The sequence below is a fragment of the Microvirga sp. 2MCAF35 genome, assembly GCF_052115545.1.
In the GTDB taxonomy this organism is placed as follows: Bacteria; Pseudomonadota; Alphaproteobacteria; order Rhizobiales; family Beijerinckiaceae; genus Microvirga.
On record NZ_JBFRGW010000012.1, the window covers coordinates 1 to 109,728 of the forward strand.

Sequence of the window (109,728 nt, forward strand, 5' to 3'; positions counted from 1 at the left end):
CTCTCACCCTCCGGCCTCATCCTGAGGAGGTCACGTCAATGACCGTCTCGAAGGAGGCTCCAGTACGCGCAGGATGATCCTTCGAGACGCAGCTGCGCTGCTCCTCAGGATGAGGCCGGAGGGTTTGGGAGAGAAGGCGTGGATGGCCGCAACAGGTGCGGCCATGACGTGTGGAAGCTGCAAACGGGGTGGTCATCCCCTCTCTCGGGCGGGAGAGGGGCAGGGGTAAGGGCCTCCGGCGCCCCGGAATGACAGCGAGGGTGCTTTTCAGCATCGCGATGGCGCCCCCATTGACCCCGCACCCCTGTTGCGTGTTACCTCGTCACCGGAGCCGGACGCATCCGGTTCTGGGGCGTGAGAACCCCGACTTACGGCGGCCGGTATCGGCCGTGACGATGCCTTCCCAACCTTACGGTCGGGGAGGCGATGGCGCATGTCCAGGGCGAAAGCCTAAAGGTCATCGCGGTCGTCCGTAGGCGGCTTCTCAACTCCCCGACCACCAGCGGTGCTGGTGGTCGCTTCACCTCAAGGGAGTTGTCGCGATGGACCAGCCTTACAGCCTATGGGCCGATTGGCTCTCGAAATTCCACACTTGGTCCGAGTTTATCCAAGCCCTCTGGCTCGTCGCCATTCCGGTGACCGTACTCGGTCTCGCATGGCTAGCGCTGCGCGGCATCCGCGATCTCATCCCAGCGCTCTCCCGCCGTGAGTGGCGCGGCCACCTGATCTACGGCGTCTACCAGGATCCGCAGGGCCGCTGGATGGTCTATTGGCACGACCGCCAGCCGCAGGAAGTCGACTGGACCAACCCGCCGCCCGAGCTCATCGGGCGCGGGCAGGTGGTGCAGGGCGTGTTCCGCAGGCCGCAAGAGTGAGGAGGGGAAATGACACCCTCGACGTCATGGCCGGACTTGTTCCGGCCACCCACGTCTTACACCGATCACGCAGAACAAGGCGTGGGTGGCCGTGACGAAGAAGGGCAAGAGCGAGGGCACGGAAATGTGCTTCAGCGCACGGCCAAGCTCGGCCTCGGAGGCTCTGTCCCTCCCTGCGGGCAAAGGCATTCCTGATGCAGGAACAATCGCTTAGCTGATTTCCGGACAGAGCCCGACACCGGCAACGGCCTTCTGTAACGGTCGCACCTCTCTGAACGGAGAGTTGTGAGACCGAACTCACGTCAATATAGCGTAACGTAAGCTGCTCCGATGAATCGGCTGCCGGAACGGTGGCGGATCGAGAGAGCGGCACCTGAACGAAGACACGACAGGGCAAAGCTCACCTCGCTTTCATCGGATCCGGCCAAGGCCGGGTTCTCCACGCCTGTAGCCACCGACGAGTCCAGGCTCGGCGGAGCACACCATCTCTCATCATTCGGCGCATGCGCCTTTCAGGAGAATACACAATGGCCGTTGTTACGCCCAAGATCTGGAGCCCTCTGGATGCCGCCACGCTCGACGGCAATGCCGACCAAGACTCACTCACCATGCTGCCGAACGGCGGCTATGTGGTAACGTGGCGCGAGAACCAGAAAATCGCATTCCAGCTCTACGATGGAACAGGCGCCAAGGTCGGTGCGAAGAGCACCGTGGAAGGTTCAACCGCGCCGCAGCAATTCTCGGATGTGGTCAGCTACACGGCTGACGGGGGCTTCGCCATTACTTGGACCGAGGGCGCCGGAACGGGGCGCATTCTCCGGGTGCAGAAATTCAACTACGACGGAAGCTCCAACGGCGCGGCTACGATAATCAGTCAGTCCACGCTAACGGACGGTGCACAGATCGCTGCCAATGGCACCACAGGCGGCTGGGCTACGGCTTCTATCGAGGTGGTCAATAATTCTAATATGGTTGTCCTGAAGCACTTTGATGCAAACGGCACTGCTGGAGCTTCGGTAGAGGTCACTGATCCCTCAAGCGTGGATCGCCCGGATCTAACTTGGTTGGGTGGTTCGAAATACGTCGTATCCTATCTGCTGGGCGGGCATCGCTGGTTCACACTTGTCGATGGAAACTCCACTGGAATAACAGTCGGCCCATCACCAGAATTTTCGATTGAAACGAAGGTCGTCGCTCTTAAAGGGGCCGATGGCCAGCCTTCAGGCGATTTCGTCGTCGTCCATGACACGGATATCGGAACCGGCACGATTTCTGCAGAGCGATATCACCTTGCAGCAGATGGAACTCTGACCTCACTTGGAACGACTCCGATCTCGACTGGTGGGCAGCCGAGCACGGGTGACAAGTTGAGCGTCACGGCTCTCAAAGGCGGCGGCTACGCTGTCGCTTATGTGGCACCCGGTGGAGCAACTCCTCACGACGTTTGGGTCAAGGTCGTCGATGCGAACGGGCAGGTGGGTCCCGCGATCAATCTCAGCGCCCAAGCAGGCGAGCAGGTTACTCCATCGATTTTCGAGACGGCGGACGGTCGCCTGGCTATTTCCTGGCACGATCGATCCTATCCGACCTACGGAATTGGCGGCATCGTCACGAAGCTCATCGACGCCCGTGCTGAAAAGATCACCGTCACCGGCACGTCCAAGAACGACATCTACGCTCCGTCTGAGCATGCAGGTGACACCCTCAACGGCGGCGATGGTATCGACACCCTGACCTTCCAGGCGGCCGGTAGCGGCGTGGCGGTAGATCTCGCGGCGGGTATTGGAACGGCCGGCATTGCAGCGGGTGACACCTATACCAACTTCGAGAAGGTGATCGGCTCGAATTTCGGCGACACGCTTGCAGGTAGCAACGGCGCGAGCACGCTGCAGGGCGGCGCGGGCGACGACGTCTACTTCGTCAAGGCTGGCACGACGCTCGTGGAAGGTGCTGGCGGTGGCACCGACACGGTCTACAGCGACGCGAGCTACACGCTGGCCGATCACCTCGAGAACCTGTTCGCCACGGGCTCGGCCGCCATCAATCTTACCGGCAACGAGAGCAACAACCTCATTGTCGGTAACGAGGCGAACAACCAGCTCTTCGGCGCCGGCGGCAACGACACCCTGCTCGGCGGCGGCGGCAACGACACCCTCAATGGCGGTGCGGGCGACGACGTGATCGATGGCGGCGCCGGTGCCGATTACATGGATGGCGGCGCGGGCAACGACACATATGTGATCAACGACGTCAACGACGTGGTGAACGACACTGGCGGCGGCATCGACTCGGTGACGGTGACCGTCTCCTACGACCTCAACAGGCTCGCGGGCATCGAGAACATCAACGGCTCGGGCTCGGCTTCGATCACCCTGATGGGAACCGCCGGCAACAACGGCATGAACGGCGGCGACGGTGCCGACATTCTCTACGGCAATGCCGGCAACGACGTGCTGAACGGCTTCGGCGGCAGCGACCGGCTCCATGGCGGTCTCGGCGCCGATATCCTCACCGGCGGGTCGGGCAAGGACATCTTCGTGTTCGACACCAATCCGAAGACGAAGGGCAATGCCGACAGGATCACGGACTTCAACGTCCGCGACGACTCGATCTACCTGGAGAACAAGTACTTCAAGGGCATGCCTGCCGGCTCGCTCTCGAAGCCGAAGAAGATGGCGAGCAAGTACTTCTATGTCGGCACCAAGGCGCACGATGCCGACGACCGGATCATCTACAACAAGAAGACGGGCGTGCTCTCTTACGACGATGACGGCAACGGCGCTCACAAGGCCGTTGCCATTGCGACCCTCTCCAAGAACCTGAAGATGACGTACAGTGACTTCTTCGTGATCTAACCTGGTCCCGGCCTGTTCCTCAGGCCGGACCAAACTTGCAAGGGCGTCCTGCTCCACAGGGCGCCCTTTTTCTGTCTCGGCGGACGTGCGCCGCCTCGAGCGGAACCCTTCCGGCCCCATCGTCCTTTGTGTCGGAGCACCGGAGGAAGATCAGCATGCCCTATGAACTCTATTATTGGCCGAGCATCCAGGGGCGCGGGGAATTCGTCAGGCTCGCATTGGAAGAGGCCGGGGCCGATTATGCCGACGTGGCCCGGGAGCCGGAGGGCCTCGCGGCGATGATGCGGATGATGGACCACGCGGAGCGCCCGCCCTTCGCGCCGCCCTTTCTCAAGGACGGCGAGACGATCATCGGACAGAGTGCCGCCATCCTGCTCTATCTCGGAGCGCGGCACGGCCTCGCCCCCAAGGATCCGGCGGGCGGGCTCTGGGCGCATCAGATCCAGCTCACCATCGCGGATTTCGTCGCCGAGGCCCATGACACGCATCACCCGGTCGGCGTCGGCCTCTATTACGAGGACCAGAAGGACGAGGCGCTCCGGCGATCGGAGGAATTCCGCCAAGGCCGGATTCCGAAGTTCCTGAACTGGTTCGAGACGATCCTCGCCCGCAATCCCGCCGGCGACGGGCATCTCGTCGGCCGCGCTCTGACCTATGTGGATCTCTCCCTGTTCCAGGCCGTGGAGGGGCTCGCCTATGCCTTCCCCAAGGCGACACGGCGCGCCTTGAAGGACGCCCCACGTGTGGCCGCCCTGCATGATGCCGTGGCCGAACGGCCGCGGATCAAGGCCTATTGCGACAGTCCCCGGCGCATTCCCTTCAACCAGGAGGGCATTTTCCGCCACTATCCCGAACTGGACGGGTAAGAGCTTTTTAAGGGTCGATGGGACTGGATGGCGCCATGCCTCAATTCTTCCACTCTGCCTGGGGATTCTAAGGCGGATCAGGAGCAGACCATGAACGACGATACCGAAGGCGTTGCGATCCGGCTCTGGCGCGACCGCGCGCAATTGCGCGAGCAGGAGCGGAATGAGATCCAGGCCCGCCTGCGGATCGCCGAGGAGAAGATCGCGATCCTGATGGCCGAGAACGACCGGCTCGCCACGGAGAATGCCCGGCTCAGAACCCTCGCCAGCCCGGATGAAGGCTCCGCCCGTACCGAGACGGAACTTCAGATGGAAGCGCTGAAAGGCGCCCTGATGTCCCTGATTGCGCGGCCGGCCGACAGCCTGAACTCATGAAGAAGAGCCTGCGCTCAACGATGCGCTCTTTCAGAAATGGAGCATCGGGTGGATCCCAAAAGTGCATTCCACTTTTGGGTCCGATGCTCTACGCGGCCAGGCGCCCCATGGCCTCGTTCAGGCATTCCACCGTGACGCCGCCGGCCCGGGCGACGAGGCTGCAGCCCTTCGGCACCTCGCGCCAGCCCCGGGTCTTGTCGTCGATGGGCTCGGAGACCACGAGCAGGTTGCCGTCGACCTCGCGGAAATAGAGGGTCGGCGGCTTGGCATCGCAGGCCCAGCGATAGGCCCACAGGTTCTCGCCATCGGTGAAGGCGGCGGTGAAGCGCAGGGCCTCGTCGATGCCGGCCTCGTTCATCAGGCCGCGCACCTGCTTGAGGGTCCTGGCCATGGCGATCACGGGCTCCTCGGGCAATCCGTTGGCGAGGGCGAGGAGGAAGATCGCCTCGGAATCCGTGGTGCCGAGGCGGCGATCGTAGAGCTCGTCCGGGATCAGGGCCTCCAGCCGCCGCTTGATGCGTCCATAGCCGCCGATCTGGCCGTTATGCATGAAGAGATAACGGCCATGGGCGAAGGGGTGGCAATTGGCCCGCGTGGTCGAGGTGCCCGTGGAGGCGCGCACATGGGCGAAGAACAGACGCGAGCGCACCTGCTCGCACAGGCTTCTCAGGTTCTCGTCCGACCAGGCCGGGCGGACCTCCCGGTAGATGCCCGGCTCGCTGCGCTCCCCGTACCAGCCGATGCCGAACCCGTCCCCGTTCGTCTCGGTCTTGGCCTCGACCGCGTGCAGGGACTGATGGACCAGCGAATGGGCCGGGGCGCAGACGAGTTCGTCGAGGAAGATCGGCTCCCCCCGATAGGCGAGAAAGCGGCACATGGTTTTACGGCAACCCCTTGGCCCACAGATCCTTGTAATGATGTTGTACTATCTTTGACTTATGGTGAATAGCCGGTTAACGGCCAGAGCATCGGACCCAAAAGTGGAATGCACTTTTGGGATCCACCCGATGCTCCTTCTTTTGGCTGGCGCATCGTTCGGGACGGAAAACCGGGTCCACTTTTCGCTAGCGCGGCCCGCTGGGTCCGCACGATGCGCGGGCCGTTGCGGCGCCCTGTCGATTCCCATAAAAGCATTCGCAATCATTCGATAAAAAGCCGGTCGGGCCGGCACGGGAATTTCGACAACATGCTTCGCCTTTCGCGCCTGGCGCCGGCTGCCGCGCTGATCCTCCTGCCTCAGGCAGCCTTCGCGGCGGAATTCGACGGGGCGAGCCTCGGCTTCGCCTGGGCCCTGCCCTTCGCCGGGATCCTTCTCTCCATCGCCCTGTTCCCCCTGCTGGCGCCGCATGTCTGGGAGCATCACCAGGGCAAGATCGCGGCCCTCTGGGGCCTGCTGGTGCTGATCCCGATGGCGCTCGCCTTCGGCCCGGTGACGGCAATCCATGCCCTCGCCCACACGGCGTTCCTGGAATACATCCCGTTCATCCTGCTGCTCCTGGCGCTGTTCACGGTGGCGGGCGGCATCCTCGTGCGCGGCAACATCCATGGTGCGCCGGGTGTGAACACGATGCTCTTGGGAATTGGCACGGTGCTCGCGAGCTTCATCGGCACGACGGGCGCCTCCATGGTGATGATCCGGCCGATCATGCGCGCCAATGACGACCGGCGGCACAACGTGCACGTGATCGTGTTCTTCATCTTCCTGGTGTCGAACATCGGCGGCTCTCTCACGCCGCTCGGCGACCCGCCGCTCTTCCTCGGCTTCCTGCGCGGCGTCGAGTTCTTCTGGACCACCACGCACCTGTTTCCGGAAACGCTGTTCGCGAGCCTTCTCCTGCTCGCGCTGTTCTTCGTGATCGATCTCGTCGTCTACAAGAAGGAAGGCCGCGTGCGCCCCGATCCGACGCCCGACAATCCGGTGCGCGTCACGGGCGGCATGAATTTCCTGCTGATCTTCATCATCATCGCGGCCATCCTCATGAGCGCCACCACCGATCTCGGCCGCGTGACCGTGCTCGGCGCGGAGATCGAACTCGCCAACGCCCTGCGCGACCTCATCATGATCGTGGTCACGATCATTTCGCTCAAGACGACGCCGGAGGCCAACCGGATCGAGAACGGCTTCTCCTGGGGGCCGATCAAGGAGGTGGCGAAACTCTTCGCCGGCATCTTCATCGCGATCATTCCGGTGCTCGCCATGCTGAAGGCAGGCGCGGACGGTGCCTTCGCGCCCCTCGTCGCCCTCGTGACCCATCCGGACGGCAGCGCCAACAACGCGGCCTATTTCTGGCTCTCGGGCGGCCTATCCTCGTTCCTCGACAATGCGCCGACCTACCTGGTGTTCTTCGAGCTCGCCGGCGGCGATCCGCAGACGCTGATGACCACCGGCGCGCTGACGCTCAGCGCCATCTCGGCCGGGGCGGTGTTCATGGGCGCCAACTCCTATATCGGCAACGCGCCCAACTTCATGGTCTACGCGATTGCCCGCGAAGGCGGCGTGAAGATGCCGAGCTTCTTCGGCTACCTGCTCTGGTCGGGCGCGATCCTGATCCCGACCTTCCTACTGCTGACGCTGCTGTTCTTCAGGGGGTGACACGCACAACTGTCATTCCGGGGCGCCGGAGGCGAGCCCGGAACCCATAACCGCTCAGGTGTAGGAAGAGGCGTAACGCTCATCACGTCATCTCGAAGCGACGTGGGTATGGATCCCGGGCTCCGCTGCGCGGCCCCGGGATGACAGTGAGAATTTTTAAGCGCCCAGCCTCTCCGCCACGTCCTCGGCGATCGACAGACACGAGGTCAGGCCCGGACTTTCGATTCCGAAGAGGTTCACGAGCCCGGGAAGGCCATGCTCGGCCGGGCCGTCGATCATGAAATCGGCGGCCTTCTCGCCGGCGCCCGTGAGCTTGGGACGGATGCCGGAATAATCGGGCACGAGGGAGCCATCGGGCAGGCCCGGCCAATAGCGGCGGATGGAGGCGTAGAAGCTCTCAGACCGGCGCGGATCGACCTCGTATGCCTCACGGTCGATCCATTCCACATCGGGCCCGAACCGCATGCGGCCCGCAAGATCGAGCGTCACATGCGTGCCCAAACCGCCATCGACAGGGGCCGGATAGATCAGCCGCGAGAAGGCGGGCTTGCCGAGGCAGCCGAAGTAATTGCCCTTCGCGAGCACCAGCGGCGGCACGTGCTCTTCGGGATAGCCTTCCGTCGCGCGGGCGAGAGCCTGCGCGCCGAGACCCGCCGCGTTGATCACCGCATCGACGGTGAGGTCCATCGGCTCCGATCCACCCACATGCACCTCCCATCCGGCGCCGTTGCGGGCGATCCGTTCCACGGGAGCATGAAAGGCGATGACGCCGCCCGCATTCTCGAGATCGCCCTGCAGCGCGAGCATGAGCGCATGGCTGTCGACGATCCCCGTTTCCTGCGAAAGCACGGCGCCCGTGCAGGCGAGATTCGGCTCGAGGGCGCGCGCTTCCTCGCCCGTCAAATAGGCAAGGCCTTCGACGCCGTTCGTCAGCCCCTGCTCGTAAATGCCCTCGATCTTGGCCTGTTCGAGATCGTTGGTGGCGACGATCAGCTTGCCGCATTTCGCGTGAGGCACGCCGTGGCTCTCGCAGAAGGCATAGAGCATCCGCCGCCCCTCGACGCAATGGCGTGCGCGCAGCGAACCGGAGGGATAATACATGCCGGCATGAATGACTTCGCTGTTGCGCGAGGACACGCCGTTGCCGATGCCGCCGGTCGCCTCGACGACGATCACGCTATGGCCGCTAAGGCCGAGCACACGCGCGACAGCAAGCCCCACGACCCCTGCGCCGATCACCAGGACGTCTATGATCGCCTCCCCGTCACCCCGGCAATGACAGCATCGCCGATCTCACAAAAAAGGGCGGCCGCGCAGATGCGGGCCGCCCTCAAGTGACTTGCTCACTCAGATGCGCTTGCCGGTCTGCTCGTCGAAGAGGTGGACGAGCTTCGGATCGGGCGTGACGCGGATCTGCTGGCCCGGCTGCGCGTTGACGCGCTCGCGGAACACCCCGACCACGTCCGTGCCGCCGAACTTGGCGAACACCTGCGTCTCCGATCCGGTCGGCTCGACCACGGCCACCTCGGCCGGCACGCCGTTCGCATCGTCCAGCATGAAGTGCTCGGGCCGGATGCCGTAGATGATCGGCTGGCCGTCCGAGGCGGCGGGGGCGTTCGCCACCGGCAGGGTGATGCCGCTCGCGGTCACGAACCGGCCGCCCTGCAGATGACCCTTGAGGAAGTTCATCGCCGGCGAGCCGATGAAGCCGGCGACGAAGAGGTTGGCCGGACGGTCGTAGAGCTCGAGCGGCGCGCCGACCTGCTCCACCACGCCGTCGTGCATCACGACGATCTTGTCCGCCATGGTCATGGCCTCGATCTGGTCGTGGGTCACGTAGATGGTGGTGGTCTTCAGGCGCTGGTGCAGGGCCTTGATCTCGGTGCGCATGGCCACGCGCAGCTTGGCATCGAGGTTGGACAGCGGCTCGTCGAACAGGAACACCTGCGGATCGCGCACGATGGCGCGGCCCATGGCGACGCGCTGGCGCTGGCCGCCGGAGAGCTGGCGCGGGTAGCGGTCGAGGAGCTTGTTCAGGCCCAGGATCTCGGCGGCGCGGTCGACGCGGGACTTGATCTCGGATTTCGGCGCCTTCTTGAGCTTGAGCGAGAAGGCCATGTTGTCGGCCACCGTCATATGCGGGTAGAGCGCATAGTTCTGGAACACCATGGCGATGTCGCGCTCTTTCGGCGGCACGTCGTTGACCACCTTCGGGCCGATGCGCAGTTCGCCGCCGGATACGCTCTCCAGGCCGGCGATCATGCGCAGCAGGGTGGACTTGCCGCATCCCGACGGCCCGACGAGGATGACGAACTCCCCGTCCTGGATGTCGATGGACACGCCGTGAATGACCGGTACCGTTCCGAAATTCTTGCGGATGTTGCGGATCTCAACTGAGGCCACGGGGCTTCCTCCAAAACGTTGTGCGGTCGCGGCACTCTCAGGGTGCCCTGCAGAACCTTGATAAGGCTACGCTAACGTATGTGTTTTTACGACTTGATCAAGTTAAGCACATATCATGTTGCACGACAAATCTTGACATGCAAGCCGGAGTGACGTTGCATCGCGAAGATTACGGTTCCTGAAGCTCAGCCATATGAGTCGCTGTCATCCGTCCGCAGACCCGTCTGCCGTCGCGCACAGGAACCGTTCTGCATGTCAAGCTCAAAGGGCCTTCACGGTCCGGAGCCAAGGGAGAAGAGCGCCTATGATCAAGAATGTTGCGGTCGTCGGCTGCGGAATTGGCCGCACCCACATTGTTTCCTATGCGGCTCATCCGGACAAGTTCCGCGTGGTCGCCATCTGTGATCTCAACGACGAGCGCCTGGCGAGCATCGGCGACGAGTTCGGCATCGAGCGGCGGACCAAGGATTTCGACGAGGTTCTCCGAATGGAGGATGTGGACATCGTCGACGTCTGCACGCCCCCGGCGGTCCATCTCGAACAGATCCTGGCGGCCCTCGCCGCCGGCAAGAACGTGATCTGCGAGAAGCCGCTCGTCGGCTCCGTGGCGGATGTGGACAAGGTGATCGCGGCCGAGAAGCAATCCAAGGGCCGGGTACTGCCGATCTTTCAGTACCGCTACGGCAACGGCATCATGAAAGCCAAGCACCTGATCGACCAGGGCATAGCCGGCAAGCCTTACCTCGCGTCCGTCGAAGTGTTCTGGAAGCGCACCGCGAAGTACTACGACAATCCCTGGCGCGGGCGTTGGGAAACCGAGCTCGGCGGCGTGCTCGTCACCCATGCGATTCACCTGCACGACCTGCTCACCTTCGTCATGGGCCCGGTGAAATCCGTGTTCGCCCGCGCGGCGACCCGCGTGAACGACATCGAGGTCGAGGATTGCGTCGTCGGCAGCCTGGAGCTGCAGAACGGCGCCCTGGCCTCCACGGCCGCGACTCTGGGCTCGCAGGACGAGATCAGCCGCCTGCGCTTCTGCTTCGAGAACGTGACGTTCGAGAGCTGCCAGAAACCCTACGCTCCGGGTGACGACCCCTGGAAGATCATCCCCGCCTCGCCCGAGGTGCAGGCGAAAATCGACCAGGCCTTCGAGGGATGGAATTTCGTTCCGACCCGCTTCGAAGGATTGTTCGCCCCCTATCACGAGGCGCTCGTGACCGGCGGTGAACTTCCGATCACCTTGGCCGATGCGCGCCGCTCGCTGGAGCTGCTGACAGCGTTCTATCAATCCATCGAGACCGAGCGTCCTCAGAATGTGCAGGTCGGCCCGGACCATCCGCGTTATGAGAACTGGAGCCTTGCGAACAAGGGCGCCGACATCTTGCGCTACGCGGCCCGCGCGTAGTCCTTGATGGCATGAGAGACCGGAGCGCTCGCGTGGCGCTCCGGTTTTTTTATTTGTCGAGCCCTGAAACCTGTTGATTGCCGGTGCGGTCTCAGCCCAGCCATTCCTTACGGCTCGAGAATTCCTCCGGCACGAAGTTCCCGCCCTGATAGAGGCGGGCAAGCTCCGTCTTGAGCTCGATGCTCTCGACCTCGGCGGCATAATCCTCCGCGTTGTCCCGCGGCTCGTAGCCGAGGCGATGGGCAGCGGAGTTGTCCCACCAGGAGCGCGTGTTCCGGGAGACGCCATAGACAATCTCGTGGACGTAATCGGCGGTCAGACCCACCTGGACCAGGCGCACGAAATCGTCCTGCGACAACCATGTGGACAGGGCGCGCCGGTTGTCCGGCTTCGGCAGGCACGAACCGATCCTCAGGCAGAGGCTGCGGATACCGTGCTTGTAGGCATAGAGCGCCGCCACATCCTCTCCGAAGGCCTTCGTCAGGCCATAGCGTGAATCGGGACGGGGCGAGCTTTCGCCGGACAGCGTCCTATCATTCGGATACATGCCGGTGGCATGGTTGCTGCTGGCGAAGATCACGCGCTCGACGCCAGCGTGCCGCGCGCCTTCATAGAGATTAACGGTGCCGCCGATGTTGGTTCGCAGCATCTCGGACCATCCGGTCTCATAGGGGAGGCCCCCGAGATGGATGACGGCGTCCACGCCTTCACACAGGCCCCGAACGGCAGCCTCGTCGGCAAGATCGCAGGAAACGATCTGCTCGCCAGCCCCGGCAGGCTCCATGGGGACGATGTCGGACAGCCGCACCAGCTCGCATTGTCCGGCAAGAGACCGGCGCAAGATTGTTCCGAGACGGCCGGCGGCTCCGGTGATCAGGATTCGTTTCGAGGTCATGGCTGGTTCGCGGTGCTGATGATCGAAGAAATATTTATAGGATATATGATGAATTTTGGAGGCGAAAGGAACACGATCCAGGGAGAATCATCACCAAGATCGATGAAACCTGCCCGTTAGGCGTCCGCCCATCGTTCGATCCTTACCCCGGCGACGGGAGACGACGCGATGAACAGGCTGCCGGATTGCGGCGCGGCAGCCAAAACGTCGGGATTGTCCGGCTGAAGGGATGTGATCACGAGGGTCTTCAGGTCGTCGCCGCAGAAGCACGGCATGGTGGGGGCAGGCACGGGAACCGGATGGGTTTCCACGATCTCTCCCGCCGGCGAGAAGCGGTTCAACCGTCCGGCGGACACGCCGGAACTCCAGTAGAAGCCTTCCGCGTCGCAGGCACCGCCGTCCGGCCGACCCCGGGCCTCGTCGAGCGTGGCGAAGCGTGACCGGTTCGCGAGGATGCCCGAGGACGGGTCGAAATCGTAGCGGTCGATCCAGGGGCCGCGGGAATCCGAGTGGAACATGGTGCGGCCATCGGCCGACCAGGCGAGCCCGTTCGACACGAGGCAGACATGCTCGAGCACGCGGGTCACGCGGCCTCGCCCGTCGACACGGTAGAGCGAAGCGCGTGGCTCCTTCTGCGGGCGGTCGTCCATCGACCCGACCCAGAACGCGCCGTCGGGTCCCACCTTGCCGTCGTTCAGCCGGTGCCAGGCCGGCTCGCCGGGAACCTCCGCGATGATGTCGAGGCGCTCAGCATCCGGATCGAAGACCGCGATGGTGCGCTCCAATGCCACGACCAAGCGGCAGCTGGTGCCAAGCCCGATGGAGCCGACGACCCGGGGCATCGTCCAGGTGCGGCGCTCCGTGCCGTCGAGCCGAATGGCATGGATCGCCGGAGCCTTGATGTCGATGAAGAACAGGACCTTTCGGCGATCGTCCCAGACGGGACTCTCGCCGATGCCGCAGCGCACGTCCTTGAGCAGGCGGAAGTCGAGCATCACCGGGGCGCCTGCCCGGTCGGCGCCGCTTCGGCCAGCGCCTGCGCCTTGAGGGTCAGCTCCATGGCCTTGAAGCAATGCTCCTGCCCCATGGCCGTCTCGGTCCGATCCCGCACATCGTTGAGGAAATGGCGCCCGTAAGCCAGCTCCTCATTGGAGCAGTCGAGATGACGCATGCCGGTCTTGTCCACGAGGAAGAGGTGATCCTTGCCCTCGCGTCCGGCAATGTCGATGTACTTGCGCATCTCGATGTAGCCATCGGTGCCGACGACCATGACGCGCCCGTCGCCCCAGATCGGCAGGCCGTCCGGGGTGAACCAGTCGACGCGGATATAGCCCGTGGCATCGGCGGATTTGAGCGTCATCTCGCCGAAATCCTGAAGGCCCGGCGTCTGAGGATTGTTGCGGTTGGCCACCATCGCATAGGTGACCTCGGCATCCTTGGCGCCCGTGTAGAACAGGAACTGCTCGCATTGATGGGACGCGATGTCGGTGAGAATTCCCCCATAGGCCGCCCGCTCGAAGAACCAGGACGGGCGGATGGGCGCATTCAACCGATGCGGGCCGAGGCCCAGGGTATTCACGACCTTGCCGATGGCTCCAGCGCGGATCAGCTCGCCGGCCTTATCGGTGACGCGGCTGCTGAAATGCTCGGAGTAGAAGATGGAGTAGATCCGCCCCGTCTCCCGCTGGACCCGGCGGACTTCGGCCAGCTCCTCGAGGGTGATCATGCCCGGCTTGTCGACCATGTAGTCCTTGCCGTGACGCATGACCTCGATGCCGATCCGCGCGCGATCCTTCGGGATCGCGGAACTGAGAACGACCGCGATGCTGTCGTCCTCCAGGATCCGGCGTGGGTCGTCCACGCGCTTGGCCTGCGGATAGCGCTCCGCGAAGGAAGCCGCGAGATCATCCTCCTTGGCGAAGAAGGACACGAACTCGGCCCCGGCGCCGAGAAGGGCATCGACCTGACCGAAGATGTGGTTGTGGTTGATGCCGATCGCAGCGAAGCGAATTTCGGATGCTGACATTCGCTTGATCCTCAGCCCTTGAGACCGGTGGTGGCGATGCCTTCGATGAGAAGGCGCTGGAAGACCCCGAAGAACAGCAGAACCGGGATCAGGGCGACTACCGACATGGCGAAGAGGGCGCTCCAGTCGGATTTGCCCGTGGAGTCCACGAAGGTGCGCAGGCCGAGCTGGACTGTGTACTGGCTCGCATCGTTCAGATAGATGAGCGGGCCGAAGAAGTCGTCCCAGGTCCAGATGAAGGTGAAGATCGCCGCCGTGGCGAGCGCCGGCACGGACAGTGGCAGCATGACGCTCCAGAAGATGCGCCAGGGACCGGCGCCGTCGATGATCGCCGCCTCGTCGAGCTCGCGCGGGATGCCGCGGAAGAACTGATACAGCAGGAAGATGAAGAAGGCGTCGGCGGCCAGGAACTTGGGCACCACCAGCGGCAGGAAGGTGTTCACCCAGTCGAGGTTCAGGAACAGCACGTATTGCGGAATGAGGGTCACGTGATACGGCAGCATCAGCGTGCCGAGCATGAGCGCGAACCAGAAGTTCTTCAGCGGGAACTTCAGGCGCGCGAAGGCATAGGCCGCGAGCGAGCAGGAAAACACGTTGCCGATCACGCTGAGGACCGAAATCACCAGCGAGTTCCAGAAGAAGGTCCCGAAGCTCACCGTCAGGCCGGACCAGCCGCGGATATAGGCATCGATGGTGAAGCTGTTCGGCCAGAGCGACGCGTTCCCGAAGATCTCGTTGTCCGGCTTGAAGCTGCTCGCGAGCATCCACAACAGCGGATAGAGCATGACCAGCGAAACGGCGCACAGGATCACATGGTACAGAAGCGAGCGGGCGCCGCTGACATTCTGCGTCGGAGCTGCAGCGTTAGTCATTGTAATGGACCCAGTAGCGAGAGGTGAGGAACGAGAAGGCGGTGAAGCAGGCGATGATGATCAGCAGGATCCATGCCAGAGCCGACGCATATCCCATGCGGAAATAGGCGAAGCCTTCCTGATACAGGTACAGGGTATAGAAGAGGGTCGAGTCGATGGGCCCGCCGGTGCCCTCGCTGATGATGAAGGCCGGCGTGAAGGCCTTGAAGGCGTCGATGGTCTGCACGATGCCGTTGAAGAACACCACGGGGGTGAGCAGCGGCAGGGTGATCTTGAAGAACTGCTGCACCTTGTTGGCGCCGTCGATGTTCGCGGCCTCGTACACGTCCGGCGGGATCTGCCGCAGGCCGGCGAGGAAGATGATCATCGGCGAGCCGAACTGCCAGACGCTGAGCAGCACCAGCGTGTAGAGCGAGTAGTTCGGATCGGAGATCCAGCTCGGTCCCTGGATGCCGAAAAAGCCCAGCGCCACGTTGGCGAGGCCGTCCTTGGCGAAGAGCTGGCGCCAGAGCACCGCGATGGCGACGCTCGCACCGAGCAGTGAGGGCAAATAGAAGAGGGCGCGGTACAGGGGCAGACCGGCGATGCCGCGGTTGAGCACCATCGCGAGGCCGAGCGCGAAGGCAAGCTTCAGCGGAACCGCCAGGATGACGTAGGTGAAAGTCACCTGCATGGAGTGCAGGAACTTCACGTCGTTGGTGACGATGCGCTGGTAATTGGCCAACCCGATGAACTGCGGATCCTGCAGCAGGTCGAAATTGGTGAAGGACAGATAAAGGGATGCGAGCGTCGGGCCGAGGGTCAGCCCGAGGAAGCCGATGAGCCAGGGCGCGAGAAACGAATAGGAGACGAGCGTCCGGGACAAGGCCCCGCGGCGCTTGCTGCGCTTCTCCGGCTCGATGATCGTCAAAGGAATTTGAGCGGTTGTTGTCATCAGGAATGGCTCACAGCAATGTCATGATAGACGGACAGGCCGACCCGGTGCGGCTGGGTCGGCCTGGTGAGTCAGAAGGCGCTCGCGTCAGGCGCGGCTCAGAATGGCCTGGGCTTCGCTGACATACTGCTTGCCGCCATCGGCAGGGGACAGGCGCCCGAAGCCGACCTGCTCGGCAATCCGGCGCAGCATGGTCTGGATCTCACCGGCGCCCTTCGGGGGAGCGGGCGGGATCGGCCCGACCTTGGGCGTGACGTGAGAGATGAAGTTCACGACGAGCTTGCCCATGTCGTCGAGCTCCGCCGAAACCGCGTCCCGGATCTTGGGCGAGGCGGGCACGCCGCGTTCCACGCCGAGGATTTTCGCCCCGTCCACGTTCTCCACGGTGAAGTTGGCGAACTTCACCGCCTGTTCGGCCACCTTCGAGCGGGCATAGATGCTCCACATCATCGACGGCTTGAGATAATGGCCTGGGTTCGGGCCCGCGCCCTGCGGATACATGGTGACGCCGAGCGGGTTCTTGTTGAGAACTTGGTAGCCGACATACTGGTTCGAGTGGTTGAACGCGCAGGCGGCGCGGCCCTGCGTGAGCAGGTTCGTCTCGATGTTGTTCTTGTCGAGCGCCTGCAGGTCGGCCGGCGGGCAGGCCTTCGCCTCGCGCGCTTTGGCCCACATGGCGAACCAGTCGCCCGCGTCCTTCTCGTCCAAGCCGAGCTTGCCGTCCTCGGTGAACAATGCCTTGCCGCGCTGGCGCAGCCAGTTCTCGAAAGCGGTCTCTTCCGGACTGCCGTCGGAGGTGCCGAAATATTCGCCGTTATGTGCCTTGGTCACCGCAGCGGCGAGTTCGAAGAACTTATCCCAGGTCACGTCGACCGGCTCGGGCACACCGGCCTTCTGGAACGCGGCCTTGTTGTAGATCAGGGCGTTGGAGTTGTTGCCGATATTAATGCCGTAGAGCTTGCCGTCGACCTTGCAGCTGTCGAGGGAGGCCTTGTCGAAATCGCCGATGGTGAGCGACTTGCCCATGAACTCGTCGAGCGGCAGCAGGGCGCCGCGGCGGGCATATTCCGCCACATACCGGTAATCCATCTGGATCAGGTCGGGAGCGTTGCGGCCGGCCGCCTGGGTGGCGAGACGGGGCCAGTAATCGCCCCAGGCGAGGGTCTCCCCGTCGATCTTCACGCTCGGGTTCTGCTCCTGGTAGAGCGCGACCGCCTTCAGGGTGCGGTCGGCGCGCTCTTTCGAGCCCCACCAGTACAGGCGAACGCGCGCATCCTGCGCGAAAGCCGGAAGGCTCCCCATTGCGCTGAGTCCGGCAGACCCGAGGGCCGCCTTCAACAGTGTCCTACGGTTAAGGTCATGAGTCATGTGGCGTATCTCCCTCTTGGGCGCCGCTTGGGCGGCCGCCCGGACTTGCTGCCTCTTAACTGGCGACAATCCTTTTTCTTTGGCTTGCGTCGCGCCGAGGCTTCGGTCCCTCCGCCCATACGCTACGCCAGCACTTTTCTTTTGTCGCCGTCCGACATGAAGCTAAAATTTAGAATGGTTGTATGTCAACCAGTTGTATGATGTAATTTGCCGATCTAAGCTCCTTTACCGAAGCTTCCCAAGAGATAACCAGTGAGTGAACGAGCCTTCCCCCTGGTTTGCCGTCGGCTGAAGCTCATATTTGTACGACAAATTAAGCGCTCAGTACCGTTAAGAGCGTAGCAGCAGGAGAACCCAAGAGAATGGACCGCGCCAACAGGAAACGCATTGCCCTCATCGGCACCGGCCATCGCGGCACGAGCATGTGGGGAATCAACGTCGTCAAAGGTTACGGCGACTTCGTCGAGATCGTCGCCCTGTGCGACATCAACCAGCTTCGCGCCGAGCGCGCCCGGGGCTTTTTGGGAATCGATGCTCCCATCTATGCCGACGCCCAGGAGATGATCGCGACCGTCAAGCCGGACACGGTGATCATCTGCACCCGGGATTCGAATCACGACGAGATGATCGTGCGGGCCCTCGAAGCGGGCGTGAACGTCATCACCGAAAAGCCGATGACCACGACGGCCGAGAAGGTGCGGCGCATCCTCGATGCCGAGAAGCGCACGGGCAAGCGCGTCGACGTGACCTTCAACTACCGCTACGCCCCGACCGTCCGGAAGATCAAGGAACTCCTGAACTCGGGCGTGATCGGCGACGTCACCTCCATCGATTTCCACTGGTTCCTCGACAACAAGCACGGGGCTGACTATTTCCGCCGCTGGCATGCCGTCGAGGAGAATTCCGGCAGCCTGTTCGTGCACAAGAGCACGCACCATTTCGACCTGATGAACTGGTACCTGGATGACGACCCGGAGGACGTGTCTGCCTTCGCGAGCCTGCGCAAGTACGGCAAGGCCGGTCCATTCCGCGGCGAGCGCTGCAAAACCTGCCCGCATGCGAGCTACTGCGACTATTACATGGACATCAGCCAGGATCCCTGGCTCGAGGCTCTCTACGAGGATCCCTCGCGCGAGGACGGCTATGTGCGCGACGCCTGCGTGTTCCGCGAGGAGATCGACATCCCCGACACCATGTCGGCCATGATCCGCTACCGGAACGGCGTGCAGGTCACCTATTCGGTGAACACCTACATGCCGATCGAGGGCCACTTCATCGCCTTCGACGGCACCAAGGGCCGAATCCAGATGCGCCAGTTCGAGCGCCAGCCCTGGGAGACGCCGGAGCACGACGAGATCCTGCTCGTGCGGAACTTCGGCGGCGCGGAGACCATCAAGGTTCCGCATGAGCCGGGCGGACATTTCGGCGGCGACCCGAAGCTGCAGGACATGCTCTTCAAGCCGGATACGCCCGATCCGCTGAACCAGCGCGCAGGCTCCCGCGCCGGCGCCATGTCGGTGCTGTGCGGCATCGCGGCGCTTCAGAGCGCGAAGACGGGCCAGCTGGTCAGCGTCTCCAAGCTGCTGGACCCGGCGCAGGCCATCGCCGCCTGATGCCCATGGAGGTGGCGCAAGCCACCTCCTCACCGGCTCCACGGAGCCGCCGAATTGATCAAACGAAAGCATACGCAATGGTCGCGAGCGAGAATTTCTCGGCGGATGTGATTCGCGCCCAGATCGAGGCGATCCTGCGGACCTGGGGCATGAGCGAGGACAAGCTCATCCTGACGGCCGAGGTGATGGTCGAGACGGATCTGCGCGGCATCGACTCGCATGGCATCTCGATGCTCACGCAATATGCCCAGATGCAGAATGCCGGGCAGCTGCGGCTTCAGGCCGAACCCAGGATCGTCCGGCAGAGCGCGAGCACGGCCCTGATCGACGGCGGAGCCGGATTGGGCCATCCCGCCGCTCTGATGGGCATGAACCTCGCCATCGAGAAGGCGCTGGCGCACGATGTCGGCGTCGTCTCGGTGTTCAACTCCCACCACTTCGGCGCCGCCGGCTACTACGCCACCATGGCGGCGGAGCGCGGGCTGATCGGCGTCGTATCGTCGACGACCCGCGTGATCTCCGTCGTGCCGACGAATGGGGTCGAGCGTGTGCTCGGCACCAATCCGATCGCCGTTGCGGTTCCCGCGGGATCCCATCCGGACATCTGCCTCGACATTTCCACCAGCGTCGTGGCGGCCAACAAGGTCAAGGTCTATGCCCTCCAGGGCAAGGAGCTTCCGCCCGGATGGGTGATCGACGGTCAGGGACAGCCGGTCACGGATTCCGCCCAGGCCTTCCGCCAGATTTTCGAGGGCCGTGAGGGTGGCCTCACCCCGGTCGGCGGCGACGGCAGCGATATGGGAGGCCATAAGGGATACGGGCTCGGCCTGATCGCCCAGATCCTGTCGGGCACCCTCTCCGGCGCATCCTTCTCGCCGGTCAGGAACAAGACGCAGAAGCCGTCCGATCCCGACAACATCGGGCATTTCTTCATGGCCCTGAACCCGGCGGCCTTCAGGCCGTTCGATGAATTCCAAGCGGACGTGGAGGCGATCGTCGATACGCTCCATGCCACGAAGCCAGTCCGTGAGGACGAGCCGGTCTTGATACCGGGCGAACCGGAATGGACAGCCCGGGAAGAGCGTCTCGCAAAGGGCATACCGATCCCTGAGACGTTGAAACTGAAAGTGCAGGAGATCGCAGAAGCGGCCGGCGCTCCCTATCTGCTGCAATCGGCGCTAGCGCATCGTGCGGACCCAGCGGGCCGCGCTAGCGAAAAGTGGACCCGGTTTTCCGCGCCGAACGATGCGCCGCATAAAGGATTGAGCATCGGATAGCCCAAAAGTGCATTCCACTTTTGGGTCCGATGCTCTAGCCGCGTAATCGGTTTACGGCTCCCGCCCGTAGGCGAGAGCCTGTCTTTCAAGACACGATGTCAAAGATCGAACGGGCGTCTGCTCAGACGACCGTGCGGTGACGCTCGATGCAGGTGGCGAGCACCTCCTCCATCGGCCGTTTCCACCAATTGCTCTCAGAGAAGATCTCGACTTCCGAATAGCCGGCGAAACCGACCGCCTCGACCTCGTGACGGATGCCGCGCAGGTCGATGACGCCGTCGCCCATCATGCCGCGGTCGAGCAGCAGGTCCGTGGTGGGCACCAGCCAGTCGCAGACATGATAGGCAAGGAGCCGGTCCTGTCCCGTGCGCTGGATCTGCTCCTTCAGTTCCGGATCCCACCAGACGTGATAGACGTCGACGGCGAGGCCCAGCATCCCGGTCCGCTCCGGATCGACCCGGTCGCAGATGTCGAGAGCCTGGCGCATGGTGTTCACGCAGGCCCGGTCCGCCGCATACATGGGATGCAGCGGCTCGATGGCGAGCGGGAGGCCGGCCTGACGCGAATAGTCGAGCAGCGTCGCGATGCCGTCCTCGACCATAGCGCGGGCGGCGCCGATGTCCTTCGAGACATGAGAGCCGGGCCGCGAGTATTGCGGCAGGCCACCCACCACGAGCACGAGGCAAGGAGCCCCGAGCGCGACCGCCTCGTCCACGGCGCGCCGGTTGTCGTCGGCGGCCTCCTGCAGCTTTGCCGCATCGGCCGGAAACATGCCGCCGCGGCAATAACCGGAAAGTTCGAGCCCCGCATCCTTCACGGCGGCCACAGCCCGGTTGAGACCGACCTGCGCCACCTGATCGCGCCAGGGCGAGATCGCCTTGATGTCGGCCCGGGCGCAGGCCTCCGTGATAGCGACGAGGTCGCCCTGCTTTCTCACCGTCGCCGTGTTGATCGACAGGGCGCGGTGATCGCCGGAAAAATCACGCATGCGTCAAGCCTCCACCCCATGCGTGGCGAGGACGTGGCGCATGCGCTCCACGGCGAGATCCGGGTCCCGCAGCAGCCCGGCCTTGTCCGCCAGGCGGAAGAGCTCGGCGAGATGCAGGGTCGAGCGCGCGCTCTCCTGCCCGCCGACCATGGTGAAGTGGTCCTGGTGATCGTTAAGATAGGCCATGAACACGACGCCGGTCTTGTAGAACCGCGTCGGCGCCCGGAAGATATGCCGCGACAGCGGCACCGTCGGCGCGAGCGCCTCGTGGAACGCGTCGAGATTACCGGCAGCCAGGCTCACGAGAGCCGATGACGCCGCCGGCGCGATGGCATCGAAGATGCCGAGCAGCGCATGCGAATAACCCTGCTCGTCGCCGGCGATCAGCTCGGCATAGTTGAAGTCGTCGCCCGTATACATCCGCACGCGCTTGTCGAGGCGGCGGCGCATGGCGATCTCCTTGTCCTTGTCGAGGAGCGAGATCTTGACGCCGTCGACCTTGGACGCGTTGTCGTTGATGATCGCCACGGCCGTGTCCATGGCGGCATCGAGGTCGTCCGTGCCCCAATAGCCCGCCAGGGCCGGATCGAACATGTCGCCGAGCCAGTGAATGATCACAGGCTCCTTCGCCTGACCGAGGATCCGGTTATAGACCTTGACGTAGTCGTCCGGCGACTTGGCGACGCGGGCGAGTGCCCGCGAGGCCATCAGGATGATGCGCCCGCCGACCGCCTCGATGGCGGCGAACTGCTCCTCGTAGGCGCGGATCACGTCGTCGATGCTGCGCGCCGCTTCCGGAGCCAGATGGTCCGTGCCGGCGCCGGAGAACACCAGGGCATTGCCGCGCGCCTTGGCGGCGCCGACCGAACGGCGGATCAGCTCGAGAGAGGTGGGCCAGTCGAGCCCCATGCCGCGCTGCGCGGTGTCCATGGCTTCCGCCACGCCGAGACCGAGATCCCAGAGGCGCTCGCGGTAGGCGATGGTCTTGTCCCAATCAATGGCGGCCTGCAGCCACGGATCCGCATCGGCGAGCGGATCGGCGACCACGTGGGCGGCCGAGAACGCGATGCGGTTCATCGGCCCGCTCACCTTGTCCGGGAAGGATTTCGGCGCGGAAAGCTTATAGGTTTCCAGGCTGCGATCCGCCTGCGGCAGGCGGATCGCCAGGGCGCTGACGGCTTCAGGCCGGTTCATGCTGCTTCTCCTTCGCGGCGCCCACGTTCAGCGGCGGCACGTCGACCCAGCGGCGCTCGCGCCAGCTCTCCAGAGCGCATTCGACGAGCTGAACGCCCTTGGCGCCTTCCACCAGCGTGTACTTGTAGGGCGCGTCCTCGACCACGTGACGGACGAACATCTCCCATTGGGTCTTGAAGCCGTTGTCGTAGACCGTGTTGTCGGGCACCGGCTGCCAGTCGGCGTAGAAATCGATGGTCTGCTTCTGATCCGGATTCCAGACCGGGCGCGGCGTGGCCTGGCGCGGCTGGATCACGCAATCGGTGAGGCCGGCCACGGCCGAACCGTGCGTTCCGTCCACGTGGAACGTGACGAGATCGTCACGATAGACCCGGGTGCACCAGGACATGTTGATGTGGGCGATCACGCCGCCATCGAGCATGAAGGTGGCGTAGGCGGAATCGTCGGCGGTCGCGGGATAAGGCTTGCCCTTCTCATCCACGCGCTCGGGGATATGCGTCGAGCCGATGCAGGAGACCGAGCGCACCTCGCCGAAGAGGTTGTCGAGCACGTAGCGCCAGTGGCAGACCATGTCGAGGATCATGCCGCCGCCGTCCTCGGAGCGGTAGTTCCAGGACGGACGCTGCGCCGGCTGGCCCCAATCGCCCTCGAAGACCCAATAGCCGAACTCACCGCGCACGGACAGCATGCGGCCGAAGAAGCCGGAATCGCGCAGCATCTTCAGCTTCTGCAGACCGGGCAGGAACAGCTTGTCCTGCACGGTGCCGTTCTTCACGCCCTTCTCGCGGGCGAGACGGACGATCTTCAAGGCTTCAGGCAGGTTCGTGGAGATCGGCTTCTCGCAATAAATGTGCTTGCCGGCATTGATCGCCTGCTCCAGCAGGGTCGGGCGCATCTGGGTCGTCGCCGCGTCGAAGAAGATCTCGTCCTTCGGGTCCGCGATGGCGGCATCGAGATCGGTCGTCCAGCGGTCGATGCCGTAGGTCTTGGCGAGTTCCTGGATCTTGTCCGCGTTGCGTCCGACCAGGATGGGATCGAGCTGCACCTTCGACCCGTCCGAGAGCGTCACGCCGCCCTGGGCGCGGATCGCCGCGACGGAGCGGATGAGGTGCTGGTTCATGCCCATGCGGCCGGTGATGCCGTGCATCACGATGCCTAATCTGCGCTGTGCCATAATGAATATCTCCTATCAAAGACGATGTTGTGCGAGCGGAACGAGACTGCTCCAGTCGGGCTCTGCCCCGCTGGCGAAACCTGGAGCGGACAAGAGAGAGGCGGTCGGGAGCGATCCGCGCTCGAAGGCAAGGCCCATGCGGTCGCCCTGCTTCCGGTAGAGGTCGGGATGCGCGGCCGCAAAGCGCGCCGCTTCCGCAGCCGGTGCGGAGCCGAAGCCCTCGACGTAGTGATGTCCGTTACGCTCGGCATGGGTCAGGCCGAGCGTCGCGACGAGCGCTGTGTCCTGCTGGATCCCAAGCCCAACCTGGCACGTGAGATCCTCGGCGGAGACGAAGAACCTGGCCTGCTGCGCCTCGTTCAAGGCAGAGACGCGGACGGCATTCAGGACGGACTTGTAGAACCCCTTGCAGGCCTTCGAGGACACGCCCTGATAGCCGAGTTCCACCGCGCGAGGGAAGGCATCGTAATCGCCATCCGCCTCGTCGATGATGAACGGGATATCGCTCGCGAGGTCGCCCAGGGGCGCGGCGAAGGTCCCTGCCCGGTCGAAGGGCTGCTCGATATAGAGAAGATGCTCGCGGAAGGCGCGTAAAGGGCCGCCGCTCATGGCCTGGAGCAGAACCCGCAGACGCTGCGGATCGTACTGCTCGTTGGCGTCGAGGGTGGCGCGATAATCGGGGACGTGCCGCGACAGGAGATCGTGAATCGCCTGCAGGCGCGCGATGTCCGCATCGGTATCGCCGCCGATCTTGATCTTGAAGAGCCTCAGGTTGGCCAGCCGGATCTCGTCTTCGAGACCCCCGGCGCCGTCGAGGGAATCAAGCAGCCCCACCGTATGCCGCAGCAGGACATTTCCAACCGGCTGAAGGCCCAACAGGAAGGACCGGATGCGCTCCTCGGCGAGATCCGGACTCTGCCGTGCGTCGATACCAAAGACATTCTGGCGCAGGCCTTCGGCGAAGTTGAGATTCAGCGCCTTGAGGATCGCATCGGCGACCGCCTTGTCGACGAGCGCGGGTCCGAAGGAGGCGACGAGACCGGGCAACCCGTGATCGGCGGCCCACATCTTCTGAGCCGAGAAGCCGCGCGCGTGGTGGCCGAAGGCCGTGTCCCAGTCCTGAGACTGCGCGTAGTTTCGCGCGGCCTCGCCGAGGCTTGCCTTCAGATCTGCGATCGTGTCCTGCGGAGACTTGGCCGGGTTCTTGTCGAACCATTTCGGCATCATCATCTCGGCCGTCACGCCGGTCGCGGTGCCGGCGCCTTCCACCTCGACGACGACCCGCACGAAGGCCTGGGGCGCCTCGTCGACGGTGACGAGCCCGAACCGGAACGGCCGCGCGAAGCGCATGGGACGTTCGAAGGCCTCAATCTCGCGGAAGCGAAGCCGGGTGCCTGACATGGTCCTAGTCCAGGTGACCGCGGGCGTAGAAATGCGCGCGGATTTTTTGCGTGAGATCGACGAAGGTCGGGTGCCCCATGATCTCAAGATTGCGCGGACGGGGCAGCGTCACATCGTAGATGGCGGCAATCGCACCCGGCCGTTCCGACATGACGACCACGCGGTCGGCCAGGAACACCGCTTCGGGAATCGAGTGGGTGATCAGGAGGATCGTCTTGCCGGTCTCGTGGTGGATGCGCTGCAGTTCGAGATTCATGCGTTCGCGCGTCATGGCGTCGAGCGCACCGAAGGGCTCGTCCATGAGCACGATCTTCGGATCGTGCACCAGAGCACGGCAGATCGCGGCGCGCTGCTGCATGCCACCGGAAAGCTGCCAGGGATACTTGTTCTGGAAATCCTCGAGACCCGCCATGGACAGGAGCTTGCGGGCGCGGGCGAGATGGCTCTGACGGTCGAGCTTGCGCACTTCGACGGGCAGCATCACGTTGCGCAAAACCGAGCGCCAGGGCAGCAGCACCGGGCTCTGGAAGACGATGCCCACGTCGTCCGGCGGCTCCCGGACGGCGACGCCGCCGATCTGGACCTCGCCTTCGGTCGGCGGAATGAGGCCGGCCACCAGCTTCAGGAGCGTGGACTTGCCGCAGCCCGAGGGCCCGACCACGGCGACGAACTCGCCTTCGGTGATGTCGAGATCGATCGGCCGCAGGGACGGCACGTCGCCGCCCCGGGTGCGATAGGTTTTCGCGAGGTTGCGAATCTCGATCATGTTGCGAGGCGCGGACGCCTCGCTCTTGGGTTCGTTGCCGGGTATGACACGAAGATGTGCCATGGCGTGCGCAGCCCTGCTCACTGGGTGGCCTTCGGCAGGAAGTCGCGGGTGTAGAACGCCTTCGGGTTCTCCTTGGCCGAAGGATCGAGGCCACCGTACTCGATGAGCAGGTTTACGGTCTCGGCCATGTTGGCATCGGTGACGTTGAACGGACGCTGGTCCTTGGTCTCTTCCGTGCGGTAGAGCGGGATCGTCAGCTCGAAGCCCTCCTGCAGCGTATCGGGCTTTCCGGCCTTCGGCAGGGCCTTGAGCACGGCCTGCGTCGCCTCGGCCGGAGCCTTCTCGGCGCCTTCGATGGCTTTGGTGGTCGCGCTCATGAAGCGGCGCACGAGGTCCGCCTTGTCCTTCAAGGTGTCCTTGTGGGCGATGATGCCGGAGGACACGAGGTTGACGCCATAATCGGCGAACATGATCGGCGTGACGTTCTTGCCCGTCGCGTCCTTGATCTTCATGCTCTGGTCCATGACGTAGCCGAGGAGCACGTCGGCCTGGCCGTTGATGACCGCGTTGAGCTTCGTCTGCGCGTCACCGGACACGATGCGCATCTCGCTTTCCTTGAGGCCCGCCTTCTTCAGGAAGAGCGGCCAGATCTGCGACATGGAATCGCCCGGCGTCGTCGCAACCGTCTTGCCGCGCAGGTCCTCGGCCTTGCGGATGTTCTTGTCGGAGAATCCCATCACCGACATGGGGTTCTTCTGCAGCAGCACGCCGGGGGACGTGACGGGAGCGCCCTTGACGGCAGCGCGGATCATGGTGGGCACGTCCGCATAGGCGAAGTCGACCGTCTTGGCCGCCACCGCCTGCACGGTCACGGCCGAGCCGCGTCCTTCCTGAATTTCGAGATCGATCCCTTCTGCGGCGTAGAGCCCCTTCTCCTTGCCGTAGAAGAACGGCGCATGCTCGCCATAGACGTACCAGTTGAGCATCAGCACGACCTTGTCCGCGGCCTGCGCCGGCAGCGACACGAAGGGCATGAGAGCCGTGGCGGCGAAGAGGGTGGCTTTCAGGAACGTACGTTTCTTCATGGACTTCCTCCGTTTGTATGTGGGCTCCGCCTTTATGGTTCAGGCGGTTGCTGCAAAGTCGTGCCGCTGGCTGGCGTGCCACGGCACGGTGAAACGCTCGACGAGATCGATGATCCAGAAGAGGATGACGCTGATCATCGCCAGGATGACGAGGGCCGCGAACATGGTCGGCAGCTCGAAATTGCCGATGGACCGCTGGAGCACGAAGCCGATGCCGGAATTGGCGCCGACGAATTCACCGACGACGGCGCCGACGACGGCCAGCGTGACGGAGACCTTCAGGCCGGAAAAGATCGCCGGCAGCGCGTGTGGCAGGTTGACCATAGTGAAGGCCTGGAGGCGCGAGGCCTTCATGGAGCGCACGAGGTCACGCATCTCGGGATCGAGGGACTTGAAGCCCTGCACGCCGGCGACGACCACGGGGAAGAAGCCGAGCAGGAAGGCCGAAATCACCTTCGGGGCCATGCCGAAACCGAACCATACCACGAAGAGCGGCGCCACCGCGACCTTGGGGATCGACTGGGAGAAGACGAGCAGCGGATAGACGTAAGATTCGACCGTTCGCGAGCCCGCAATGAGCATCGCAATCGGAATGCCGAACAGGGCGGAGAGGAGGAATCCACCGAGCGTGGCAGTCGTGGTGGGAACGGCTTCCCGGAGCAGCATGCCACCCTCGTTCCAGAAGGCGATTGCTACGTCCTTCGGCGGCGGGATCAGATAGGCCGGGATCGCAAAGATGCGGACCGTAAGATCCCAGAGCACGACCGTCAGGACAAGAAGCCCGAACGGCTTGATCCAGGCGGAATTGAGCAGATTTTGACTGGCGCGCGCGAGCTTCGACGTCATGCAGCGTCTTCCTCTCGAGCAAATGGCATTCTGACGGGATCAGAATGCCTGCTCTCTCTTCGATCGAGCATCGATCTTCGCGAAGAACCGGTTCCCACTTCTTCACACGACGCTCTAGGGCGTTTCCAAAGGGCGAGTTTCGGCGGCTCGAGCCGCTCTATGTAACTACCTGGTTAATTAGATGCCCGGTTGTCGGACATGTCAAGCGATCTTTGGAAAATTCAGGCGCGCACACCCGCTAGGACAAAATCGACCACATGGTCGATGCGCTCCTTCATGGCCGGCGGAGACAGAAGCTCACGGCCGAAGGCCACGGACAGGGTATAAACGTTCGACAAATAGAAGTAGCACAGCCCGGCGATCGACACGTAAAGCTGGACCGGGTCGATGCCGCGGCGGATGATCTTGGCTTTTTCGCCCCGCTTGAGGATGACGCCGATCGTCTCGATGACCGGGGAGTTCATGGTATGCACCTGGGTGGATTTCTTCAGGTGCGCGGCGCGATGCTGGTTCTCCGCGTTGAGCAGCATCATGAACTCGGGATACTGGACGAAATAATTCCACGTGAAACGCACGAGTTCCTCGAGCGCCTGCAGGGGCGAAAGCTCCTCCAGGTGCAGCTCGCGCTCGGCGGCGCGGATATGGTCGTAGGCCGCTTCGAGGGTCGCGAGAAACAGCGCTTCCTTGCTCCCGTAATAATAGTAGAGCATGCGCTTGTTGGTGCGGGCCGCCTCCGCGATCTGGTCCACGCGCGCGCCGCCATAGCCGTGGCCGGCAAACTCGGCCGTCGCAGCTTCGAGGATGCGCCGCTTGGTCGCCTCGGCATCTCGGACGGCTTGCTTGCTGACGACGGGGGCGTTCATGAAGCTCCAGATTTCTGCGGGTCGAGGGCAGTCGGCTCGCATTGCAGGTTTTGATGTTGTTACCTCAATCGCCATCAAAACGAAACGGCTGCGGCGAAATGCATGGTTTCGAGCTTAGAGTCCGACGCGCGATCTGGCCTTTCCTTGAGCCCTCATTCTGAGGAGCTTTAGCTCCGTCTCGAAGGATCAGGGCGCCTCCAGGGCTCTCTGGATCCTCCTTCGAGACGCCTGCTCCGCAGGCTCCTCAGGATGAGGTGAGAGTTTGATCGGCCGACCTCTTTTGACGATCTCCCTCAACCCTTCTTCCCCATAGGCAGGGCCGGCGGCAGATCTCCCTCGAGGGCGACCACTTTCCCTGGATTGAGGATGTTCTGCGGGTCGAGTGCCCGCTTCAGCGTCTTCATCAGGTCGAGCGCCACCGGATCCTTGTAGCGCGCCAGCTCGTCCCGCTTGATCAGGCCGATTCCATGCTCGGCGGAGATCGATCCGTTCATGGCGTGCACGATGTCGTGGACGATCCGGTTGAAGCGCTCCCATTGGGCCAGGAACAGCGCCTTCTCCATGTCGACGGGCTGGGTCAGGTTGAAATGGATGTTGCCGTCGCCGAAATGGCCGAAGGCGCAGACGCGCACTCCCGGAAGAGCTTCCTCGCAGGCCCGGCTCGCCGTGACGATGAAATCCGCAACAGCCGAGACTGGCACGGAAATGTCGTGCTTGATCGAGCCTCCTTCGAGTCCCTGCACGTCGGAGAGGCTTTCGCGCAGGTGCCAGAGGGCCGCGTTCTGAGCCTCGCTCGCGGCGATGGTCGCGTCTTCGATGGCGCCTTTCTCGAAGGCGCTTCCCAAGGCCTTTTCCAGGAGCTCGCGCAGGTCGAGATCGGGATCGGGGGACGCGACTTCGATCAACGCATAGGCGGCATGGTCGCCGCTCAAGGGGCGGACCGCGCCGGAGGCGTGCCTCAGAACGATGTCCAGCGCGAAGCGTGGCATGAACTCGAACGCCGTAAGCTCATCGCCGATGGTCTGGCGCAGGCCTTCGAAAAGATCGAGGGCGGCATGCGGCGAGGCGCAGCCGATGAAGGCCACCACGCGTGTCTTCGGTTTCGGAAAGAGCTTCAGCACCGCCGCCGTGATGATGCCGAGGGTCCCCTCCGAACCGATGAAGAGATTCTTCAGGTCGTAGCCCGTGTTGTCCTTGCGCAGGCTCTTCAGGCCGTTCCAGATCCGGCCATCGGCGAGGACGACTTCGAGCCCCAGAATCAGCTCGCGGGTATTGCCGTAGCGCAGGACGTTCACGCCGCCGGCATTGGTCGAGATGTTGCCGCCGATCCGGCAGGATCCCTCGGACGCCAGGGAGAGCGGGAAGAGGCAATCGACCTCTTCCGCCGTGTCCTGAATGGTCTTCAGGATGCACCCGGCCTCGACGATCATGGTGGCGTTGAAGGGGTTGATCTCGCGGATGCGGTCGAGCCTCGCGAGGGACAGGACGATGCCCGTATGCGGCACCCCTCCCCCGACGAGCCCGGTATTGCCGCCCTGCGGCACGACGGCGACCTTCGCCTTGGCGCATTCCTGCACCACGAAGGCGACTTCCTCGGTGCTGCCGGGACGGACCACCGCCAGGGCCGTGCCGCGATAGAGCTTCCGCTCTTCGAAGAGGTAGCTCTCCATCCCGGCGGGATCGGCGATGACGTGCTTTTCTCCCAGGCGTGCGGAGAGCACGCCCAGGAGATCGGAGTGAGTTTCAGGCATAGGGGCACAGACGCTTTGCATGCTGCCGGCACGGGGCCGGCTGACCGATGATGCCGGCCAGATTACGCAGCAGCGGCCTGCTGTCGAGCGGTCATTTCCGCCGCGAGAAGCGCCTTGGCGGCTTCCCTGATGTCGCCATGAACCGCCGGATCGGCCTCGGTGAGAAGCGGCAGGATCGGCCCCATATCGGCCACGCCCGAAAGGGACACGGCGGTGTGGAGGACCCGGATCGCGTTGTGGCGCTCACGGAGGGCTTCGAGCGGCAGGAAGATGTCCAGCAGGCGCCGGGCCTCGGCCTCGTCGCCGCGCTTCAGCGCATGGAGGAAGGACATGGACAGATGGGGCGCGATGCAGACGCAGCCTGCCGTGAAGCCCGCGAGCTTGAAATGCGTGAGATGCGGCAGCGCCGGCGGCTCGCCGAAGCCGCTGACGATGCGCTCCGCGCCGACCGCGTCGATGAGCTCCTGCAGGTAGGCATCCTGGGTCAGGTCGGTGCGCGGAACCGCATACTTGATGCCGAAGACTGCGCCCTGCTCAACGAGCTTCGCCATCGCCTTGGCGGGAACGTATTGGTCGGTCTTGATGTAGACGATCAGCGGCACGCCGGAGCGATCCACGAAATCCTGCAGCCCGCGCACCACGCCGTCCGGCGTCTGCGGCGCGATCATCGGCAGCGCCATGGCGACGGGATAGCGGCGGCTCTTGAGGATCGCCGCCTCGTCGACGAGCTTGCCCCAATCGGGCCCGACCGATGGGATCAGCCACGTGCTGTCGGCCACCGATTCCTCCAGGCCGTCGAGCCATTCGGCGAATTTCGACACCGGCCAGTTATGGACGTTGGCGTTGCCGCCATAGAGCAGCGTCGACACGCCGCCGGCCTCGAGATGGCGGATCAGCTTCGCATTGGCGTCCCGGTTGATCTCGAAATCGGCCGTCAGGGCGAATGGCGGAACCGCCAGGACGGAGCGGGCAAGGTGAGAGGTCTCGATGGTCGTCAGCATGGATATTGTCTCTCTGTTTTCAGGGTCGGTTCTGCGCGGGTGGGCTGTTACTGGCCGATCTGGATGCCGACGGTCTTGACGACCTCGGACCATTTCCGCCGCTCGCTCTGGATGTATTCGGCGAATTGCTTCGGGGTCATCGGCGCCGTCGTCGAGGCCATTTCGGCCGCTTTCTTCTGGATCTCGGGCTTTTCGAGAATCGTCTTCACATCGGCCGCGATGGTGTCGACGATGGCCTGCGGGGTGCCGGCCGGCGCCCACAGGCCGTTCCAGGAGGTCGCATCGAAACCGGTTAGAGTCTCGGCGACCGCCGGGATCTCCGGGGCCTGCTGGCTGCGCTCGGGGCTGGTGACGGCGAGCGCCCGCACGGTTCCACCCTGCGCCTGGGGCCAGGCGATGGTCATGTTGTCGAAGGCAAGGTCGATATGCCCGCCGATCAGGCCATTGACGATGTCCTGGGAAGAGCGGAACGGCACGTGGGTCATCTTGGCACCGGTCTTGAGCTGGAACAGTTCGGCCGCGAGATGCTGCGACGTTCCGGCCCCCGACGAACCGTAGTTCAGCTTGCCGGGGTTCTGCTTGGCGTATTCGACGAATTCCGCAAAGGTCTTCACCGGGATCTTGGGGTTCACCACCAGGAGATTGGGAAGCTTGGCCAGGGCCGTGATCGGAACGAAGTCCTTCTCGGCGTCATGGGGAAGATTCTTGTAGAGGAACGGGTTGATCGCATGCGTGCTCACCGTGCCGACGAGAAGCGTATGGCCGTCGGGCGCGGCCTTGGCGACGGCCGTCGTGCCGATATTGCCGCCGGCGCCGGGGCGATTCTCGATGATGAAGGGCTTGCCGTATTTGGCATGAAGCTGCTCGGCCACGATCCGGGCGAACAGGTCGGTCGTTCCGCCCGGGCCGAACGGCACGACGATCGTGACCTGCTTCTGCGGCCAGTCCGGAGCCTGCGCCTGCGCGGAGCCGAATCCAGCCCCTGCGCCGAGGAGCGAAAGGCCTATCGCGGCGAGCCATGTCTTCATGCGTTCTCTCCCTGATTCCGTTTTGTTGAGCTGAGGCGCCGGAACTGCGATATATCTTGTATGGCAACATACAAATTTTGACAAGCGTGTCGCATCCGTGCACACTCGTCTCCCAGAGGCGGGTTTCCACCAGGGAAAGCTGCTGTAATAACGATTTCTTTTGACTTGGGAGATGCTGGCAAGGTAGTGAGACATACGACAAGTTGGCCTACCGGACCGGGCACATCCGCGTGTGGCCGGCCGAAGCTCCGGAACCCGGCGCGGGGCTTGACGGATCGCTTTCGAACCAATCGGAAGCAGCATCCAGACGTCTTTCAATCTCAACGCCTTGCAAGAGGCATCAACGGCTCCATGAACGAACGCTCCTTCCTCTCCGATCTGTCCCTCAACACCGTCGCTCGCAAACGAAATCTCGTGAGCGATCTGGCGGAAGCGATCTCCCGCGAGATCGCCGAAGGGCGGCTGCAGGCGGGCGATCGTTTGCCGACCGAGGCAGAACTCGCCGCCGCCGCCGGCGTCAGCCGCACCGTGGTGCGCGAGGCCGTGGCGGCGCTGAAGGCGGCCAAGCTCGTCCAGACCCGGCAAGGTGCCGGCGCCTTCGTGCTCCCGCCTCCGCCGAAATCGGATTTCTTCGCGTCCCTCAGCAACGGCGAGGTGGATGACATCCTGGCCATGCTGGAACTGCGCCTCGCCGTGGAAGTGGAAGCCGCGTCTCTTGCGGCCGTACGCCGGACGGACGAGGAGATGGAGGCGCTCGACAGAGCCTTGGAGAACATCGTCAAGGGCGAGGATTACGGCATCGCGGCGGATCTCGAATTCCACCGCATCCTCGCGGGCGCCACCAAGAATCCCTACTTCGCGCGCTTCCTCGACTTCCTCGGGGAGTTCGCCGTCCCCCGCCGCTCCGGCCAGTTGGAATCAGTGGGTGTGGACCAGCGCCAGCGCGACTATCTCGGCGTGATCGAACGCGAGCACAGGGCGATCCGGGATGCCATCGCCATGGGCGACTCGAACCTCGCCGCTGCCATGATGCGCGCGCACTTGGCCAACAGCCGTAACCGCTATTCGGCCCGGATGCTGCAGGCATCCGCCAAGCCCGCGCCCAAGGTTGCGAACGCCCGCTCCGCCGCCAAAGCTTGATTCGACACGCCCGACAAAAGGGTCGGCTGCACTTGACAGCCGGCCCTAAAACGGCGACGAATTTTCAAAGTTGTATGACATATGGCTTTTGCGCTGTCAGGCGCGGGGAGTGAAACAAGAATGGCCAAGCGATCGCCCGAGCAATTGAGAAGCTACCGCTGGTTTGGCGTCACCGATCTGCGCTCCTTCGGGCATCGGTCCCGGACGCTTCAGATGGGCTATGCGCGTGAAGACTTCATGGGCAAGCCGGTGATCGCGATCATCAACACCTGGAGCGACATCAATCCCTGTCACTCGCATTTCCGTGCGCGTGTCGAGGACGTGAAGCGTGGCGTCTGGCAGGCGGGCGGCTTCCCCATCGAGCTTCCCGCAATGTCGTTGTCGGAGAATTTCGTCAAGCCGACCACGATGCTCTACCGCAACTTTCTCGCGATGGAAGTAGAGGAGCTTCTGCGCTCCCATCCGGTCGACGGCGCGGTGCTCATGGGCGGCTGCGATAAGACGACGCCCGCCACCGTCATGGGCGCGATCAGCATGAACCTGCCGATGATCTTCATGCCGGCCGGCCCCATGATCCGCGGCCACCATGCCGGCACGATCCTGGGCTCCGGGTCCGACATCTGGAAGTACTGGGCCGAGAAGGAAGCCGGCACCATCACGAACCAGCAATGGAACGACATGGAGGCCGGCATCGCGCGCTCGCCCGGCACCTGCATGACCATGGGCACGGCCTCCACCATGACGTCCATCGTCGAGACACTGGGCCTGAGCCTTCCCGGCGCAGCCTCCATTCCGGCGGTCGACGCCGCCCATCCGCGCATGGCGAGTCTCACCGGCCGCAAGATCGTCGAGATGGTGTGGAACGATCTGAAACCCAGCGACATTCTCACGCGGCGCTCGTTCGAGAACGCCCTGATGGTTCACAATGCGCTCGCCGGTTCGACGAACGCGATGATCCATCTCGTGGCCATGGCGGGCCGCGCCGGCATCGAGGTTTCGCTGCAGGACTTCGATGATTTCGCCCAGAAGGTGCCGGTGATCGCCAATGTGCGCCCCTCGGGTGAATGGCTGATGGAAGACTTCCATATCGCCGGCGGCATTCGCGGCCTTCTCTCGCGCCTCGAACCGCTGCTGCATCTCGACGAGCGCACCGTCTCCGACACCCTGCGCGACGCCCTGGACGGTGCCGCCGTCTACAACGACGACGTGATCCGTCCGCTCGACAAGCCGATCGCGGCCTCCGGCGGAACCGCCATCCTGCGCGGCAATCTGGCCCCGAAGGGTTGCGTGATCAAGCCGCCTGCGGCGGAACCGCGCCTGCTGCAGCATACCGGCCCCGCCATCGTGTTCGACACCTATGACGAGATGACGAAGGCCGTGAACGACCTCGACCTCGACGTCACACCCGACCACATCATGGTCCTGCGCAACGCCGGACCCATCGGCGGACCGGGCATGCCGGAATGGGGCATGCTGCCGATTCCGAAGAAATTGCTGAAACAGGGCGTGCGCGACATGCTGCGCATCTCCGATGCGCGCATGAGCGGCACCAGCTACGGCGCCTGCATCCTGCACGTCTCGCCCGAAGCGCATATCGGCGGTCCGCTCGCAGCGGTGCGCACGGGTGACCTGATCACCGTCGACGTGCCGAACCGCTCGATCCACCTTCATGTGAGCGACGAGCAGATCAAGGACCGCCTACGCACCTGGTCGCCGCCGCCGCGCGACTATCCGCGTGGCTACAACAAACTCTTCGCCCAGCACATCCGCCAGGCGGATGAGGGCTGCGACTTCGACTTCCTGGAAGGATCCGGCGGCGTGCCGGAGCCCGAGATCCACTGATCCTCCCCCTGGCCGGCAGTGCCGTCGCAACGCGGCGCTGCCGGCATTTTTGCGTCAGCTCATGAGCATCAAGACATCCACCTTCGGCACCATCGACGGCAAGCCGGTCGAAGCCTTCGACATCGAGGCGGGCCAGGTCCGCGCCACGATCATCACCTATGCGGCGGCCCTGAGCCGGCTGTTCATTCCCGACGGCGACGGGCGGCAGGCCGACATCGTCCTCGGCTATGACGATCCTGAATCCTACGTTCAGAATCGTGGCTCGGCAGGCGCGATCTGCGGCCGCTACGCCAATCGCATCGCCGATGCGCGCTTCATACTCGACGGTCAGACTAATTCCCTCTCGCCGAACGAAGCACCGAACCACATCCATGGCGGCTTTCGCGGCTTCAGCAAGAGGATCTGGACCGGCGAAGCCGACACGGCGAACAAGGCCGTGCGCCTGACATTGCAGCGGCCCGACGGCGACGAGGGCTATCCGGGCGCCGTCACCACGTCGGTCACGTACCGGCTGACCGACGAGCCCGCACTCGAAATCGTCATGGAAGCGACGACCGATTGTCCGACGATCGTGAACCTCGCCTATCACGGTTACTGGAATCTCGCCGGTCACGATTCAGGACATGTCCGCGACCAGCATCTCCTGATCGACGCCGATCATTATACACCCGTCGGCCCCGGCAAGATCCCGACCGGCGAACGCGCGCCCGTCGCCGACACGGCCTTCGACTTCAGGACGTCACGGCCCATCGGCGCGGTGATCGACGATGCGGCGCAGCTCCCGGAAACCGGCTACGATCACAACTTCTGTCTCAACGACAATGGCCAGCCTCTGCGACGCGCCGCGCGTGCGGTCGATCCCGTCTCACGCCGGGGACTGGAGATCTGGACCAACCAGCCGGGCGTTCAGTTTTACACGGCCAACCATTTCGGCAAGGTCCCGGCCATCGGCAAGGGCGGCGCCGTCTATGACAGGCATGCCGGCTTCGCGCTCGAGACGCAGAATTTTCCGAATGCGCCGAACATCCCGCACTTCCCTTGCGCCGTGCTGCGTCCCGGCGAAACATACCGGCACGTGATGCGGATTCCGTTCTTTGTTATTCAGGACACGATGGTCTGAGATCTCGATCGAGCTCTCATTCCGTCTGCTTTGACGGCTTGGAGCATGGGGACAGGCTTCTGTCGCAATGGATCATCCTGTTGTCGGCCCTGCGCTGATGATCCAGGAGATACAGAACCGATCCGATCACCACGAGGGCTCCGGCGAGAACGTGCAGCTTGGGTTCGTCGCCGAACACGAACAGCCCGACCGGAATGGCCCAGATGAGTTTGGTGTATTGCATGGGCGCGACGCTCGATGCCGGCGCCCGGCGCAGAGCCTCGATCATCAGGAACTGCGCCGATACCATGACGAGGCCGGATACGATGACCAATCCGACATCGCTCCAGTCGGGAGCATGGCTCAGGGAAAGTCCGGGCAGGCTTGCGGTCAGCTGGCCCGCCATCACGGCCGCGACCATGATGGCGCGGTTTTCCTGCGACCCGATGGTGCGCATGATCAGGATGACGCCGGCTCCGACGAAGACATTGAGGAAGGCGGTCAGGTGGCCGAGCGACAAGGCTGCGTAACCGGGCTGAACCATGATCAGGATCCCGGAGAAACCGACGAGGATCGCGGTCCAGCGCGCCGGTGGGGTGCGCTCGCCCAAGAGCCACGCGGCCGCGACCGTGACGACGAGCGGCGAGCCGAAGGTGATGGAATAGACATCCGCAAGCGGCAGGAGCGAGAAGGCATAGAACCCGGAGACCGTTCCTACGCCGGCGAGGAATCCGCGCCCGATCAGCATCTTCGGATTGCGGATCGTCGAAAGCCTGTACGCCTTGTCGCGCCAGATCACGACGCCGACCACGATGCAGGCGACGCCCGCCTGCATGGCGATGATCTGGAAGATCGGATAGTGCAGCGAGAGGAGCTTCACCAGGGTGTCGCTGGTCGCAAAGAGCCCGTTTGCGGCAATCGCAAAAAGGACACCGGTCAATCGATTCACGGGCGGATCCCACCTGGATTAGGAGGCTGCCGCCCCATCTTATTTGCCTGTCATCATACATCCTTTTCGATGAGTCGGAATTCCCGCAGCGCATGGGTGGGAAGCGCTGCCGGTGGGACGGGCAAACAAAAAGGCGGCCCGAAGGCCGCCTTCCGTCAGAAGTTTATCGAGATGTCGGTTACGCGGCGATCGAGGTCTGCGGGGCGGCCGAGCGGACATCGGAATCCACGTGGCTCTCGAAGCGCTTGAAGTTCTCGTTGAACATGTCGATCAGGCGCTTGGCCGTCTCGGCGAACTCCGCCTTGTTGGCCCACGTCTTCACCGGATACAGGATGTGCGGCTCGACGCCGGGCACCGAGGTCGGCACCGCGAAGCCGAAATACGGGTCGCGGCGGAAATCGGCGCGGGACAGCGAGCCGTCGAGCGCCGCGGTGAGCAGGCGGCGGGTGACGCGGATCGGCATGCGGCGGCCGACGCCGTACTTGCCGCCGGTCCAGCCCGTGTTGACGAGCCAGCAATCCACATGATGCTTGGCGATGAGGTCGCGCAGCAGGTTGCCGTATTCCGACGGGTGACGCGGCATGAAGGGCGCGCCGAAGCAGGTGGAGAAGGTGGCCTCAGGATCCTTCACGCCCTTTTCCGTGCCCGCCACCTTCGCCGTGTAACCGGACAGGAAGTGGTACATGGCCTCGGCCGGCGTCAGCTTGGCGATGGGGGGCAGCACGCCGAAGGCATCGCAGGTGAGCATCACGATGTTCTTCGGAATGCCCGCGCGGCCCGTGGCGCTTGCATTGGGAATGAAGTCAAGAGGATAGGCGCAGCGCGTGTTCTCCGTCTTCGAGGCATCGTCGAAATCGGGGATGCGTGTGACCGGGTCGATGGTCACGTTCTCCAGCACCGTGCCGAAGCGCTCGGTGGTGGCATAGATCTCAGGCTCGGCCTCGCGGGAGAGGCGGATGGTCTTGGCGTAGCAGCCGCCCTCGAAGTTGAACACGCCGTTCGGGGTCCAGCCGTGCTCGTCGTCGCCGAGCAGGACGCGAGCCGGATCGTTGGAGAGCGTGGTTTTGCCGGTGCCGGAGAGGCCGAAGAACACGGCCACGTCGCCCCGGTCGCCCACATTGGCCGAGCAATGCATGGGCATGATCTTCTGAGCCGGCAGCACGTAGTTGAGATAGGTGAAGACCGACTTCTTCATCTCGCCCGCATAGGACGTGCCGCCGATGAGCACGATCTTGCGTTTGAAGTCGCAGGCGATGACCGTCTCCGTGCGGCAGCCGTGACGGGCAGGATCCGCCTTGAAGGACGGCAGGTCGATGATGGTCAGGCCGGGCACGTAATCGGCGAGTTCGCCCCGGTCGGGACGGATCAGCAGGTTGCGGATGAAGAGCGAGTGCCAAGCATATTCCGTAAAGACACGGGCCTTGACCCGGTAGGCCGGATCTGCGCCGCCGTAGAGGTCCTGCGCGAACAGCTCCTTGCCCTCGGCATGGGCCAGGAAGTCGGCCAGCAGGGTGTCGAAATGGCCGGGCGTGATGGCGCCGTTGTTGTCCCACCACACGGTGTTTTCCGTGGTCTCGTCGCGCACCACGAACTTGTCCTTGGGCGAACGGCCCGTATGGACGCCGGTGTCGGCCAGGAGCGCACCGCCCTGCACGAGCCTGGTCTCGCCCCGGGTCAGGGACTGCTCGTAGAGAGCAGGCGCCTCGAGGTTCCAATAGACTCGTTTGAGATTGCGGAGGCCGGAGGCCTCAGCGCCCTGTGCGCTGTTGAAGACGCCGATATTTTCCACGGAAGACTTCTCCTGGTTGGCGGTCGCCGCGCAGCCGGATCAGCCGCCGTCCGATGACCGTCACATGGGGTAGGCCAAACAATTCCGGCAAGACTTTGCCGCCTCGCTTGAACATGGAACCTTCTTTAGGTCAGCTGACGGTGCCGTCAACTCAGGCCATTTCATCGCATTCTATTTTTCCCAGAACCAGACCTCTGCCAGCCCCAATGCCTCGAATTTGAAGGTATTTTTCGAGTTCTTTCGTATGATTGACCGGCTTGTTCAGCCGGTATCCGATGTCTGTCGTTACGGAAACAGGCGCAGGGTCCATCCTCTCGCGACCGCAGCGGATCGTTCGTCCGCGGTTGAACGGGCGTCTTTTAGACACCACTATCAGTGGCCGCCCCCTGGCCATGGCCGGGGGAAACCATATTTACGCCACGAGAAAGGCGCAGTTGGGGACGTTTTAGGGCCTTCTGCGTTGTCAGACGATACGAAAATCTGACATAGTTTGTGTCAAACCAAGGAAGAGTTCATGCCAACGATCGCCCTTGTCGATGACGATCGCAACATCCTGACCTCTGTTTCCATCGCCCTCGAAGCGGAGGGCTACCGCATTCAGACCTATACGGACGGCGCCTCGGCCCTGGACGGTCTCAAGCATGCTCCTCCCGATCTGGCGATCTTCGACATCAAGATGCCCCGCATGGACGGCATGGAGCTCCTGCGCCGCCTGCGGCAGAAATCGGACCTGCCGGTGATCTTCCTGACCTCCAAGGACGAGGAGATCGACGAGCTGTTCGGCCTCAAGATGGGCGCCGACGACTTCATCCGGAAGCCGTTCTCCCAACGCCTGCTCGTCGAGCGCGTGAAGGCCGTCCTGCGGCGGTTCGCGCCCAAGGACCAGACCGCCCCCAAGGAGGCCGACCCGAAGGCCCTGGAGCGCGGCCAGCTCAAGATGGATCCGGAGCGCCACGCCTGCACCTGGAAGGGCGAGCCGGTGACCCTCACCGTGACGGAATTCCTGATCCTGCAGGCCCTTGCCACGCGCCCGGGGGTGGTGAAAAGCCGCAACGCGCTGATGGATGCGGCCTATGACGACCAGGTGTACGTGGACGACCGCACCATCGACAGCCACATCAAGCGCCTGCGCAAGAAGTTCAAGTCGGTTGACCAGAGTTTCGAAATGATCGAGACCCTCTACGGCGTGGGCTACCGCTTCAAGGAAGCCTGACGCTTTGACGCGCAAGCAACCTGGAAAGACGGTCATGGTCCGGTGGAAGGCAACCCGGGCCATACTTGAACGAGTGGCATGAAGGCTGACCCCATCCACGCCGAGGCGGCGTTCGACGATCCGCCGGCCCCTCGGGGCATCCTGGCGCGGCTGAAACATTTCGGCCGCATGATCGTGCAGCGAGGCTCCTCGAGCCTGACGCGCCGGATCGTCGTGCTCAATCTGGCCGGCCTCGTGGCCCTGCTGGTCGGCTTCCTCTACCTCAACCAGTTCCGCGAAGGCCTCATCGAGGCGCGGGTGCAGAGCCTTCTCACCCAGGGCGAGATCATCGCGGGCGCGATCGCGAGCTCCGCCACGGTCGAGACCAACACCATCACCATCGACCCGGACCAGCTCCTGCAGATGCAGGCGGGAGAGACCGAGCGGTTCAACGACGAATCCTTCTCCTCGCTCGAGTTCTCCATCAACCCCGAACGGGTCGCGCCCCTGCTGCGCCGATTGGTGACCCCGACCAAGACCCGCGCCCGGATCTTCGACCGGGAAGGCACCCTGTTGCTTGATTCCAGGTCGTTCTATTCCCGCGGCGACATCCTGCGCATGGAGTTGCCGCCGGTCGCCAATGTCGAGGATACGACGAGCTTCATCGAACGCACTTGGAACAGCATCCGCAAGATGTTCCGGCGCACCAAGCGTCCGGTGCAGGAGGAGGTCGGTCCGGCCAACGGCAAGTCCCTGCCGGAGGTGCAGCAGGCCTTCGCCGGCCAGCAATCGAGCGTAGTGCGCGTCAACAACCGCGGCGAGACCATCGTGTCGGTGGCCGTTCCAGTCCAGCGCTTCCGCACGGTTCAGGGCGCTCTGCTGCTCTCGACCCAGGAAGGCGACATCGACGCGATCATCGCGTCCGAGCGCTTCGCCCTGCTCCAGGTCTTCCTGGTGGCGGCCGTGGTCATGATCGTCCTGTCGCTCTTCCTCGCCGGCGCCATCGCGGGCCCGGTCCGGCGACTGGCGGAGGCGGCGGAACGGGTGCGCTGGGGCACGAAGTCCCGGCAGGAAATTCCCGATTTCACCACCCGATCCGACGAGATCGGTCACCTCTCTGGCGCCCTGCGCGACATGACCAGGGCGCTCTACAACCGCATCGACGCCATCGAGAGCTTCGCGGCGGACGTGGCGCACGAGTTGAAGAACCCGCTGACCTCCCTGCGCAGCGCCGTCGAGACCCTCCCGCTCGCCCGCAGCGACGAGTCCCGAGAGCGCCTCCTGTCGATCATCCAGCACGACGTGAAGCGCCTCGACCGCCTGATCAGCGACATTTCGGATGCGTCGCGCCTGGACGCGGAACTCGCCCGTGCCGATGCGGAGCCGGTGGACATGATGCGGTTGCTCGACGCGGTGGTATCGGTCGCCAACGAGCGCCGCCAGGACCACGACCCTCTCATCACGCTCAGCATCGAAAGGCAGGCTCAGGGCCGGGACGCCTTCCTGGTCCTCGGCCATGACAGCCGCCTGGGGCAGGTCTTCAACAACCTGATCGACAACGCCCGCTCGTTCTCGCCGCCCGACGAAACCGTGAACGTCGCCATGCGCCGCCGCAAGAACCAGGTCGAGGTCCTGGTGGAGGACAGCGGGCCCGGCATCGAGCCGGATGCCCTCGACCGGATCTTCGAGCGCTTCTATACGGACCGGCCCGAGCAGGGCTTCGGCCAGAATTCCGGCCTCGGCCTGTCCATCTCCCGCCAGATCATCGAGGCCCATCGCGGCACGATCCGGGCCGAGAACCGGCCCGGTCCTCCCGACGAGGACGGCGAGCCCACCCGCCTCGGCGCCCGCTTCGTCATCCGCCTGCCCGTCGAAGGGGCGAAGGCCAAGAAGGAGCAGGAGAAGAAGGACAGGGACAAGGCCAAGCGCGACACCGGGAAGAAAGCCCCTTGAGCGCGGGCGAGACGATCCACGCCGGCTGCGTCCTCGTCGGCGAGGCGGGCCTTCTGATCCGGGGGGCGTCGGGATCGGGCAAATCGACGCTGGCCCGCGAGGTGGTGTCGCTCGCTCTCAGGGCGGGCCGCTTCGGCCGGCTGGTCAGCGATGACCGCACTCGCCTCGAATTGCGTCATGGCCGCCTCCTGGCATGGCCGGTGGAACCACTCGGCGGCAGCATCGAGGTGTTCGGCCTCGGCATCGTCCGCCAGCCTTTCGAGAGGGCCGCCGTAGTGCGCCTGGTGATCGACCTCTCCGACGATCCTGCCCGCTATCCGGAAGAGCCAGACAGGCAGGTTGAGCTCTGCGGCGTCATGGTCCCTCGCATCCGGATGCAGGCCGGTGCAATCTCGGCGGATGTCGCCCTGGCCTGCCTGAGTGGTGTTTGCGACACGGTCGTGACACTGTGATGAACTTTTCCTCTCATTGCTCTTGCGCTTGGCTTCGCAGTGCACAAAATAGCGGCTCCGCTCTCGGAGCGTTCGGACTTGTAACATTATGATTGGAATGGTGCTCGTCACCCACGGGCAGCTCGCGACGGAATTCAAAGCCGCGCTCGAGCATGTCGTGGGTCCTCAGGAGCAGCTTGAAACGATCACGATCGGCCCCGACGACGATATGGAGACTCGGCGCAAGGACATCATGGCCGCCGTCTGCCGGGTCAATTCGGGTCATGGGGTCGTGGTTCTGACGGACATGTTCGGCGGCACGCCCTCGAACCTGGCCCTGTCCTGCATGAACGGTTCCGTCGAGGTGGTGGCAGGCATCAACCTGCCCATGCTCATCAAGCTGGCTTCCGTGCGCGACGAGGAAGCCCTGTCCGATGCCGTCTCCCATGCCCAGGAGGCGGGGCGCAAATACATCAACATCGCCTCGCGCGTTCTCTCCGGAAAGTGACCGTCATGCAAAGGCTCAGCAATGAGGATTGCCCTCCGGCTCCCGTGCCGGATGGAGCCGAGGTCCGGGAGCTTCCCATCATCAACCGCCGGGGCCTGCACGCCCGCGCCTCGGCCAAGTTCGTCCAGACCGTCGAGCGCTTCAACTCCGACGTGACGGTGACCCGCTGTGGTGAGACCGTGGGCGGGCGCTCGATCATGGGCCTCCTGACGCTCGCGGCCGCCCAGGGCACCTCCATCACCGTCACGGCCAAGGGCGAGGATGCCCAGTCCTGCCTCCAGGCCATCGACGACCTTCTCGCCAACAGGTTCGGCGAGGACGAATAAGAGCAGATTTATAGCCGTCTACTGTCCTTCCGGGGCCGCGTAGCGGAGCCCGGAACCCATGAACACGGCATAGAAGGCAAAAGCGATCAGCGTCACACCTCTTTCTGCCCCGTTAGCGCATCGTGCGGACCCAGCGGGCCGCGCTAGCGAAAAGTGGATCGGTTTTCCGGCCTAACGATGCTCTCATTGAAAGAGGAAGCATCGGATTGTATCCCAAAAGTGCAAGTCCACCTTTGGGTCCGATGCTGTAGCGGTTATGGGTTCCGGGTTCGCCTCCGGCGCCCCGGAATGACAGCGGCAGGACCTCTCGACGCAAATAACATATAAAGACATCTTTATATCTTGATTGCCTCGCTCGCGGGTCTCTGGTAGAGACAGCGCCAATTCAACCGAACAGGTGCAAGAGAGGCCATCATGGCGCAGGATTACATCGTCAAAGACATCAGCCTTGCCGATTTCGGCCGCAAGGAAATCTCCATCGCCGAAACCGAGATGCCGGGCCTCATGGCCGTCCGGGCCGAGTACGGTCCGAAGCAGCCCCTGAAGGGCGCCCGCATCGCCGGCTCGCTCCACATGACGATCCAGACCGCGGTGCTGATCGAGACCCTCAAGGCTCTCGGCGCCGATGTCCGTTGGGTGTCCTGCAACATCTACTCCACCCAGGATCACGCCGCCGCCGCCATCGCGGCCGCCGGCATCCCGGTTTTCGCCTATAAGGGCGAAACCCTGAAGGAGTACTGGGACTACACCGCCAAGCTGTTCGACTGGCATGGCGGCGGCGTGCCGAACATGATCCTCGACGACGGCGGCGACGCCACCATGCTGGTCCATCTCGGCCTGCGCGCCGAGCAGGGCGACGTGGCCTTCCTCGAGAAGCCGGGCGCGGAAGAAGAGGAAGTCCTCTTCGCCCTCATCAAGCGCCTGCTCTCCGAGAAGCCGAAGGGATGGTTTGCCGAACTCGCCCAGTCGATCAAGGGCGTGTCGGAAGAGACCACCACGGGCGTCCACCGCCTCTACATCATGGCCAAGGAAGGCAAGCTCCTCTTCCCGGCGATCAACGTCAACGACTCGGTCACCAAGTCGAAGTTCGACAACCTCTACGGCTGCCGCGAGTCCCTGGTCGACGGCATCCGTCGCGGCACGGACGTGATGATGGCCGGCAAGGTCGCCATGGTGGCGGGCTTCGGCGACGTGGGCAAGGGCTCGGCCGCTTCGCTCCGCCAGGCCGGCTGCCGCGTGCTGGTGTCGGAAGTCGACCCGATCTGCGCCCTCCAGGCTGCCATGGAAGGCTATGAGGTCACGACCATGGAGGACGCCGTTTCGCGCGCCGACATCTTCGTCACCGCCACCGGCAACAAGGACGTGATCACCCTCGATCACATGCGGGCCATGAAGGACCGGGCCATCGTCTGCAACATCGGCCACTTCGACAACGAGATCCAAGTCGCCGGCCTCAAGAACCTCAAGTGGACGAACATCAAGCCGCAGGTGGACGAGATCGAGTTCGCCGACGGGCACCGCATCATCCTGCTCTCGGAAGGCCGTCTCGTGAACCTCGGCAATGCCATGGGTCACCCGTCCTTCGTGATGTCGGCCTCGTTCACCAACCAGACGCTGGCTCAGATCGAGCTCTTCACCCAGCAGGGCAGATACGAGCGCAAGGTCTACACCCTGCCCAAGCACCTGGACGAGAAGGTCGCCTCGCTGCACCTCGAGAAGATCGGCGTGAAGCTCACCAAGCTGCGCCCCGACCAGGCGTCCTATATCGGCGTGTCCGAGCAGGGCCCGTTCAAGCCGGATCACTACCGCTACTGATCGGTCGGTTCCTCGCGAATGAATGAAAGCCCGGCTTAAAGCCGGGCTTTTTCTTGCTCAGTGTCTGGCCGGAAATGCGTGGTCATCCCCTCTCGCGTCATCACCGGTCTTGTGCCGGTGATCCCGATTGATTGAAACACTGTGCTCTTCGGATCGAGATGGCCGGCACAGGGCCGGCCATGACGAAGAGGGAAGCGATTGATCGGCCCGACTCTCAGGAGGCAACCGAATCGAACAAACTGTCGCACCGGCATGTGTGTGTCACAAATGCAATATGGTTCGAGGAATTGCACACAGGTTCTCCAAAGGAAGTTTAAGCCGGTGTTAACCCTCTTCCTGGCGGAGTCGGGGGTAGTCTAGAGTGAACACGAATCGACCGGCTGTGCTGTGGCTTCGAACCTGCGCCGGCAGTTCCGTTCATGCGTAGACGGTTGACCCCTGCAGTGCCGCGAGGCGTGGCCGGGGATCGATCCAACTTGGCCTTGTTTTCGGCCGTCAACAAAGGAAGGGCAGCACGGCATGGCCGGGCATTGGGAGCGTCACGACGGCAACAGCGATGGGAAAGGCTCCCTCGTCGGTTCGGCCCGCGTTCCCCTGTCCCTGACGCTCCTGACCGGCACCTCCCAGGCGGCCCTCGCCAATGATCTCCTGCTCCCGATCACGGAAAGGGCCTCGGACCTCCTCGGCTTCCTGAACGGCTTCGATCTGCACAATGCGGTCTATTTCGGCCTCTTCATGGGCCTCGTCGCCGTCTCGACCACCGCCGCCCTGCTGCTGATGCACGAGCGCAAGCGCGCCGCCCGGAGGGAACGGCGCCTGCGCAACGAGCTCGACGCCCTGCGCGGCTCGGACGATCTCGCGACCCTCCTCATGGGGTCGGAGCGCCAGCTCCTCGTGAGCTGGCCCGGGCGGAACGGGGAACCGCGCTTCCAGGGCGATCCGACCATCGTCGGCGAGAACGCCTCGGCCCAGCGCGCCCTCGCTTTCGGCACTTGGCTCGCCCCGACGGACGCCACGGCGGTCGAGGGCGCCCTCGAACAGCTGAAAGAGCGCGGCCAGGCCTTCCGCCTGACCGGGCGCTGCACCGCGGGCAGCCGCTTCGTCGACGTGGAAGGCCGCACCATCGGCGGGCGGGCGCTCCTGCGCCTGCGGGACGTGACCGGCGACCGGGCCGAGCTCATGAAGGTTCAGGGCCAGCTCGCGGTCGCGCGCAGCGACCTGCGCTCCATGACGATGCTGCTCGACGACGTCGCCTATCCGCTCTGGATCCGCGATACGGACGACAAGCTGCTCTGGGCGAACCAGGCCTATCTGCGCTCCGTCGAGGCCAGGGATCTCGACGACGCCATCGCCCGCTCCCTCGAACTCCTCGGCACGGGCACCCGGGACGAGGCGCGGCGGCAGCGCCTGTCCGGCGTCACCTTCTCAGGGAGAGTCACGGCGGTCGTCGCAGGCCATCGCGCGGTGCTCGACGTGATCGAACGTCCGACGGCCGGCGGCAGCGCGGGCATCGCCGTGGACGTCTCCGAACTCGAAGCGGTGCGCACCGATCTGCAGCGCCAGATGGACGCCCATGTGCGCACCCTGGACCAGCTGCCGACCGCCGTCGCGATCTTCGACGGCTCGCAGAATCTCATCTTCAGCAACGCCGCCTATCAGCGCCTCTGGGGCCTCGACGCCGCGTTCCTGGCCTCGCGCCCCACGGACAGCGAGGTGCTCGACAAGCTGCGCACCGGCCGCAAGCTTCCCGAGCAGGCGGATTTCCGCGCCTGGAAGACCGAGTTCCTGCACGGCTACCACTCGGTGGAGCAGCAGGAGACCTGGTGGCACCTGCCCGACCGGCGCACCCTGCGCGTGGTCATCAACCCCAATCCGCAGGGCGGCGTCACGTACCTGTTCGACGACGTGAGCGAACGTTTTGAGCTGGCTTCGCAGGTGCATTCGCTGACCCGCGTGCAGTCCGAGACCCTCGATACGCTGAAGGAAGGCGTCGCCGTATTCGGCTCCGACGGGCGCCTCAAGCTGCACAACCGCGCCTTTGCCGACATGTGGAACCTGTCGTCCGAGATGACGGCGGAAAACCCACATATCGACACCATCATCAGGGCCGCCCGCCTGCTGGCGCCGCAGGACGAGCCGTGGATCGACATTCGAGGCGCGGTGGCGGGCCTCGCCGACATGCGCATGGGCCTCACCTGCCGCATTGAACGCCACGACGGCACGGCGCTCGACTGCACCGCGCAGCCCCTGCCCGACGGCGCGACGCTCCTGAGCTTCACGGACGTGACCGCGAGCGTGAACGTGGAGCGCGCGCTCACCGAGCGCAATGAAGCGCTGGAACGCGCCTCGCGGCTGCGCGACGAATTCGTGCACCACGTATCCTATGAGCTGCGCTCGCCGCTCACCAACATCATCGGCTTCACGCAATTGCTCGGCGACGAAACGGTGGGCGCCCTCAATCCGCGCCAGCGCGACTACGCCGACCACATCATGCGCTCCTCGGCCTCGCTGCTCGCGATCCTCAACGACATTCTCGATCTCGCGTCCATCGACACCGGTTCGCTGGAGCTGACGCCGGAGATCGTCGACATCCGCTCCACCATCGAGGCCGCCATGCGCGGGCTCGAGGACCGGCTGGCGGAATCCTCGCTCAACCTGGTCATCGACACGCCGGACGACATCGGTACCTTCGTGGCCGACGGCAAGCGCGTGCGCCAGATCCTGTTCAACCTGCTCTCCAACGCGGTCGGCTTCTCTTCGCCCGGCCAGACCATCCAGGTGTCGGCGCGCAAGCGCGGCGGCGAGGTGATCTTCGACGTGAAGGATCAGGGGCGCGGTATTCCGGCCGAGATCAAGGCGCGCATCTTCGAGCGGTTCGAGAGCCATACGCTGGGAACGCGCCATCGCGGCGTGGGCCTGGGGCTGTCCATCGTGCGTTCCTTCGTGGAGCTGCATGGCGGGCGCATCGAGGTCTCGTCCACGCCCGGCCTCGGCACCACGGTCACGTGCATCTTCCCCAATGACCGGCACGAGACGCCGTCCGATGGCCGATCCGCGCAATCTGCGCTAACTCCAATCGCAGCCGAGTAGGAACAGCGATGGTGAATGGACTGGCCCTCATGCCCGAGCAGGACCTTTTGCAAGCCGCATGGATCGTGACGCTTCCCGACCACGAGTCGACGGAGCGCTTTGCGAGGATCCTGGCCGAAGAACTGAAACCGGGGGACCTCGTCACCCTGTCGGGCGGCCTCGGCGCCGGCAAGACGACGCTCGCCCGCGCCTTGGTGCGGACCCTCGCGGGCGATCCGGAACTCGAGGTTCCAAGCCCCACCTTCACCCTGATGCAGGTCTATGACGGCCAGCGTCCGCCTATCGTCCACGCGGATTTCTACCGCCTTTCCGGTGGCTACGAACTCGCGGAGCTGGGCTGGGACGAGATGACGGAAAACGCCATCGCGCTCGTCGAATGGCCGGAGCGCGCCGACGACGCGTTGAACCCCGAGCATCTCGACATCCGCCTCGATTTCGCTCCCGGCAGCCAGGGGCGCGGCCGCCTCGCAATGCTCACCGGAACCGGCGCCTTCGCGTCCCGGCTCCAGCGCATGAAAGCCTACCGCAGCCTCGTCGAGCGCTGCGGCTGGGGCGATGCGAAGCGTCAGCCCATGCCGAGCGACGCCTCCGTGATCCGCTCCTACGAGCGCCTGGTGAAGCCGGACGGCTCGACCGCGCTGCTGATGATCTCGCCTCCGCGCCCGGTCGGGCCCGCCGTGCGGCGCGGCAAGCCCTACACGACCATCGCGAAGCTCGCCGAGACGGTGAATGCGTTTGTCGCCATGGACAAGGGCCTGCGCGCCTTAGGCTTCAGCGCGCCCTACATCTACGGCGAGGACCTGGAGGCCGGCCTTCTGCTCATCGAGGATCTCGGCTCCGAGCCCGTCACCGACGCCAGGGGTCCGATCCCGGAGCGCTACGCGGAGGCGACCAGGGTTCTCGCGCAGCTCCACGGCCAGACCCTGCCGCAGGTGCTCCCCGTGGCGGACGGCATCGACCATCCGATCCCGCCCTACGATCTCGAAGCCCTCCTCATCGAGGTGGAGCTTCTGCTCGACTGGTACGTGCCCCACATCATCGGCACGCAGCTCTCGGGCTCGGCGCGGGCCGAGTTCGTCAATCTCTGGACCGAGACCCTGGGCGAGGTTCTCGCCGCCCCGGCCACCTGGACCCTGCGCGACTACCACTCGCCCAATCTGATCTGGTTGCCTGAGCGCGAAGGCCTGCAGCGCGTCGGCATGATCGACTTCCAGGATGCGGTGCTGGGCTCTCCGGCCTACGATGTCGCGTCGCTCCTGCAGGACGCGCGCGTGACCGTGCCGCCCGAGCTCGAACTGAAGCTCATCGGCCTCTATGCCCGCGACCGGAAGGCCGCCGATCTTAGCTTCGACGTGTCGGCCTTCGCCCGCGCCTACGCGATCATGGCGGGCCAGCGCGCCACCAAGATCCTCGGTATTTTCGCCCGCCTCGACCGGCGCGACGGCAAGCCGCATTACCTCAAGCATCTGCCGCGGATCGAAGCCTATCTCATCCGCAACCTCGCCCATCCGGCCCTGGGCAAGCTCAAGGTCTGGTATGAAAACTATCTGCCGAGGCTCATCCCGCAGGCGGATGAACTCCCTCCCGAATCCTGAGCCAGCTCCTTGTCCCAGACCTCCCCGCGCGCGCCGCACAAAGCCATCGTTCTCGCTGCAGGCTTAGGGAAACGCATGCTGCCGATCACGGCCACCATGCCAAAACCTCTCGTGAAGGTGGCGGGACAAAGCCTCGTCGACTTCGCCCTCGACCGGCTGCACGAGGCAGGCATCGACACGGTGGTAGTGAACGTGCACCACTTCGCCGACATGCTCGAAGCGCACCTGAGCACCCGTGAATTCCCGCGCATCGTCATCTCGGACGAGCGCGGCGAGCTCCTTGAAACCGGCGGCGGCGTGAAGAAGGCCCTGCCGCTTTTAGGCGACGAGCCCTTCATCACCTTCAACTCCGATTCGCTCTGGATCGAGGGGAAAGAGCCGAATCTGAAGCGTCTCGTGGCAGCCTGGGACCCGGAGCGGATGGACATCCTGATGCTGGTGGCCCCGTTATCCACAAGCATCGGATTCGAAGGCCGGGGCGATTTTCATAGGGACGAGAGCGGGCGCCTGCGCCGCCGCGGAACGGATCCGAGCGCGCCTTTCGCCTATGCGGGCGTCGCCATCGTGAAGCCGGAACTCGTTCACGGAACCCCGGACGGAGCGTTCTCGGCCAACGCCTTCTACGACCGCGCCATCGCGAAGGAGCGCCTCTACGGCTTGTGCATGGAGGGGCAATGGCTGCATGTTGGGGAGCCTCAGGCGATTACCGAGGCCGAACAATGCCTCGCCGCCAGCAAGCGATGAGGTTTTCGAGTGCCGACCCAGCCGCGCGTCTTTTCGGTTCCTCCGGGTTGCGCCTTCCTGCCGACCCTGGTGGACGCGCTGGTCGACGGCCATCTCGTCGGCCCGCTGCCGGATGATCCCGCGGCCCTGTCCGACATCACGATCTATGTGCCCAACCGCCGTGCCACCCGCGCGCTGATCGCGCTGCTCGCCGAGCGCGGCGCCGGCCGGGCGCAGCTTCTGCCGCGGATCGTGCCCTTGGGCGAAACCGACGAGGCCGAGTTCGAGCTGACGGGGCTGGAAGGCACGCCGCTGCAGGAAGCCGCGAGCCTCAAGCCGCCGATCCCGCCCCTGGAGCGCCGCCTCATCCTCACGCGCCTCGTGCAGCGCTGGTCGGCCGAGGTGGACCGCGCGCTGCTGCAGCTCGGCCCCGAGGTGCCGTTCATGGTGCCGGCCTCGCCCGCCGACGCGGTGAACCTCGCGGGCGATCTCGAGACCCTGATGGATGCCTTCACGACGGAAGGCATCGACTGGCATGCCCTCGAACTGGCGGTGGATGCGGACTACTCGAAATATTTCGAGATCACGCGCCACTTCGTGCAGATCGCGAGCGAGAACTGGCCGAAAATTCTCGCCGAGCGCCAGGCGAGCGACCCTGCGCAGCGGCGCAACGCGCTGCTCGACGCGGAGGCGCGGCGCTTGACCCGCGAGCGGCCCGAACACCCGATCATCGTCGCGGGCTCGACCGGTTCGGTGCCGGCGACCGCGCACCTCATGGGCGTCATCGCGCGCCTGCCCAAGGGCGCCATCGTGCTGCCGGGGCTCGACACGGCTCTCGACGAGGAGAGCTGGTCGACCATCGGCGGCATCGGCGACGACGAGACCGATCCGGTGCACGGCCATCCGCAGGCCTCGCTTCGCCGCCTCCTGGACAAGCATGTGCGCATCACGCGCTCCGCCGTCACCGTTCTCGGCGAATTGCCGGATGCCGCGCAGGCCCGCAACCATCTGCTCTCCGAAGCCCTGCGCCCGGCAGATACCACGGACCGCTGGTCGCTGATCGTCCCTGAGGATCGCGTGGCCCTGAGCGCACGCGGCTGCGAGGGGCTTTCCATCATCGAGGCGATGGACGAGCGCGAGGAGGCGCTGGCCATCGCCATCGCGCTGCGCGAAACCATGGCTCATCCGCACAAGACCGCAGCCCTCGTCACGCCGGATCGTGCCCTCGCCACCCGTGTGACGGCGGAGCTCGCCCGCTGGGGCCTAAGCGTCGAGGATTCGGCCGGCATTCCACTCTCCGACACGCCTGCAGGACGCCTCGCGCGACTGGCCGCGGAAGCGGCGGCCGACGACCTGCGGCCCGTGCGACTTCTCGCGCTGCTCGCGCATCCGATGGTGCGGCTCGGCCTGCCCCGCGAAACGGTCGAGCATGCGGCAAGCGTGCTTGAAATCGGCGTGCTGCGCGGGCCCGCTCCCGCGCTCGGCATCGAGGGCATGCGCGCCGCGCTCGCCAGCCGCCGCGCCGGGAACGATCACCGCACGCCGCGCCCACGCAGGCGCCTGTCGGAGGCCGACTGGGACCTCGCAGACGAATTGCTGCAGCGTCTCGGCGTTGCCTTCGACACGTTCGCGCCGTCCGTTCATGGCGAAGGGCGTCTCGACCTCATGTCCCTCGTGGAGCATCACCGCCGCGCCGTCGAGTTGCTCTGGGCCGGCCCCGAGGACGAACCGGTGGAGCAGAACGACGATTCCTCGAAGGAGGCGCTCGCCGCGCTCTTCGACGATCTCGAACATTCCGACATCCGCGAGGAAGAGGGCCATCCCCTCGCGGGCCGCTTCGTCGATTATCCGACCTTCTTCACGGCGCTCGCCAAGCAGCGCTCCTTGAGCCCTTCGCCCCGCGCCACGCACCGGCGCCTGAAGATCCTCGGTCTTCTCGAAGCACGTCTTCTCTCGGTCGACCGCGTGGTGCTGGGCGGACTGGACGAAGGCTCCTGGCCGCCGCGCACGGTGACGGATGCCTTCCTCAACCGACCCATGCGTTCGCGCGTCGGGCTGATGCCGCCGGAGCGGCGCATCGGCCAGACGGCGCATGATTTCGTGCAGGCGCTGGGCACGCACGACGTGGTGATCACCCGCGCGCACAAGCGCGACGGCTCGCCCATGGTGCCTTCGCGCTTCCTGCAGCGTCTGAAAGCCTTCACCGGCAAGGACGTGTGGGAGCGCATGACGAAGGCCGGCGAGTATTACCGCCGGCTCGCGCGCAATCTCGACACGCCGGAACCCGCGCCGTCGCTGCCGCGCCCGCGGCCGAAGCCCGATCCGGCGCTGTTCCCGCGCTCCTTGAGCGTTACGGAAATCGAGACCCTGGTGCGCGATCCCTATTCGATCTTCGCGCGCCATATCCTCAAGCTCGACGCGCTCGATGCGATTGCCGTGACGCCGAGCGCGGCGGATCGCGGCACGATCATCCACGACGTGCTTGGCACATTCGCCGAGCAATACCCGAAGGCACTGCCGGCCCATGCGCAGGAGATCCTGCTCGCGCTTGGCACCGACGCCTTTGCCGACATCGCCGAGGCCTATCCCGAACTCTACGCGGAATGGTGGCCGCGCTTCACGCGGCTCGCCACCGAATTTGTCGTGTGGGAGCAGAACCGCCGCCCAGACCTCGTCGAGGTCTACGCGGAACGTTCCGGCCGCCTGTCGATCCCGCTGCCGGACGGCACGATCTTCAACCTGCGTGCCCGCGCCGACCGCATCGAGCATCGCCGTGACGGCCGCTTCGCCATCATTGATTTCAAGACCGGCCAACCGCCCGGCGTGAAGGAAGTCTATGCCGGCTTCTCGCCACAACTGACGCTGGAAGCCATGATGCTGATGAAGGGCGCCTTCAAGGGGCTGCCGGTGGCGAAGGACACGCCGGACCTGATCTACGTCCACACCACCGGCGGGCGCGAGCCGATCAAGCCGCGCGAGATCGGGCCGACCGGCAAGGAAGAGCGCTCCGTGCCCGAGATCGTCGAGGAGCATCGCCGCCGGTTCGAGGGCATGATCGTGCGCTATGCCAAGGGCGAAGCAGCTTACGTCTCGCGGCCCTTTCCGAAATATGCGCGCAAGTTCTCCGAATACGACCATCTGGCACGGGTGAAGGAATGGTCGCTGGCGAGCGCGGGCGGGGCTGAGGGATCCGAATGAGCACCGATCTCGTCATCCCGGAATACACCAAGGACGCACAGCGCCGCGCCGCCAACCCGCGTGCTTCCGCCTGGGTGTCGGCCAATGCGGGCGCGGGCAAGACCAAGGTGCTCACCGATCGCGTCGTACGCCTGCTGCTCGCGGGTTCGCTGCCGGGCCGCATTCTCTGCCTGACCTTCACCAAGGCGGCGGCCGCCAACATGGCGATCCGCGTGTTCGAGCGCCTCGGCCGCTGGGTTACGCTCGACGAGGAAAGCCTCGTCAAGGAGCTGACGGAGCTCGAAGGCGAGAAGCCGACGCGCGCCCAGGTGAAGCTCGCGCGCACCCTCTTTGCGCGTGCGGTGGAAACCCCCGGTGGCCTGAAGATCGACACCATCCACGCTTTCTGCGAGCGGCTTCTGCATCTCGTGCCGTTCGAGGCCAATGTGCCGGCGCGCTTCGCCGTGCTCGATGAGAGCCAGACCGACGAGATGCTGTCCCAGGCCACCGCCAACGTGATGGCCGATGCGGCCAGCGGCAATTTCCCGGAACTGGCCGAAGCGCTCGATACCATCAGCGTCGACGCGGTGGGCGATGCGCTCTCCGGTGCGATCAACGCGGCCTTGAAGTGCAAGACCTTCCTGCACGATGCAACAGGCCCTGCGCGGCTTCGCAGGGAACTGGGGCTCGGCGCTGACGAGACGCTCGAGAGCGTCGAGACCGCCATGCTCGAAGGCGGGGTCAGGCCGGAAGAATGGCCCGCCATCGCGCAAGAATTGCTCGCCGGCAAGGCGACCGATCAGAAGCGGGCGGCGTCCTTTATCGCGGCCGCCGAGGCGAAGGAGAGGTCGGAGAAACTCGAAAACTATCTCTCGATCTTTCTCACCGATGCCGGCACGCCGCGCAAGGGATCGGCTTTCCTGACCAAGGATGTCGGCGAGAGCTTCAAGGACCGGCTGCTGCGCGAGCAGGAGCGGGTGTGCTCCCTCATCGACAAGCGCAAGGCCGCGCGTGCCGCCGAGCGGACCGGCGCGCTGTTCACGCTCGCGGCCGAGATTCATACTCGCGTCGAGCAGGCGAAGATGCGCCTCGGCGCGCTCGACTTCCAGGACCTGATCGACAAGACCCTGGCGCTGCTCTCGCGCGGCGACACCGCCTGGGTGCTCTACAAGCTGGATCGCGGCATTGACCACGTGCTGATCGACGAGGCGCAGGACACGAACCCGGAGCAATGGGAAATCCTGCGCAAGATCACGGAGGATTTCACCGCAGGCGCAGGTGCGGCCGCCTCACGCGTGCGCACGCTCTTCGCCGTGGGCGATCCTAAGCAGTCGATCTACGGTTTCCAGGGAGCCGCCCCGCAGGAATTCGAGACGACGCGCCGGAGCTGGTCGCAGAAGGTGAGAAACGCCGAGCTCCATTTCGAGGACGTCTCGCTCACCATGTCGTTCCGTTCGGCCAGGGCCGTGCTGTCGGCCGTGGACGCCACCTTCGCGGTCGAGGCGAATTTCAAGGGCCTGTCTTTCGAGGACAAGGCGGTCGGCACCGTGCACGAGAGCGCGCGCCCGCACGCGCCGGGCCTCGTGGAAATGTGGCCGCTGGAAATGCCCGCCAAGGAGGAAGAACCCGAGGCCTGGGTGCTGCCCATCGACGAGCCGGAGCAGCATTCGCCGCCCGTCGTCGTCGCGCGCCGCATCGCGCAGGCGGTGAAGTGCTGGACCACCAAGGGCGACGAGATGGGCCGCCTGTGGTCCGCCGGAGACGTGCTCGTTCTGGTGCGCAAGCGCGGCGCGGCTTTCGAGTCGGTGATCCGCGCGCTCAAGGAAGCGAGCGTGCCCGTGGCCGGCGCGGACCGGCTCAATATCGGCGAGCATATCGCCGTGCTCGATCTCGTGGCAGCCGGACGCGCGGCGCTTCTGCCGGACGACGATCTCACGCTCGCGACTGCCCTGAAATCGCCCCTCGTCGGCCTGACCGACGACGATCTCATCCGCATCGCCGCCGACCGGGCGGACGAGGAGTCGCTTCACGCCGCCCTGATGCGCCATGCGGAAGTGGGTGACGCAAAAGCCAAGCGCGGATGCGAGGCCTTGAACGCATGGCGCGCTCTTGCGCGCGTCCACGGCCCCTTCGGCTTCTTCGCCACCCTGCTCGGTCCGCGCGGCGGACGCTCGCTGCTCGTGGCGCGCCTGGGCAGCGAAGCGGGCGATGCCATCGACGCCTTCCTGTGCTTCGCCCATCAATCCGAGATGACGGAGACGCCCTCCCTCACGGTCTTCCTCAACCGGTTCGAATCCGCCTCGCACACGATCAAGCGCGACCTCGATTCCGTGAACAACGAAGTGCGCGTGATGACCGTGCACGGCGCGAAGGGCCTGGAAGCACCCATCGTGGTGCTCATCGACGGCTGCGAGGTGCTGGGGAGAGATCCGCCGCTGCTGCAGCTGCGGACCGCGACCGGCGGCAGGATCCCGGTCTGGGCGCCCGGCAGGACCTCCGATTCGAGCGTGATGAGAGAGGCGCGCGACCTTCTGCACGCCAAGGGCTACGAGGAGCACAACCGCCTGCTCTACGTCGCCATGACCCGTGCCAAGGACCGGCTGGTGATCGCCCCCTACCGGACGAACGGCAACGAGACCAAGCAGGAAGCCTGGTGCGAGATGATCCGCCACGGGCTCGTTGCCAAGGCCGGCGGCCTGGAGCTGGACGAGGCCCCCTACGGCCCGATCTCGGTCTGGCGCGACGGCTCACCCCTTGCGCGCACGATCAAAGCCGAATCCGACGTGCCGCCTCTCGATCCCATCGCGGTTCCTGACTGGCTGACCACGTCCGCCCGGCCGGAGCCGGAGCCCCTGCCCCCGATCCGCCCCTCCAGCGCGCTCGGCGCCGCAGACCGCATGACGCGTCCGGGCGACGGACCTTATGCGCCCGAGGCTCGCTTACGCGGCACCCTGGTCCATGCCCTGCTGGAGCGCCTGCCCGCACTGGCGCCCGAGCACCGGGAGAGCATGGCGCGCGCCTACATCAAGGCCCGCGCCCCGCGTCTTCCCCAGGACCTGGGCGAATTGATCCTGACCAATGCCCTCGGGGTTCTCGACCATGCGGACCTGAAGCCTCTCTTCGGCAAGGGATCGCGGGCGGAGGCGCCCATCGCCGGGCGGGTGCTCACAGTCGAGGGCGAGATCCTGGTATCGGGCCAGATCGACCGGCTGGCCGTGCTCGATACGGACGTGCTGGTGGCCGATTTCAAGACCACGGCGCGCCCGCCGAAGCTGGGCCAGCCGCCGCCGCGCTCCTATGTGGCGCAGCTCGCCCTCTACCGGGCGCTCCTTGCCGAGATCTATCCGGAGAAGCGCATCCGCACCTTCCTGATCTGGACCTCGGGGCCCGTGATCCACGAGCTCCTGGAACCCGACCTGGAATCCGCACTTACCCTCATCAAAGCGGCGTGAGGGAAGGAGCCCTTGCTTGATTCCCTCAAGCCGGGTTCTTACCTTGGCCCTATAGCCGAGCGGCTCGACGCTGAGTCGCGCTCAAGTCAAAGGTGATCTGATGGCAACCGTAAAGGTGACCGATTCAAGCTTCGCGCAGGATGTCCTGCAATCCTCCGAGCCCGTCGTGGTCGATTTCTGGGCGGAATGGTGCGGACCCTGCCGCATGATCGGCCCGGCCCTGGAAGAGATTTCCAACGAGATGGCCGGCAAGGTGAAGATCGCCAAGCTCAACGTGGACGAGAACCCGCAGATCTCCTCCCAGCTCGGCATCCGGTCGATCCCGGCCCTGATGGTGTTCAAGGACGGCAAGGTCGTCGCCCAGAAGGTCGGCGCCGCCCCCAAGGGCGAGCTCTCCCGCTGGATCCAGGCTTCGGCTTAAATCCGTTGCTAGAATCGCACTTAACTTCATGGCCGGGCTTGTCCCGGCCATCCGCATTTAGGCTCATTTATACCTGACTGTCCGTCCGAACATTGCCGCACTCTTGCTACAATGTCACCCGATAAGGCTTAAGCTTGGCCATAGAGGGGTGTTCGGGAATGGACGCCGAACGCAGACATTTTGAGCCGAAGGATAAAGCAACTTACTTTCCTCCCTCGTGCCAAGGCATATGGCGTCATCGTCTCGTCAGTGCTGCACACCCTTCTGCTTCTGCCGTTTACCTTTCCGGCACCTTCCCGTCGCCCGTCGCCGCCTCTGCAGGAGGGCCTGCCGGTTGAAATCTGGACACCGGAGCAATTGCGGGAACTCACCCATTCGGCGCGAACAGAAGCCGCCGACCAGAACCTGCCGCAGCCAGAGGCATCTGCCGACAAGGCCAATCCTGAACGGCTGGGCACAATCCGTGCAACCCAGATCCTATCGGGCGAGGCGCTTGCTCATCCCTTAAGTCGTAAGATGCGTGAGATGCTGCCGCTCTTCCAAGAAGATACGCGGCTGGAGCAGCTCTGCGATATTGAAGCGATGGCCCAGATCGCAGTATCGCTCAAACAGTTCCATCCTGACCGGATCGTCGCTTATGCAAAGTCGGACGTGACAATCGGAAACAACAGCGTTGTTGCCGAGGGAGCCGCGTTCCGCAGCGAGAGGAAATGGTATGACTTGACCTTCAGATGTGGCCTCAGCGCAGATCGCCAAGCAGTGCAAAGTTTCGAGTTTTCCGTCGGCAAGGCCATCCCAAAACGCTTATGGGACACGTACAATCTGCCCGATCCGATGCTCGATACAGATTAGATGCGGCTCCCTATTCCGGCAACGTCCCGTTCGCCGCCAGCACCTCGCCGGCGAGATAGAGCGAGCCGCAGATCAGCACGCGGGGCGGGTGGTCCCAGACGTAGTTGTGGAGCGACGCGAGGGCCGATTCGACGCTCGAGGCCGTCGACGTGGTGAGCCCCACGCTGGCCGCGATGGCAGCAACCTCTTCCGCCGGGCGCGCGGCGATCTGGCCTGAGATCGGCACCGCGATCACCTCGCGGGCGAGGCCGGAAAAGTTCTTGAAGAAGGCCTGACTGTCCTTGGTGCCGAGCATGCCGGCGATCAGCACGAGGGGCGCGTCCGAGCGCTCACTCCGATCCGCCATGGCGGCGGCGAGCACCCGGCCGCCGTCGGGATTGTGCCCGCCGTCGAGCCAGAGCTCGCAGCCCTGCGGGGCAATCTCCGGCAGGCGGCCCCGGTTGAGGCGCTGGAGGCGGCCCGGCCATTCGGCGCGGGTGAGGCCCGACTCGAAAGCCGAGGTCTCGAACTGCCCGAAGCCGGCTGCGCGAAGCGCCGCAATCGCCGTGCCTGCATTCGTGAACTGATGGCGGCCGATAAGCCGTGGACGCGGCAGGTCGAGAAGCCCTTTCTCGTCCTGGTAGACAAGGCGCCCGCCCTCTTCGTGCACGGAAAAGTCCTGCTGGCCGACGAGGAGCGGGGAAGCGCCGATGCGCTCGGCTTCGCCGACCAGGGTCTGGTCGGCTTCGGTGTAATCCTGCGGGGCGATGACGGCCGGGCAGCCGGGCTTGAAGATGCCGGCCTTCTCCCTGGCGATGGCCTGCAGGGTCGTGCCGAGATATTCCGCGTGATCATGCCCGATGGGCGTAACGACGGCGGCCGCCGGCCGGTCGATGACGTTGGTGGCGTCGAAGCGACCTCCCAGGCCGACTTCGAGCAGGAGCACGTCGGCGGGCTCTTCAGCGAAGATCAGCAGGGCCGCCGCGGTCGTGATCTCGAACACCGTGATGGGCTCCCCCGCGTTCACCGCCTCGCAACGGCGGAAGGCCTCGACGAGCCTCTCCTCGCTCACATAGCGGCCGCCGCCGCCGATCCGGCCCAGGCGGATGCGCTCATGAAAGCGCACGAGATGGGGCGAGGTATAGACGTGGACGGCAAGTCCCGCGCTTTCCAGGATCGCCCGCATGAACGCGATGGTCGAGCCCTTGCCGTTGGTACCGGCCACATGGATGACCGGCGGCAGGCGGCGCTCCGGATGGCCGAGCTGGGCCAGAAGCCGCTGGATGCGCCCGAGCGAAAGATCGATGGTCTTCGGGTGCAGGGCGAGAAAGCGCGCGATCAGCGCATCGGAGGACTCAAAAGCACCGCTAACACTCATGTCCGACTTCCTCATTCCCTTCAGGATGCCGGGACTACCACTTGCCGCTTGAGGGGGGAAGAGAGGCGTCGTTAGGCGGCTCGTCGCTTAAGCGATCAGGTGCATAGGAGTGGCCCGTGACCATGTTGCTGCCAGATCCGCGCTATGGACGCTCCTCGTGATAGCCTTTCCTTGTCTTGAACGCACCGAATTTCGCCTATGTGACGCAATGCACGGCCCCCGGCCGCAAAGTGGTTCAAACTCCGATCATCGCCGACGGAGGGGCCGATGATCAGGGTATGTGGAATCGCACTGGCTGGATTCTTGCTCGCTGGGCTTAAGCCTACGTTCGCGGAACCCGGCCCTCACGAGAGACAATGTATCGTAGGGGAGCAGCGTATTAACGGTGTGTGCCGGGCCTTATCGGAAGGCGCTGGCACGCGAACAGGCGACCAAGGCAGCACCGGCAATCGCGGGGATGCCGGCCGGAGTGGTGCCGGCAGATAGCCAGCCTGACGGTGTGGAGTCACTTCGGACAACTGTTCACGCGCCTAGCACATCGTGCGGAAAAGTGGATCCGGTTTTCCGCCCCCAACGATGTGCTCATCGAAAGAGCGGAGCATCGGATTGACCCCAAAAGTGCAAATCCACTTTTGGGTCCGATGCTCTAGCGTCGACGACATTGGACATGATTGAGAGGATGGTCGCCGCTTCGCGCACCGTCATTGACGGTGCGCGTCGGAGGATTCCATCGCCCTGGTCTCGCTTACTCGGCGGCCGCAGCCGTGATCTCGGCGTTCACCGGCACGGGATTAACGACAGGGCTGACGGCCGGTGCCTTGGTGAAGAGGCGCGACAGGCGGGCCACCGTCTCCTTCAGGTCGTGCCGGTGCACGACCGCGTCTACCATGCCATGATCCTTCAGGTATTCGGAGCGCTGGAAGCCGTCGGGCAGCTTCTCGCGGATGGTCTGCTCGATGACGCGCGGGCCGGCGAAGCCGATGAGCGCGCCGGGCTCGGCCAGATGCACGTCGCCGAGCATGGCATAGGAGGCCGTCACGCCGCCCGTGGTCGGGTTGGTGAGCACGACGATGTAGGGCAGCTTCGCGTCGCGCAGGCGGCGGATCGCCACCGTGGTTCGCGGCATCTGCATGAGGGACAGGATGCCCTCCTGCATGCGCGCGCCGCCGGAACCGGCGAAGAGCACGAAGGGCGTCTTCTTGTCGAGCGCCGTCTCGGCGCCCTTGATGAAGGCCTCGCCGGCCGCCATGCCGAGCGAGCCTCCCATGAAGCCGAAATCCTGGACCGCGATGGTCATCGGGAGTTCGGCGACCCGGCCGAAGCCGACCTTGAACGCGTCCTGCTGGCCGGTCTTGGTGCGGGCGTCCTTCAAGCGGTCGATATAGCGCTTCTCGTCACGGAATTTCAGCGGATCGACGGCCACCTCCGGCAGGGCGACGTCGAGCCAGGTGGCGCCGTCGAACATGAGCTGAAGGCGCTGGGTGGCCGAGATGCGCATGTGATGGTTGGAGCCGGGGATCACCCACTGGTTCGCCTCCACGTCCTTGTGGAACACGACCTGTCCGGTCTCCGGGCACTTGATCCAGAGATTGTCCGGCGTCTCGCGCTTGAAGAGCGTCTTGATCTTCGGACGGACGACTTCGGAAATCCAGTTCATCGCTTTACCTTCCTGTCAGCACCCCGGAAGCCCTCATCCTGAGGAGGCCGTCAGGCCGTCTCGAAGGATCAGGGCGTCTCCCGTGCTCTCTGGACCCTCCTTCGAGACGCAGCCTTCGGCTGGTCCTCAGGATGAGGGTCCGTCAGTCTATGTATTAGGCCGCCGCGCGTTTTGCCACCGAGCGGACGCCTTCGCTCAATTCCTTCACCAGCTTCGTGACCGCCTCGACCGAACCTGCCGTTGCGCGATCCTCGGCATCGAGGGTGCCCTTCAGCGCGTCGATGAGGGCCGAGCCGACCACCACGCCGTCGGCCCCCTTGGCCACCGCCGCCGCATGGGCGCCGCTCTTGACGCCGAAGCCCACCACCACCGGCAGGGGCGTATGGCGCTTGATCCGCTCCACGGCCGCCGCGACCTTGCCGAAATCGGGCGTCGCCGCGCCTGTGATGCCGGTGATCGACACGTAATAGACGAAACCCGCTGTGTTCGCGAGAACCGCCGGCAGGCGCTTGTCGTCCGTGGTCGGGGTGGCCAACCGGATGAACGCGAGGCCCGCCTTGAGAGCCGGCAGGCACAGCTCGTCGTCCTCCTCCGGCGGCAGGTCGACCACGATCAGGCCGTCGACGCCCGCCTCCTTGGCGTCAGCGAGGAAGCGGTCCACGCCGTAGACGAAGATCGGGTTGAAATAGCCCATGAGGATCACGGGCGTGTCCGCATCCTCGGCCCGGAAGCGACGGATGAGGTCGAGGGTCTTGACCGTATCCTGGCCCACCTTCAGGGCGCGCAACCCCGCCGCCTGAATGGCCGGTCCGTCGGCCATGGGATCGGTGAAGGGCAGCCCGAACTCGACGATGTCGGCACCCGCCTTGGGCAGGCTCTTCAGGATCTCCAGAGAGATCTCGGGATCCGGGTCGCCGGCCATCACATAGGTGACGAGAGCGGCGCGGCCTTCCGCGCGGCATTGTTCGAAACGGGCTTCGATGCGCTTTGTCATGGGCGGGTCTTTAGCACGGAGAGGAGAGAATGAACACGCGTGTCATTCCCGGCCGGAGCGTAGCGGAGGGGAAGGGAATCCATCAGCTCAGCGCTTGATCGTGGATCCCCTTCCCTCGCTAGCGCTCGCCGGGGATGACATCAGGACTGTCGTCAAACAATCTGGTTGCCCAGGTGCTCGGCGATCTGGAACAGGTCCTTGTCGCCGCGGCCGCTGATGTTGACCACCATCAGGTGATCCTTGGGCTTCTGCGGGGCCAGTTCCATCACCTTGGCAAGCGCGTGGCTGGGCTCCAGCGCGGGCAGGATGCCCTCGAGGCGCGAGCAGAGCTGGAAGGCCTCTAGGGCTTCCTCGTCCGTGGCGGAGATGTATGTCACCCGGCCCATCTCGTGCAGCCAGGCATGCTCGGGGCCGATGCCGGGATAATCGAGCCCGGCCGAGATGGAATGGGCATCGGCGATCTGCCCGTCCCGGTTCATCAGGAGATAGGTCCGGTTGCCGTGAAGCACACCGGGACGGCCGCCCGTCAGGGACGCGGCATGGAGACCGGAGAGCCCGTGGCCCGCCGCCTCGACACCGTAGATCTCGACATCCTTGTCATCGAGGAACGGGTGGAACAAGCCGATGGCGTTGGAGCCGCCGCCGATGCAGGCGACGAGGGAATCCGGCAGGCGGCCTTCCGCCTCCATCATCTGCTCGCGGGTCTCGTTGCCGATCACGCACTGGAAGTCGCGCACCATGGCCGGATAGGGATGCGGGCCCGCCACCGTGCCGATGCAGTAGAAGGTGTCGGACACGTTGGTGACCCAGTCGCGGAGGGCCTCGTTCATGGCGTCCTTGAGGGTCTTCGTGCCGGACTGCACCGGCACCACCTTGGCGCCGAGCATGTTCATGCGGAACACGTTGGGCTTCTGCCGCTCCACGTCGACGGCGCCCATATAGACCACGCAGTCGAGGCCGAAGCGCGCGCAGAGCGTCGCGGTGGCGACGCCGTGCTGGCCGGCGCCGGTTTCGGCGATGATGCGCTTCTTGCCCATGCGGCGGGCGAGAAGGATCTGGCCCAGCACGTTGTTCACCTTGTGCGCGCCGGTATGGTTCAGCTCTTCGCGCTTGAAGTAGATTTTTGCGCCGCCGAGATGGTCGGTCATGCGCTCGGCGAAATAGAGCGGGCTCGGACGGCCGATGTAATGCGTGGAGAAATACGCCATGTCGGCATGGAAGGTCGGGTCGTTCCTCGCCTCCTCGTAGGCCTTTTCCAGCTCGAGGATGTTCGGCATCAGGGTCTCGGCCACGAAGCGGCCGCCGAACTGGCCGAAATGCCCGCGCTCGTCGGGGCCGATGCGGAAGGAATTGGGTTGGGCTTGAGCTGACACGGGCTGTCCTGCCTTGACGATCTTGAAAGCACGCCCCGGGAAGGATGTGCTGTCTTTATTTAGTGGTGGGCGGCGGCGAATGCTGTCCGGGCGGCCCTGATGAAGGCCTCGATCCTGGCCGGATCCTTGAGGCCCGGCCCGCTTTCCACCCCGGACGACACGTCGACGGCCTGCGGCTTCGTGAGCCGGATCGCCTCCGCCACGTTGTCGGGGTTGAGGCCCCCTGACAGCATGAAGGAAAGCTTGCGGTCAAGCCCATTGAGCAGCCGCCAGTCGAAGGCAATCCCGTTGCCGCCGGGAAGCGCATTGGCCGTGCGCGGCGGCTTGGCATCGAGCAAGATGCGATCGGCGCCAGCATAGGAGGTGAGAGCCTCAAGATCCGAGGGCTCCGCGATGCCGAGCGCCTTCATGACCGGGCGTTTGACCATGGAACGGATCTCGGCGACGCGCTCGGGGCTCTCGCTTCCATGCAACTGGATCAGGTCAGGGTTGATCGCCTCGACGGCCTGCGCGATGTCCTCGTCGCCCGGATTGAGCAGCAGCACCACGCGCTGGGTCCGCCCCCTCGCCTGAAGGGAGAGTTTATGGGCGAGATCGAGGCTGACGTGACGAGGGCTCCTAGGGATTCGTGTGAAGCCGACCATGTCCGCGCCTGCGCCCAGGGCGACGTCGAGGGTCTCGGGCGTCGAGAGCCCGCAGATTTTGATCAGGTTATCCATAAGGGCTACTTTACTACGCTTTTGGGAGCGAGCGCCACACCAGCATCGCCGCAGCCAGATCCTCCAATGCCGCACCGACCGACTTGAAGGCCGTGATCGCCACCGGATCGCGGCGATGCCTGCCCCGGCACAGGTCCGCGAGGGTGCCACGGATATGGCTCTCGGCCATCGCGCCGGTCTGGAGCGCCACGGCCACGTCCCCGCCTTCCGTCTTGGCGGCAAGCGTGTCGATATGGACCTGAGCCCGCAGCAAAGCCTCGTCGTCCGCCTCGCGCATCTTGAGATTGAAGGCGCCGACGAGATCGAGATGCGCGCCCGCTTTCAGCCAGGCGCCCTTCACGATGGGCGCCGTCGACAGGGTCGCGCAGGAGACGAGATCGGCCTCGCGCACAGCCGCTTCCAGGTCCGTTACGGCGGTGACAGGCAGGCCCTCCCGGCGCAGCTCGGCCGCGAGCGTCTCGGCCTTGGCACCGTTGTGGTTCCAGAGCGCCACCTCGCGGATCGGCCGCTGGCTCATATGGGCGCGGATGAGGAACGGCGCGAGGGACCCGGCCCCGACCATGACCATCCGGCTCGCATCCTCGCGCGCCAGATATCGGGCCGCCAGGGCCGAGGCGGCGGCCGTGCGCCAGACGGTCAGGCGCGTGCCGTCGAGTACCGACACGGGCTCGCCCGTGGCGCCGTCCATCAGCAGGTAGGAGCCCATGACGCTGGGAAGGCCCTTGGCGCCGTTCTCCGGAAACACGGACACGACCTTGACGCCCACGAAGCCGTCCGGCGTAGCGGGGCCGGTCCAGGACGGCATGAGCAGGAGCGTGCCATGGGCGCCGGCGCGCTCGATCTCGTGGTGATGGCGCACCGGGGTGACCATGTCGCCGCGAAAAGCTTCGGCCAGGGCATCGATCAGGGCCGGAAAGGTGAGAACCCGATCGATCTCGGCAGATGTCACGACGCGCATGATAGGGGTCTTAGAACCGGGGGCCGGGAGAAGAGGAAACGGTCGCCGGCAGAGTGGTGGCCGGAGGGTTCTGCGTCTTGAGGCGTTCCGTCTCGTAGCGCAGCTGGCGCGCCTCGCGGCGCAGCTGCCGGCGCGACTTGCGGTTCTTGCCCTGCGCGAGCCAGCCCGCTGTGCCGCCGATCACCACGCCGAGCATGACGGCCGCGAAGATCACGGCGAAGAGCGGCAGCCGGGTGGCGAATTCCGGCGCGTCCTGGGAGAACGGATCGAGCGACAGGGTCACCGGGGCGCGGTTCGCGACCGCGAGCAGAACCACCAGGATGGCAACCGGCAGAAGAATGAGCGCCTTCAGAAAGCGAATCACGAACACCTCTCAAGCAATCACTGAGCGGCCGCGGCCTTGAGCACCTTGGGAGCCGGAGCATTGAGCCGCTGACGCATTTCCTTGCCCGTCTTGAAGACGGGGACGACCTTTTCGGAGATGGAAACGGCTTCGCCCGTGCGTGGGTTGCGGCCCGTGCGGGCGTCCCGCTTCTTCACCGAGAACGCGCCGAAGCCGCGCAGCTCGACCCGGTCGCCCCTGGCGAGGGCATCGCCGATCGTATCGAGGATCGCGTTCACGATCTTCTCCACATCGCGCTGGTAGAGATGCGGGTTCTGCTCGGCAATCTTGAGCACCAGTTCGGATTTGATCATGGAATGGCTATATCTTTGACGTTGCTTTATTTTTCCGAAGGTTGCCAGACCGCCAGAAGGCCGTCAAGTTGCGCGATCTCCGCATGGGACGATGCCCGGCGCAAGACGTCCGCCACCCGGTCGAAGCCGAGGATGTCGGCCGCCGTCGCGCCCATGGCGAAGATCGAAAGGTCCCGGTCGCTCTTCGGCTTCCAGTCGCGAATCGGCAGGTCCTTGGCCACGCCCTTGTTCTGCTCGAGCCAGGCGACCGCATCGCGCTCCCCCCCGATCCGGTCGACGAGCTTCATGGGCACGCCCTGGCGCCCGCTGAACACCTGGCCGGTGGAGGCGGCCGCCAGCTCGCTCTCGCTCAGGTGGCGGCGCTCGCGCACCAGGGTCTTGAACCAGTCATAGGTGTCGTTGACCACCAATTGCATGGCGGCGCGCGCTTCCGGCGAGGTGGGCTTGAAGGGGCTGGGCTCCGCCTTGAGCGGCGTGGACTTCACCTCCTCCAGCTTCACGCCGACCTGGCTCATCAGGCCCGACACGTCGGGGTACTGGAAGAGCACGCCGATGGAGCCCACGATCGAGGTCTCCCGGGCGACGATGTAATCGGACGCTACCGCCGTGATGTAGCCGCCCGAGGCCGCCGTGCCGTCCACGAAGGTGACGACGGGCTTCTTCTCGGAAAGCCTGCGGATGTTGCGGTAGAGCTCCTCGGAGCCGGTCGTGGTGCCGCCGGGGCTGTTGATGGAAATCACCACGCCGGAAACCGCGCCCGAATCGCCCACCCGCTGCATCAGGTCGGCGAGGCGCTGGTTGCCGGTGATCACCCCGTCGACGGAAATGCGGGCGATCTGGCTCTGGATCGCCCCGTATCCCGCCCGGTCGGCGGCCGCATAGCCGAGGGCGGCCACGGCCGCGATGAGGCCCAGGAATCCCGCGACGCGCCAGAAGGAGAGCTTGCGGCGCAGACGGCGGCGGTCGGCGATGGCTTCGGCATCGATGGACATCGATTGGTCTCTTGCTGGTTCCAGGTCGGATGAGAAGGGCTGCACCCTAGAGCGCTTCGACTGCTATTTCTAGGCGGCGAGTTTGAATCCGCAGCACCTAAAATGCACCCGCGGACAAGCAGATAGGGCAAAGGGCGCGGCGGCCAAGAAAAAACCGGCACGAGGGTTGGCGCGGGTCCGGTAGGAATCGCCCGTACCGGGAAGATCCTCGACGTCATGGCCGGGCTTGGCCCCGCCATCTCGCTACTGTGAAGCGCGGTGTTTCAGTCTATCGTCATCACCGGCACGAGGCCGGTGATGACGAGGGGGAGAATTCGCACGCATCTCCGGACATAAAAAAATCCCCGGGCCGAAGCCCGGGGATTCATCAGACTCTCGAAGGTCGAGAACCCGATTACTTCTTGTCCTTGGCCTTCAGAGCGGCGCCGAGGATGTCGCCGAGCGACGCACCCGAATCGGTCGAGCCGTACTGAGCCATGGCTTCCTTCTCCTCAGCGACCTCGAGGGCCTTGATGGAGACGGTGACGCGACGGGCCTTGCGGTCGAACTGCGTGACGCGGGCATCGAGCTTCTCGCCGGCGGCGAAGCGCTCGGGGCGCTGGTCGGCGCGGTCACGAGCAAGCTCGTTGCGCTTGATGAAGGTGGAGAGGTCGGTGTCGACGATCTTCACCTCCAGGCCGCCGTCCTTCACCTCGAGTACCTCGCAGGTGACGATCTGGCCCTTCTTGATCTCGCCGGCTTCGGCGAAGGGATCGCCCGCAAGCTGCTTGATGCCGAGCGAGATGCGCTCCTTCTCGACGTCCACGTCGAGAACCTGAGCGCGGACGATGTCGCCCTTCTTGAAGTCGTCGATGACCTGCTCGCCCGGACGGTTCCAGTCGAGGTCCGAGAGGTGGACCATGCCGTCGACGTCGTTCTCGAGACCAATGAACAGACCGAACTCGGTCTTGTTCTTGACCTCGCCTTCGACTTCGGAGCCGACAGGGTGCTTCTCGGCGAAGGCTTCCCACGGGTTCTGGAGCGTCTGCTTCAGGCCGAGCGAGATGCGGCGCTTCACCTGGTCGACCTCGAGGATCACGACCTCAACCTCCTGCGAGGTGGAGATGATCTTGCCGGGGTGGACGTTCTTCTTCGTCCAGGACATCTCGGACACGTGGATCAGGCCTTCGATGCCCGGCTCCAGCTCCACGAACGCGCCGTAATCGGTGATGTTCGTGACGCGGCCCTTCAGCTTGGCGCCGACGGGGTAACGGGCGGCGATGCCCTCCCACGGATCGGCGAGCAGCTGCTTGATGCCCAGCGAGATGCGGTGCGTCTCGTGGTTGATCTTGATGATCTTCACCTTCACCGTCTGGCCGATGGTTACGACCTCGGACGGATGGTTGACGCGGCGCCATGCCATGTCGGTGACGTGCAGCAGGCCGTCGATGCCGCCGAGATCAACGAACGCACCGTACTCGGTGATGTTCTTGACCACGCCGTCGATGACCTGACCCTCTTCGAGGTTGGCCACGAGCTCGGAGCGCTGCTCGGCGCGGCTCTCTTCGAGAACCGTGCGGCGCGACACGACGATGTTGCCGCGGCGGCGGTCCATCTTGAGGATCTGGAACGGCTGAGCCACGCCCATGAGCGGGGTGACGTCGCGAACCGGGCGGATGTCGACCTGCGAGCGGGGCAGGAACGCCACGGCGCCGTCGAGGTCGACCGTGTAGCCGCCCTTCACCTGGTTGAAGATCGTGCCGTTGACGCGCTCGCCGGCCTCGAATGCCTTCTCGAGCTTCACCCACGACTCTTCGCGGCGGGCCTTGTCACGGGAGATGACGGCCTCGCCCAGCGCATTCTCGATGCGCTCGACATAGACCTCGACCTCGTCGCCGACGACCACGGTCTGGTCGCGGTTCGGGCCGGCAAATTCTTTCAGGGCGACGCGACCTTCGGTCTTGGCGCCGATATCGATGACCGCGACGTCCTTTTCGATCGCGACCACCTTGCCCTTCACGACCGAGCCTTCGCTGATCTCGTTCGTGCGGAAGGATTCTTCGAGCAGGGCCGCGAAATCTTCACGGCTCGGCTGTTGCAAAGCTGCAGACATAGGTTCTCCTGAATGGCCCTCGTTTAAAGGGGCAACGCCGGCGGCTCGTGTTAACGGGCCGTTTCCAGCCGCCGCTGCCTGAGGACGCCCCTTCTAGGGCCATGTCCGAGGCATGCCGCTCTATCTAAGCGGGCCGGCGTATCATCAGCGGATGGAAACGCTTGTACCGACAAGACTTTTCGGAATACCGCGAGGGCGCGGAACACGCACCCTTACGCAACGCCAACCGTCAATGTCTTGTCGGATGGGAGGGCTTTTACTGCAAAACGCAATTGGAAACAAGCTTTTGCCGCCTCCGAACATGTCTCTCCGGCAGTCCATCGTCTTCATTGCCACCCAGACCTTTGAAAGTTGTCCTAGGACGGCGCGGACGGACCATGTAGAGTGAAACGAAATAACGCACCCGATATGGGATGTTCGGGGGAACCCTCATGGCTTTCACGATCTTTCAGGCTGGCGGCATCGAGACTATGAGCACCCGCACCGACACCGTGGTGTTCGATCAGCATGTGACATCCCTCGCGGATCACGGGTGGCTCGTAACATGGGTCGAGCTGAACAGCGCCGGGACGGAAACCACCCTCTACCAGCGCCGCTTTGCCGCCGACGGATCGTCGGGGATGGATGTCCCGGTGGAGGCTGCCAACCCCTCCTACTTCGACGGCAGCAGCGTCCAGGCGCTGCCGGGTGGCGGCTGGGTCGTCACCTGGGTCGCCCGCAGCTCCACCTTCCAGAACCTGGGCCTTTTCCAGCGCGTCTATGATAAGGACGGTGAAACCACGGGACCGGACGTCCCGGTGAGCGCGCTTTATTCGCAACATCCGAGCACGACCGTCCTCAGCGACGGCGGCTGGGTCGTCACCTGGGAAGGCTCCGACGAAACGTCCACCCACATTTACCAGCGGCGCTACGACAGGTTCGGAGCACAGGTCGGCGTCGATCTCCGGCTCGACGATACGGGGATCCAGCAATCGGAGCCCATGGTCACGGCTCTCGACGATGGCGGCTGGATCGTTGCCTGGAGAACGCAGCAGGACGGCGCCGGCGATCGGGACATCGTCTCGAAGCGCTTCGATGCAAACGGTCAGGGAGGGCCGGAAGTCTTCATCACGGCCGCCGCCGGATCCGACGAGCGTCCGTCGGAGATCATCACCCTGGAGGACGACAGCTGGGTCATGGTCTGGCAGGCCGATGGCGGAATCTTTCAACGCCACGGCGAGACCGGCACAATCGTGAGGGTCAACGCCGATATTGGGAATACGCATGGCGATGCGAGCGCCACGGCCCTCAAAACCGGAGGCTGGGTGGTCACCTGGAACAGCGGATCCGGCATCGTCCTCCGGGCCTACGATGCGCAGGGAAACGCCACGACGGTCGAGAACGTGCCACTGGGCGCCACCGATGGCTCCGAGCCGGCGGTCGAGGCGCTGGACGATGGCGGGTGGGTCGTGACCTGGAAAGACGGGTTCCATCGCATCTCCCAACGCCAGTTCGCCCCAGATGGAGCCACGATGCTCGGATCCTCGGTCGATATCGCCATCGGCACGGATGACAACGATACCCTGCTCGCAGCCTCCAACGGACTGAATGCCGGGGACATCCTACGGGGAGGCGCCGGAACCGATACCCTCGAACTGTCCGGGGCCGGTACGCTGGACCTGACGGTCGCCGCGACGATCAGCGGCATCGAACGTATCCTCGGAAGTGCCGGCAATGACCGGATCGTCCTCAACCTGGAACGGTGGGCATCGTTCAATACCATCGACGGCGGCGGCGGGAACGACGTCCTCGAATTGTCGGGCGGCGAGGGCTCCGACCCACGGTTCCGCCTCAACGGCAGCATCACCGGCTTCGAGAAGCTTCTCTTCACCAACGCCACCCGCAGCATCATCGAGATCGTGTCGCGGGACACGGGGCTTCTGGTTCACGCCCAAGGCATCGACGATCTGCTCCTCAACAACAGCGGCACGGCCTTCACCGTGCAGGAGCGCGCCCAACTCTTCCGGCAAGGAGTCGAATCCATTCGGGACGCGAACGGAGCGACCTACACGAATGCGACCCCGACGATCATCGCCCTCGACGGCGACGCCACGAGCTTCAGCGAAGGGGGCACCGCAATCCTCATCGATGCCGGTTCGAACGCGGATTTCGGCGACGACAACGGATTGCCCGGCTCGATCACGGTCGAGATCACCGGCCATGCGAAGGCGGGCGAGGACGTCCTCGGCATCAAGGCGAACGCCAATCTCGTTCTGTCCGATGGCGCGAATGCCGGCAGCACCTTGACGTATCAGGGCGAGGTGGTCGGGATCGTCGCCCAGGGCAGCACCGCCACGCGGCTCAAGATCGACCTGACCGAAACCGCCCTCCCGTCGATCAAGTTCATCCTTCAGGCACTCACCTACCGCAACACCAACGAATTCGATCCCGCCACGGATACGCGCACCATCGCCGTGACGGTGACGGATGGCGGCGGGCGCTTCACGGTCGCGCACACGACCGTCGCGATCGTTTCCGACAACGATATGCCGACGGTCACCGTGCCGGGCGGGATTGAGACGACCCTCGACACGGGACAAATCATGCCGTTCGCCGGGCTGACGATCGGAGACGACAGCGCCTCCGTGACCGTGGTCATTACGCCCGATGCGTCCGGGAAGGGCCACTTCACCCAGATCGGCGCGGGGGTTTTGAATCCGGCGACCGGCGCCTTGACGTTCACCGGACCGGTGCAGGCCGTCATGGCGGCGATCCGCGGCGTGATCTTCGAGCCGCGCGACCGCCTGGATGCGGCAGGCATGGCGGAGGATACGACCTTCAGCATCGCGGTGAGCGACGGCGCGCTTTCGGCCCCGGCCGCCGCAGTCACGATCAAATCCATCGCGGCCAACCGGGAGCCCACCGGCATCACGCTCGACCGGGCCACGGTGCAGGAACTGGCCGGGCCGGGAATCGTCGGCACCTTCGCGACCAGCGATCCCAACGCGGGAGAAACCTTCACTTACCGGCTTCTCGACGATGCGGGCGGACGTTTCGTCATCGTCAATGGTCAGCTTATGGTCGGCAATGGCGTGGCGCTCGATTACGAACAGGCGCAGAGCCATCGGATCACGGTGCGCAGCACGGACAGGAGCGGCGTGAGCATCGACCGCTTTTTCGACATCGCCGTCACCAACGTTTCGCCGGAACGGACCGAAGGCAGCAGCGGCGACGACCGCGTCATCGGGGACAACGGCCGCGACACGCTCAAGGGCGGGGCGGGCGACGACTGGATCGCCGGCGGCCTCGGTGCGGATATCCTGACGGGCGGCGCCGGCAAGGACAAGTTCGTGTTCGATACCCGGCTGCAGAAGAGCAACGTCGATGTGATGAGCGACTTCTCGAAAGGCGACAAGATCTATCTCGACGACTCCATCTTCAGGAAGGTCGGCAAGGGCTCGCCGGAGAGCGTGGGGAAGCTTTCGTCGAAGGCCTTCTGGATGGGAGGCAAGGCGCACGATGCGAGCGACCGGATCATCTACGATCCGAAAGGCATCCTTTATTACGATCCCGATGGAACCGGCGGCGCCGCGCAGGTGAAATTCGCGACTCTTCCAAAGAAACTGAAGCTGACCGCCCAGGACTTCCTGATCATCTGAGAGGTCGTGGAATCGGCACGGCATAATCGATCGGGTCGGCCGCATCCATTGCGCCGCCGTGCCATGAACGCCCCTTCTAGGGCCATGTCCGAGGCATGCCGCTCATCGAGCGGGCCGGCGTATCATCGACGGATGGAAACGCTTGTACCGACAAGACTTTTCGGAGCACCGCGAGGGCGCGGAACACGCACCCTTACGCAACGCTAACAGTCAATGTCTTGTCGGAGGGGGGTTCTAATATCCCAAATGGCCTCAGATCACAAGGCTTTCAAGGATTTACCTGCAACTCGCACAACCCGCCTTTTCAGGAGCCTAGAACCGCAAGCAGCAAAAGAATTGCAGTCCTTATCAATTAAATAGTATGTTATTTCATATTCTCCCGCCCCTCGGATTTATGCCGTGCGTGATTTCATCGTGTCTCAGTTCTCAATCACTGGACGAACAAGCCGAAAGGACTTTTTGAGACGTTCGCTGAAGCTCTGCTACATCAGTATTTTTCTGATAGTCGCAGGTATTTTCCTGACTTCGCAAGGTTTCCGTTTTGCAGGCTATGCCGCTGTCTCTCTGATCTTGATAGCCCATATCGCCAATTACGCCATGGTCATCCGGCGGTTTCATGACCGAAGCCGCTCAGGCTGGTGGCTCATTGCATCCTTCGGAGTAAACATCTGCAGCTATTTCGCCGAAAAGCTGGAGAGGACTCATCCAGTCGCCTTCATTTGCATCATGCTTGCTTTGGCGATTGTGAACCTCTGGCTCCTGATCGAGCTGTACTTCCGACGCGGCACCGCCGGTCCCAATCGCTTCGGCGAAGATCCATCCATGGCACATAGCCAAGGGCATTCGACGTAAACTTCAGGCCAATGCCTCCGTAAGCAAAAAACCTCCGCTGCCTGGCAGCGAAGGTGCAGCGTAGACTATAAGCTTGACTGCTGATTTCAATCCTCGTGGATCAGGCTGTGCTGGCGGGTGTCCTTCATGCGCAGGTAGACGATGAGGGAGAGACCGACCATGACGGTCACGTACCAGAAGAACCCGTATTCGATCCCGGCCTGCTTGAACCAGAGCGCCACGTATTCGGCGGTGCCGCCGAACACCGTATTGGCGATGGCATAAGGCAAGGCGACGCCGAGCGCCCGGATATGGGCCGGGAACATCTCCGCCTTCACCACGGCGTTGATCGACGTGTAGCCGGTTACGATCACCAGGGCCGCGAGGCACAGGGCGAAGGCAGTGTAAGGATCCTTGGTGCCGGCAAGCGTCGAGAAGATCAGGTAGGTGAACAGCACGCCGAGGACGCCGAAGCCCACCATCAGGGGCTTGCGGCCGATCCTGTCGGACAGGGCGCCGGCTGCCGGCTGGATCACCATGAACACGAACAGGGCCGCCGCCGTGATCTGGCTCGCCGCCTCGCGGGAGAAGCCCGAGGTGTTGACCAGGAACTTCTGCAGGTAGGTGGTGTAGGCATAGAAGGCGAGCGTGCCGCCGGCGGTCAGCGCGATCACCGTGAAGGCCTCGCGCGGATATTTGGTGAAGAGCGCCAGGCCGCTGGAGCGGGGCGCCTTCGCGTCCTTGCCCTGGGCCCCTTGGGCGTTCTTGTAGGATTCCGTCTCGGCGAGGCCCCGGCGGAGATAGAACACGATCACCGCGAGCACGCCGCCGATGGCGAACGGGATGCGCCAGCCCCAAGCTTCGAGGCTCTGCTCGGACATGACCTGCTGCAGGATCAGCAGCACGGCGAGCGCCAGGAGCTGGCCGGAGATCAGGGTCACGTACTGGAAGCTCGAGAAGAAGCCGCGGCGGCTCTTGCCCGCCATCTCGCTCAAGTACGTGGCGCTGGCGCCATATTCGCCGCCGACGCTGATGCCCTGGAGCAGGCGCGCCAGCACGAGGACGATCGGGGCGAACACCCCGATGCTGTCGTAGCCCGGCGTGACGGCGATCATCAGCGAGCCCGTACACATCAGGGTCACGGACAGGGTCAGGCCGGCCTTGCGGCCCCGGCGGTCCGCATAGATGCCCATGATCCAGGCGCCGATGGGGCGCATGAGGAAGCCGACCGCGAAGACGGCGGCGGCGTTCAGGAGCTGGGCAGTCTGGTCGCCCTTGGGAAAGAACACGGGGGCGAAATAGAGAGTGAAGGCGGAATAGACATACCAGTCGTACCACTCGACCATGTTGCCGGCCGACCCGCCGAGGATCGACTTCAGGCGGCCTTTCTGGTCGGCGACAGAGTTTTTCATCAACATCATGCGACTCGTTTTCCAACGGGGGCACACGCTCCGAACCGAGGGAGCGCATGGCTTTACAAAAGAGACTGGAAGGATTGTCGGGGCGGCAGCGCTTGGCGTGTCACTGCGGCCTTATGGGTTGGAACCCGACATAGTACCGCCCTGCCCTTGGGTCAAACCGCCCTTGGGTCAAACCGGCCAGTCCGAGCGCCGGGCCTGGGCGAGTGCCCAACTGAGCGCCTGTTCGAGCCGGTCGTTGCCCCAGAACATCTCCCCGTCCTCGGTGAAGAAGGTGGGCGCGCCGAAGATGCCCCGGGACTGGACCTCGTCGCCCATCCGGCGCAGGCGCGTCTTGTTGGCCTCCCCTTGCGCCTCGGCGAGAACCGTCTCGGGCTCGAGCCCCATCTCCTTCAGAATGTCAGCCAGCACCGCCGGATCGGCGATGTCGCGGCCCTCGCCGAACTCGGCCGTGTAGACGGCCTTGGTGAAGGCCGAGGTCCAGCCGGGCTCGACGCCGATGAGCGCGACGCGCGCCGCCAGGAGCCCGTTCTGTGGAAAGGTTTTCGGACGGTAGAAGGGCAGCCCGAACCGGGCTGCCTCCCGCTCCATGTCCCGCCACATGTAGCGTCCCTTGACGGGAAAGACCGCGAAGGGCGAGGTCTCCATGCCTTGCGCCTTGAAGACGGGACCGAGCAGGAACGGCCGCCACAGGAGCACGACGCCCGCCTCCGCCGCGGCCTTCTCGATACGCATGGCGGCGAGATAGGAATAGGTGGAGGCGAATTCGTACCAGAATTCCAGGTTCGGCTGGCGGATCATGAGCGTCTCTCGGTGCCGGCCCTGGCGACAGGACGATTCCTGCCTCCTGCGAGCCGCTTCATACCCCTGACACAGGCCTATCGCATTCCGCTAAGTTATGGCAGCCCATGGTTTTCCTGCCAGGAATGCGGAAGGGACATGCCGACCCGATCAAATGTCCGTTGCGCCCATGACGCTTCCGTTTTAAGTCGCAGGCACCCTTATCAACGGAACCCTTGCTATGGCTGAGAAGCGCGTGAACAAGGTCGTGCTCGCCTATTCCGGCGGCCTCGACACCTCCATCATCCTCAAGTGGCTGCAGACCACCTATGGCTGCGAGGTGGTCACCTTCACGGCCGATCTCGGCCAGGGCGAGGAGCTGGAGCCGGCGCGCAAGAAGGCCGAGCTCCTCGGCATCAAGCCCGAAAACATCTTCATCGAGGACCTGCGCGACGAGTTCGTGCGCGACTACGTGTTCCCGATGTTCCGCGCCAATGCGCAGTACGAGGGTTTGTACCTGCTCGGCACCTCCATCGCCCGGCCGCTGATCGCCAAGAAGCAGATCGAGATCGCCGAGAAGGTGGGCGCCGACGCCGTCTCCCACGGGGCGACCGGCAAGGGCAACGACCAGGTGCGCTTCGAGCTCGGCTATTACGCCCTGAAGCCCGACGTGACCGTGATCGCCCCCTGGCGCGAATGGGACCTGCGCTCCCGCGAGCAGCTCATCGCCTTCGCCGAGCAGCATCAGATCCCGATCGCCAAGGACAAGCGCGGCGAGGCGCCGTTCTCCGTCGACGCCAACCTCCTGCACGCCTCCTCGGAGGGCAAGGTGCTGGAGGATCCGGCCATGGAAGTGCCGGATTACGTCTATTCCCGCACCGACGGTCCCGAGAGCGCGCCCGACAAGCCGACGGTGATCAAGATCGCCTTCGAGAAGGGCGACCCGGTCGCCATCGACGGCAAGAAGCTCGGCCCCGCCGACCTGCTGGCGAAGCTCAACGAGCTCGGCAGGATCAACGGCATCGGCCGCCTCGACCTCGTGGAAAACCGCTTCGTCGGCATGAAGAGCCGCGGCATGTACGAGACCCCCGGCGGCACGATCCTTCACCTCGCCCATCGCGGCATCGAATCGATCACCCTCGATCGCGGCGCGGCGCACCTGAAGGACGAGCTGATGCCGAAATACGCCGAGCTCATCTATAACGGCTTCTGGTTCAGCCCTGAGCGCGAGATGCTGCAGGCGATGATCGACAAGTCGCAGGAATTCGTCACCGGCGAGGTGACGCTGAAGCTCTACAAGGGCGGCGTCCACCTCATCGGCCGCCAGAGCCCCTACACCCTCTACGACCAGGATCTCGTCACCTTCGAGGAAGGCGCCGTCGCCTACGACCACCGCGACGCCGCCGGCTTCATCAAGCTCAACGCCCTGCGCCTGCGCACGCTCGCCCAGCGCAAGAAGAAGCTGGGGTTGTAAGAGACCGCAACGAACGCCTCATGGCCGGGCTCGTCCCGGCCATTTTCATTTGCGGCGCCAGCTTCCCAGCCACCGCGATCGACTTCAGGCAAGACCCGGTCCGTGCCTCCTCCGATATCTCCCCCGCCGATCTCAGGGTTTTCCCCGATGGTCAGATGAACGGGCAGAGGCGAGGCTCGAAATACTGGGGCTCAACCGGAATGGATCGACGGCGATGCTCGGCATGGAAACGGTTTCCCCTCTGAAACGTGGCTTGTTCCGCGGGCTCGTCCTGACGGGCTTTCTGTCCATCGCGTCTTCTGCGTCCGTCGCGCAGGCGCAATCGCCCGCTCCCGCCCGCACCCCGTCAACTCTCTTCGAGAATGTCCGGATCTTCGACGGGAAGAATGCGGCCCTCTCAGTTCCCTCTCATGTCCTGGTGAGGGACAACGTCATCGCGCGCATCTCCACGGACCCGATCGATGTCGCGGCGGAGACGAATGTTCGGGTCGTGCAGGGGAATGGGCGTGTGCTGATGCCGGGCCTGATCGACATGCATTGGCATGCGATGCTGGTGAGGCCTACGCCCGTGACGCTCCTGTCCAGCGACATCGGCTATTCCACCCTCCTGGCGGGCGTCGAAGCCACGGCGACGCTGATGCGCGGGTTCACCACCATCCGCGACATGGGCGGGCCGTCCTTCAGCCTCAAGCGCGCCATCGACGAAGGGCTGCTGCCGGGGCCACGCATCTATCCGTCGGGTGCCATCATCACGATCACCGGCGGACACGGCGATTTTCGCCCGCTCTCCGATCTGCCGAGGACCATCGGGGGCATGCTCGCCCGTGTCGAACAGCTGGGCGGAAGCATGATCGCCGACAGCCCGGACGAGGTGCGCCTGCGCGCGCGCGAGCAGCTCATGCAGGGCGCGTCGCAGGTCAAGCTCACGGCGGGCGGTGGCGTGGCATCGCCGTTCTCACCGCTCGATGTCGCGACCTTCACCGAGCCCGAACTGCGCGCCGCCGTCGAGGCCGCGGAGAACTGGGGCACCTACGTCGCCACCCACGCCTATACGCCCGTGTCGATCCAACGCTCGATCGCAGCCGGCGTGAAGGTCATCGAACATGGACACCTGATGGACGACGCCACCGCCCGGCTGATGGCCGAGAAGGGGATCTGGCTGAGCACGCAGCCCTTCCTCGACCTGAGCGGCGCCAGCGGACTGGGTCCGGCGGAACAGGCCAAGAAGGGACAGGTGGTCGCCGGCACCGACACGGTCTACACCCTGGCCAAGAAATACAAGATCAAGACGGCCTTCGGCACCGACGTCCTGTTCTCCAAGGAACTGGCGGAGCGACAGGGCGCCATGCTGGCCGCCCTCACGCGCTGGTACACACCGGCCGAGGCGCTGATTATGGCAACCTCGACGAATGCGGAATTGCTGCAATTGTCCGGTCCTCGCAATCCCTATCCCGGCAAGCTCGGCGTCGTGGAGACGGGAGCGCTGGCGGACCTGCTGCTGGTCGACGGCAATCCCCTGGACGACCTCGATCTCGTTGCCGATCCGGACAGGAACTTCCTCGTCATCATGAAGGACGGCAGGATCTACAAGGACACCCTGCCGAAGTGAGTTCAGTCCCGATGGAACCAGGGGCCTGCCGCTTTTCCAACGGAAGGCGCTATCGTCACGGGCCGGGCGGAATCCGACTCGGCTTAGCCCTCAATGCGACGAGGCTCGTTCCTGCGCATCGCCGGCTTCGCTCAACGGAATGTCCATCACGCACACGACCCCGGTGGGTGCGTAGATCAGCTGGACATCGCCGCCGACATCGGTCGACAGGCTGCGCTCGATCAGCCGCGTGCCGAACCCCCGGCGGGTCGGAATGCTCACCGGGGGACCGCCCTTTTCCTCCCACCTCAATATCAGGCGCGACGCCTCGCCCGGCGCGAGCGTCCAGGTGATGACCACGCATCCCGGCGGGACGGAGAGCGCGCCGTATTTCGCGGCATTCGTCGCAAGCTCGTGGATGGCCATCGCGATGGCGAGAGCCGTTCTCGGGATGAGGCGAAGGTGCTCGCCCTCGATCTCAAAATGCTTCGTCTTCTGCCGGAGATAGGGTTCGACCACCTCGTCGATGATTTCCCGCAGTTCCGCGCCTTCCCAGTTCTCGCGCGTGAGAACGTCATGGGCGCGCGCCAGGGCGAACAGGCGATCCTCGAAGGCCTGAAATTTAGGACGGCTCTCCTCGCTCAACTGCCGCAGGCTCTGGGCCGCCATCGATTGGACGATGGTGAGCGTGTTCTTCACCCGGTGGTTCAGCTCGTTGATCAGGAGCTCGCGATGCTCCTCGACCTGCTTGCGGTCGGTGATGTCGAGCACCGAGCCGACATAGCCGAGGAAGGTGCCGTCCTCGCCGAAGCGTGGTGCCGCCGCATCGATGGCCCACCGGTAGGTCCCGTCCGCGCGGCGCAGCCGATACTCCACCCGGAATGTCTCCTGCCTGGCATTCGACTCCGCGAACACCTTGCCCGACCAATCGCGGTCCTCTGGATGGACGGCGTCCAGCCAGCCGAAACCGAGGCCGGTCTCCGGCGTCTGTCCGGTGAATTCGTACCAGGAGCGGGACAGGTAGGAGCAGGCTCCGTCCGGCTCCGTCACCCAGACCATGACGGGAGCGTTGTCGGCGAGATTGCGGAATCGAGCCTCGCTCTCGCGCAGGCTTTCCTCCGCCTGGACCCGCTCCGTGACGTCGTAGCCCTCGGCGAAGATCCCCGTGACACTGCCCGTGCGGTCCGTGATCGGCTGGTAGACGAGATCCAGGAAGCGAACCTCCACGGGGCTTCCCGGCTCTCGCTGCAGACTGACCCGCAGGCTGCGTCCGACAAAGGGCTTGCCCGTCGCGTAGACCTTGTCGAGCAGTTCGAAAAATCCCTGGCCCTCGACCTCGGGCAGAACGTTCCTGACGGATTTGCCCAAGATGTCCCGACGGTGTCCCACGAGCTGGAGATAGGCATCGTTCGCCAGCTCGAAGACATGATCGCGGCCCCGCAACATCGCCATGAAACCCGGCGCCTGCTGGAAGAGTTCGCGAAGCCGGTCCTGCTCCGCCTTCAGGGTTGCCCGGGATTTCACCTCCTGGGTGGTTTCCGTGCAGGCGCAGAACATGCCGCCGATACCGCCCGTTTCATCGCGGACGGGCGAGTAGGAGAAGGTGTACCAGGTATCTTCCGGGTAGCCGTTGCGCTCCATCACGAGGTGCATGTCCTCGTGATAGGTCGCCTCCCCGGCCAGAGCCTTCGTGACCAGGGGCTCGATGTCGTGCCAGATCTCCGACCAGACATCCACGAAGGGGAGTCCGAGAGCATGCGGGTGCTTGGCGCCGAAGATGGGCCGGTAGCCATCGTTGTACAGGAAGGCCAGCCGTGGGCCCCAGGCCACGAACATGGGAAACTTGGAGGTGAGCATCAGGCTCACCACGGTTCGCAGGCTCTGCGGCCAGCCTTCCGGAGGGCCAAGCGGCGACGTGGACCAGTCATGCCTGCGCATGAGCGCACCCATTTCACCGCCCCCGCTCAGGAAATCGAGGCCAGGGACGACGTTAAGATGCATGAGGACCGCCTGCCGGTGATGGCTGTAGATTGCGTTGAGGGTCGGTGAGGCGATGGACGATCGGGAGCGGAGCTGACCAAAGGCTGCCAGAGCCAAGCGTTCCAACCTTGACCGCAGCCGCACGTGCAAACTGCCGGGTCCAGGGCTTATTCAAGGTTGTTGTGGCTGACATGCCGACTTTCGGAAGGCGGAGAATGCCCTCCATGTAGACTAACGCCACGTTACTTCAATGTTTCTATGGGGGTGGATGGCGGGCCATGTGCGGGCCTTCTCGCTTATGTGAAGCGCCCTGTCTCTCTTTCTCCTGGGCGGGAGAGGAGAAGAAGCTGTCAGGACAAGGTAATGTTCTCATTTTGTTCTTGACAGGCCCTGCAAGCTCGGCTATATCGTTCTCTATTCCCGCCCGCCGAGGGGCGCGCTCGCGAGGCGTCAGCCAGTGTGGGGCGGGAAGCGGTCCGGTCGCAGGCCTCGCAAGCGTGTGGCCGGAGGCCCTTGGCAGCCGTGTGCTGGTCCAAGTCTAAACGCCTAAAAGAACCGCGTGCGAAGCGGCCTTCCGGCTCTTCCATCCAACATACAGAGTGAGCCGGGCGGCCCAGCGCACCTCCCTCGACTGACCTTCGGCTCAGGGCTTCCCAGCCCTGGGCCCGAAGGCGCTGCCCATCCCCTTGCCCAGAAAACACGCCACCATGCCCTATTGCAGCCGCTCTCTTATCATTATATTGCAGCGCATCAGATTTCCGCCCGGTACGAGCCAGGGGCGCGGCCGAGCTTGCCGCGTGCCGGGCCGCTTTGCTTTGAAAGACCCCCATGAAACTACGCAATATCGCCATCATTGCCCACGTCGACCACGGCAAGACGACCCTGGTCGACAAGCTGCTCCAGCAGTCCGGCAGCTTCCGTGAGAACCAGCGCGTGGAAGAGCGCGCCATGGATTCGAACGACCTGGAGAAGGAGCGTGGCATCACCATTCTGGCGAAGGCCACCTCGGTGGTCTGGAAGGACACCCGCATCAACATCGTCGATACGCCGGGCCACGCCGATTTCGGCGGCGAGGTGGAGCGCATCCTGAGCATGGTCGACGGCGCCATCGTGCTCGTGGACGCAGCCGAAGGCCCGATGCCGCAGACCAAGTTCGTGGTCTCGAAGGCCCTCAAGATCGGCTTGCGCCCCATCGTGGCGATCAACAAGATCGACCGTCCCGATGCTCGCCACCAGGAGGTCATCAACGAGGTGTTCGACCTGTTCGCGGCGCTCGATGCCACCGACGAGCAGCTCGACTTCCCGATCCTCTACGGATCTGGCCGCAACGGCTGGATGGCAAAGTCGCCGGAAGGTCCGAGCGACCAGGGCCTCGCCCCCCTGTTCGACCTCGTGCTCGAGCACGTGCCCCCGGCCAAGACCGAGGAAGGCCCGTTCCGCATGCTCGGCACGCTGCTCGAAGCCAACCCGTTCCTGGGCCGCATCGTCACGGGCCGCATCGCCTCGGGCACCGTGAAGCCGAACCAGTCGATCAAGGTGATCGACCGTAACGGCAACCTGGTCGAGAACGGCCGCGTGTCCAAGATCCTGGCCTTCCGCGGCCTGGAGCGCCAGCCGATCGAGGTCGGCGAGGCCGGTGACATCGTGTCCATCGCGGGCCTCGTGAAGGGCTCGGTGGCCGACACCTTCTGCGCCCCCGAGAACGAGATTCCGATCCAGGCGCAGCCGATCGATCCGCCGACCGTGACCATGTCGTTCATCGTCAACGACAGCCCGCTCGCGGGCACCGAGGGCGACAAGGTGACGAGCCGCATGATCCGCGACCGCCTCTTCAAGGAAGCGGAAGGCAACGTGACGCTGAAGATCGAAGAGGCCGCCGATAAGGACTCGTTCTACGTCTCGGGCCGTGGCGAATTGCAGCTCGCGATCCTCATCGAGACCATGCGCCGCGAGGGCTTCGAGCTCGCCGTGTCGCGTCCCCGCGTGGTGTTCGAGAAGGACGACAACGGCCAGCTCCTCGAGCCCATCGAGGAAGTGGTCATCGACGTGGACGAGGAGCATTCCGGCGTCGTGGTGCAGAAGATGTCCGAACGCCGCGCCGAGATGGTCGAGATGAAGCCGTCGGGCGGCAACCGCCAGCGCCTCGTGTTCTACGCTCCGACCCGTGGCCTCATCGGCTACCAGAGTGAGCTTCTGACCGACACCCGCGGCACCGCCATCATGAACCGCCTGTTCCACGCCTATGAACCCTACAAGGGCGAGATCGCGGGACGGCGCAACGGCGTGCTGATCTCCAACGACGCGGGCGAGGCCGTGGCCTACGCCCTGTGGAACCTGGAAGATCGCGGCCCGATGATGATCGAGCCCGGCTGGAAGGTCTATCAGGGCATGATCGTCGGCGAGCACAACCGCGAGAACGACCTCGAAGTGAACGTGCTCAAGGGCAAGAAGCTCACCAACATCCGCACGACCTCGAAGGACGAAGCGGTGCGCCTGACGCCGCCGATCCGCATGACCCTCGAGCGCTCGCTCGCCTGGATCGAGGACGACGAGCTCGTCGAGGTGACGCCGAAGTCGATCCGCATCCGCAAGGCGATCCTCGATCCGAACGACCGCAAGCGCGCCGAGAAGCAGAAGGAAGCGCTGAGCGCTTAAAGCGCGGCGCATTAACCGAAATAAGAAGGCCGCCCTTATGGGGCGGCCTTTTTCATTGCCTGTTGGTCATCCCGGACGGCGCGGCTGATCCGGGATCGGGCTCAGGATAGATCATCTATCTCAACGTCATCACCGGCCTTGTGCCGGTGATCCCGATCCGAGAGGCGCAGCCCCTTTCCGATCGAGATGGCCGGGACAAGCCCGGCCATGACATTACGATATGCGCTTACCCCTCAGCCTTGCTGCCCTGACCCTTCTTCGCGCCCTCGCCCATCGGGTTCGTCGAATCCTCGCCGGAGGCGTCAGGATTCTCGCGGCCCTGCGGGGTCAGTCGGGGAGCGCTGATGTCCTCTTCGGTCGCCTGTCCGGGCTTCTTGCTTTCCGGTTGAGTCATGCTCGTCTCCTCACGATCGTTATGAACTCGTCGAATCCGTGGCATCGTGGTCACCCGCTTCCGGCAATGAACCGGCCCCGGGCGTCGCATCGGGATTGGTCAGATGCGGCTTGTCGTGCGGCCCTGCGGCCGGAATCTTGCAGCCGGACGGTTTGTCTGATCCTGACTGCGGAGCCTGTTTCGGGGAAGCGACATCCTTCTGGGTGTCCTCGGTATGGTTGCCGTAGCCTGCATTGCCCATGGCCGTGGTTCCTCAATCCTGCTGCTTGCCATTGACGGTGGTTGCGCGCTCGATCGCCTCGGCCGTCGCGTCCTTATCGTCGGGTGACAGGCTCGCATCGCTCAGGTGCCTGGTGGTTTCAGGCGTCTCGGCGGCCGTGAGTTCGTCATGACCGTCCATGCCGGCCTTGCTGGTCTGCCCGGTCTGGCCCTGACGGTAATTGTAGGCCTCGCCGCCGGGTTCGCTCCACACCTTGCGCAGGGTGGCGTTGCCTTCGATACCGCCGTCCCGGTTCGGATCGACGGGGCTGTCGATGCCCCCACGCTGTTCGTTGCGGATCTGATCCGCCGTCTGCTCCTTCAATGAATGAGGCGCCTTGTGTTCCGCCATGTCGAACTCCTTGGGACATCGTCTGAAGTCATGTGCAGCAAGGAGAACCCGACCGGACAAGTGAAGTTCTGGCTACGCTTGAAAGGCCCGCAAACAAAAAGGGCGGCCGTGAAGCCGCCCTTTGTGACCATGCGCGACGGACGATCAGAGCCCTTCGAACAAGGCCGTCGAGAGATAGCGCTCGGCGAAGGACGGCGCGACGGTGACGATGCGCTTGCCCTTGAACTCGGGCCGCGCGGCGACTTCGAGCGCCGCCGCCACGTTGGCGCCGGTCGAGATGCCGCCGGGAATGCCCTCGAGCCGGGCGAGCCGGCGCGCCGTATCGAAGGCCGTCTGATTGCCCACGGTCACCACCTCGTCGATGAGCGAGCGGTCGAGCACGTCCGGGATGAAGCCCGCGCCGATGCCCTGGATCTTGTGCGGGCCGGGCTGGCCGCCGGAGAGGACCGGAGAATCCTCCGGCTCCACGGCAATCACCTTCATGTTCGGCAGGCGCGGCTTGATCACCTGGGCAACGCCCGTGATGGTACCGCCGGTGCCCACGGCCGCCACGAAGGCATCGAGCTGGCCATTGGTGTCGTTCCAGATCTCCTCCGCCGTGGTCTTGCGGTGGATCTCCGGATTGGCCGGGTTCTTGAACTGCTGCGGAATGACCGAGCCGGGAATGTCCCCGAGCAGCTCCTCGGCACGGGCGATGGCACCCTTCATGCCTTGCGGGCCAGGGGTGAGTTCGAGTTCCGCCCCGAGATAGGCCAGCATCTTCCGACGCTCGATGGACATGGTCTCGGGCATCACCAGAATGAGCCTGTAGCCGCGCGCCGCCGCCACGAAGGCCAGCGCGATGCCGGTATTGCCGGAGGTCGGCTCGATCAGGGTGGCGCCGGGCTTGATCTTCCCGGCGGCCTCCATGGCCTCGATCATGCTGACGCCGATGCGGTCCTTCACGCTCGAAATCGGGTTGAAGAACTCGAGTTTCACAAGGATCTCGGCATCGACCCCATGTTCCTTGGGCAATCGGTTCAGGCGTACGAGCGGGGTGTTGCCGATGGTTTCCGTGATGGAGCCGTAGATGCGGCCGCGTCCAGGCTTGGCGTCCAGCGAATTGAGAGTGCCGGCCATGAGTTTCCTCCTTCAGGTCTGAGGAAACTTAACCTTTCTCGCAAGGTGTGTCGATATTTCTCAAATTTCACGATTCATATCGTGAAATCTATGGGGGAGTTCGCTTCGATCACTCCTTCGGCCTGCGCTTTCTGGCACAAATCCTCGACCGTCACCTTGTCGAGCTCGGCCAGGAATGCCTCGGTCCCATGCTGAACCAAAGGCGAAACGACAGCCTCGGCGAGACGCGATTCCGGCATCGGCGAGGAGCCGTCCTCCTCCAGGGCCGACATGGCGATGCGCACGATGTCGCCGGCCGTGATCCGCCGCCGTTCCCGGGCCAGTTCGTAGCCGCCACGGGGTCCGCGCACGCCCTTCAGGATCCCTTGACGAACCAAGGCCTGCAGCACGGGCTCCAGATAGCGCGGGGGGAGATTGTGACGAGTGGCGAGCGCCTTGGCGGAAACCGGCATCGGCCGGGCATGGAGCGCGATGTCGGTGACGGCTGCGATGGCGAGAAGCGAGCGGCGCGAGAGAAAGTTCATGCGAGAGCTCCCTTATCCCAGCCCCGTCGATCCGAAACCACCCGCGGCCCGGTCGGTCTCGTCCACCTCGCCTACCTCGACGGGTTCGACCACGGTAACCGGCGCAATCACCATTTGGGCGATGCGCATGCCGCGCGAGATGGTGAAGGGCTCGGACCCGAAATTGACGAGAAGCACCTGCACCTCGCCGCGATAATCGGCATCGACGGTGCCGGGCGTATTGAGCACGGTGACACCATGCCTGAAGGCCAGGCCCGAACGGGGACGCACCTGCGCCTCGAAGCCGGGCTCGAGCTGGAACACGAGGCCGGTGGGAACGAGCGTGCGCTGCATGGGCTGCAGGACGATCGGCCTCTCGGCAGGATTGGCCGCGACGAGATCCATGCCCGCTGCCCCTGCCGTCTCATAGCGCGGCAACGGCAGACCGACCGCATGGGCGAGCCGCTGAATATGCAGGCGGCGGTTCATGGTTTTGCGTCTCCCACCATGGCGCCCAGGCGCTCGACGAGCCTCGTTGCCACATCGGCCTTCGCCAGGGTCGGCCAGCTTTCCACATCCGAAGCGGTGACGAGATGGACGGTGTTGCTGTCGCCGCCCATGACGCCACCCGCGCTGGACACGTCATTGGCGACGATGAGATCGCAGCCCTTCTTCGCGAGCTTCTGCTTGGCGTGTTCGATCACATGTTCGGTCTCGGCCGCAAACCCCACCATGAGCGGCGGGCGGTTCTCGGTCCGATGCGAGATGCTGGCGAGAATGTCGGGATTCTCCGTGAGCGACAGGTTCGGCAGAGCGCCGTCCTTCTTCTTAATCTTCTGCTCGCCTGCATTCGCCACCCGCCAATCGGCGACGGCGGCCGCGAAGATGCCGATATCGGCCGGCAGGGCCATTTCGACGGCCTGCAGCATCTCGCGGGCACTTTCCACGTGGACGGTCGTCACGCCTGTAGGGTCGGGTAGCGTCACGGGGCCTGAGACCAGAGTCACGCGCGCACCGGCCTCGGCAGCGGCCTTTGCGATGGCGTGGCCCTGCTTGCCGGAGGAGCGGTTGGCGATGTAGCGCACCGGATCGATGGGCTCGTACGTCGGGCCCGAGGTGACGATCACATGCTTGCCGGCGAGCGGCCCCGACGGCACAAGCAGGCGCTCGGCGGCCGCCACGATCTCCAAGGGCTCGGCCATGCGGCCGGGGCCGAACTCGGCCTCCGCCATGGCGCCGTCATTGGGTCCGACAACGTGAACGCCGTCGGCCTGAAGCGTCGTCAGATTGCGCTGTGTGGCCGGATGCAGCCACATGCGCACGTTCATGGCCGGCGCGATCAGAATCGGCAGTGTGGTGGCCAGCAACACCGTGGAGGCGAGATCGTCCGCATGGCCGCCCGCCATCTTCGCCATGAGATTGGCGGTCGCAGGCGCCACGACCACGAGGTCCGCGTCCCGGGCCAGGCGGATATGGCCGATATCGGCCTCGTCCTCGCGGTCGAAGAGATCCGTATGCGAGCGCTGGCCGGTGAGCGCGGAAGCCGCGAGCGGCGTGATGAACTGCTGCGCGCCATGGGTGAGAATGCAGCGGACGGAGGCACCGCGCTCGCGCAGGCGGCGAATGAGGTCGAGCGACTTGTAGGCCGCGATGCCGCCGCCGATGACGAGGAGGATGCGTTTGCCGGAAAGCGCCGTCATGCGAAGCCCCTGAACAGCATGATCATCAGCGAGCCGGCGATGATCCACAAGGCCGCCACGCCCCAGCGGTTGCCCCTGGCCTCGGCGCGGCCGATGGCGGCAACACTGTCCTGGTCGAGGGCAACACCTTTCGCGGTGACGTCCTCGAGCTGGTTGAGCACGCGCTCGGCGCGCAGGGCCAGTTCGGGCAGGTCGCCGATGACGCCGGCGAGCGTCCACAAGCCCTTACCCGCCTGTTCGACACGGCCGAGCGGACCGAGGTTCCGCTCGATCCAGTCGCGCACAACGGGCTCGGAGGTGGTCCACATATCGAGCTTCGGATCGAGATTGCGGGCCACGCCCTCCACCACGACCATGGTCTTCTGCAGCATGACGAGCTCGATGCGGGTCGCCATGTCGAACAGGGCCGTGATCTCGAAGAGGAGCGTCAGGAGCTTCGCCATCGAGATCTCATCCGCCCGCCGATCATGGATCGGCTCGCCGATAGCCCGGATGGCCTGAGCGAAATCCTCGACCGAATGGTGCGGCGGCACGTACCCGGCCTCGAAGTGAACCTGCGCCACGCGCAGGTAATCGCGGCGGATGAAGCCGAGCAGGATCTCGGCCAGGAAACGTCGTTCCTTCATGCCGAGCCGGCCCATGATGCCGAAATCGACGGCGACGAGACGGCCTTCCGGATCCACGAACAGGTTGCCGGGATGCATGTCGGCGTGGAAGTAACCATCGCGGATGGCATGGCGCAGGAAGGACTGGATCACCGTGCGGCCCAGGGCCACCCGATTGAGGCCCGAGGCCTCGATCCCCGCCAGGTCGTTGAGGCGGATGCCTTCGATCCAGGTGGTGGTGAGCACATCCCGGGCGGTGAGATCCCATTCCGGTTTCGGTACGCGAAAATCCGGATCGTCCTTGGTATTTTCCGCCAGTTCCGAGACGGCGGCGGCTTCCAGGCGCAGATCCATCTCGACCGCGACGGAACGGGCGAGCGCCTCCACGATCTCCAGCGGCTTGAGGCGGCGCGCATCGGGAACCAGACGCTCGAACAGGCGGGCGGCGGCGCGCATGGCCTGGAGATCGCGGGCAAAGCCCTCGCGCACGCCAGGCCTCACCACCTTCACGGCGACGGTTTCCTCACCGTCCGCGGTGCGGATGCGAGCCTTGTGCACCTGCGCGATCGAAGCGGCCGCGATCGGTTCGCTGAATTCCAGGAACAGCACGTCGATGGGACGGCCTAGCGCGACCTCCACCATGCGTACCGCTTCCGCGCGCGGGAAGGGCGGCATGCGATCCTGCAGCCGCTCCAGATCGCGGGCGGCAGCCACGCCGACGATGTCGGGGCGGGTCGCCAGGAACTGGCCGAATTTTACATAAGAGGGCCCGAGCCGCGTCAGCGCCTTGGAAAGCCGCGCGGCACCGTCACCGGCTTGAGGCCGCTCGATGAGACGGGCCATCCGCAAGCCGAAGCGAGCGGCAGGCGGCAGAGCGCTCGGATCGACGAGCGCGAGCGCGCCTTCGCGGGCCAGAACGAAACCTGCATGCAGGTTTCGGGTGAAATGAACGAGGCTGCCGATCACGTGTCAGATCTTCCAGCCGGAATGGATGGCGACGACGCCCGCCGTCAATGTCCGGTGCGTGACGCGCTTGAAGCCTGCATCCTCGATCATCCGCTCGAAAGCGGCCGGCGTCGGGAAGCGGCGGATCGACTCGACCAGATACTGATAGGATTCCGCGTCACCCGTCACCATGCCCCCGAGCTTCGGGATGACATTGAAAGAATAGGCGTCGTAGATCTTGTCGAGCACCGGCACATCGACCTTCGAGAATTCGAGGCACAGGAAGCGCCCGCCAGGCTTGAGCACCCGGTACGCCTCGCGAAGGGCCGCATCGATGCGCGGCACATTCCGGATCCCGAAGGCGATGGTATAGGCGTCATAGGTCTTGGACTCGAGCGGCAGTTCCTCCGCATTGGCCTCGACGAAGTCGATGCGGCCTTCATAGCGGTGGCCGGCCCGCTCGGCGCCCACTTTCAGCATCTCGCCGTTGATGTCGAGCACGGTCACCCGGGTCTTTGGGCCGCTTTCGTCCAGGATTCGGAAGGCCACGTCGCCGGTGCCGCCTGCCACGTCGAGATGGCGGAACGGCCGGTCGCGCGGCGGGCGCAGGGTCGAGACGAGGGCGTCCTTCCAGAGGCGGTGGAGCCCGGCCGACATGAGGTCGTTCATGATGTCGTAACGGCTAGCCACCGAGCGGAAGACCTCGTTGACCTTGCCCTGCTTCTCGCCGAGCGGCACGGACTGGAACCCGAAATGGGTGTTCTCGTCGGTCATGATCCTCACCAAGTCTCTCGTAGCCTGTTGTCGCGATCCATAGCGGAAGCGGGACCGGATGGCTATGTAAGAGGTCTCAAGAAGCCGAGAGATGGTTGATGCCCGAACTCCCTGAAGTCGAAACCGTGCGCCGAGGCCTCGAGCCCGCCATGGTCGGCGCCCGCTTCACCAAGGTGACCCAGCGCAGGCCGGACCTGCGCTTTCCCTTCCCGGAACGGTTTGCCGAGCGCCTGGAAGGCCAGGAGGTCATGGCTCTGGGACGGCGGGCCAAGTACCTCCTCGCCGATCTCACCTCGGGCGAGGTGCTCGTGATGCATCTGGGCATGTCGGGGCGTTTTCTCGTGACGAAGGAAGGCGCCACCCGCATGCCGGGGGAGTTCCACCACGAGCACGGGTTCCTGGGTGCCCACGATCATGTCGTGTTCCAGTTCTCCAACGGGGCGACCGTCACCTACAACGACGCCCGCCGCTTCGGCTTCATGGATCTGGTGCCGCGGTCGGCCATCGAGACCTCGAAGCACTTCGCCGGAATGGGAATCGAGCCCCTCGGCAACGAACTCTCAGGCGAGACCATCGCGCGGCTCTTTCAGGGCAAGCGCACGCCCTTGAAGGCCGCCCTCCTCGACCAGCGCCTGATCGCCGGTCTCGGCAACATCTATGTCTGCGAGGCCCTGTTCCGCACCGGTCTTCACCCGGAGGCGCCGGCCGGCTCGCTCGTGACGAAGAAAGGGAAGCCGACCGACAGGGCATCCCGATTGGCCGATGTCATCCGGGACGTGCTCGCCGAGGCCGTCGAGGCCGGCGGGTCGACCCTGCGCGACCACGCGCAGGTCGACGGCTCGCTGGGCTATTTCCAGCACTCCTTCCGGGTCTATGACCGCGAGGGTGAACCCTGCGTGACCCCTGCCTGCACCGGCACGGTGGCGCGTCTCGTGCAGTCCGGACGCTCCACCTTCTATTGTCCCGAATGCCAGAAGCGATCCTCGTCTTAAGGCGGATACGCGGCTTCCCGATTTCCGCTTGCCGTCCCTGGAAGCCTCGCCTACCGGTGTCCCATCCGACGATGAGGAGATTCCGGCATGGCTTTTGAGACGATTCTCGTTGAGACGCGCGGGAAGGTGGGGCTGATCACCCTGAACCGGCCCCAGGCCCTGAACGCCCTCAATTCGGCGCTGCTGAACGAGGTGAACCAGGCGCTCGACGCCTTCGAGGCGGACCAGACGATCGGCTGCATCGTCATCACCGGTTCGGAGAAGGCCTTCGCGGCCGGCGCGGACATCAAGGAAATGGCCGAGCTCACCTATCCGCACACGTACATGGCCGATTTCTTCTCGGGCTGGGAGAAGGTGTCGGGCCGGCGCAAGCCGATGATCGCCGCAGTGGCAGGCTTTGCGCTCGGCGGCGGCTGCGAATTCGCCATGATGTGCGACTTCATCATCGCGGCGGACAACGCCAAGTTCGGCCAGCCGGAGATCAAGCTCGGCGTCATGCCGGGCATGGGCGGCACCCAGCGCCTGACCCGGCTCATCGGCAAGGCCAAGGCCATGGAGATGTGCCTCACGGGTCGCCTGATGGGCGCCGAGGAGGCCGAGCGCTCCGGGCTGGTGGCCCGAGTGGTGCCGCTTACCGATCTCATTGGCGAGGCTATGAAGACGGCCGAGACCATCGCGTCCATGTCGCTGCCCATCGCCATGATGACCAAGGAAACTATCAACCGCGCCGACGAGGTCTCGCTCTCCGAGGGCATCCGCTTCGAGCGGCGCCTGTTCCACGCCATGTTCGCCACCGCCGACCAGAAGGAAGGCATGGCGGCCTTCGTCGCGAAGCGGGCGGCCGAGTTCAAGAACCAGTAGACGTGATCGACATCGGCTTCGACATGATCGCGGCTCTCGCCGCGATCTCCTTTCTTGCGGGCTTCGTGGATTCCATTGCCGGAGGCGGCGGGCTTCTGACCGTGCCCGCCCTCCTGCTCGCGGGACTCGACCCGGCCCAGGCCATCGCTACCAACAAGGTGCAGGGCTCGGTCGCCGCCGCCTCCGCCACCTATACCTTCGGGCGCAAGGGGCTGATCGAGTGGCGTAAGGCCTGGGGCTTCACCCTGGTGGCATTCGCAAGCAGCGTCGCGGGAGCCCTGTGCGTGCAGTTCCTGCCCCGCGCCGTGCTCGAAGTGCTGATCCCCCTGCTGCTCATCGCCATGGCGGTCTATTTCGCCCTCTCGCGCAAGATGAAGGATGAGGACGCCCATGCCCGCATGACGGCGCTGGCCTTCGGCCTCACCGCACCGGTCGCCATCGGCTTCTACGACGGCATTTTCGGGCCCGGCGCAGGCTCGTTCTATATGCTGGCCTTCGTGACGCTTCTCGGCTACGGGGTGGTCAAGGCGACGGCCCATACCAAGCTTGTCAATTTCGCGAGCAATTTCGGCAGCCTCCTTCTTTATGCGTCGACCGGCGCAGTGGTCTGGCCGGTCGGGCTCGCCATGGCCGGAGCCTCCTTTCTCGGCGCTCAGGCGGGATCGCGGCTGGCCATGCATCTGGGGTCCCGGATCATCCGCCCGCTCCTGGTTCTGGTCTCGGGCCTCATGGCGCTCAGGCTCCTGCTCGATCCGGCCAATCCTTGGCGGCAGGCCCTTCAGAAGGTGTCCCTGGCGCTTTTTTGACGCGCAAAGACCTATGGTCGTTGACGTTCGCAGCCTTCGCGTCTATAAGCCGCCTCACATGAGCCCGCGCGTCCCGCGGGCTCTTCGGTTTCCATGCAATCAACCGATCGCGGCCGGAGCTCTCGACGAGCTCGAGCTTGGCGCATCGGGATTTTAACAAGAACGAGGATGGGCCATGGCCAACACCGTGTCCGCCAAGAAGATGACCCGTAAGATCGCGAAGCGCACCGCGATCAACAAGTCGCGTCGCAGCCGGATGCGGACCTTCGTCCGCAAGGTCGAAGAGGCCATTGCTGCCGGCAATCAGACCGAGGCCGTCGCCGCCCTGCGCGCCGCCGAGCCGGAGATGATGCGCGCCGCTCAGAAGGGCATCGTGCACAAGAACACCGCGTCGCGAAAGGTCTCGCGCCTCGCGAGCCGCATCAACGCACTGAGCGCTTAAAAGCAGCCCATACAGCTGTCTTTTCATCGTCGATCAGACCCGGCCTCACGGCCGGGTTTTTTCGTTTTGGAGTTAGAGCATCGTGCGGAAAAGTGGCCCCGGTTTTCCGCATCAACGATGCTCTCCTCTATATACCAAGCATCGGATTCGATCCCAAAAGTGCAAGCCCAGTTTTGGGTCCGATGCTTTAGATTCGGGCTCCGAATTTTATCCACACGACAGCTTGACTTTATCCCCGATCGACGGGTTGGAAGCTCCACAGTTCGGATTCAAACTGCACATAAAACATTCATTTTATTCAATAGCTTAGCAGGCAAAGCATTGCGAAGCATCAGAATCACCCATGAGTCGAGACGAATCGGTTCTGAATCAAGGTTGCGAAAAGACTCTTTTTTCAGGCCTCCGGACAGGCTGTGATGGAACTGTGAATCAGTTGAAGAGTCAGGACTTTACAGCCCAGATTCAAAACTTGTGGACGAGGCTGTGAACGCAGCCAGGGGCTTGCTATCGCCTGCGACTCGACTCGGCCGTATTGCACCCCGTCCCACACCCTGTGTAAGGTCAATTTGCTTCAACGGCTCGCCGTGAAGTCATTCACTCAAAGTTCGAACTAAATTCACCATGTGCGGGGATAAGTCGTTGTTTCATTCTCTCAAGAAGCAAGCGAAGGCTCATCCTTTACCAAGGGGTAGACTTGGTAGACCTTGAGTGAAGACGAAGGAGGCGGCAGTCAGCGACCGTCTCGACTTAAATGCATTCAAATAATCTTTAGTACAATTGGGGGCGCCACGTTTTGGATAACCTGTGAGGCCTTTGTGCCTTGGTGTTCAAAACGGGTCATGCGTGGGGGTTTCCGACCTTAAAGAAGGCGGAACCTCGTGGAGGGATATTGATGTATCGCAGCGAAGATCACCGCACCTTTGCCGCTCCCAGCGAGAACGGCATGGAGGCTCCGGGCGAGCAATCGGCATCGGATGTGTGGACCCGGGTCAAGCGTCGTCTCCGGGCCGAGCTTGGGGAGGACATCTTCGCCAGCTGGTTCGGACGCTTGGAGCTGGATTCGGTGATCGAGGGCTGCGCCTATCTCTCCGTTCCCACCCGCTTCCTGAAAAGCTGGATCGAATCCCATTATGCCGACCGGGTGCTGGCCGTTTATCGCTCCGAGAGCGGTGATGTGGAGCGCGTCTCCATCGGCGTGCGCAGCACCCTTGGGCGCGATCCGGCCGCCCAGCGCCGGGTGAGCGATGCGCCTCGTCCGGCGCCAGCCGCCTCCATGGCGCTCCCGAGCACCTCGGGAGACTTCAAGGCCCCGTCCATCGCGGCTCCCCAGGAGGAACGCGGCGAAAGCAGCGATCTCGGCGGCGCGCCGCTCGATTCCCGCCTCACCTTCGAAAGCTTCATCGTCGGCCGCTCCAACGCGCTCGCCCATGCGGCCGCGGACCGGGTCGCCCATGCACAGAACGGCCAGGCGATCTACAACCCGCTCTATCTCCATGCGGGCGTCGGCCTCGGCAAGACCCATCTTCTCCATGCCATCGGCCATGAGGTGCGCGCGCAAGGCCGCCGCGTCATCTATCTGACCGCCGACCGTTTCATGTACGGCTTCGTGGCCTCCCTGAAGGCCCAGACCTCACTGGCCTTCAAGGAGCGTCTTCGAGGCATCGACCTGCTCATCATCGACGACGTGCAGTTCATCCAAGGCAAGCAGATCCAGCAGGAATTCGGCCACACCCTGAACGCCCTCATCGATGCGGGCCGCCAGATCGTGATCGCCGCCGACCGTCCGCCGGCGGATCTGGAGAACCTGGACGAGCGCGTGCGGTCGCGTCTCGCCGGAGGTCTCGTGGTCGAGGTCAGCGCCCTCGACGAGGCTCTGCGCACCTCGATCCTCACCACTCGCGTCGAAGCCCTGAAGACCATTCACCCCACCTTCGAGGTGGGCCCGAACGTGATCGCCTATGTGGCGCGCGCGATTACCGCCAACGGACGCGATCTCGAGGGTGCCGTGAACCGTCTGCTCGCCCATGCGACGCTGACCGGCTCCTCCATCACGCTGGAAACCGCCGAGACGGCGATCCGCGATCTCGTGCGCAACCGCGAGCCAAAGCGGGTCAAGATCGAGGACATCCAGAAGCTGGTGGCCTCCCGCTACAACGTCTCCCGCTCCGACATCCTGTCCGAGCGCCGCACCGCCGCCGTGGTGCGCCCGCGCCAGATCGCCATGTATCTGTCCAAGGTGCTCACCCTGCGTTCCCTGCCCGAGATCGGTCGCCGCTTCGGCGGACGCGATCACACCACGGTGCTCCATGCGGTGCGCAAGATCGAGAAAGCTCTGGGGGAAGATCACGCCCTCTCCGACGAGGTCGAGCTCCTCAAGCGGATGCTGCAGGAGTAAGCCTTAAGGATTGACCGCCACAGGCGATAGGGCCGGGGATCCCCCGGCCTTGCTTTCTCAGGCGACAAAAGCCAACATTGCTGCCCTGCTTGTCCCACCAAAGGCTCGTCCTTGGTGGGATCGGGCCAAGAATTTCACCGAAATCGGGTGCTGGGTTATGAGAGTTACCGTTGAGCGCGCCGCTCTGCTGAAGGCGCTGGGGCATGTGCACCGCGTCGTCGAGCGCCGCAACACCATTCCGATCCTCTCGAACGTCCTGCTGCGTGCGGACGAAGGATCGCTTCGCCTCAAGGCTACGGACCTCGACATCGAGGTGACGGAGACGATCCCGGCCGAGATCACGGACGCCGGTTCGACCACCGTTCCGGCCTACATGATCTACGACATCGTTCGCAAGCTCTCCGACGGCGCCCAGGTGTCGCTCGAGATGACGCCCGATATGGGCCAGATGCAGATCCGCTCCGGCCGGTCGCGCTTCATGCTGCAGGCCCTGCCGGAGAGCGACTTCCCGGATCTCGCCGCCGGCGACCTGCCGCACCGCTTCACGCTGTCTGCAAGCGATCTCAAGCGCCTCATCGAGAAGACGCAGTTCGCGATCTCGACGGAAGAGACGCGTTACTACCTCAATGGCATCTACCTGCACACCATCGACGCGGGCGGCTCCATCGTCATGCGCGCGGTCGCCACCGACGGGCACCGTCTCGCCCGGGTCGAAATTCCGGCGCCCACGGGGTCGGAAGGCATGCCCGGCGTGATCGTGCCACGCAAGGCCGTGGCCGAGATTGTCAAGCTCGTGGAAGACGGCTCTGAGAACGTCACCGTCGAACTGTCCTCCGCCAAGGTGCGCCTGACCTTCGACGGCGTGGTGCTGACCTCCAAGCTCATCGACGGCACCTTCCCCGATTATCAGCGCGTTATCCCGGCCGGGAACGACAAGGTTCTCGTGGTCGAGCGCGCCGATTTCTCCAAGGCCGTTGATCGCGTCTCCACCATCTCGTCCGAACGCGGTCGCGCGGTGAAGCTCGCGCTGGGCGAGGGGCGCCTGACGCTCACCGTCAACAACCCGGATTCGGGCAGCGCCACGGAAGAGATCGAGGTCGATTACGATGCCGCGCCGATCGATATCGGCTTCAACGCCCGCTATCTCCTCGACATCACGTCCCAGCTCGACGGCGACACAGCCCTGTTCAAGCTCGCCGATCCCGGCTCGCCCACCATCGTCCAGGACCGCGAGGGTGCGTCCGCGCTCTACGTCCTGATGCCGATGCGGGTGTAGGCTGCCCTGACAATCAATCTCCGCGTCATCACTGGCCTCGTGCCGGTGATTTTTTCACCCTTTCACCTCATCCTGAAGGTCTGGCTTCTAAACGAGCATTGACCTGAGCCCTCATCCTGAGGAGGTCACGCCAGTGACCGTCTCGAAGGACGAGGGCGTTTCCCCGTGCACGCTGGAACCTCCTTCGAGACGCAGCTGCGCTGCTCCTCAGGATGAGGTAGGAGAGGGACTGAGAACGAGTAGAAGGACTGTCCAGAGCGCTCCAAAACCGCTTTGGCCGTGCCAACGCTTGATCTTTCGCGTCCGCTCCTGAATGAAGGGGGCGCATGTCCTCCTCTCCCGTTGCTGCTTCCCGAATCGTCCGCTTGATTCTCCAGGACTTCCGCACCTATGCGAGCCTGGACCTCACCGTCTCACGCCCGCTGGTGGCACTGGTGGGTGAGAATGGGGCCGGCAAGACCAATGTGCTGGAGGCGATCTCCCTGTTCATGCCCGGTCGAGGCTTGAGGCGCGCGGAACTGGGCGAGATGGCGCGCCATGACGGGCCGGGCTCCTTTGCCGTTTCCGTGACCCTCGACGCCCCTTACGGCGAGCACCGCCTCGGCACCGGCATCGAGCATCAAGGCGAAGGCTCCCGCGCCTCGCGCATCTGCCGCATCGACGGCATGGCCGCCTCCTCGCCCACGGCCTTCGCGGAATTCCTGCGCGTTGTCTGGCTCACACCGGATCTCGACGCCCTGTTCCGTGGCCCCGCCGGCGACCGGCGGCGCTTTCTCGACCGGCTCGTGCTCGCGGTCGATGCGGAACATGGCTCGCGGGTGAATGCGCTGGAGCGGGCGCTACGCTCGCGCAACCGCGTGCTTGACGAAAATCCCGACGACCGGCTCTGGCTCGACGCGCTCGAACGGGAGGTAGCGGAACTCGCCATCGCGGTCGCCGCCGCTCGTCGCGAAACCGTGGAGCGGCTGGCAAGCCTCATTCTCGAAACCCGGGAGGAGGAATCGCCCTTTCCCTTCGCCACGATGGGCCTGGAAGGCGATCTCGACACGCTCATTGCCACCCTGCCCGCCGTCGATGCCGAGGACCGCTACCGCGCGATCCTGCGCGATTCCCGCTCCCGCGACCGGGCGGCGGGGCGTACCCTCGTCGGCCCTCAGGCCTCCGATCTTCTCGTGCGTCACGGCCCGAAGGACATCCTGGCCAACACGGCCTCTACGGGCGAGCAGAAGGCGCTGCTGATCGGCCTCGTGCTCGCCCATGCCCGGCTCGTCGCCAGCATGAGCGGCATCGCCCCCTTCGTGCTCCTCGACGAGGTGGCGGCCCATCTCGATCCCCGCCGCCGGGCCGGACTCTACGACGCCCTCGAATCCCTGGGCGGACAGGTTTGGATGACCGGCGCGGATCCGGGGCTCTTCGCCGAGCTGTGGGGCCAGGCCGACCTGCTGCAGGTGTCGCCCGGGGTGATCGAACCCATCACAATTCCTTGATGGTCCAGAAGGCCCTTTGGCCTTATGGTGAGGGCAACATTGTCTCTCCAGGTTCGAAACGATGGATCCCGCCGGCCTGCTGCTCTTCTCCTCTGCCCTGTTCATCGCCGCCGCCTCGCCGGGACCGGGCATCGCCGCCATCGTCGGGAGGGTTCTCGGCCGCGGGCCGAAGGAGGCGGTGGCGTTCAGCATCGGCGTGGCGCTGGGAGACGTGGTCTGGCTGACCTTCGCCATCCTCGGCCTGGCGGCCCTCGCCCAGGCGTTCCACGAGGTATTCCTGGTCATCAAATATGCCGGCGCCGCCTATCTGCTCTACATCGCCTACAGGATTTGGACCGCGCCCGCGCTCGCCAAGGACGTGAAGGCCGACGCGAGGCGGGAGCATCCGGCCAAGCTTCTTCTCGGAGGGCTCGCCCTCACCCTGGGCAACCCGAAGACCATCGTCTTCTACCTCGCCCTCCTGCCCACGATTCTCGATCTCACCCGGATCACGGTGTTGGGCTATGCGGAACTGGTGGCGGCGACCTTAAGCGTGCTGTGCGTGGTTTTTGCCGGCTACATCGTGCTCGCCGCCCGCGCGCGGCAGCTTTTCACGACCCCGAAGGCAATCCGGATCCTCAATCGCACGACCGGCACCCTCCTGGCCGGTGCCGCAGCTGCCGTTGCGGCACGTTGATCGCCTAGGGCGACTGAGGCAAAGCACCGCCTCCTCTGCAGCCTGATTCGGCAGTTTTTCGTGGATTTTCCGTGCCTTTTCACGCGCGCATATACACGCGGGGGTGAAATTTCAACGATTCGTCACTAAATATCTGATCTGACGAATCAAAACTCTGGCGTGCCTGTCCTTTTTCGCGCGTCCTGAAGGATCCCAAATGGCCGAACCTGCTATCAACGTGAATGCCGACGCTTACGGCGCGGAATCGATCAAGGTCCTCAAGGGCCTTGATGCGGTACGCAAGCGGCCGGGCATGTATATCGGCGATACCGATGACGGCTCGGGCCTCCACCACATGGTCTACGAGGTGGTGGACAACGCCATCGACGAGGCTCTCGCCGGCCACGCAACGGAAGTCACCGTCACCCTCAATGCGGACGGCTCGGTGACCGTTACCGACAACGGCCGCGGCATCCCCACCGACATCCACCAGGGCGAAGGCATCTCGGCGGCCGAGGTCATCATGACCCAGCTGCACGCAGGCGGTAAGTTCGACCAGAACTCCTACAAGGTTTCCGGCGGCCTGCACGGGGTCGGTGTCTCCGTGGTGAACGCGCTCTCAAGTTGGCTCAAGCTGCGCATCTACCGCAACAACAAGGCCCATGAGATCGAATTCCGGCACGGCAATGCGGTTGCGCCTCTGGCCGTTGTCGGCGACGCCGAAGGTAAGCGCGGAACGGAAGTGACCTTCCTGGCCTCCACGGAAACCTTCACCATGGTGGAGTACGATTATAGCACCTTGGAGCATCGCCTGCGCGAGCTCGCGTTCCTGAACTCCGGCGTACGCATCATCCTCACCGACAAACGCCACGCGGAGCACAAGCGCGAGGAGCTGATGTACGAGGGCGGCGTCGAGGCCTTCGTGCGTTATCTCGACCGTGCCAAGACGCCGCTGATCCAGCAGCCGATCCTCATCCGCTCCGAGAAGGACGGCATCGGCGTCGAGGTGGCCTTGTGGTGGAACGACTCGTACCACGAGAACGTGCTCTGCTTCACCAATAACATCCCGCAGCGCGATGGCGGCACGCACCTCGCGGGCTTCCGCGCGGCGTTGACCCGTCAGGTCAACGGCTACGCAGATTCATCAGGACTCACGAAGAAGGAAAAGGTTTCTCTAACCGGCGACGATTGCCGGGAGGGCCTGACAGCCGTCGTCTCCGTAAAAGTGCCGGACCCGAAGTTCTCGTCTCAGACGAAGGACAAGCTCGTTTCCTCCGAAGTGCGTCCTGCCGTCGAGAACGTCATGAACGAGGCGCTCAACAACTGGCTCGAAGAGCATCCGCAGGAAGCCCGCACGCTCGTCGGCAAGGTGGTGGAAGCCGCCGCCGCCCGCGAGGCCGCCCGCAAGGCGCGCGAACTCACCCGCCGGAAAGGCGCGCTCGACATCGCGTCGCTTCCCGGCAAGCTCGCCGATTGCCAGGAGCGCGATCCGTCGAAATGCGAATTGCTGCTCGTCGAGGGCGACTCGGCCGGCGGCTCCGCCAAGCAGGGCCGCAACCGCGCCTTCCAGGCCGTGCTGCCGCTGCGCGGAAAAATCCTCAATGTCGAGCGTGCGCGCTTCGACAAGATGCTGTCGTCGCAGGAAATCGGCACGCTGATCACCGCGCTTGGCACCGGCATCGGCCGCGAGGAGTTCAACCTCGACAAGCTGCGCTATCACCGCATCATCATCATGACCGACGCGGACGTGGACGGCTCGCACATCCGCACCCTGCTGCTCACGTTCTTCTTCCGTCAGATGCCGGAGCTGATCGACCGCGGGTATCTCTATATCGCGCAGCCGCCGCTCTATAAGGCGACCCGCGGCAAGCAGGCGATCTACCTGAAGGACGAGCGCGCGCTTGAGGATTTCCTCATCGATGCCGGCATCGAATCGGCGGCCTTGCGCCTCGAAACCGGCGTGGAGTTCCAAGGCGACCAGCTCAAGGGGCTGATCGACGAGGCTCGCCTCGTGCGGCAGGTGCTCAACAGCCTGCACACACGCTATAACCGCAAGGCGGTGGAGCAGGCGGCGATTGCCGGGGCACTGCGTCCCGACGTGGTGGACGACCCTGATCGCGGCCCCGCCGCTGCAGCCTATATCGCCCAGCGTCTCGATGCGATATCGGAAGAGCTCGAGCGCGGCTGGACCGGCGAGGTCCGCGAGGGCGGTTACATCTTCTCGCGCACCGTGCGCGGCGTGACGCAGACCGCGACGCTCGACCAGGCCCTGATTGCCAGCCAGGAAGCCAAGAAGCTCGACGAGCGCGCCACGACTCTGCAGGACGTCTATGCGAAGCCTGCGAAGCTCGTGCGCAAGAACGACGAGATGCAGATCGACGGTCCGCTTTCGCTCTTCAACGCGGTGCTTGCAGCCGGACGCAAGGGGCTGCAGCTCCAGCGCTACAAGGGTCTCGGCGAGATGACGGCCCAGCAGCTCTGGGAGACGACCCTCGACGCCGACGTGCGCTCGCTGCTGCAGGTGAAGGTGAAGGATACGACCGACGCCGACGATCTCTTCGTCAAGCTCATGGGCGACGTGGTGGAACCCCGCCGCGAGTTCATCCAGGAGAACGCGCTCTCGGTGGCTAACCTGGACGTGTGATTTTCTTAATTTGTTGGGTACCGTCAGAAATAATCAGAAATCCTTCGCATTAAACGCTGAATCTCGTCACTGATGCGAAGGACTTCGCCAAAGCCAGTTCTGGCAATAAGTTACGCATTGTTCAGAATACATAGGTTCGGTCGCACCAGCATTGCGGTCGAACCATTTTTAAGTTGGACCGCCCTTAGTTCGAGGACTCGGTACAGAGCTCATCCATGAGCCCGCGATGAGACCGCATTTCTTCTGTTCGCTGGGTCCAAGGGTGGGAGCGCCCGTACAGTCTCGAGCATTCTTCTGGCCGCAGGCCTCCGCGAGCTAGGCTTTTTCCCCGGTTCACGTCCAGCTCGTGCCCGCTGGCATTCCACCACTTCTCAGTAGGATCAATGCGCTTCGGTTCGCTGTCGTCTGGACGCAGAGCGGGGGCATGAAAGCGGTCGAAGCCGTTCTTGACGCAAGCTTGTCTCGTGGTGCCGCGCACTCGCACATCCTTATCGACAACCCTGCTCAGCCCGTCAGGAAGATTCTTGCCTACGCCTCGGGCACACGGGCGCGAATCCTTCTTCCGATGCGCGACAACGCGCACGAGATCGATCGGCTCATTCATGATCTGAACGAGATTGGGGCGGAAGCGCGTGCGTCCAACGAGCTCTTACCTAAGGCCTCGATCCTTCCTGTTGGCTGGCCATCGAGCCTGAGGGCCAAGGATTACACCGACATCCTGTCCCGGCAGGGCCTCAAGCCGGGATCTGTGCCGGCGCTGTCCGTCATCCATCCGGGAGTTCCCGGCCTCGACCCGCTCGATCTCGATGTCCGGGATGATGCAAACCGCTTCGCCCTGACCAAACAACAGCAGGATGCCGCCATCAGGCTCGCCGAGGCCGTTCTGCGCACCAATGGCGAGGCACCTTCGATCCATTTCCCTGACGATAGCTCGGTCCCCGGGCCAAAATCGGAGTGAGACGCGTCCTTCGCTGCTCCCAATTCCCCATTGTCTTTCCCGAAGGCGCGCTTCCGACCGACCTTTCGCTCCCGCCAATGCACTCGACACAATTGGATACAGCTCGTCACAACTTCTGAGGAACCCATGTTCACGATCACCACGGCCAGACCCTTGAACCTGTCGGATGCCACGCTCGAAATCGAACGGCTTCAACGGCTCGCCGTCGATCTGACGAGCATCCGGGACGGACGTGGCCCAACCGAGGCCGACCTTGCCGATGCTCTCTTTCTCGAAGGTTAGAGCCGCGAGCGTCGTCCGGCCTTCTGCTTGGTGGGCCACGCCTTCGGCCACCCGCACCTGACGGGAATGGGTCAGCCAGTCATGACTTCGGACTTATGGGTGCTGAACGAAGAACAGGGATGGGCTCGGACCATCTCCCGGTGGTACCGCCTCGGACGGCCGCTGTCCGTTGCACCCACATCCTGACTGCGCGTGACGCCGTATGTCGTCGCCCAGGTTCAAGAGGTGCTGGAATGAGGCAGACCGCTGTCACTTCGAGCGGCGGTCCCGCGCCGCCCTGGAGGGGCGTTATCTGCCATCGGCAGAGCAGCTCCTCAATGGAATGCCGTTCTTCGCCGACAGCATGCAGCAGGACATGCAATGTTTTGCCCAACAGCTGCTGCCGCAGATGCGGGGAAAGCCGGGCTATACGGCCAAGGCGCGCGTAGTCCAAGCCCTGGAGCGTCTCGTGGGCAATGCCGGCATTGAGGATGTCCGGGAACTGGCAAGCGCGTTTGCCGCCGCCTCGGACAATCTCCCATCCGAAGTCAAGTCGTGGCAGCTGCGATGCCGGATCTATCAGGCTCACATGTACGATCACCAGGCCGCACTGGCGTTGGCGCAGGACGCGATCACGATGGCAACGGCACCGGACGTCATCGCTCGGTCTCTGGAAGAGGCGGTCGTGTTTCAGCAGATCGGCAACCGGAATACCGAAGAAGGTAAGAAAGTCGTCGAGCGCTACAAGGAGCTTCTCGGGAAGTCGCTTCTGCTTGTGCCGATGCCGAACCTGGCTACCGCACGAGCGGCTCTAAGGTCTGAGTTTCCCTATGCGGGAGCTGTGATCGATCGCATTCTCTCGGACGTCGCGGTCCAGCCCTATGTCCAACTCCGCCCAACGATCCTGATCGGCTCGCCCGAGTCCGGGAAGTCGCGGTTTGCCCACAAGGGTTTTGATATCAATTGGCATGCCGCACGACGTCATTTCTTGCGGCGGTCTGTCGGATGGCACGTTTGCCGGGACGCCTCGACGTTGGAGCACAGGGGAGCCGTCGCTGCCTGTTGCGCTAATCAGCCGGTACAAGAATGCAAGGCCCGGTATTGTTCTGGACGAGATCGAGAAAGTCAGGAGCTCCCGGTACAATGGAAACGTCCATGACGCCTTACTCTCGTTCCTCGAGCGGGAGACGGCGTGCGGCTATCATGACCCTTACGTTCAGGCGCCCTGCAACATCTCCCATGTTTCCTGGCTGATGACGGCCAATTCGCTCGATGGCGTTTCGCCTCCATTGCGTGACCGTTGTCGGGTCATCAACTTTCCCGAGCCGCGGCCGGAGGACCTGCCGACGCTGAGCCGTCAGATCATGATCGACATGCTGGCCGAGCAGGGATTGGACCCGCGCTGGCTCGCCCCTCTCGATGGAGTCGAGAGGCAAGCCATTCTCGACGTTTGGCCAGGAGGATCGCTCAGAATGCTGAGGCGGCTGATCGAGATTGCTTTGGCAGCCCGCCATGTGAGTCAGTGAATGACGTAAGCCATGCAACGGGTTGAACGCCTATCGGCGGCGACTACGTTTCCTTCCTGTGGCGATGACCCGTGAAGTGAGCGATGGCCGCTCATGGGCATAAACAAGGCGGTGCCGCTCGCGAAGTCTCCGATCGAACCGCTTCTTGAATGCCTTCCGAAAGCTGTTCGATCGGTCCACCGTGGTGACGCCCAGACCCGATGCAACGTCGTGCAGGAACCTGATCAGTTCAACGCCTCGCTCCTGAATGATGTAGAGTTCGCCTTGCCGCAGGCTGTGGCTGTGGCTGTGCATCTGCCATGCCATCGACATTTCGCGGGGTCCAGAGTTGATGAGCTCCCGGTATCTTGCCGTGAAGAGATAGAGGCGAATTCGATCGCCTAAGCTCTCAATTTCCGTATAGATTAGGAATGGGAGCTTTTCGGGGGTTGAATAGGTTGTGACGTTCTTGGGAGTGAGGCGTTTCACGACCCCTTCCCTGGTCCGGACTGAGATGGTTGGCGCGTTCCCAAGCTGAGAAAGGCTTTCTCTCAGCCGCCCTTCGGCATATCCCGAGAGGGCTTTAACCGCTGCCCGGTCTAATTTCTGCACGCCTTCTCGAGCCATATATACTTCCCAAGCCAAAGTTTCATTGAAGTGCCCTCCCGTGAGAGCCAATACACAGAGATAAACCAATGGCACAGCTCCGAAACGAGGGTGCTTTCAAGTGGCTCGTGGCGGAGCCATGCCGGCAATGCTAGAGCCGTTCCGGTGAATATGCGCTATGGCGAAGCGAACCCACGAATTCTCGAGTTGCAGAGCTAAGCGGACATTCAGAATGGGCGGCGGATTTCTGCTTATGACCCGGTGAGGACGTTCGGCAGCCATCGTATGAAACCGTACAGAGAGGCGCCAGAGGCGCTTATTCGCGTGACTGCACTCCCTATCCCCGCTTAGGGCATTCCCAACTGCTTGACCGATCAGTGGGGCAATAGCAGCCGAGGGACCAATGACCTTCCGCCCCGTTCCTGTGTGGCAGCCGTGGTTCAACCCGATCAGTCCTCCCTGCGCAATCAACTGCTCCGGGCCTTGGCCCCGGAGGACTTTGCGCTGGTCGGGCCGTACCTGGAACCAGTTGCGCTGCCCAAGGGCAAGGTCCTGATCGAGCCCAACCAGCCCATCGAGTACGTCTACTTTGCCGAGAGCGGGGTAGCCTCGGTGGTGGCTCTCAACTCCGACTACCGTCCGGTCGAGATCGCCATCGTTGGCTGGGAAGGGCTCGTTGGCCCGTCCGTCATCCTGGGCGTCGACCGCACGCCTCACCAGAGTTTCTTCCAGATGGAGGGGGAGGGCTACCGCATTGCCACCTCGCATCTGACTCAAGCCCTGGAGGCAAGCCGGACCCTGCTTGATCTCCTCCTGCGCTACATCCATGTGGTGACGGTGCAGACCGCTGCCACCGCGATGTCGAATGGCGATAGCGTCCTGAGTGAGCGACTCGCCCGCTGGCTTCTCATGTGCCACGACCGGGTCGAGGGCAACGAGTTGGCGCTCACGCATGAGTTTCTGTCCCTCATGTTGGCGGTCCGCCGCCCTGGCGTCACCGAAGCGATCCATCTGCTGGAAGGGACCGGCATGATCAGGGCGCGGCGTGCCAACATTACCATCCTGGACCGCGAGCGGTTGGAGGAGACGGCTGGCGACAGCTATGGCGTGCCGGAAGCAGAGTATGAGCGTCTCATCCCGAATCCTGAAGTGTCAGGTGGCAGCCATTTCAGGAGAGGTCCACGCGAGATTGAGTGACCGCCTCCATGATCAGGTAAGGGCAGGCGAGCCTTAGGCGGCTTCGTCGCCGGGTTCCTTGTGCAGGTAGGTAGGATCGAACTCGCCCGCTTGCTTGAGCCCCTCCCAGTCCAAGATTTTCAAGAGGTGCCCCTGCTCGCCAATCAGCCCTCGTGCCCGCAGCTCTTGCAGCGTGCGGTTCGCATGGACGTTCGAGAGCCCCAGGGCGCCGGCCATTTCGCTCTGGGTGATTGGAAACTCGAATGCGTGATCCGTCACCAGCCCAACAGCTTTGTGGCGCAGGAAGAGCTCGCATAGTAGATGCGCCATTCGGACCAGCGCCGGACGCCGCCCGACATTGACCACCCATTCGCGGAAGATCGCCGCGTCGATCAGCGTTTCGCGCCAGAACACCTCGGAGAGGCGCGGGTGCTGCTGGAACAGATTACGCAGGCTCCGATGGGAGATGAAGGCGAGCTTGCAGGGAGTAAGCGTACTCAGTCCATGGTCCATCTTCCGCAGGTGCAGGCTCTGGAGGTCCGGGATCTCGCCGGCGATATGGAAGGACATGATCTGGCGCTTGCCGTCTTCGGTCATCTTGAAGCGAAACGCCATGCCGCTGATGACGAGACAGGACTCGGACGGGCGGCCACCCTCGCGCGCAATCACTTGATCGGCAGCAAACTCGCGGATCGTCAAGGGCAGATGGAGAAGAGCATCCTTCTCCGACTGGGATAGAACGGCAAATCCGACATCGGCCTGACGCACCCGCGTGAGCGCTAGCGGAAGGGGCCGATAAGCCGTTCGTACTCGGCCTCTGGAACCCCATACGCATCTCCGGCGGTCTCTTCGAGCTTGCGCCGATCAAGCACGACGATGTTGCGGCGCTCGGTCCGGATGATTTCTGCTGTCTCGAGCTCCTGAAGGGCTTCTGTCACCCCGGGCCGGCGCACGGCGAGCATGACGGCAATGAACTCATGCGTCAGGGGCAGTTCATCCCCATCCAGCCGGTCGTGGCACATCAGCAGCCAACGTGCCAATCGCCGACTCACCTTCTGAGACCCGTTGCAGGCGGCTGTCTGAGCCGTCTGAAGATGGAATACCTGGACGAAGCGCAACAGAAGCTTCTGTAAGGCAGGGCTCTGCTCCAGAGCCTCTTGGAAGGCCTCAGCCCGCATGCGCAGGGCCGAGCCGCCCACCTGCATGAAGGTCTCATGCGGCGTCCGGTCAGCGCCCAGGAGGATCGGCACCCCGGCGAAGCCGTCCCGTCCGACCAGTCCGATCTCAATCCGACGCCCGCGCACCGTGCGGGTGACAATGGAGGTCACACCGGCCTCGAGGAAGTAGACATGCTCAATGGGTGCATTGGCCTGAACGATCACGTCGCTCTGGTTCAGGGTGACGGGATCAAGATGGTTCCGGATCCGGGCGAAGTCGTCGGCCGGAAGAGCTGCCAAGAGCCGATTGCGAACAGATGATTGAGATAACTTAGACATTAAGTGGCAGTAGATGAGTAAGCGCAGCCAAACCTGCCACGCCAGTGTTGAACCTTGATCCCAGCAAAGGTGGCGCAGGGAACATCGTCCTTCAAGCCAGACGGAAAAGATGTTCATGAGGGGCCAGCAGCAAGAGGCGGAATCCGCTGGGGATCAAGGCCCGGCCGATGCCTATAACAGGATCCGCCGCTGAAGCTCGGATAAGTGGTGGTGGAAGGGCTCATGGGCCAACCGGCACCGGCGGTCGCACTCAGCGAACTGGCGTTCCTTATCCGCCAACGGCCCAGGCCAAGCTAGGATCTTCTCGCGTTCAACCTCATGACGCAGTTCCACATCGGCCAGTCCGACCTAGGTATGCTGCAACTCACCTAGCAGGCGGTTGTCGTCGTTATTCGTCGCAATGAAACTCGCCAAGCTTCGTCGCATCCGGTCGTTCCCTGCCTTCAGGTCGCATTCCAGCTGCCCTCAGTAGCTCACGGATTGCGGGGGCTGAACATCCATGAGCCTGTCGTCGATCAGCCTCCGCATGGGCTCAGGAACAGGCGACGTCAACAGCTCCGCGTGCGGCTGCAACGGGCACTGCACGGGATCGGCGCTTTGTTGAGCCGGACTGGCGTTAGGCTCTGGTGAGGGGGCCATCGGGCTTCGTACCATCTCTGCCCTGCTGAGAAGATCCTGCTCGATCATCAGCGTGCCCCTTGGCTGTTCCGGGGCAGCGGGTGGCGCCGGATCTTGCCATCAACGGCTGGCGACTTGTACGGTTCCGTACAAAATGCTCCTACGTTCTTTAGGGGAGGGGCTGCAACCAGGAGCAGAAATGTACGTTGCCGTACAATGATCGCTCAGTGTTCCCATGGCCGTCCTGTCATTCTCCTGGTGGAGGATGAGCCGCTGTTGCGCTTCTTCGTGTCCGACGTGCTGGAGGAAGCCGGCTTTGAAGTGATTGAGACCGGCAATGCCGAAGAGGCCTTGACCTTACTCGAAGTGCGAGACGACGTGCGGGTGATCTTCACCGACATCGAGATGCCAGGTCCCCTGAACGGGCTTGATCTGGTCAGTTGCGCCCACCAGCGCTGGCCTGAGATCCTCATCCTGGTTGTCTCCGGCGGGATCCGGCCAAGCGCGGCGGAACTCCCGGAGGGCGGACGCTTTGTCGCGAAGCCTTACGAGGAGAGCTTCGTTCTCCACCACCTGCGGGAGATGATCGCCTCGGTGCCATAACCCGGTTCCGGGAGCGTTGATGGGGCCGATTAATCACCAGCCAAGTCCCAAAACGGTCTCAGTGAAAGGTCTTGTGGGGGAGTGTCCGCGTATATTCCAGCGGTCTCAGATCCTCGGCTTGCAGGCTGGTCCGGTTAAGAGACTGTTTGGAAACTCACGGATGAGCATTCCGGCGGATCAGAATGCCGCCCATGGCGACATGGATCATGGCGGTTGAGACGTCGATGCGCTTCTCATAGTCGCGAACGAGACGCCGCCAGCGCATCATCCAGCCAAAGGTGCGC

At 64.1% G+C, this 109,728-nt stretch carries 92 protein-coding genes and 2 pseudogenes; 46 read left to right on the plus strand and 48 right to left on the minus strand.

Features of this window, described 5'->3' with window-relative positions:
* Positions 1-542 precede the first annotated feature (542 nt).
* The 4 genes from AB4097_RS08340 (at position 543) to AB4097_RS08355 (ending at position 4,971) form a co-directional block, all read left to right on the plus strand.
* Positions 543-875, plus strand: coding sequence for a hypothetical protein (locus AB4097_RS08340; RefSeq protein ID WP_442038369.1), 333 nt, complete (start codon positions 543-545; stop codon positions 873-875).
* A 527-nt stretch (positions 876-1,402) separates the two neighbouring features.
* Positions 1,403-3,730: a calcium-binding protein gene (locus AB4097_RS08345; protein WP_442038371.1), complete on the plus strand. Its 2,328-nt coding sequence runs from the start codon at positions 1,403-1,405 to the stop codon at positions 3,728-3,730.
* 155 nt (positions 3,731-3,885) lie between these two features.
* On the plus strand, positions 3,886-4,596 hold the full coding sequence (locus AB4097_RS08350; protein WP_442038373.1) for a glutathione S-transferase: 711 nt from the start codon (positions 3,886-3,888) through the stop codon (positions 4,594-4,596).
* Between the two features lie 90 nt (positions 4,597-4,686).
* On the plus strand, positions 4,687-4,971 hold the full coding sequence (locus tag AB4097_RS08355; RefSeq protein ID WP_442038375.1) for a hypothetical protein: 285 nt from the start codon (positions 4,687-4,689) through the stop codon (positions 4,969-4,971).
* A gap of 88 nt (positions 4,972-5,059) precedes the next feature.
* On the opposite strand, the gene AB4097_RS08360 is transcribed toward AB4097_RS08355, so the two are convergent.
* Positions 5,060-5,848: a class II glutamine amidotransferase gene (locus tag AB4097_RS08360; protein WP_442038377.1), complete on the minus strand. Its 789-nt coding sequence runs from the start codon at positions 5,846-5,848 to the stop codon at positions 5,060-5,062.
* Positions 5,849-6,157: 309 nt separating this feature from the next.
* Between AB4097_RS08360 and AB4097_RS08365 the strand changes: the two genes are divergently transcribed.
* Positions 6,158-7,564: a sodium:proton antiporter gene (locus tag AB4097_RS08365; protein ID WP_442038379.1), complete on the plus strand. Its 1,407-nt coding sequence runs from the start codon at positions 6,158-6,160 to the stop codon at positions 7,562-7,564.
* Between the two features lie 156 nt (positions 7,565-7,720).
* Here AB4097_RS08365 and AB4097_RS08370 read toward each other — a convergent pair whose 3' ends face one another.
* Positions 7,721-8,815, minus strand: coding sequence for an NAD(P)/FAD-dependent oxidoreductase (locus tag AB4097_RS08370; protein WP_442038536.1), 1,095 nt, complete (start codon positions 8,813-8,815; stop codon positions 7,721-7,723).
* A 96-nt stretch (positions 8,816-8,911) separates the two neighbouring features.
* The gene (locus AB4097_RS08375) at positions 8,912-9,967 is read right to left on the minus strand and encodes an ABC transporter ATP-binding protein (protein WP_442038381.1); all 1,056 of its coding nucleotides are present in this window, start codon (positions 9,965-9,967) and stop codon (positions 8,912-8,914) included.
* A 304-nt stretch (positions 9,968-10,271) separates the two neighbouring features.
* On the opposite strand from AB4097_RS08375, the gene AB4097_RS08380 reads away from it, so the two are divergent.
* The gene (locus AB4097_RS08380; RefSeq protein ID WP_442038383.1) at positions 10,272-11,372 is read left to right on the plus strand and encodes a Gfo/Idh/MocA family protein; all 1,101 of its coding nucleotides are present in this window, start codon (positions 10,272-10,274) and stop codon (positions 11,370-11,372) included.
* A gap of 91 nt (positions 11,373-11,463) precedes the next feature.
* Here the strand turns inward: AB4097_RS08380 and AB4097_RS08385 are convergent, their stop codons facing one another.
* From AB4097_RS08385 to AB4097_RS08410, 6 genes are all read right to left on the minus strand, one after another.
* A complete protein-coding gene (locus AB4097_RS08385; RefSeq protein ID WP_442038385.1) occupies positions 11,464-12,267 on the minus strand; it encodes an NAD-dependent epimerase/dehydratase family protein in 804 nt (267 codons plus the stop codon).
* A 116-nt stretch (positions 12,268-12,383) separates the two neighbouring features.
* Entirely contained in the window at positions 12,384-13,262 is an 879-nt protein-coding gene (locus tag AB4097_RS08390) for an SMP-30/gluconolactonase/LRE family protein (protein WP_442038387.1), read from the minus strand.
* Entirely contained in the window at positions 13,262-14,293 is a 1,032-nt protein-coding gene (locus AB4097_RS08395) for a Gfo/Idh/MocA family protein (protein WP_442038389.1), read from the minus strand. Before AB4097_RS08395 ends, AB4097_RS08390 begins: the two co-directional genes overlap by 1 nt.
* An 11-nt stretch (positions 14,294-14,304) precedes the next feature.
* Positions 14,305-15,165, minus strand: coding sequence for a carbohydrate ABC transporter permease (locus AB4097_RS08400; protein WP_442038391.1), 861 nt, complete (start codon positions 15,163-15,165; stop codon positions 14,305-14,307).
* Positions 15,158-16,099, minus strand: coding sequence for a carbohydrate ABC transporter permease (locus AB4097_RS08405; RefSeq protein ID WP_442038393.1), 942 nt, complete (start codon positions 16,097-16,099; stop codon positions 15,158-15,160). Before AB4097_RS08405 ends, AB4097_RS08400 begins: the two co-directional genes overlap by 8 nt.
* Before the next feature lie 87 nt (positions 16,100-16,186).
* The gene (locus AB4097_RS08410) at positions 16,187-17,467 is read right to left on the minus strand and encodes an ABC transporter substrate-binding protein (RefSeq protein ID WP_442038395.1); all 1,281 of its coding nucleotides are present in this window, start codon (positions 17,465-17,467) and stop codon (positions 16,187-16,189) included.
* 362 nt (positions 17,468-17,829) lie between these two features.
* Between AB4097_RS08410 and AB4097_RS08415 the strand changes: the two genes are divergently transcribed.
* Together AB4097_RS08415 and AB4097_RS08420 are read left to right on the plus strand one after the other, a co-directional pair.
* On the plus strand, positions 17,830-19,080 hold the full coding sequence (locus tag AB4097_RS08415; RefSeq protein ID WP_442038397.1) for a Gfo/Idh/MocA family protein: 1,251 nt from the start codon (positions 17,830-17,832) through the stop codon (positions 19,078-19,080).
* A 77-nt stretch (positions 19,081-19,157) separates the two neighbouring features.
* Positions 19,158-20,357 (plus strand): Ldh family oxidoreductase, encoded by a 1,200-nt coding sequence (locus AB4097_RS08420; protein ID WP_442038399.1) that lies wholly within the window; start codon positions 19,158-19,160, stop codon positions 20,355-20,357.
* 121 nt (positions 20,358-20,478) lie between these two features.
* On the opposite strand, the gene AB4097_RS08425 is transcribed toward AB4097_RS08420, so the two are convergent.
* The 11 genes from AB4097_RS08425 to AB4097_RS08475 all read right to left on the minus strand — a co-directional run bounded on the left by AB4097_RS08425 (position 20,479) and on the right by AB4097_RS08475 (position 32,457).
* Positions 20,479-21,345 carry a sugar phosphate isomerase/epimerase family protein gene (locus tag AB4097_RS08425; protein ID WP_442038401.1) on the minus strand — a complete coding sequence of 289 codons (867 nt, stop codon included), beginning with the start codon at positions 21,343-21,345 and terminating at the stop codon, positions 20,479-20,481.
* 3 nt (positions 21,346-21,348) lie between these two features.
* The gene (locus AB4097_RS08430; RefSeq protein ID WP_442038403.1) at positions 21,349-22,539 is read right to left on the minus strand and encodes a dihydrodipicolinate synthase family protein; all 1,191 of its coding nucleotides are present in this window, start codon (positions 22,537-22,539) and stop codon (positions 21,349-21,351) included.
* A complete protein-coding gene (locus AB4097_RS08435; RefSeq protein ID WP_442038405.1) occupies positions 22,526-23,713 on the minus strand; it encodes a Gfo/Idh/MocA family protein in 1,188 nt (395 codons plus the stop codon). Before AB4097_RS08435 ends, AB4097_RS08430 begins: the two co-directional genes overlap by 14 nt.
* 15 nt (positions 23,714-23,728) lie before the next feature.
* Positions 23,729-25,114, minus strand: coding sequence for an enolase (locus tag AB4097_RS08440; RefSeq protein ID WP_442038407.1), 1,386 nt, complete (start codon positions 25,112-25,114; stop codon positions 23,729-23,731).
* A 4-nt stretch (positions 25,115-25,118) separates the two neighbouring features.
* Positions 25,119-25,943 (minus strand): ABC transporter ATP-binding protein, encoded by an 825-nt coding sequence (locus tag AB4097_RS08445; protein ID WP_442038409.1) that lies wholly within the window; start codon positions 25,941-25,943, stop codon positions 25,119-25,121.
* Between the two features lie 17 nt (positions 25,944-25,960).
* Positions 25,961-26,968, minus strand: coding sequence for an ABC transporter substrate-binding protein (locus AB4097_RS08450; RefSeq protein WP_442038411.1), 1,008 nt, complete (start codon positions 26,966-26,968; stop codon positions 25,961-25,963).
* A gap of 39 nt (positions 26,969-27,007) precedes the next feature.
* Positions 27,008-27,814, minus strand: a complete 807-nt coding sequence (locus AB4097_RS08455) for an ABC transporter permease (RefSeq protein WP_442038413.1) — start codon at positions 27,812-27,814, stop codon at positions 27,008-27,010.
* Positions 27,815-28,035: 221 nt separating this feature from the next.
* Positions 28,036-28,677 (minus strand): TetR family transcriptional regulator, encoded by a 642-nt coding sequence (locus tag AB4097_RS08460; RefSeq protein WP_442038415.1) that lies wholly within the window; start codon positions 28,675-28,677, stop codon positions 28,036-28,038.
* Positions 28,678-28,970: 293 nt separating this feature from the next.
* On the minus strand, positions 28,971-30,428 hold the full coding sequence (locus AB4097_RS08465; protein WP_442038417.1) for an FAD-binding oxidoreductase: 1,458 nt from the start codon (positions 30,426-30,428) through the stop codon (positions 28,971-28,973).
* Between the two features lie 62 nt (positions 30,429-30,490).
* Positions 30,491-31,429, minus strand: a complete 939-nt coding sequence (locus AB4097_RS08470) for a dihydrodipicolinate synthase family protein (protein ID WP_442038419.1) — start codon at positions 31,427-31,429, stop codon at positions 30,491-30,493.
* Positions 31,430-31,476: 47 nt separating this feature from the next.
* A complete protein-coding gene (locus AB4097_RS08475) occupies positions 31,477-32,457 on the minus strand; it encodes a Bug family tripartite tricarboxylate transporter substrate binding protein (RefSeq protein ID WP_442038421.1) in 981 nt (326 codons plus the stop codon).
* Positions 32,458-32,808: 351 nt separating this feature from the next.
* Here AB4097_RS08475 and AB4097_RS08480 point away from each other — a divergent pair, with 351 nt between their 5' ends.
* The 3 genes from AB4097_RS08480 (at position 32,809) to AB4097_RS08490 (ending at position 36,559) form a co-directional block, all read left to right on the plus strand.
* Positions 32,809-33,597, plus strand: coding sequence for a FadR/GntR family transcriptional regulator (locus tag AB4097_RS08480; RefSeq protein ID WP_442038423.1), 789 nt, complete (start codon positions 32,809-32,811; stop codon positions 33,595-33,597).
* Between the two features lie 120 nt (positions 33,598-33,717).
* Positions 33,718-35,439, plus strand: a complete 1,722-nt coding sequence (araD, locus tag AB4097_RS08485) for an L-arabinonate dehydratase (protein WP_442038425.1) — start codon at positions 33,718-33,720, stop codon at positions 35,437-35,439.
* A 61-nt stretch (positions 35,440-35,500) separates the two neighbouring features.
* A complete protein-coding gene (locus AB4097_RS08490; protein ID WP_442038427.1) occupies positions 35,501-36,559 on the plus strand; it encodes an aldose epimerase family protein in 1,059 nt (352 codons plus the stop codon).
* A gap of 16 nt (positions 36,560-36,575) precedes the next feature.
* Here the strand turns inward: AB4097_RS08490 and AB4097_RS08495 are convergent, their stop codons facing one another.
* Both AB4097_RS08495 and AB4097_RS08500 read right to left on the minus strand, forming a co-directional pair.
* The gene (locus tag AB4097_RS08495; protein WP_442038429.1) at positions 36,576-37,487 is read right to left on the minus strand and encodes a DMT family transporter; all 912 of its coding nucleotides are present in this window, start codon (positions 37,485-37,487) and stop codon (positions 36,576-36,578) included.
* Positions 37,488-37,665: 178 nt separating this feature from the next.
* Positions 37,666-39,276, minus strand: a complete 1,611-nt coding sequence (locus AB4097_RS08500) for a phosphoenolpyruvate carboxykinase (protein WP_442038431.1) — start codon at positions 39,274-39,276, stop codon at positions 37,666-37,668.
* Between the two features lie 514 nt (positions 39,277-39,790).
* Here AB4097_RS08500 and AB4097_RS08505 point away from each other — a divergent pair.
* The 13 genes from AB4097_RS08505 to AB4097_RS08565 all read left to right on the plus strand — a co-directional run bounded on the left by AB4097_RS08505 (position 39,791) and on the right by AB4097_RS08565 (position 58,811).
* Complete coding sequence (locus tag AB4097_RS08505) at positions 39,791-40,489, plus strand: response regulator transcription factor (protein WP_099509738.1); 699 nt, start codon at positions 39,791-39,793, stop codon at positions 40,487-40,489.
* A 78-nt stretch (positions 40,490-40,567) separates the two neighbouring features.
* The gene (locus tag AB4097_RS08510; RefSeq protein WP_442038433.1) at positions 40,568-42,421 is read left to right on the plus strand and encodes a stimulus-sensing domain-containing protein; all 1,854 of its coding nucleotides are present in this window, start codon (positions 40,568-40,570) and stop codon (positions 42,419-42,421) included.
* Positions 42,418-42,873: an HPr kinase/phosphorylase gene (locus tag AB4097_RS08515; RefSeq protein ID WP_442038435.1), complete on the plus strand. Its 456-nt coding sequence runs from the start codon at positions 42,418-42,420 to the stop codon at positions 42,871-42,873. The genes AB4097_RS08510 and AB4097_RS08515 overlap by 4 nt, the downstream gene beginning before the upstream one ends.
* An 88-nt stretch (positions 42,874-42,961) precedes the next feature.
* A complete protein-coding gene (locus AB4097_RS08520; RefSeq protein WP_442038437.1) occupies positions 42,962-43,360 on the plus strand; it encodes a PTS sugar transporter subunit IIA in 399 nt (132 codons plus the stop codon).
* 5 nt (positions 43,361-43,365) lie between these two features.
* Positions 43,366-43,686 carry an HPr family phosphocarrier protein gene (locus tag AB4097_RS08525; RefSeq protein WP_442038439.1) on the plus strand — a complete coding sequence of 107 codons (321 nt, stop codon included), beginning with the start codon at positions 43,366-43,368 and terminating at the stop codon, positions 43,684-43,686.
* 414 nt (positions 43,687-44,100) lie between these two features.
* The gene (gene ahcY, locus AB4097_RS08530) at positions 44,101-45,501 is read left to right on the plus strand and encodes an adenosylhomocysteinase (protein ID WP_442038441.1); all 1,401 of its coding nucleotides are present in this window, start codon (positions 44,101-44,103) and stop codon (positions 45,499-45,501) included.
* A 519-nt stretch (positions 45,502-46,020) separates the two neighbouring features.
* Positions 46,021-48,591, plus strand: coding sequence for an ATP-binding protein (locus tag AB4097_RS08535; protein WP_442038443.1), 2,571 nt, complete (start codon positions 46,021-46,023; stop codon positions 48,589-48,591).
* Positions 48,592-48,599: 8 nt separating this feature from the next.
* On the plus strand, positions 48,600-50,186 hold the full coding sequence (gene tsaE / locus AB4097_RS08540) for a tRNA (adenosine(37)-N6)-threonylcarbamoyltransferase complex ATPase subunit type 1 TsaE (RefSeq protein ID WP_442038445.1): 1,587 nt from the start codon (positions 48,600-48,602) through the stop codon (positions 50,184-50,186).
* A 9-nt stretch (positions 50,187-50,195) separates the two neighbouring features.
* Positions 50,196-50,930 (plus strand): nucleotidyltransferase family protein, encoded by a 735-nt coding sequence (locus AB4097_RS08545; RefSeq protein ID WP_442038447.1) that lies wholly within the window; start codon positions 50,196-50,198, stop codon positions 50,928-50,930.
* 9 nt (positions 50,931-50,939) lie between these two features.
* Positions 50,940-54,107, plus strand: coding sequence for a double-strand break repair protein AddB (gene addB, locus AB4097_RS08550; protein WP_442038449.1), 3,168 nt, complete (start codon positions 50,940-50,942; stop codon positions 54,105-54,107).
* Positions 54,104-57,538: a double-strand break repair helicase AddA gene (gene addA / locus AB4097_RS08555; protein ID WP_442038451.1), complete on the plus strand. Its 3,435-nt coding sequence runs from the start codon at positions 54,104-54,106 to the stop codon at positions 57,536-57,538. Before addB ends, addA begins: the two co-directional genes overlap by 4 nt.
* Positions 57,539-57,638: 100 nt before the next feature.
* Positions 57,639-57,959, plus strand: coding sequence for a thioredoxin (gene trxA / locus AB4097_RS08560; protein WP_009490441.1), 321 nt, complete (start codon positions 57,639-57,641; stop codon positions 57,957-57,959).
* 249 nt (positions 57,960-58,208) lie between these two features.
* Positions 58,209-58,811 carry a DUF930 domain-containing protein gene (locus tag AB4097_RS08565; RefSeq protein WP_442038454.1) on the plus strand — a complete coding sequence of 201 codons (603 nt, stop codon included), beginning with the start codon at positions 58,209-58,211 and terminating at the stop codon, positions 58,809-58,811.
* A gap of 10 nt (positions 58,812-58,821) precedes the next feature.
* Here AB4097_RS08565 and AB4097_RS08570 read toward each other — a convergent pair whose 3' ends face one another.
* The 10 genes from AB4097_RS08570 to rpsA all read right to left on the minus strand — a co-directional run bounded on the left by AB4097_RS08570 (position 58,822) and on the right by rpsA (position 69,649).
* Positions 58,822-60,168: a bifunctional folylpolyglutamate synthase/dihydrofolate synthase gene (locus tag AB4097_RS08570; RefSeq protein WP_442038456.1), complete on the minus strand. Its 1,347-nt coding sequence runs from the start codon at positions 60,166-60,168 to the stop codon at positions 58,822-58,824.
* 745 nt (positions 60,169-60,913) lie between these two features.
* Positions 60,914-61,825 carry an acetyl-CoA carboxylase, carboxyltransferase subunit beta gene (gene accD, locus AB4097_RS08575; RefSeq protein WP_442038458.1) on the minus strand — a complete coding sequence of 304 codons (912 nt, stop codon included), beginning with the start codon at positions 61,823-61,825 and terminating at the stop codon, positions 60,914-60,916.
* 154 nt (positions 61,826-61,979) lie between these two features.
* The gene (gene trpA, locus AB4097_RS08580) at positions 61,980-62,819 is read right to left on the minus strand and encodes a tryptophan synthase subunit alpha (RefSeq protein WP_442038460.1); all 840 of its coding nucleotides are present in this window, start codon (positions 62,817-62,819) and stop codon (positions 61,980-61,982) included.
* Positions 62,820-62,971: 152 nt separating this feature from the next.
* Positions 62,972-64,192 carry a tryptophan synthase subunit beta gene (gene trpB / locus AB4097_RS08585; RefSeq protein ID WP_442038462.1) on the minus strand — a complete coding sequence of 407 codons (1,221 nt, stop codon included), beginning with the start codon at positions 64,190-64,192 and terminating at the stop codon, positions 62,972-62,974.
* A 59-nt stretch (positions 64,193-64,251) separates the two neighbouring features.
* On the minus strand, positions 64,252-64,911 hold the full coding sequence (locus AB4097_RS08590) for a phosphoribosylanthranilate isomerase (protein ID WP_442038464.1): 660 nt from the start codon (positions 64,909-64,911) through the stop codon (positions 64,252-64,254).
* A gap of 13 nt (positions 64,912-64,924) precedes the next feature.
* Positions 64,925-65,869: an ornithine cyclodeaminase family protein gene (locus AB4097_RS08595; RefSeq protein ID WP_442038466.1), complete on the minus strand. Its 945-nt coding sequence runs from the start codon at positions 65,867-65,869 to the stop codon at positions 64,925-64,927.
* A gap of 10 nt (positions 65,870-65,879) precedes the next feature.
* The gene (locus AB4097_RS08600) at positions 65,880-66,233 is read right to left on the minus strand and encodes a LapA family protein (protein ID WP_442038468.1); all 354 of its coding nucleotides are present in this window, start codon (positions 66,231-66,233) and stop codon (positions 65,880-65,882) included.
* Between the two features lie 17 nt (positions 66,234-66,250).
* Entirely contained in the window at positions 66,251-66,565 is a 315-nt protein-coding gene (ihfB, locus tag AB4097_RS08605; protein ID WP_009490463.1) for an integration host factor subunit beta, read from the minus strand.
* Positions 66,566-66,591: 26 nt separating this feature from the next.
* On the minus strand, positions 66,592-67,557 hold the full coding sequence (gene sppA / locus AB4097_RS08610) for a signal peptide peptidase SppA (protein ID WP_442038470.1): 966 nt from the start codon (positions 67,555-67,557) through the stop codon (positions 66,592-66,594).
* A 394-nt stretch (positions 67,558-67,951) separates the two neighbouring features.
* A complete protein-coding gene (gene rpsA, locus AB4097_RS08615; RefSeq protein ID WP_442038472.1) occupies positions 67,952-69,649 on the minus strand; it encodes a 30S ribosomal protein S1 in 1,698 nt (565 codons plus the stop codon).
* 431 nt (positions 69,650-70,080) lie between these two features.
* Here rpsA and AB4097_RS08620 point away from each other — a divergent pair, with 431 nt between their 5' ends.
* Positions 70,081-73,287, plus strand: coding sequence for a hypothetical protein (locus AB4097_RS08620; protein ID WP_442038474.1), 3,207 nt, complete (start codon positions 70,081-70,083; stop codon positions 73,285-73,287).
* A 399-nt stretch (positions 73,288-73,686) separates the two neighbouring features.
* Positions 73,687-74,139, plus strand: coding sequence for a DUF805 domain-containing protein (locus tag AB4097_RS08625; protein ID WP_442038476.1), 453 nt, complete (start codon positions 73,687-73,689; stop codon positions 74,137-74,139).
* Positions 74,140-74,225: 86 nt separating this feature from the next.
* Here the strand turns inward: AB4097_RS08625 and AB4097_RS08630 are convergent, their stop codons facing one another.
* Positions 74,226-75,536, minus strand: a complete 1,311-nt coding sequence (locus AB4097_RS08630; RefSeq protein ID WP_442038538.1) for an MFS transporter — start codon at positions 75,534-75,536, stop codon at positions 74,226-74,228.
* Positions 75,537-75,707: 171 nt separating this feature from the next.
* Positions 75,708-76,337, minus strand: coding sequence for a 2-hydroxychromene-2-carboxylate isomerase (locus tag AB4097_RS08635; RefSeq protein ID WP_442038478.1), 630 nt, complete (start codon positions 76,335-76,337; stop codon positions 75,708-75,710).
* A 220-nt stretch (positions 76,338-76,557) separates the two neighbouring features.
* On the opposite strand from AB4097_RS08635, the gene AB4097_RS08640 reads away from it, so the two are divergent.
* Together AB4097_RS08640 and AB4097_RS08645 are read left to right on the plus strand one after the other, a co-directional pair.
* Positions 76,558-77,790, plus strand: coding sequence for an argininosuccinate synthase (locus tag AB4097_RS08640; RefSeq protein WP_442038480.1), 1,233 nt, complete (start codon positions 76,558-76,560; stop codon positions 77,788-77,790).
* A gap of 214 nt (positions 77,791-78,004) precedes the next feature.
* Entirely contained in the window at positions 78,005-79,399 is a 1,395-nt protein-coding gene (locus tag AB4097_RS08645) for an amidohydrolase family protein (protein WP_442038482.1), read from the plus strand.
* Between the two features lie 90 nt (positions 79,400-79,489).
* Here the strand turns inward: AB4097_RS08645 and AB4097_RS08650 are convergent, their stop codons facing one another.
* Positions 79,490-81,379 carry a PAS domain S-box protein gene (locus AB4097_RS08650; protein WP_442038484.1) on the minus strand — a complete coding sequence of 630 codons (1,890 nt, stop codon included), beginning with the start codon at positions 81,377-81,379 and terminating at the stop codon, positions 79,490-79,492.
* Between the two features lie 807 nt (positions 81,380-82,186).
* On the opposite strand from AB4097_RS08650, the gene typA reads away from it, so the two are divergent.
* Positions 82,187-84,013, plus strand: a complete 1,827-nt coding sequence (typA, locus tag AB4097_RS08655; protein WP_442038486.1) for a translational GTPase TypA — start codon at positions 82,187-82,189, stop codon at positions 84,011-84,013.
* 226 nt (positions 84,014-84,239) lie between these two features.
* Here the strand turns inward: typA and AB4097_RS08660 are convergent, their stop codons facing one another.
* The 9 genes from AB4097_RS08660 to ubiE form a co-directional block, all read right to left on the minus strand.
* Positions 84,240-84,407 carry a hypothetical protein gene (locus tag AB4097_RS08660; protein WP_442038488.1) on the minus strand — a complete coding sequence of 56 codons (168 nt, stop codon included), beginning with the start codon at positions 84,405-84,407 and terminating at the stop codon, positions 84,240-84,242.
* 19 nt (positions 84,408-84,426) lie between these two features.
* Entirely contained in the window at positions 84,427-84,648 is a 222-nt protein-coding gene (locus AB4097_RS08665) for a hypothetical protein (protein ID WP_442038490.1), read from the minus strand.
* 12 nt (positions 84,649-84,660) lie between these two features.
* Positions 84,661-85,017 (minus strand): hypothetical protein, encoded by a 357-nt coding sequence (locus tag AB4097_RS08670; protein WP_442038492.1) that lies wholly within the window; start codon positions 85,015-85,017, stop codon positions 84,661-84,663.
* A gap of 144 nt (positions 85,018-85,161) precedes the next feature.
* Entirely contained in the window at positions 85,162-86,136 is a 975-nt protein-coding gene (gene cysK / locus AB4097_RS08675) for a cysteine synthase A (protein WP_442038494.1), read from the minus strand.
* 74 nt (positions 86,137-86,210) lie between these two features.
* Positions 86,211-86,660: an RrF2 family transcriptional regulator gene (locus AB4097_RS08680; RefSeq protein ID WP_442038496.1), complete on the minus strand. Its 450-nt coding sequence runs from the start codon at positions 86,658-86,660 to the stop codon at positions 86,211-86,213.
* 12 nt (positions 86,661-86,672) lie between these two features.
* The gene (gene dut / locus AB4097_RS08685) at positions 86,673-87,128 is read right to left on the minus strand and encodes a dUTP diphosphatase (protein WP_442038498.1); all 456 of its coding nucleotides are present in this window, start codon (positions 87,126-87,128) and stop codon (positions 86,673-86,675) included.
* Positions 87,125-88,339 (minus strand): bifunctional phosphopantothenoylcysteine decarboxylase/phosphopantothenate--cysteine ligase CoaBC, encoded by a 1,215-nt coding sequence (coaBC, locus tag AB4097_RS08690; RefSeq protein WP_442038500.1) that lies wholly within the window; start codon positions 88,337-88,339, stop codon positions 87,125-87,127. The genes dut and coaBC overlap by 4 nt, the downstream gene beginning before the upstream one ends.
* A complete protein-coding gene (ubiB, locus tag AB4097_RS08695) occupies positions 88,336-89,910 on the minus strand; it encodes a 2-polyprenylphenol 6-hydroxylase (RefSeq protein ID WP_442038502.1) in 1,575 nt (524 codons plus the stop codon). The genes coaBC and ubiB overlap by 4 nt, the downstream gene beginning before the upstream one ends.
* 3 nt (positions 89,911-89,913) lie before the next feature.
* Entirely contained in the window at positions 89,914-90,663 is a 750-nt protein-coding gene (gene ubiE, locus AB4097_RS08700; RefSeq protein WP_442038505.1) for a bifunctional demethylmenaquinone methyltransferase/2-methoxy-6-polyprenyl-1,4-benzoquinol methylase UbiE, read from the minus strand.
* A gap of 98 nt (positions 90,664-90,761) precedes the next feature.
* Here ubiE and mutM point away from each other — a divergent pair, with 98 nt between their 5' ends.
* The 15 genes and pseudogenes from mutM to AB4097_RS08775 all read left to right on the plus strand — a co-directional run bounded on the left by mutM (position 90,762) and on the right by AB4097_RS08775 (position 104,966).
* Entirely contained in the window at positions 90,762-91,655 is an 894-nt protein-coding gene (gene mutM / locus AB4097_RS08705; RefSeq protein ID WP_442038507.1) for a bifunctional DNA-formamidopyrimidine glycosylase/DNA-(apurinic or apyrimidinic site) lyase, read from the plus strand.
* 87 nt (positions 91,656-91,742) lie between these two features.
* Positions 91,743-92,516, plus strand: coding sequence for an enoyl-CoA hydratase (locus AB4097_RS08710; protein WP_442038509.1), 774 nt, complete (start codon positions 91,743-91,745; stop codon positions 92,514-92,516).
* 23 nt (positions 92,517-92,539) lie between these two features.
* Entirely contained in the window at positions 92,540-93,322 is a 783-nt protein-coding gene (locus tag AB4097_RS08715) for a TSUP family transporter (RefSeq protein WP_442038540.1), read from the plus strand.
* A gap of 175 nt (positions 93,323-93,497) precedes the next feature.
* Positions 93,498-93,764: a 30S ribosomal protein S20 gene (gene rpsT / locus AB4097_RS08720; protein ID WP_181051012.1), complete on the plus strand. Its 267-nt coding sequence runs from the start codon at positions 93,498-93,500 to the stop codon at positions 93,762-93,764.
* Positions 93,765-94,656: 892 nt separating this feature from the next.
* A complete protein-coding gene (gene dnaA, locus AB4097_RS08725) occupies positions 94,657-96,159 on the plus strand; it encodes a chromosomal replication initiator protein DnaA (RefSeq protein ID WP_442038511.1) in 1,503 nt (500 codons plus the stop codon).
* 157 nt (positions 96,160-96,316) lie between these two features.
* The gene (gene dnaN, locus AB4097_RS08730) at positions 96,317-97,435 is read left to right on the plus strand and encodes a DNA polymerase III subunit beta (RefSeq protein ID WP_442038513.1); all 1,119 of its coding nucleotides are present in this window, start codon (positions 96,317-96,319) and stop codon (positions 97,433-97,435) included.
* Between the two features lie 326 nt (positions 97,436-97,761).
* A complete protein-coding gene (gene recF, locus AB4097_RS08735) occupies positions 97,762-98,922 on the plus strand; it encodes a DNA replication/repair protein RecF (RefSeq protein ID WP_442038516.1) in 1,161 nt (386 codons plus the stop codon).
* A gap of 61 nt (positions 98,923-98,983) precedes the next feature.
* A complete protein-coding gene (locus AB4097_RS08740; protein WP_442038518.1) occupies positions 98,984-99,598 on the plus strand; it encodes a LysE family translocator in 615 nt (204 codons plus the stop codon).
* A gap of 196 nt (positions 99,599-99,794) precedes the next feature.
* Entirely contained in the window at positions 99,795-102,221 is a 2,427-nt protein-coding gene (gene gyrB, locus AB4097_RS08745) for a DNA topoisomerase (ATP-hydrolyzing) subunit B (RefSeq protein ID WP_442038520.1), read from the plus strand.
* Between the two features lie 424 nt (positions 102,222-102,645).
* The gene (locus tag AB4097_RS08750) at positions 102,646-103,179 is read left to right on the plus strand and encodes a hypothetical protein (protein WP_442038522.1); all 534 of its coding nucleotides are present in this window, start codon (positions 102,646-102,648) and stop codon (positions 103,177-103,179) included.
* A gap of 126 nt (positions 103,180-103,305) precedes the next feature.
* Entirely contained in the window at positions 103,306-103,461 is a 156-nt protein-coding gene (locus tag AB4097_RS08755) for a hypothetical protein (protein ID WP_442038524.1), read from the plus strand.
* Positions 103,462-103,491: 30 nt separating this feature from the next.
* The gene (locus tag AB4097_RS08760; RefSeq protein ID WP_442038542.1) at positions 103,492-103,647 is read left to right on the plus strand and encodes a DUF6634 family protein; all 156 of its coding nucleotides are present in this window, start codon (positions 103,492-103,494) and stop codon (positions 103,645-103,647) included.
* Positions 103,648-103,783: 136 nt separating this feature from the next.
* The gene (locus tag AB4097_RS08765; protein WP_442038544.1) at positions 103,784-104,599 is read left to right on the plus strand and encodes a hypothetical protein; all 816 of its coding nucleotides are present in this window, start codon (positions 103,784-103,786) and stop codon (positions 104,597-104,599) included.
* Positions 104,556-104,693, plus strand: a pseudogene (locus AB4097_RS08770) (hypothetical protein); the annotation flags it as partial. The gene AB4097_RS08765 and the pseudogene AB4097_RS08770, both read left to right, overlap by 44 nt.
* The gene (locus tag AB4097_RS08775) at positions 104,694-104,966 is read left to right on the plus strand and encodes a hypothetical protein (protein ID WP_442038546.1); all 273 of its coding nucleotides are present in this window, start codon (positions 104,694-104,696) and stop codon (positions 104,964-104,966) included.
* Between the two features lie 30 nt (positions 104,967-104,996).
* Here the strand turns inward: AB4097_RS08775 and AB4097_RS08780 are convergent, their stop codons facing one another.
* A complete protein-coding gene (locus AB4097_RS08780) occupies positions 104,997-105,434 on the minus strand; it encodes a hypothetical protein (protein WP_442038526.1) in 438 nt (145 codons plus the stop codon).
* A gap of 552 nt (positions 105,435-105,986) precedes the next feature.
* On the opposite strand from AB4097_RS08780, the gene AB4097_RS08785 reads away from it, so the two are divergent.
* Positions 105,987-106,748: a Crp/Fnr family transcriptional regulator gene (locus AB4097_RS08785; protein ID WP_442038528.1), complete on the plus strand. Its 762-nt coding sequence runs from the start codon at positions 105,987-105,989 to the stop codon at positions 106,746-106,748.
* A gap of 33 nt (positions 106,749-106,781) precedes the next feature.
* Here AB4097_RS08785 and AB4097_RS08790 read toward each other — a convergent pair whose 3' ends face one another.
* A complete protein-coding gene (locus tag AB4097_RS08790) occupies positions 106,782-107,426 on the minus strand; it encodes a Crp/Fnr family transcriptional regulator (protein ID WP_442038530.1) in 645 nt (214 codons plus the stop codon).
* An 80-nt stretch (positions 107,427-107,506) separates the two neighbouring features.
* Complete coding sequence (locus AB4097_RS08795; RefSeq protein ID WP_442038532.1) at positions 107,507-108,184, minus strand: Crp/Fnr family transcriptional regulator; 678 nt, start codon at positions 108,182-108,184, stop codon at positions 107,507-107,509.
* Between the two features lie 873 nt (positions 108,185-109,057).
* Between AB4097_RS08795 and AB4097_RS08800 the strand changes: the two genes are divergently transcribed.
* Positions 109,058-109,444, plus strand: coding sequence for a response regulator (locus tag AB4097_RS08800; protein ID WP_442038534.1), 387 nt, complete (start codon positions 109,058-109,060; stop codon positions 109,442-109,444).
* Between the two features lie 154 nt (positions 109,445-109,598).
* Here AB4097_RS08800 and AB4097_RS08805 read toward each other — a convergent pair.
* A pseudogene (locus AB4097_RS08805) lies at positions 109,599-109,728 on the minus strand (IS5/IS1182 family transposase); the annotation flags it as partial.

Coding starts and splice junctions, on each gene's coding strand:
- AB4097_RS08340 (WP_442038369.1), top strand. CDS start 543: ATGGACCAGCCTTACAGCCTATGGGCCGATTGGCTCTCGAAATTCCAC.
- AB4097_RS08345 (WP_442038371.1), top strand. CDS start 1,403: ATGGCCGTTGTTACGCCCAAGATCTGGAGCCCTCTGGATGCCGCCACG.
- AB4097_RS08350 (WP_442038373.1), top strand. CDS start 3,886: ATGCCCTATGAACTCTATTATTGGCCGAGCATCCAGGGGCGCGGGGAA.
- AB4097_RS08355 (WP_442038375.1), top strand. CDS start 4,687: ATGAACGACGATACCGAAGGCGTTGCGATCCGGCTCTGGCGCGACCGC.
- AB4097_RS08360 (WP_442038377.1), bottom strand. CDS start 5,848: ATGTGCCGCTTTCTCGCCTATCGGGGGGAGCCGATCTTCCTCGACGAA.
- AB4097_RS08365 (WP_442038379.1), top strand. CDS start 6,158: ATGCTTCGCCTTTCGCGCCTGGCGCCGGCTGCCGCGCTGATCCTCCTG.
- AB4097_RS08380 (WP_442038383.1), top strand. CDS start 10,272: ATGATCAAGAATGTTGCGGTCGTCGGCTGCGGAATTGGCCGCACCCAC.
- AB4097_RS08385 (WP_442038385.1), bottom strand. CDS start 12,267: ATGACCTCGAAACGAATCCTGATCACCGGAGCCGCCGGCCGTCTCGGA.
- AB4097_RS08390 (WP_442038387.1), bottom strand. CDS start 13,262: ATGCTCGACTTCCGCCTGCTCAAGGACGTGCGCTGCGGCATCGGCGAG.
- AB4097_RS08395 (WP_442038389.1), bottom strand. CDS start 14,293: ATGTCAGCATCCGAAATTCGCTTCGCTGCGATCGGCATCAACCACAAC.
- AB4097_RS08400 (WP_442038391.1), bottom strand. CDS start 15,165: ATGACTAACGCTGCAGCTCCGACGCAGAATGTCAGCGGCGCCCGCTCG.
- AB4097_RS08405 (WP_442038393.1), bottom strand. CDS start 16,099: ATGACAACAACCGCTCAAATTCCTTTGACGATCATCGAGCCGGAGAAG.
- AB4097_RS08410 (WP_442038395.1), bottom strand. CDS start 17,467: ATGACTCATGACCTTAACCGTAGGACACTGTTGAAGGCGGCCCTCGGG.
- AB4097_RS08415 (WP_442038397.1), top strand. CDS start 17,830: ATGGACCGCGCCAACAGGAAACGCATTGCCCTCATCGGCACCGGCCAT.
- AB4097_RS08420 (WP_442038399.1), top strand. CDS start 19,158: ATGGTCGCGAGCGAGAATTTCTCGGCGGATGTGATTCGCGCCCAGATC.
- AB4097_RS08425 (WP_442038401.1), bottom strand. CDS start 21,345: ATGCGTGATTTTTCCGGCGATCACCGCGCCCTGTCGATCAACACGGCG.
- AB4097_RS08430 (WP_442038403.1), bottom strand. CDS start 22,539: ATGAACCGGCCTGAAGCCGTCAGCGCCCTGGCGATCCGCCTGCCGCAG.
- AB4097_RS08435 (WP_442038405.1), bottom strand. CDS start 23,713: ATGGCACAGCGCAGATTAGGCATCGTGATGCACGGCATCACCGGCCGC.
- AB4097_RS08440 (WP_442038407.1), bottom strand. CDS start 25,114: ATGTCAGGCACCCGGCTTCGCTTCCGCGAGATTGAGGCCTTCGAACGT.
- AB4097_RS08445 (WP_442038409.1), bottom strand. CDS start 25,943: ATGGCACATCTTCGTGTCATACCCGGCAACGAACCCAAGAGCGAGGCG.
- AB4097_RS08450 (WP_442038411.1), bottom strand. CDS start 26,968: ATGAAGAAACGTACGTTCCTGAAAGCCACCCTCTTCGCCGCCACGGCT.
- AB4097_RS08455 (WP_442038413.1), bottom strand. CDS start 27,814: ATGACGTCGAAGCTCGCGCGCGCCAGTCAAAATCTGCTCAATTCCGCC.
- AB4097_RS08460 (WP_442038415.1), bottom strand. CDS start 28,677: ATGAACGCCCCCGTCGTCAGCAAGCAAGCCGTCCGAGATGCCGAGGCG.
- AB4097_RS08465 (WP_442038417.1), bottom strand. CDS start 30,428: ATGCCTGAAACTCACTCCGATCTCCTGGGCGTGCTCTCCGCACGCCTG.
- AB4097_RS08470 (WP_442038419.1), bottom strand. CDS start 31,429: ATGCTGACGACCATCGAGACCTCTCACCTTGCCCGCTCCGTCCTGGCG.
- AB4097_RS08475 (WP_442038421.1), bottom strand. CDS start 32,457: ATGAAGACATGGCTCGCCGCGATAGGCCTTTCGCTCCTCGGCGCAGGG.
- AB4097_RS08480 (WP_442038423.1), top strand. CDS start 32,809: ATGAACGAACGCTCCTTCCTCTCCGATCTGTCCCTCAACACCGTCGCT.
- araD (WP_442038425.1), top strand. CDS start 33,718: ATGGCCAAGCGATCGCCCGAGCAATTGAGAAGCTACCGCTGGTTTGGC.
- AB4097_RS08490 (WP_442038427.1), top strand. CDS start 35,501: ATGAGCATCAAGACATCCACCTTCGGCACCATCGACGGCAAGCCGGTC.
- AB4097_RS08505 (WP_099509738.1), top strand. CDS start 39,791: ATGCCAACGATCGCCCTTGTCGATGACGATCGCAACATCCTGACCTCT.
- AB4097_RS08510 (WP_442038433.1), top strand. CDS start 40,568: ATGAAGGCTGACCCCATCCACGCCGAGGCGGCGTTCGACGATCCGCCG.
- AB4097_RS08520 (WP_442038437.1), top strand. CDS start 42,962: ATGATTGGAATGGTGCTCGTCACCCACGGGCAGCTCGCGACGGAATTC.
- AB4097_RS08525 (WP_442038439.1), top strand. CDS start 43,366: ATGCAAAGGCTCAGCAATGAGGATTGCCCTCCGGCTCCCGTGCCGGAT.
- ahcY (WP_442038441.1), top strand. CDS start 44,101: ATGGCGCAGGATTACATCGTCAAAGACATCAGCCTTGCCGATTTCGGC.
- AB4097_RS08535 (WP_442038443.1), top strand. CDS start 46,021: ATGGCCGGGCATTGGGAGCGTCACGACGGCAACAGCGATGGGAAAGGC.
- tsaE (WP_442038445.1), top strand. CDS start 48,600: ATGGTGAATGGACTGGCCCTCATGCCCGAGCAGGACCTTTTGCAAGCC.
- addA (WP_442038451.1), top strand. CDS start 54,104: ATGAGCACCGATCTCGTCATCCCGGAATACACCAAGGACGCACAGCGC.
- trxA (WP_009490441.1), top strand. CDS start 57,639: ATGGCAACCGTAAAGGTGACCGATTCAAGCTTCGCGCAGGATGTCCTG.
- AB4097_RS08570 (WP_442038456.1), bottom strand. CDS start 60,168: ATGAGTGTTAGCGGTGCTTTTGAGTCCTCCGATGCGCTGATCGCGCGC.
- accD (WP_442038458.1), bottom strand. CDS start 61,825: ATGAACTGGATTTCCGAAGTCGTCCGTCCGAAGATCAAGACGCTCTTC.
- trpA (WP_442038460.1), bottom strand. CDS start 62,819: ATGACAAAGCGCATCGAAGCCCGTTTCGAACAATGCCGCGCGGAAGGC.
- AB4097_RS08590 (WP_442038464.1), bottom strand. CDS start 64,911: ATGGATAACCTGATCAAAATCTGCGGGCTCTCGACGCCCGAGACCCTC.
- AB4097_RS08595 (WP_442038466.1), bottom strand. CDS start 65,869: ATGCGCGTCGTGACATCTGCCGAGATCGATCGGGTTCTCACCTTTCCG.
- ihfB (WP_009490463.1), bottom strand. CDS start 66,565: ATGATCAAATCCGAACTGGTGCTCAAGATTGCCGAGCAGAACCCGCAT.
- sppA (WP_442038470.1), bottom strand. CDS start 67,557: ATGTCCATCGATGCCGAAGCCATCGCCGACCGCCGCCGTCTGCGCCGC.
- rpsA (WP_442038472.1), bottom strand. CDS start 69,649: ATGTCTGCAGCTTTGCAACAGCCGAGCCGTGAAGATTTCGCGGCCCTG.
- AB4097_RS08620 (WP_442038474.1), top strand. CDS start 70,081: ATGGCTTTCACGATCTTTCAGGCTGGCGGCATCGAGACTATGAGCACC.
- AB4097_RS08630 (WP_442038538.1), bottom strand. CDS start 75,536: ATGTTGATGAAAAACTCTGTCGCCGACCAGAAAGGCCGCCTGAAGTCG.
- AB4097_RS08635 (WP_442038478.1), bottom strand. CDS start 76,337: ATGATCCGCCAGCCGAACCTGGAATTCTGGTACGAATTCGCCTCCACC.
- AB4097_RS08640 (WP_442038480.1), top strand. CDS start 76,558: ATGGCTGAGAAGCGCGTGAACAAGGTCGTGCTCGCCTATTCCGGCGGC.
- AB4097_RS08645 (WP_442038482.1), top strand. CDS start 78,005: ATGCTCGGCATGGAAACGGTTTCCCCTCTGAAACGTGGCTTGTTCCGC.
- AB4097_RS08650 (WP_442038484.1), bottom strand. CDS start 81,379: ATGCATCTTAACGTCGTCCCTGGCCTCGATTTCCTGAGCGGGGGCGGT.
- typA (WP_442038486.1), top strand. CDS start 82,187: ATGAAACTACGCAATATCGCCATCATTGCCCACGTCGACCACGGCAAG.
- AB4097_RS08660 (WP_442038488.1), bottom strand. CDS start 84,407: ATGACTCAACCGGAAAGCAAGAAGCCCGGACAGGCGACCGAAGAGGAC.
- AB4097_RS08665 (WP_442038490.1), bottom strand. CDS start 84,648: ATGGGCAATGCAGGCTACGGCAACCATACCGAGGACACCCAGAAGGAT.
- AB4097_RS08670 (WP_442038492.1), bottom strand. CDS start 85,017: ATGGCGGAACACAAGGCGCCTCATTCATTGAAGGAGCAGACGGCGGAT.
- cysK (WP_442038494.1), bottom strand. CDS start 86,136: ATGGCCGGCACTCTCAATTCGCTGGACGCCAAGCCTGGACGCGGCCGC.
- AB4097_RS08680 (WP_442038496.1), bottom strand. CDS start 86,660: ATGAACTTTCTCTCGCGCCGCTCGCTTCTCGCCATCGCAGCCGTCACC.
- dut (WP_442038498.1), bottom strand. CDS start 87,128: ATGAACCGCCGCCTGCATATTCAGCGGCTCGCCCATGCGGTCGGTCTG.
- coaBC (WP_442038500.1), bottom strand. CDS start 88,339: ATGACGGCGCTTTCCGGCAAACGCATCCTCCTCGTCATCGGCGGCGGC.
- ubiE (WP_442038505.1), bottom strand. CDS start 90,663: ATGACCGACGAGAACACCCATTTCGGGTTCCAGTCCGTGCCGCTCGGC.
- mutM (WP_442038507.1), top strand. CDS start 90,762: ATGCCCGAACTCCCTGAAGTCGAAACCGTGCGCCGAGGCCTCGAGCCC.
- AB4097_RS08710 (WP_442038509.1), top strand. CDS start 91,743: ATGGCTTTTGAGACGATTCTCGTTGAGACGCGCGGGAAGGTGGGGCTG.
- AB4097_RS08715 (WP_442038540.1), top strand. CDS start 92,540: ATGATCGCGGCTCTCGCCGCGATCTCCTTTCTTGCGGGCTTCGTGGAT.
- rpsT (WP_181051012.1), top strand. CDS start 93,498: ATGGCCAACACCGTGTCCGCCAAGAAGATGACCCGTAAGATCGCGAAG.
- dnaA (WP_442038511.1), top strand. CDS start 94,657: ATGTATCGCAGCGAAGATCACCGCACCTTTGCCGCTCCCAGCGAGAAC.
- dnaN (WP_442038513.1), top strand. CDS start 96,317: ATGAGAGTTACCGTTGAGCGCGCCGCTCTGCTGAAGGCGCTGGGGCAT.
- recF (WP_442038516.1), top strand. CDS start 97,762: ATGTCCTCCTCTCCCGTTGCTGCTTCCCGAATCGTCCGCTTGATTCTC.
- AB4097_RS08740 (WP_442038518.1), top strand. CDS start 98,984: ATGGATCCCGCCGGCCTGCTGCTCTTCTCCTCTGCCCTGTTCATCGCC.
- gyrB (WP_442038520.1), top strand. CDS start 99,795: ATGGCCGAACCTGCTATCAACGTGAATGCCGACGCTTACGGCGCGGAA.
- AB4097_RS08750 (WP_442038522.1), top strand. CDS start 102,646: ATGAAAGCGGTCGAAGCCGTTCTTGACGCAAGCTTGTCTCGTGGTGCC.
- AB4097_RS08755 (WP_442038524.1), top strand. CDS start 103,306: ATGTTCACGATCACCACGGCCAGACCCTTGAACCTGTCGGATGCCACG.
- AB4097_RS08765 (WP_442038544.1), top strand. CDS start 103,784: ATGCCGTTCTTCGCCGACAGCATGCAGCAGGACATGCAATGTTTTGCC.
- AB4097_RS08775 (WP_442038546.1), top strand. CDS start 104,694: ATGACGGCCAATTCGCTCGATGGCGTTTCGCCTCCATTGCGTGACCGT.
- AB4097_RS08800 (WP_442038534.1), top strand. CDS start 109,058: ATGATCGCTCAGTGTTCCCATGGCCGTCCTGTCATTCTCCTGGTGGAG.